Consider the following 114454-nt stretch of genomic DNA (forward strand, 5'->3'; position numbering starts at 1 on the left):
TATGGTCGAGGCCGGCCGGGTGATGGCCCAGGCCTGGTTCCTGCCGGTCATCGAGGCGGCGTTTCAGGCGGCCGGCCAGGCGGGAGACGACGCCGTCAACCGTATCGAGGCGCTTTCCCGGGTGAATGCCGCTATTCGTGATCAGGAAATCAATGCGGTAAAACTGGAACGGGAGGCCATGCTGGCGGCGGTTTCGACGGCCCGGGTGAGACTCGATGCCATGCGCCTGATTGTGAAAGGAAAGGGGTTTTGACCGCCGGCGTTTCGATAACAGAAGGACAGCTTAAATCCGTTGCCAGCCGACTCTCCCCGATTTCGGGTTGGCTCTTGGAATTAAAGCCATGAAATGGTAAACATGCTCATCTACTAAAGGATCGCAGCGTATAACCCATGAATGGTCCATCGAATCAGAACCACCGCCGATTTCCCCGTCGGGCGGCGTTTATCATCGCGGAATACACCGTCAAGGAAGGGACGTTCCGGGAAATCATCAAGAATATCGGCGCCACAGGGGTTTTTATCCATACGTGGCGGCGAATCGCCGAGGACCAGTCCATTGAACTCAACTTTCCGGTTTTCGAATTTGAAAATCAACTTCGGGTCACGGGAAGGGTGGTTCGCAGCAGTCCGAAGGGATTTTCCGTGGTGTTCGATCAGCCGATTGACGGGTTGATCTGCAAGGAGGGTCATTTCCCCGAAATCGTCCATGAAAGCAATCGCTGAGCTGTCAATAATACAAGACGGCGTTGGCCTTGTTCACCTGAATCCGTTTTATTCCTTTGGGCAATTCATACCAGTCGCCGATACCTGACGATTCCGTTCGGTAAACCAACGCCGCCGTGTGGATAACGAAGTCCAGGACCTGCGGATTGACGGGTTGGCCGTTGAGCTGCAGGGAAACCAGATCGATACGGGCCGCCCCGCTCCGGGTCAGAAAAAGGCCCTTGAAATCAAATTCCAGACGGTCGCCCAGCAGCGTGTCCAGATTGAGCCGCTGCGCATCGAACCGGATTTTACCGCTGACAAGGTTGTGATCCAGCAGGTTCAGCGTCAGGCTGTCGCAAACCGGCTCCTTCTCCTGTGTCAGACGGTAGGCAATGTATGCGTTGAGCTCTTTCTCGGTCACCTGGGCGCTGAGCTCCTGCGTGTCGGATCGCGGGGGGTGCTCGGCGATGGTCCTGAGGATGTGCCTGACCTTGAGCGCATCCTTGGTCGTCTGATCGATGGCGCCAATCAGGAGCCCGGCACAACAAAAAACGGCGATCAATCCACGCCCGTACCCATAGTTCCTTGTCATCTTTTTTATGTCAACCTCCATGTATTGCTGAACCCTGCCTTGATGCCAGGCGAATCGCCTGCATGATAAACTTCATGAACAATTTACCAGATTGCATGAACCGGCACAATTCGGATTTACAGAACCACAGGGGGGAACCGATTGGCAGATAGCCGCCGGTAAAAAGGGTTGTAATCCTTTTTGGTCATGGTAGAAAAAGGCGCCACAAGCCCGTTGAACGCAGACGAACAGGACCCTTCGTGATCGACAAGCAAAAACAAATTGACCAATTCCGGACCCTGCTGAAAAAGACCATGCACAGTGATGCCATCGTCCTGCGCCGTGAACTGGAAAGGCTGGTGCGGTCCAGGAAAAAGCTGGAGGACGATGAGATTGCCCGACGCCTGAACGGTCTGGCACCAAAAATCCGTGACGCCGTTGCCAGAAGGAAGCGCCGCCGTGAAGGGGTCCCCCGATTTCAGGATCTGACCCATCTTCCCATTACCGAGGCCAAGGCGGCGATCGTGGACAGCATCCGCAACCATCCGGTGACCATCATTTCCGGTGAGACCGGATCGGGAAAAACCACCCAGATCCCCAAATTCTGCCTGGCTGCCGGGCGCGGCATCGACGGCAGGATCGCCTGCACCCAGCCCCGGCGCATTGCGGCCACCACGGTGGCCGCCCGCATCGCCGAGGAACTGGGAGAGGAACTCGGCCAATCGGTGGGCTACAAGATCCGCTTCCAGGACAAGACCGGCTCCGATGCGTACATCAAGGTGGTCACCGACGGGATTCTGCTGGCCGAAACCCAGGGTGATCCCTGGCTCAACGAATACGATACGATCATCGTGGACGAAGCCCACGAGCGCAGCCTGAACATCGACTTTGTCCTGGGCATCCTGAAACAGCTGGTCCACAAACGAAAGAACCTGAAGCTGATCATCACCTCGGCCACCATCGACACCGAGAAATTCTCCAGGGCATTCGACGATGCACCGGTAATCGAGGTGTCGGGACGGCTGTTCCCGGTGGAAACGCGCTATTTCTACCCCGATGACGACCCGGAGGACAAGGAGGACCGTACGCCCGTCGAGTTGGCGGCACTGGCCGTGGATGAGCTGGCGGCCCGCCGCACCCGCGGGGACATCCTGATCTTCATGCCCACTGAGCAGGATATCCGGGAAACCTGCGAGACCCTGGGCGGACGTCATTTTTCGCGGACCGAGATCCTGCCCCTGTTTGCCCGGCTCAGTGCCGGGGAGCAGCGCAAGGTGTTCGCCGGCAGCGCGGCCCGTAAGATCATCGTGGCCACCAACGTGGCCGAAACATCCATCACCATTCCGGGGATCAAGTACGTGATTGACACGGGGCTGGCGCGCATTTCCCAGTATGTGCCCCGGTCCCGGACCACCTCGTTGCCGGTGGTGCCGGTTTCCAGGAGCAGCGCCGATCAGCGCAAAGGACGATGCGGGCGCGTGGAAAACGGGGTGTGCATCCGTCTTTATACCGAGGAGGACTACGGCAGCCGGCCTCTGTTCACTCAGCCGGAAATCCTGCGCTCCAACCTGGCCGAGGTCATTCTGCGCATGATTGCGCTGAAGCTCGGAAACATCGCCGATTTCCCATTCATCGACCGGCCGGCTGAAAGAAGCATCCAGGACGGATTCGACCTGCTGTTCGAACTGGGCGCCATCGTCCGCCCGGAAGGAAATCGCAGCGGCGGCGGGGTATACCGGTTGACGGAAAATGGCCGCACCATGGCCCGCCTGCCCATCGATCCGCGCCTCTCGCGAATGCTCATCGAAGCCCGCAGGGAAGGCTGCCTCAACCCTGTGGTCATCATTGCCGCGGCCCTCAGTATCCAGGATGTGCGCGAGCGGCCGCTGGACAAAGAGGCCCTGGCCGACCAGGCCCACCGGCAGTTTGTGGACCCGCTCTCCGACTTTGTCACCGTGCTCAACATCTGGCAGGCGATCCATGATGCCGGCAGCCGGCCCGGCAGCATGAACGAATTGAAGAAGTTCTGCCGGCAGCATTTCCTCTCTTTCCGGCGCATCCGCGAATGGCGGGATATTCACGGCCAGATCAAATCCGTACTGAAGGAGCAGCGGTTCGGTCCCCTGGAAAGCAGCGGGCAGGTCCTTGAGGATATTCCGGCGGGCGGCCAGGCTGACGACGGGTCGTTCCATCCCCTGTATGCCGCCATTCACCGCGCCATCCTGAGCGGATTCTTGTCCAACATCGCCATGAAAAAAGAAAAGGTATTCTTCCGGGCATCCAAGGATCGCGAAGTGATGCTTTTCCCCGGTTCGGGCCTTTTCAAGAATCCGGGCAACTGGATCGTGGCGGCGGAAATGGTGGAGACCTCGCGCCTGTTCGCCCGCAAGGCGGCGGTGATTGACGTGGCCTGGCTGGAGCCGTTGGGCGGCGACCTGTGCCGGGCCACCTGGTCCGACCCGCACTGGGAACGCAGCCGCGAAGAGGTGGTGGCCAGGGAGCAGGTGACCCTGTTCGGCCTGCCCATCGTCGCGGACCGGCGCGTGGCCTTCGGCCGCATCGATCCCCGGCAGGCGTCGGACATCTTCGTCCGCAGTGCATTGGTGGAAGGGGACGTGAAACAGCCGCTGGGGTTCATGCGCCACAATGCCGACCTGGTGGAAGAGGTGCGCCATATGGAGGACCGCATCCGCCGCCGGGATATCCTGGTGGACGACGAGGTGCTGGTGGCCTTTTACCAAGAGCGGCTTCCCGGCGTGTCCGACATGCGGACTCTCAAGCACTTCATCCGCAAGCAGGGCGGGGACGGATTTCTGCGCCTGGACCGGGAGATGCTGATCCACTACCTGCCGGACGAGGGTGTGCTGGAACAGTTTCCCCGCCGGCTGGACCTGGGCCACCGGGTGCTGGACTGCGACTATGCCTTCGATCCGGGAGCGGAAACCGACGGCGTCACCGTCACTATCCCCGCCGAATCCACCGGAGATGTCCCCCGCGAGCAGCTGGACTGGCTGGTGCCGGGCCTGCTGGCCGAGAAGATTACCGCGCTGATCAAAGGACTGCCCAAAACCTGCCGGGTCAAGTTGGTGCCGGTGGCCGACACGGTGCAGACCATCCTCCGCGAGATGCCGCGGGGCCGGGAAAGCCTGCCTACCGCCCTGAGCCGCTTTCTTTTCAAACGGTTGCAGGTGGATGTCCCCGCAGCGGCCTGGCCCGTGGACGACCTGCCGGACCACTTGAAAATGCGCCTGGCCATTACCGACGCCAAGGGGAAGGTGGTGGCCAGCGGGCGGGACGACCGCCTGTTGGACCGGGCCCCGAAGAAGCCGGCCCTTCCGTCGGGCTTGGGCGGCCTGAAGCGTAAATGGGAGCGCGATGGCATCATCGGATGGGATTTCGGGGACCTGCCCGACGTGCTGACCGCCGACGACAGCCGGGGAACGCCGTGGCGCATCTATCCCCGGCTGGCGGTTATCGGTGAGGATGTCGGTATCAGACTGTTCACCGATTCGAAGGCGGCGGACGTGGCCCACACCGCCGGGGTGGCGGCGCTGCTGGCCCGCCAGTTTGCCGACGACGTCAAACACCTCAAAAAGAACCTCAAACTGCCGGCCCTGCTCAAGCGACAGGTCAACTATTTCGGGGGGATGGCGGCTGTCGAGGCGCAGCTTTTCCAGTGCGTCACCCGCGAGCTGTTCGCGGTGAACCTGCTGACGGAGGCCCAATATGACGCCCACGTCGAAAAGTTGATCGGCATGCGGGTGCACCAGTGCGGCCGGGACCTGTGCGATGCGGTCGTGGCCGTCATCGAGGCCCACCACGAAGCGCAATGCCGGATCATGGAAATCGAGCAGAAACGCATCGCCGCACCGGTGGTGGGGCATTTCCTTCAGACCCTCAAGGATGAGCTGGCCCGCCTGGTGCCCGACAATTTTGTTTCGCTTTATGACCGGGAGCGCCTGTCCCACCTGGTTCGCTACCTGAAGGCTATCTCCATCCGCGTGGAGCGCGGCATCACCGATCTGGAAAAGGACCGTGTCCGGCAAGCCCTGGTGGAGCCTTTTACGGAGCAGCTGGGCCGCATGCTCGCATCCATGGATGCCGCGACCTCCGCTGAAAAGCGGGCGGCCGTCGAAGATTTCTTCTGGACCATCGAGGAGTACAAGGTTTCGGTGTTCGCCCAGGAGGTGGGCACCGACGGGCCGGTGTCGGCCAAGCGACTGAAAAAGAGGATTGGTGAGATCGAGCGGATGGTATGAAATAGGGGTTGAAGATTCGAGGATTCGAGGGGTATAGGGGCTTGTACCGAGGATTATCATTGATGGAAAAGAAAACTGAGCGAACAAGCTCATCCACTCGTACCAGTTAAACGCGACAATATCTATTGACGAGGAGTTGTCGTCAGTGCGATGAATTGTCCGTTAATGAGTAACTTTATGCCTTTAATTGAGTATAGTTATCGATATATAGTTGCTTGCCGAAAGTCGTCTTAAATCTGAGATCATAAAATCTCGCATAACATCACACTTGTGTGGGACGGCTCATACCTCTCCGCCCCCCAAGGTAGCGTTTGGCTGAAAATTAAAAAGCCTTGCCAAAGAGAGATCCGGTTATGACAATTAAGAAGACCTCCAGGGATTCACCGGGTGTTGATAAGGGACTGGTGGCAATGTTTCTCAAGATGTCCCCGGAAGAGCGCTTACGGGCCAATGATAACGCGGCCCGTACCATTAAGGAGTTAAGGGATGCCTATGAGCAACAAAGAAAAGGCGACTGGTCCAGACCTGAGCGCAGTACTTGAAGGACTTATAAAAGCTGAGATCAAGTTTATTCTGGTCGGTGGCCTCGCCGCCGTTGTTCAGGGCGCTCCCGTGACTACAATGGATGTCGACATCGTCCATCAACGATCTTCCGAAAATATCGCCAAGCTTCTTTTATTTCTCAAGTCAATTGATGCCGTTCATCGTCGTCCGGACGACAAAATCATTGAACCGACGGAGCAGGACATTTCCGGAGACGGCCACGCCCTATATTCTACCCGGTTCGGCCCCCTTGACGTGCTTGCTGTTATTGAACAGGGGAAAACCTATGATAATCTGCTTGATTACACAGTGGATGTTAAATTCAGAGGCCATTCGATAAAAGTCCTTGATCTTGAGATGATAATCGAACTGAAAAGAACTTCAAAAAACTCCAAAGATAAACAACAACTACCAGTCCTTGAAGAAACACTGAGGCAACTCCGGGAAATGACCGGGACCGGCCTGGCAACAGGAAGAACGAACCTTAAAAATGACGAAAACGAATAGTTTTCCCACCGAACCTCTATATGTCCTCAGTTATCAGGATTAACTTCCCGGCAAAAGGTCCTTTGACTATCAGCCTGCCGCCTTAAGACGGCTTCAGAATATATTTCGGTTCCCTTATCCCGGCGCAGTCAAAGCAATCAGCTCATCCGCCAGGGCGGATGGAACGTAAGGGGGTCATTCGGGAACCGTAGCCACCCGATCATTTGCTCCGGGAGTTTCCGGGCACAATCTAATTGACCTTTATCGTAAAATCGATTTAGGTATATCCATTCCCCGGTTTTTCTGTACATTTTCTGGCTATAGGTCGACCATTGGGTACATAACAAAGAGCTTCAGGTTCTCAGGCTGCCCTGTTTGTGCTTGCGAGGTTGGCTTTGCAGGCTGACCATATTGGCGGTCGAGGCATGGCTATGGGAAAAAGTTTTCTGCATAACAATCATGCACGTAATTATACAGTTAGAAAATTGCAAATACGCATTTGAACCGCATTCGATTGATTTATTTTGATCCGCTATATTTTTGATCTCCAGCTAACGTGAACATAAGATTCACTCGCATTTTCCCTCCTGATACTGTTCCGGGACCAGCTTTTTGTAACGTTTCGTTTCTTCATAAACCCCATCAAACAGGAGGATCATCATGAAAAACGTCAATCGGCATATTATCTTTGGGGCAGTCATTCTGCCCATCGTTCTGATGACGTTTTACGGTGTCGCATTGCCGAATGCGGAAGGCAATGAATGCCAGGGCGTGGATACCGTTCAGGCAAACTGCCCGAATGTGCATGTCGAAGTAAGACCCGCCTATTTACCGTACAGCCCGGCGGATCACACGTATGTCAAATTCACTGAAGGAGATGGCCGCTGGGAGAGTTTCCCATGTTTTGGAAAGTGCACGGGGGGAGAGATTTTGTCGGACACAGAATCGCTCATTTTTGAAGATAATAAAAAGATCGTCAAATACATGGCAAGTAACAAACCCTGTCGCTGGCCAAAACTTTATTACCTGGCAATCGGGGTGTGCCATCAACTCGCAAATCGAAGTTTATTCCATACCGGAAAGACTGTAAAGAACGCCCGGATGTACTGGTGGTCCTCCTTTTTCTACTACACTTACGGAGACTGTTTCTGGCCCTTGAAACAGTATTGCTTCGACAACTGCCGGGAAGCCTCCGCAGCACTCGGCCCCTGGCAACCTGGAATCCCGCCGGGATGTGGCCCATCCATGTCAGAGAAACGCACCCCTGCCAAACCGGACGATGAGTGTCTTTTGTATGCCAAACATTTCGGAACATTGAAAGGAGTCAAGGATTCCGATGGTATGAAAGCGCTATTTAAAAGCTATCGGAATGACCTTTTTGACCTTTTTTACATGCAACGGGTAGGCGACAGAACCAAGGGCAATTACCTGCCTATCCTGCTTAAAGGGCATGATGAGTTGCTTATAGGCAAGGAAGCGCTTGATAAGCGCCTTCTTAAGATGGATAAATTGGATAAGGATAGTGAGATTATTCAAGCATACAATAAGTTGTTTAACGACACCCTGTCCACTCTAAGTGATAGATTGCCTCCTGATATTTATGCACAGTTCTTTGGGTTGCAAAAAGGACAGGTTGTTGATGTGGGATGGTTTTTACCGAGTGATGAGTGAATGAACAGGGCAGGAGGGTCATAAATATATGAACACAATATTGAATCAGAAAAACCATTATTAACAGAGCCAATTTCAAAGCGCCCCATTTCGCCCACTATCGGCGTTGGGCTCACATTTCAATCCTCGACGCAGCGCGTCTGCGCCTGCGGGTGAAATGATCGTCCGCCTTGATTTTGACCGAATCAAGACGTTTTGAAACAGGCTCAACATTTTTGGACATCCCGCCTTTGCTCCCGAATTACCAAGACACCCAAGAAATGTTGCGGGATGAAAAGGAGGCTTCAATGAAAGTTACTGTTGGCACTTTTAACTTGAACAACCTGTTTTCGCGGTTCAACTTCGACGGAGCAATAACTGAACTCAAAAAGCCGGGTGCCACATCAGCGATGACGATCAGGTACGAGTTCACCGACCAAGAAAACTATCGGATCAGGACCTTTATGGGCAAACTCGTCATTGCCAAAAAAGAGGCGGACATAGAGACGATCGCCAAAAGGATCCTGGCCATGAATGTCGACGTATTAGCCGTCCAGGAAGTCGAAGACATCGACATCCTAAAAGCCTTCAACTCGCAATATTTAGGCAACCTGTACCCATACCGTGTCCTGATCGAAGGCAACGACCCAAGATTCATCGACGTAGGAATCCTCTCAAAGATGCCCATAGGGGCGGGCACGTCGCATCAAACCGCTGTACACCCACAAGCCCAGACGAAACCGGTGTTCGGCCGCGACCTCCTCGAAGCCGAAATACTGAACCAGAACCGGACCAGGAAATTGTTCACGCTTTACAACAACCACCTCAAAAGCCACTTCGGCGACGACGACAACAGCGGCCAGGGAAAAACGGGCAACGATACGCGGCGCCAACAGCAAGCGGAAATGATACGAACCATCGTTTCGTCGAGACAAAACAAGAACGCGAAATACGTGATTGTCGGAGACATGAACGACCCGCCGGACTCAGCGCAACTTCAGGCGATGCTTACCATCGACGGCAACCCAATAGTGAACGCGCTTACCAACCCGGCAGAGACGAGGCCAGCCAAAAAGGAAACAGTCGGCCCGGGACCGCAAACCACCGCCTGGACATATCGCCACAAAGCGTCCGGGCAACCACCGACCCACTCGCTCTACGACCAAATATGGTTGAGCCCGGCAATCGCGCCGGCGCTCCAAGGAGCAACCATTGATCGACGCACCACGCACGGAGGGGACGGCAGCGATCACGACCCGGCATGGATAGAGTTAGACCTGTGAAGCAGAAATGAAGAAGGACGGTTTCCCGAAAGAGATGTTGATTATGCCGAAAAGGGTTGTGACCGAGATGATCGATTTCGTGATTCGTTCAATCGTACCGGATGACGCAGAGGCGATAGCCATGCTGTGGCTGTTGTGTACGGCAGAGGTTGCCGAGAACGAACCTATTTTCTCGCCGAATGTATCTGCGGAGGCACTTGCGGAAACGCTGCGCACCGAGTTCAATGCGGGAACCCGATTCGGGTGGATCGTTGAGGTGGGCGGCGGGTTGGCTGGATATGTGACATGCCAGGTCCAGGAGGAGGTTCCCGTTTTTTCGCCCCGCAAGTACATTTATGTCAACGATCTCGATGTGGCCCCGGCATACAGGCAGCGAGGCCTCAGTCGGGTGTTGATGCAGGAGGTGACGCAATATGCCCGATCGCAGGGGATTCATCGATTGGAGCTGGGTGTTGTCTGGGGGGACCCACGATCCCGCCGTGTCTGGGAAAGACATGGATTCAAACCCCATATCCTATACCTGCACAAAGACCTTGAACCGCGATAGCCAGGGCATTCCGCGCAGCGTGCCGCGGGGAGGGTTCAATCAATCTGTTGTCTATCGTGAAGGGACGCCGCTTTAACAGCTAACTGCGGTAAAAAGGACTTGACGCGTCCTTGAGCTATCCACTCGAATTTTTGAATCCTCGACCCCTTGAACCCTTTTCGTACCTTTCCCCCAGCTGCTCAAAATGCGCGGCTTCCTCCATCCTCCCCCGCTTTCGGCATCCCTGGGCGTAGATGGTGCATTTGTTTTTCAACATGGTGATTGCCGCCTCACGCTGTTCAAAGGAAAGGACATTGCTGCCCAGCAGGCGGGTGATGGATTGAATCCGGTATTTGTCCAGCTCGGGCATGCGCGACAACTGGTCTTCATGCCCGCCCCGCTTGACGATCAGCGGTCGGTCGATGAGATGAATGGGGTGCTTCCAGGCGACGCGCAACCACAGGTCGTAATCCTCGCAGGCGGGCAGGGATTCATCGAAGAGGCCCACCTCGTCGAGCAGCGACCTTCTCATCATCACCGCCGACGGGCTCACCAGACAAAGCGCCAGGCTTCTTTCGAAGATCATGCCGGCTTCCTTGCGATGGCGTTTGCCGGGGTTGACGCGCACGCCGTTGCGAATCCAGGTCTCTTCGGTCTGGCAGATCAGGGCGTCGGGGTTGGCTGTGAAAAAGGCCACCTGGGCGGTCACTTTTCCCGGCAGCCAGGCATCGTCCGAATCCAGCAGGGCGATCAGTTCTCCGGTAGACGCCCGGATACCGGCGTTTCTGGCCGCACTGACGCCCTGGTTCTCCTGCCGGATGATATGCAGACGATCACCGAACGCCGAAAGCAGTTGCGGTGTCTCATCCGTTGAGCCGTCATCGACAACGACCAGCTCGAGATTGCCGTAATCCTGATCGAGCACCGAGTCGACGGCATGTTTGAGGATCCATCCCCGGTTGTAGGTAGGAAGGACAACGCTGACCCTGTTTTCTGGCGGTGTGTCGAGGGGTTTTTGGGTCATCGGTTTTCCCAGTGGATGTTCCACTTTTCCAGCTTGACCCTACCCGGCGGAGCTGACGATAGGGTCAAAATTTGAAAGTCACTTCGACCTGCTCTCGCTTTGAAAGATGCAGGAAATTATTTCAAGGTTGATGAATTAATCAAATTCACTTATATTATCTTTAATTCTTGTACAAGTAATACCCGTTCGGTTTTTCTTTGCGACTACCGTTAAAATCGGAATTTCTCAACGACCACGAAATATGTGGGGGCTGCACACCGCTCGTTAAAATTCAGGTGTCACAAGCCTTGCCTCGTTGCAGGTCCAGGAAACTATAGGCCTTTTTATTACTGAATCGATTTTGCATACCCATCCCGATAACCCATGCTGGCGGTGCTTTCCGTTTTTTTTGCAAAAGTCTGATAAGCTCTCGGACGGCACCGATGTTCTGTTGATAACAGTCTTGTAGAGGAGGGAAAAAACAAAAGCGTCATTGCCTGCCCACTTGTTTAAACCGGTCACTATTGTTGACCCAACCAAAGGAGGTTCGGATGAAGAGATCATTACTTGTCATTACTGCCCTGTTTTTTGGCCTGTCCCTCGTAGTCGGCTTCGGTCCTGCACCAGCACAGGCGGAAGGCACTTTCGTTACCATCGGCACCGGCGGCGTTACCGGCGTTTACTATCCCACCGGCGGCGCTATCTGCCGCCTGGTGAACAAGGCCCGGAAAGAGCACGGCATCCGCTGTTCGGTTGAGAGCACCGGCGGTTCGGTTTACAATCTTAACGCCATCCGGGCCGGCGAACTCGACATGGGCGTGGCCCAGTCCGATTGGCAGTACCATGCCTATCACGGCACCAGCAAATTTGCCGATGCCGGCCCTAACAAGGACCTGCGGGCTGTTTTCTCGGTTCACCCGGAACCCTTTACCGTCGTGGCCCGGGCTGACTCCGGGATTAAGACCTTCGCCGATCTGAAGGGCAAGCGCGTCAACATCGGCAACCCCGGCTCGGGACAGCGCGGCACCATGGAAGAGTTGATGGCAGCCATGGGATGGACCAAGGACGACTTCAAACTGGCTTCCGAGCTGAAACCCGACGAACACTCCAAAGCCCTGTGTGACAACAAAATCGATGCCTTCGTTTACACGGTGGGGCATCCTGCCGGCAACATCCAGGAGGCTTGCTCCTCGTGCGACGTGGTGCTGGTGGACGTATCGGGTCCGGTTGTAGACAAGCTGGTCAAGGAGAACCCTTACTATCGCTATGCAACCATTCCCGGCGGGATGTACCGCGGTACGGACAAGGACGTCCATACCTTCGGTGTGGGCGCCACCTTCGTGTCCTCGGCCAAGGTTCCCGATGAGATCATTTACAACGTGGTCAAGGCGGTCTTCGATAACTTCGACGAATTCAAGAAGCTTCACCCGGCCTTTGCCGTACTCAAGCAGGAGGAGATGGTCAAAGACGGCCTATCGGCTCCCCTGCATGCCGGTGCACTTAGATATTACAAGGAAGTCGGCCTGATCAAGTAAGACGTCCGGCGGCACGCGCACGGTGAAGCGTTGTGGGCGTGCCGCTCTTTTTAATTCCCTTCATTCTGTACCATCTGTTTCGCTGCGCGCGTTGCCCATACCGTCCCCGCAACCTGTGTTTCCTGCAGAGATCCGTTGGTAGCAGCGGCTGCCCATTGCGCCACAAGGAGGAATCGTCACCATGGTCAAATTGAAAAGCCAGACGGCGTCAGCCATCGATCCCAACGCGATTGTTGCTGAAACGGAAACCGGCGCCCGCAATCCCACCGGCACTATCCCCAAGGCGGTCCTGTTTTACGTGCCGCTGGCCTGGACCCTGTTTCAGCTCTGGTACGCTTCGCCTCTACCGTTTCTTTTCAACTTCGGGATTTTCAACTCGACCGAGGCCCGTTCCATCCACCTGGCCTTTGCCATGTTCCTGGCCTATACCGCTTATCCCACATTCAAAAAATCTTCACCCCGGGACTATATCCCGACACAGGACTGGGTGGTGGGCTTGCTGGCGGCCCTCTGTGCGGCCTATCTGTTCATCTTCTATGCGGAGCTTTCCGAGCGACCGGGTAACCCGACCCAGCTTGACCTCGTGGTCGGGGTCATTGGGCTGATCCTCTTGTTGGAAGCGACCCGCCGCGCCCTGGGGCCGCCGCTGATGGTTGTTGCCGCCATCTTCATGATCTACACCTTTTTCGGCCAATACATGCCGGCCGTCATTGCCCACAAAGGCGCCAGCCTATCCAAGGGAATGAGCCACTACTGGCTTTCCACCGAGGGGGTCTTCGGGGTTGCCGTGGGGGTCTCCACCGAAATGGTCTTCATGTTCGTCCTCTTCGGCGCCCTGCTCGAAACGGCCGGAGCAGGGAACTACTTCATCCGGGCGGCCTTTGCCGGATTGGGTCACCTGCGCGGCGGGCCGGCCAAGGCCGCGGTGGTCGCTTCGGGATTGACCGGCCTCGTATCCGGCTCGTCCATCGCCAACGTGGTGACCACCGGAACGTTTACCATCCCGCTGATGAAAAAGGTGGGGTTCTCACCGGAAAAGGCCGGGGCGGTGGAGGTGGCCTGTTCGACCAACGGCCAGCTCATGCCCCCGGTCATGGGCGCCGCGGCCTTTTTGATGGTCGAATACGTGGGTATTTCCTACATCGAGGTGATCAAGCACGCCTTTTTGCCGGCCATCATTTCTTACATCGCCCTGTTTTACATTGTGCATCTGGAAGCCTGCAAGATGGGGCTCAAGGCCCTTAAGAAACCGAGCTCCGGGGCTACGCTGCTCCAGAAAATGACGACCTTTGTCGGCGGTTTTCTGCTGATGGTCGTGCTGACCGGCGTCACCTACTACGGGATCGGATGGATCAAGACCGTTGCCGGTGATGCCGCGTTTTATATCGTCGGCGTGATCCTCATGGTGGCCTACCTCTTCCTGCTGCGCCTTTCCTGCAAGGTGCCCGAACTGGAAACCAGCCTCGAAATGGAAAAGCTGCCGTTTCTCCTGCCGACCCTGCTCACCGGTTACTACTTCCTCCTGCCCCTGGTGGTGCTGATCTGGTGCCTGGTGGTCGAGCGGCTTTCCCCGTCCCTGTCCGCCTATTGGGCTACGATGCTGATGATGGTGATCGTCGTCACCCAGAGGCCGCTCAAGGGGTATTTCCGCAAGACGAAGGCACCGGAGTTTTCGTTTATTCGCGGATTGCAGGATCTGGTGACAGCCATGGTCGGCGGCGGCCGCAACATGATCGGCATCGGCGTGGCCACCGCGGCGGCCGGCATTGTGGTGGGCACGGTGACCCTGACCGGCATCGGTTTGGTCATGACCGAATTCGTGGAGTTTATCTCCGGCGGCAACCTGATTCTCATTCTGGTCTTTACTGCCGTCATCAGCCTGCTGCTGGGCATGGGGCTGCCCACCACGGCCAACTACATCGTGGTGTCGACTCTCATGGCGCCCGTGATCGTCAACCTCGGGGCACGCTCCGGGCTGCTCGTGCCGCTGATTGCGGCCCACCTGTTCGTTTTCTTTTTCGGTATCCTGGCCGACGACACTCCTCCTGTGGGCCTGGCGGCCTTCGCCGCGGCCGGCATCTCCGGCGGCGATCCGATTCGTACCGGAATCCAGGGCTTCGGTTACGACATCCGTACCGCTGTCCTGCCGTTTATCTTCATCTTCAACACCGAACTGCTGATGATCGGCGTCGGGACCTGGTACCATTTTTTAACCGTGGTCGTCGGGGCTGTCGTGGCCATGATGATTTTCGCCGCCGCCACCCAAGGTTATTTTTTGACCAAGAGCCGCATCTGGGAAACCGTAGCCCTCCTGCTGGTGGCCTTCACCCTGCTTCGCCCCGGATTCTGGTGGGACATGATCTATCCCCCCCTCTCGGAGGTCAAGGCCACCCGTCTCGAGCAGGTCATCGAGCAGACCGAAGCGGGGGCCCACTTGATGCTTGAGGTGGCTGGTGAAGACATGCGGGGGCGGGCATTTACCAAAAGCCTGATGCTGCAGGTAGGCGACGAATCGACGCCCACCGAGCGATTGACGGCCATCGGCATCGAAACCCGAGTGGAAGACGGCCGGGTGTTTGTGGATAATGTGGTTTTTGGGAGCCCGGCGGAAAAGGCCGGCATCGACTTTGATCAGGAAATTCTGCATATCTACGTACCGGCCAGCATTCCGCCCAAGCATCTGATGTTCATCCCGGCGTTATTGCTGCTGGCCTGTGTCTGGCTGGTCCAGCGGAGGCGTTGCCGGCGCCTGGCGGTGGCCTGAGACCGCCGCGCCAACGACAGTTGAAGCCCTCGGAAAGTCCTGATACCGGCATCGCCCTGCATCCGGGTGCAGCTGCGTATTTTAAATGGCAGGAAAAATGACCTGTCAAAGACCGCCGGCAAAAGACGGTCTGCCTGCGGGCGGTTTTCACTTTTCGATCAGATCAAGCATTCACACCACATTCGCCACTTGTGTTCGCTATTGATCAACTGCTGTTGAGCCTGACTGTGGTTGGCGCCGTCAACAATGGTTATCTGCAATGCAGCAACGATGTCAGCAGTGATCCTTTTCTCATGACCGGTCAAAGGTCTCGCGGCTTGCTGCGCTGATCCATCTTCTTTTATCGAGGTCGTTGGCTGTCGATTTCAGGATTGTTGCGCGGGTCCAGGGACATGACTACCGGTGATGTGCTTTTCATGGGAGCGAAAGCCACCTGGTCTTCCACCGCAACGGTTTCCACCTTTTCCCGCTTTCTTAAATAAAGGGTGATCACGGCAAAGGTGCCGTTTATGAGACACCAGAAAGCGAAAAGGCCGAAGGGCGTGTCCAGCAGGGTCATTACCCCGGAGGCCAGTATCGGGCTGGCGCAGGCACCGATGCTGTAAGCGAACAGCAGGCCTGCACTGACGGCCACCGCATCCTTTCCGCCGAAAATATCATGCGCCCGGGCCACCGAGACCGGATAGACGGCGAACATCAGTGTGCCGAAAAGTCCCATTCCTACCGCCATACCCCCAAACGACGTCTTCCCGATGACGAACATGAACCCGCTTACCGCGGCGATAGCGGTTGCGATTACGCTAATGACAACGGTGCGGTCGAACCGGTCCGACAGGGTTCCCACCGTCCACTGGGCCGCCAGGCCGGAGAACACCGTGATGGACATGATCCATGACAACTGGCGCAGCGACAGTCCGATGCCGGTGCAGACCACCGGCGTCATGGCATAAAAGGCACTGTTGGTCAGACCGGCGGCCATACACCCCAGCATGCCCAGCGGTGACCGGCGGAAAATAGATATGAAAGGATAGGGCTTGGTTTCGGGCAGACTGGGGTGGGCTCCCTCGGTGGCGGATACCGGTACCAGGCAGAGCGCGAAGATGATACCGGCAATGATGAACAGCGTTTGCCCCTGAACGCCGCCGACGTTGAGCAACTGCTGGCCGATGCCGATGCCCAGGTAGGTCAGGGTCATGTAAATGGAAAACACCCGCCCCCGGTAGCGCGATTCGGTGCACTCGTTGAGCCAGCTCTCGATGACCATAAACAGACCGAAAGTCGTGACCCCGCATAAAAATCGCAGCACCCCCCAGAACCAGGGGGACAAGTAGAGCCCGTGGAGCAGGGCCGCGGCTGTCGTCGTGGCGGCAAACACGGTGAAGGCGCGGATATGACCCACCCGTTGGATCAACCGATGGGAAACGAAGGAACCGGTCAGCAGGCCCGTGAAATAACAGGACAGGACCATACCGGTGGTGCTCGTTGAATACCCCTCCGCGGCCATGCGTGTGCTCAGCAGGGTGTTTAACAGGCCGTTGCCGGTCAAAAAAATAAAGGTGGCGGTAAACAAGGCACCGAACGCACCCAGGGTGTTGACCATGTTATTTCCTTAAACCGGTGTGATGACCATTCAAGACAATCCATCGATATTTAGAGAGACCACCGACAAAAGCAAATCTGTGCCAATTAAGCAATTCATTTCTTGGCGAGGTCCTAACGCGCACCCGTCACCCCGGTTTGCATTTTTTAGGATGATGAATATTGTATCTGATAGATCGAACCAACTGAAACGAAAGGAAAAGACAATGAGTGAAATGACTTCGTGCAAACCCAAAATCATCATGGACCTTGAATCGCTCAATACCTCAAACGCCCGGGGGTGTCCGGCCTGCGGCCGAAAGTTCAGCCTCGGCGACACAGCGGTGCTGGCCTGTGGCGCATGGGGGGGCGGTTCGCGCTATATTCACGAAAACGAGGCCGTTCAGGACGCCAAGACCTCCCAGTATTTTGAACGCGGATATTATATGAGTCTGAAGGCCGGTGTATAATACGTTTGCTGCAATCAGAATGGACGACAGCGAGTGGATCGTCGTTTAATCAACGGTTTTCCAGTATCCTTCCTGCTTGACGACGTTCACCTGGGACTCGGGCACCCAGATCCGTTCGTCATGATCCTGTTCGTACCGCCAGTGGTCACCCATCCACACCTTCCTTATGCCGTAATCCCAATAGCCGGGTTCGGTGCGCGTATCCATGACCGGCGGCACCCACACTTTCTCTGGTTCGGGGAGCGGCGCCGGCGCTGCGGGCGGGGGATTGTTCACGATGATGATCGGCGGGGCTTCCTGCACCACGGTTATACTGGCGGGCCACCAGTAGACGGGCCGGCCATGAGCGGGTTTATAACCCGGATAGATCGGGTGGACGGGTTTTCCCGGGTCTCCTGGATGCACCGGCGGCCGGAACGGTCGTTTTAACCGGCCCCGCAGATCCTGGATCGGTAGATTTGCGGTCGATCGGACGCCGACGGGATCATGCGTTCCGAAATGGCTGCGATCGGCGAACGAATTCTGAGGACCGGCGATAAGAAATAGAAGCGTGATAAAAAGCAATCGTTTCATTGCATATTCCTTTCGGCACCCTCTTTCATCAGAAAAAATAGGTGCCGCCATGTCCCAAGGGGATCCATTGTCTGAGAAGCCCTTTTTCGCTCAGCGTTTTTTTAAGATCATGTGGCGGGAAGTGAACCGGTTCGTCTCCCAGTTGGAAGGTTCCCCAGTGGGCAATCATCAGTCGTCTGGCCTTGATTTCCTGAAACGCCCGGACCGTTTCCGAGGGGTTCATGTGACTGGACGCCATGAACCACCGCGGTGCGTAGGCCCCCATGTTGAAGACGGCCAGGTCAATATCGAAATCCTGGCCCAGTTGTTCGAATCCATCGAAGTAGGCGCTGTCCCCCGAAATGTAAATCACCGGTCCGCCGGCGGTTTTAATCAGGTAGCCGCCCCATAGGGAGCGGTTGGGCCCGGTGATGGGGTTGCGCATGGTCCAGTGGTTCGCGGGTAGAAAAGTGATCTCCCGGGGGCCGTCGCTATAGTGCTCAAACCAGTCCAACTGGGTGCGATGGGTCATGCCTGCTGTCTTGAATTCGCTGTTGTATCCCAAGGGGCTGATCACATGGGTGCCGGGGTCAAGCGTCGCCAGGGACCGATAATCCAGATGGTCGTAGTGGCCGTGGGTAATGAGTACATGGTCCGGCCGCGGCATGCTCTCCAGATTGAAGGCCAGGGGGGTAAAATCCTTGATAAACCAGAAGATGTCGTTGAAGACCGGATCGATCAGCAGGACCCGGTCCCCATCCTTGATCAGCACGGTCGAATGTTTAATGAAGGTAACCGACACTCCCCGGTGGGCCTTTACCGGCTCCCAGTCGATGGAGACGGGTGAAAGCGGCTGCTCGTCAAGGAACGCACCGTAGGCATTCTTGTGGAAAAGCTTCCAGGAGAGCACCTGCCAGAAACGACCGTTGCGCGGGATACCCATGGGATTCGAAAAGATATTATTCGGTCCGTGGTGCATCTTGCGCCGGGCCATCTCCCGCAGGCTGTCGCCGTTAAGCGGACGATAGTGAAGGGATGTCGACGGACCCCGGGTATCTGCGGCAGCCTGTGCCAGCCGTGGCACAAACTGGGCTGCCAGCACGGCCTTGAGAGCCGTTGATAGTCTGCCCATGAATCGTCTCCTGGACATGCGAAGATTCGGGTTAATCCTATTTTCAGGCGTGTTGAACGGATTCGGCTCCTTTGCTTTTAAATTGATGGTTAACGATAACCATGATCGCCAGCCTATGCAACCGCGGGCATTGGTGTTTTGTCCTGCACGAATGCGATCGTTGGTCCGGGCGGAATGGTCAACCGGCGTCAATGCAATCGGCTAATGTGTCTGAATATAGATATATCCGCCGCTGCCGTAACCAAAGGTTGCGAATACATGATGATAGTCACTGGACAGTCCTTTGTAGAAGGTCCCGAAATCCACCTGATAGGGATTTTCCTGTTCGGGATCCACATCGAGCATGGTGACCCGGTCGGTGGCTTCATCGTAGGCGCCCACGGGTGATATGTGGGGGATATTCAAGGTGGGGACAAGGGCGCCCTGATCGAAGTGGGTGATGATCAGGCCGCTGCCATGACGATCAAAATCCCGCAGACACTTTTTCAGTCTGGTGCGGACAGGTGACCTCGCCGGGGCATTTTTGGGGGTCTGGACGACGTCAACGGTTCGAATCTTCAGGCCGTAGGCGGCGATGCTGTCTTTGACCACCTGGCCCAGAAGCGGAAGCGGCAGCCCGCGGCGTCCGTGGTATCCGCCATTGCTCATCCGTTCTTTCCAGTGTCCGGTTGTTACCCGATCGAGGATGTCGGTCTGGCTGATGGGAGGGGCGTCACCGTTTTCCAAAGACCTGATGGCGTTGATGCACGATACCACCGTGGCCACCGAGCACGAGGATTCGTGAAATTGCTTGACATGGTATTTCCAGATGGCTTGTTTAAGCGGATTCCATTGGGGATGGGCCGGGGGATGGGCGGTTCGAATCCGGTTGCCGCTAAAAGCGCCGGTGCCGGTCATTCGATGGAAGAAATACCGGGTGTAAAGGTAGGGGCGAATCAGGTTGCGCTGCAGGTTCATTTCATCCCTCAAGGATCGAAAAATAATCTACAATATGATCATTGATCGGATTCATTCAAGTCTTCTGTCCAAAGCGGTGCGAAATAGTATCGGGTTTTGTCAATTATTTGTCGCTTCTTGTCCGGTTTTCCGGACACATTTTTGTATGACGGCGAGGCATTTTTTAGCGAACATCAGAACAGACAGGGTTCTTAAGACGACATTGATCTGTGGTATTAATATTGCTTGTCTATTCAATGGTTATCTACCCAAACCCAGACATACAAGGACGTGTCGCCATGCATCACCAACGTGTAACGATAGGGGTCCTCGTCTTTTCGGTCCTGCTCGGCCTGTTCCTTTCACCCGTTCATGCCGCCGAAGATCCATTTCCCCTATACCCGGTCATCGATCCGAATGTCACGTTCTGGACGAATATTTATGCCCGTTATTCGACCACCCAGGCTGTCGTTCACGACAGCGTGCATCTGGATATCGTTTATGAGGTGATCGACCTTAAACCTGCCGATCATCCGGGTGCCCGGAAAATTAACCGCCTGCGAATGAAACGGGCCAGCCAGCGGGTTGAGTCGCTATTGAAGCGTCTGGCCGCCGATCCGTTGACAGAAGATGCCGACTGCCGGCGGGTGGCGGCGCTGTTTGGACCCGGGGCGGATGCACGCACATTCGGCCATGCCCGTCATCGGGTTCGCTGTCAGATCGGTCAGCGGGACCGCTTCCAGGCCGGCCTGGTTCGTTCCGGGGCTTACATTGACCGGATGCGGGCCATTTTAAAATCCAATGGGGTGCCCGAGGATCTGGCCTATCTTCCCCATGTGGAGTCCTCTTTTAACACCAACGCCTACAGCAAGTTCGGTGCGGCCGGGATGTGGCAGTTCACGCGGTCCACAGGCAAGCGATTCATGACCGTGGATTATGTGCTGGACGAACGGCGTGACCCCATTGCCGCCGCCCAGGCGGCGGCCCAGTTGCTCAAGGAAAACCACGATCGGCTGGGCAGCTGGCCCCTGGCCATCACGGCCTACAACCATGGTGCCGCAGGTATGCTGCGGGCCAAGGCCGCTCATGGCGATTATCCCCATATTTTCACTTCCTACAACGGCCGAACCTTTAAGTTCGCATCGAGGAATTTTTATTCCGAATTTCTGGCCGCCCGCCGGGTGGCATCCGACTACCAGCGTTATTTCGGGCCCCTGGCCTTGCATGCCCCCATCCGATCAAGAACCGTGAACCTGGATGGCTATGCGGCGTTAACGGATCTTTGCGGACATTTCAAGGTTTCTCCACAAGTGGTCCGGGCCATGAATCCCGCGCTTCGGCCTCCCGTGTTCGACGGCCAGAAGTATATCCCCAAGGGATATGCCCTGAACCTTCCCCCCCACGTTGAATCGGAGGGCGTATCGATTGCCGATATTCCTTCGGATGTATTCAAATCGGCTCAGAAGCTCAGCCGGTTCTATACGGTTCAGCGGGGGGATACGGCCGGCAAGATCGCCCGGATGCACCGGGTGAAGCTGGACGATCTGATTCTGGCCAACAATATGGATCGGCGGGCGACCGTTTATGCCCGGCAGACCCTTCGCATTCCCCAGGCCGGGGAATCGGCCCCCACTGAAAACATCGCCCAGCCGACAATACCGAGTGATCCCGTGGTTCATGTTGCGGCTGTGGACCGCGCAGACAGATCTTCTGCCATACCAGCGAACATCCCCTTGGAAAGCCCGGTCGCCCAATATCGGCGTCCGGGGCCGTCTCCAGCCGACCTGATCGCGATGGCCGACGTTATGCCCGAAGGCGTGCCGGAAGATTCGATCGGCCGCGACGTGGGCATAGAAACGGGCATCGTCAGCGCCGATGTCGGGTTTGACCGGATTATCCAGGTCAGGCAGCAGCCGGTAGGGATCATTACGGTCGAGGTAGAGGAGACCCTTGGCCATTATGCGGAGTGGGCCGGTGTCCGTGCCTCCCGGATCCGTCGCCTCAACCATTTACCCTTCGGCCAGTCGCTGCAATTGAACCAGCAGATTAAAATTCCCCTGGACGACGTGGCGGCCGAGGATTTCAAAGCCCGGCGCTTCGAGTTCCACAAACGGCTGCAGGAGGATTTCTTTGCGGCTTATAGGGTCGGCGAACTCCAACGATATCGGGTCCAGCCGGGAGACAGTTACTGGACCCTGTGCCGGGAAAAATTCGATCTCCCGCTGTGGCTGCTCAGACACTACAATGCCGATGTGAACCTGGCAGCGCTGAAAATTCACCAGCCGCTCACCATCCCCGCCCTTGAAAGTGTTCCGGAAAACAGTCTGGATGCGGTTGACGGAAGTGCTCTGCCGGACGCCTGAATCCCCCGGCCTGTTGGGGAGATAGTCAAAGGGTGCGGAGGCACCCTTTCTATTTTTCAGAGAAAACCGTTTCATTCCATAAGAAGATGTGAATGTCCGGCCCTTCGCGCCTTGACTAGAATGGGCAATCCCTTTATGATGCCTTTGACGCGATGGTTAACGGGTCTCGGGAAAATTAATTGGCCTATTTTGCCCCTCTTTTGACTGGATACGGCCTACCGTCAATACTTCCATACCAACCGTATGAAATCATTGACGCACCGGGTATCCGATCCAAAATCCGGTGCGATCTCAAGCGAATTGATTTTTCAGAGTCGCCTCGTTTTGATCAACACCTTTCAGGCTGACAGGCATTGCTTCCATGACCGATAAAATCCCACTGCCGGCGAGGTTGGCCGCTATTTTCGTCTACAGCCGCCCTCTCCTGATTTTTGGGGGCATGATCTGCGCCGTAGCGGTCATATGGGGTAGAAACCCGGTGGTGTATACCGTCGGGGTTTCGTTTCTGATCCTCTCCATGATTGTCGACCTGGTGGACGGCTGGTTCTCGGCCCGCTTCAGGCCCAACGCCCCGCTTGCGCCCCTGGCGGACCGGCTCATGGACAAGCTGGTCTATTCCATCATCTTTCCGGTCATCGCTGCCGGTATGATGTGGCGTCTGCTGGTGTCGGAGACAGACCCCACCCATGGCCAGCTGATGCATGCAATTTTTGTTCTGGTGCTTTGCGTAACGGTCCTGGTGCGGGACAGCTTTGCGTCTTTTATGCGCGGATTCGCCATCCGCCAAGGGGTGGAACCGGAGAGCAGCGAATACAACCGCATGCGAACCATCGTGGCCGCACCGGTCAGCGCGCTGCTCTACGCTTACGCGTTCTACATCCCCGAAGGACCGGAGTCATGGATCTATTTCCGAATTTCCTACCTGGGGAACGTCTCCCTGCAAATCCTGTTTTTTGTGGAAATCCTGTTTTTCATCATCAACCTGGGATCCATCGCGGGGTACTGCCGCAAATACGGCACCGCCTGCCTGGACGAACTGTGTTTCGGGGACCAGGTGCTCCGACGAAAAATTCTGTCGGTGTTTCCCAACGCCCTGACCGTGATGAATGCCCTGATGGGCCTCATCGCCGTGTTTTTTGCCTACCAGGGCCGGATGCGGGAAGCCTATCTGATGATGATCGGGGCTGCCACGTTCGACAAGCTGGACGGCGCCCTGGCCCGTCGGCTGGGCCTGACGGAACCCCTTTCCGATGAACCGGGCAAGAAGACCATCAACATGGGCAGCATCATGGACGACCTGGCTGACGCCATCAGCTTCTGCATCGTGCCGGCCTGGATTTTTTACATCACCCTGAACCTGTTCGGTGAAGGCCGCTTCGACCACCTGCCCATAGGATGGATTGCCGTATTCTATGCGGTTATGGGAATGGGCCGGCTGGTGTACTTCACCCTGGATAAGACGCCTATCCCCGGTTTTTTCAAAGGGTTGCCCACCCCTGCAGCGGCCATGCTGGTGATGTCTCCGCTGGTGATTTTCGACCACGCCCTGGCGCTCTCTTCTCAGCGGATCCTTTTTTGGGGACTTTTCGCAACCGGCACCATGGTGTTTGCCGGGGTCATCATGAACCTCTATCCGATTCGATATCTCCACATGGGGCGGACGATGAGCCGCCATCCCTGGTTCGGCCGCGCCAACCTGCTGCTCCTGACGATCAGCATGTTTACCCCCATTTTCGGGGAGATTTGCCTGGGGTATATGGTCCTCTATCTCCTGTCGCCTGTCTTTACCTGGCGAATCCATCCGAGTGATGCCGCCCGGGAAAGCCAGCGGAAACCCTTGCCCGAAGGCTGATCCCTGGTTTAACATTCGTGCGGTTTTGGATGCATCGCCCATGGATGACACCCCCAAATGACAAACACAACCAGTAAGCCAACCCATAATTGGAGCAACCCTATGGAACTTTGTCCCTGCGGAAGTGAAAAAGATTACACGGAATGCTGTCAACCGCTGATTACAGGAGAACGGACCGCCGATACCGCCGAAGCGCTGATGCGTTCCCGCTACACGGCCCATGCGAAAAAGGAGTTCGATTATATTTTCGAGACCACGCATCCTTCCAACCGCCAGGATGCTGACCGGAAAGGGACGGCAGCCTGGTCACGGAAGCTGGAATGGCAGCGGCTGGAAATCCGGAAAATAGAAAACGGAGGCCCGGATGATTCGACGGGTACTGTGGAGTTTCTGGCGCGCTACCGCAAAGACAGCAAGGCATTCGACCACCATGAGATCGCTGAATTTGTCCGAGAAGACGGCCGGTGGTATTTTAAGGACGGCCAGGCGCCGCAGCCGGTGCAGGCCGTTCGCCAGGGGCCGAAAATCGGTAGAAACGACCCGTGTTCCTGCGGCAGCGGCAAGAAGTTTAAGAAATGCTGCGGGGCTTGAAAGACGACGGATGACGACTGTCGGAGCCCTGAGGCCCGGAGCTGACGCTTTCAGCCTTATTGGGGTTCGCCAGATTCGTAAACTCCCGGAGGTGTGAAGATGTTTATCGACTTGTTAAGGTCGCGGCGAAGCATTCGAAGATTCAAAGACAGACCCGTCGAAGCTGAAAAGGTTGAACTGATCATGGAGGCGGCCCTGCGGTCACCCTCCTCACGGGGTGGAAATCCCTGGAAATTCATAGTGGTGAACGATCCGGAGACCATCAGGCGTCTGTCAACGGCCAAGCCACACGGTGCTTCGTTTCTGGCCAAGGCCCCACTGGCCATCGTGGTTTGCGCGGATCCGGGTAAATCGGATGTCTGGGTGGAAGACGCCTCCATTGCTTCCATTATACTACACCTGGCGGCCACCGACCTTGGCTTGGGAAGCTGCTGGATCCAGCTGCGCAAGCGGAATCACGACGAGACAAGAACCGCCGGCGAATTCGCGGCCGAGCTTCTGGGACTGCCCGCAGGATGGGCCGTGTCCACCATTATGGCCATCGGGTATCCAGCCGAGCAGCCGGCACCCCATCCGCAAACGTCCCTTCAGCGCGACAAGGTGAGTGTCAATCGTTACGGCAATAAAGAATGAGGGATTCGTAAAAAGTATCAAGATGTGTCATTCCCGCGCAGGCGGGGCACGTAGTGAAGCTTTAGCGCTATCTATAAGTATTTGATAACACTGGATCCTCGCCTGCGCGGGAATGACAATAAAGAGGGTATTTCGATTTTTTACGAATCCATCAAGAATAAACCGCAGTCTTTTCACCTGCAACGGCCACCGGTAGTCCGGCAGCCGTAATTAAGCGAGGGATCACGCCTTCCCGAAGGCGCTTTCGAAGAGAGCATGGATGGCTTTTTTGCCGTCGTCGGTGAGATTCCGGGTGCCGGTGCCCACAAAGGTGTCCTTTTCAATTGTCGGCGTCCCTGCCACCCACGCATTGTTTTCCCAGACAAACCAGCCTTTGCGCTCCTGATCGTAGACATGCACCGGCCGGTTGAACAGCCTGGCCAGTTCCACGCCCCAGCCGGTCCCTCCCTTGACCGTGTCATCCGGCTGAATCCAACCTACGGCGATTACGTGGTAACCGCTGTTGACCATGTGGAAAATAGTCTGGATCACCTTGCGGATCTTGTTGGCCTGGGCGAATTTTCGACCCATGCGGGCCGACACGATCTCCATGCTCACATTGCCCTTGTCCAGTTCCTCAGGTGTCAGCTCACGGACCCCCCGGGAGCGTTCAGTCATGTGTCCCTCAAATGAAAAGTTGACCTCCTGGATGCCCCAGGCTTCGGCCAGTCGGCCGAATTCGGATTCGGCGCCTTTGTGGCCGCCGCTGTAGAGGGTGATATGGGAACGATCTGCCATCATTTTCTCCTTCTGAAAATAGGTGCTGGTGTTAAAAAAATGCCCGTTCGAGACGGACGGCCGGGTGTTTGGATAACGCTCCCGATAAAATACCAAACCCCGCCGTTGCCCGGCGGGGTGCGATCGAGATAATAAGTGCGGAATCGGGGAATGCAACCACAGGAAACCGGTTTATTTAAAATTTAACAGATTTCTAATGCCGGCTAATCCTTACCCGGGCGCAAATCTCGATTGCATGACCCCATTCGACGGTGTATCATTGATCCATTTTCAGCCATAAATTGGAATAAATGTGTTTTTCCCCTTTAGCGTAATAATGGAGGTGTGCCATGTCGAAATCACGAGACACGAAGAAAGATGCCAAGAAAAAGCCTGCCCAGACTCCCAAGGAAAAGAAAAAAAGCAAGCAGGAAAAGAAGCAGCCCCACAGCACTTTTGAACCCGGATAGCAGTTACCGTTGTCTGCCTGCGGGTGAGGATATGAGCCAGCCGACTATGGGCAGCACCCCTGCGAAACAGGGTCAGAAGCCTTTAGGGTTGTGGCAGGACCGTTTTGACCCGTCCCACCTGCCCGTCGGTCAGCCGTACCTTGATGCCGTGCGGATGATGGGGTGAACGGGTGAGTATCGCTTCGACCGTGCCGCCGGTGAGCCGGCCGCTGCGTTGGTCCGCCTTCAGAACAATATGGACCGCGATGCCGGGATGGATGTTTTTACGGTACTGGCCGTCCATTTGCCTAAACCTTTTTCCGCGCCAAATTAATTGCGACTATGACGGTCCAGGTATTCCAGCAGGTCCGTCATGGCTTCGGTGGTATCTTTCTGCGACAGGGTTCGACGGATCTCCACGATTTTCTTGAGTTCATCCTTGTCCAGCAGCAGTTCCTCTTTCCGGGTGCCGCTCAGGCGGATGTCGATGGCCGGAAAGATGCGGTGTTCGGCGCAGTCTCGACTGAGCACCAGGTCCATATTTCCCGTTCCCTTGAACTCCTGGTAGATGATGTCGTCCATCCGACTGCCGGTTTCCACCAGGATGGTGGCGATGATCGTCAGCGAACCGCCGCCTTCGATATTTCTGGCGGCGCCGAAGATCTTGCGCGGCATCGCCATGGCGTTGGCGCCGAGCCCGCCTGAGAGCGTCCGGCCATAGCTTTCCGTTTCGGCGTTGAAGGCTCGGGCCATGCGGGTCAATGAATCGATGAAGACCACCGTGTCCCGTCCGGTTTCCGCGCATCGCATGGCGGTGTGCACCGCCAGACGGGTCATACGCATGTGCTGGCCGATGCTCTGGTCCACGGAAGAGTAGAGCACATGGGCGTCTTTCAGTCCGCGCTTGAAGTCGGTGACCTCTTCCGGACGTTCATTGACCAGCAGAATGAATACGTCCATTTCCGGGTCATTGGCGGTTACCGAGTTGGCCATATGGCGCAATAGCGTGGTTTTCCCCGATTTGGGGGGAGAGATGATCAGACCTCGCTGCCCCCGGCCTATGGGGACGATGAGGTCGAGGGCCTGGCCGGTGAGGTCCTTTGGTCCCTGGGTCATTCGCAGCCGCTGGTCGGGGTTGATGCTGGTCATGGTGTGCATGGTTTCGGTCTGCGCATACCGTTCCACGGGCAGGCCATTGACCCGTTCCACTGCCGCCAGCTTCAGGTTCTGGTTGCCGGGGTTGCCGGGCTCCCCCCGGCCCTCGATGAAGGTCCCCTCCCGCAGGCCGAATCTGCTGATTATGAACGCCGGGACAAAGGTGTCTGCAGGTCCGGCCTGGTAATTATTACCGATGTCTCGGAGAAAACCGAATCCTTTATCCAGTATCTCAAGGTGTCCGCTTACCGGTTCCACTGATTGACCCCCTGGTTTATTCCTGTTCATGAACTTTTCTGAATGGCATGATCTCGATCCAGTACCCGTCGGGATCTGAAATGAAGTATAGCCCCATCCCTTCGTTTTCGAAGCAGATGCAGCCCATCTGGCTGTGCAGGGTGTGGGCGCCGTCGTAATCATCCACATGAAAGGCCAGGTGCATTTCGTTGTCTCCCAGGTTATAGGGCGCTGTTCGGTCCTTAAGCCAGGTGAGTTCCAACTGGTGCTGGCTGTGTCCGTCACCCAGATAGACCAGGATGAAGTCGGGATTGTCCCAACGGCGGTTTTCAACCAGATTGAGGGCCTTTTTGTAGAAGGCGAGGCTCCGGTCGAGGTCCAGGACATTGATGTTGTTGTGGGCAAAGGTGAATTTCATTGACGCAACAATCCTTTCTTAATCATTGGAACGCACTTCAGGTGCGAATTCGTCGAGTTGTCCAGGCCGGAATAAGATGGCATTGAACCGCGATAATCAGCGCGTCCACCGCTGCTTGCGGCGGGAAGTCTTCAAAATTAATATCCTTGCGATAGTTGTCAAACCGGCGGGATTTTCGCTACATTGGTGCTGACGATGGTCTGATGTTGAAAATGCCGACTGAATAACCCCCATAATAGAACAGTTGAACGGCGATGACAACCTTAATCAGCGGCCGGCCATCGATTGATTTCTCGGGAAAAAGCGGTTCTGGCAGGGGCAGGGGAGGCCAATCCGCCTCCTCTGCGGTCCAAGCCGTGGTGCCAGTCAGCCAGATAGCCCCATTCCGACAACCGCCGCAAATACCACATACAGGAGTCCGACATGATTGAAATCGAACGCTTCGACCCTTTTAACAACCGGCTGTGCCGCAATGTCCGCAATGCACTGTCGGAAAATTTCAAGAAGGTGTTGGAACAAAAAGAGATGCAACCGGTACGGCGCGCTGCCGGATTTTTTCTTAATGACCCCCTGCCGGGTTGCGTCAGGACTTATATCGACCAGCGCCTGGCCGCATACGAACAGGTGCTGGCGGATGTCCGAAACCGTCAGCTTGACGATCCGCTGGATGTCGCCGTGGCTATCTGGGACCGGGGCCTTTTTTTTGAAACCCACGAGTATCTGGAACCGTATTGGATGACAGCCGACGGGGACGATAAAAAACTGCTCCAGGCCATCATCCGGGCAGCCGGTGCCTATGTACATCTGGAACAGGGGAACCTTACCGGGGCAAAACGAATTGCCGCCAAGGCGATGGCCGTTCTGGAGGTTTATCAGGACCGGTTGTCCCCCTACCTCGACCCCCGACTGCTGCTGGCAACACTCAAATCCCTGGACCCCATGCCACCGACGTTTGCCGGAACTGCCGGTCCGCGAAATCGGCCGATACGGTCAATCGATGATAGGTGATCTAATCGTCATTACGCCAATCCCAGTTCAACCAGCAGTCCGTAGACTCCGGAATGGCGAAGGCGGATCCGGATAAACTCGGCGATGGTGGGCTGCCAGGGGCGATGACGCAGTGCCATTCCGGCTTCCCGGGGCAAAAGGGCGCCTTTTTTATGGTTGCAGGCCCGGCAGCAGGCCACGCAATTGTCAAAGTCGGTTTTTCCTCCCCGCGACCGTGGAATCACGTGATCCATGGTTATGGGCTTGATCCGGGAACCGCAATAGGCGCATGCAAACCGGTCCCGGGCGAGGACATTTCGGCGCGAAAAAGGAACACGGCCCCGGTAAACGCTTCTCACCACCTTGACCAGTACGGCCACCGCCGGTGCCCGGAACGTGCGGCCCACCCCCTGAATCACCCGGTCCGAAAACTTTAGGATCCTGACCTTTTCGGCAAACATCAGGCCCATGGCCTTTTTCCAGTCCACCAGGCCGAGAAAAGTATAATCCCCGTTGAGCAGAATGCAATTCCCGTTCATGGCGTCAATCCCTATTGCTAATACACCCATCCCATGATGCCCATGCCGAAGATATTGGCAGAAATAGCGATCACGTAAAGGGTTGAAACGGTGATAAATTTGGCCCGGATGGTTTTCATGCCGATGACCAGCAGGGCGGCCACGTAAAAATGAAAATAGCCGATCAGGAAAATCAGCCAGACGCCCTTGAAGGAACGGGACCAGAAGGAATACTCCCAAACCAGGTGGCCGCCCATGTTGAGCAGTACTTCCACGAATACGCAGAAGACTGAATATCCGATGGCCCAGAACCACCAGTTGGAGATGCCCAGGATCTTTTCGTGCCGGTCCTCGGAGATGGTGTTGGCGTAAATGATTCCCGAGATGGCGAACATGAACATGATTTCGATGTTCCAGCCGACCATGGTCCGCAGGGCCGTTTCGCCGGGGGCGGTCCAGAACGCCGAACGCTGGGTGAATACCAGGACCCAACCGTTCCAGGTCTCATTGATGAAGTCCATGCCGAAGACGGTCAGACCGGCGAACACCACATTCCAGTTGCCGGTGGCCCGGGCTTTTTTCATTTCCAGGGTATAGATGTAAAAGGTGTAGGCCAGCAGCGGGATCACATACCATTTGAGCATGGACAGGTCGCGCAGACCTTCCAGTGCCTGCCGGGAAGCCGGGGTCATGACATCCTCCTCAATCAGGTTGTCGCTTTGGAAACGGGAAAGGCCGAATCGGATCAGGAATGACCGAGTAAATCGGTTTTACGCACCGTTGTCAATACGCAATCATTGTCGATTGACAACGACCATGGAAGTTTTTACTGTAGCTCGTCACCGCATTTTCGCAGCCGGTGCTTAACCGATCAGACCGTGGAGAAGAATGATGCAACAGTTTACGCAGACCCAGATGGACGCCCTTTCCGATTTTGTGGCCCCGGATCGTTTTTCCACCGGCCAGTCCAACCGCGAACTTCACGTCAGGGATATCTCCCCGCACCGGGGCAAGCTGCCCGCCGGCATCATATGGCCCGTGACTACCGATGAAGTTTCCGATATCCTATCATATTCTTATGCCCAGGGTATTCCCGTCACCCCCTGGGGAGCCGGCACCAGCACCGAAGGCAACCCGCTGCCGGTGCAAGGCGGCCTGGTGATGGATATGACCCGCATGAACCGGATCATCGCCATCCGGCCCCAGGACCTCCAGGCCGATGTCCAGCCCGGGGTATTCCGTAAAACCCTCAACCAGCACGCCGGCCGGTCGGGGCTCTTCTTTCCGCCGGACCCCGGCGCCGACGCCACCATCGGCGGCATGATCGCCAACAACGCCTCGGGCGTTCAGACCATCAGATACGGCGCGACCAGGGATTACGTGATGCGCCTGGTGGTGGTGCTGCCCGACGGGCGGGTGATCCACACCGGCGGAAAGGCCCATAAATCTTCATCGGGCTACGATCTTACCCGGCTTTTCGTGGGCTCCGAGGGAACCCTGGGAGTGGTGACCGAGGCAACCTTGAAACTGGCCGGCATTCCCGTCGTCCACCTGGCGGCGACGGCCACCTTTGACTCCCTGGAGGCGGCTTCGAAAACCGTGGCGGTTCTTATGGGGTCGGGGCTGGCCCCTGCGGCGCTGGAACTGCTTACCCCGGAACTCATCGCGCTGATGAACCGGGAGAAGGACCTGGGCCTTGACGAAAAGCCCTCTCTGTTCTGCGAGTTTCACGGCATCAGCGAGGCCGCGTTGAGCGAAACCGCGTCTCTGGCCGAAGCGCTGTGTCGGGACGGTGGCGCCCTTGACTTTAAAACCGGCGTCAAGGAGCGGGAGCGAAAGGAGCTGTGGCGGGCCCGCCACGAGGCCTGGGAGACCATTCACCGTGCCTATCCCGGGCGGGAGACCCTGATCGTTGACGCGGCGGTACCTATCTCCAGCTATCCGCAAATGGTCGTATTTTCCCAGCAGCAACTGGATGAGAGAAATGCCGTGGGATTCGTTTTCGGCCATGCCGGGGATGGCAACCTGCATGTGGTGATGGTGGGTGACCCGGCCGATGATGGGGAATGGGCATCCCTGGAGGCGATCAACGACGCCATCGTCCACCGGGCGGTCGAGGTGGGCGGCACCTGCACCGGAGAGCACGGTATCGGTATCGGCAAACGCAAATTCATGCGGTTGGAACACGGTGAAGGCTATGTATTGATGAAGCAGATCAAGGACCTGATGGATCCCAAGGGGTTGATGAATCCGGGCAAGATGTTTTTATGAAACCATTGCGTTGGTTTCCAACGTCGAACATTAAACATCGAACGCTGCACGTCCAATGATGAGATCGCTTGGATTGATCGATGCATGGAACGATCACATTCCTTATTCAAGCTTCAATGTTGGACGTTCGATGTTCGGTGTTCATGGGGTGTGGACGGTTGTTTCACCTGCTGTGGGCGCCGGCCAAGGCGTTTTTTACGGCCTTTCCCAGAGTGTCGATCATATAGGGTTTTTTCAGGTATTCACCGGCACCGAGGCGCTGGGCGGTTTTTACCTTGTCGGTTTCCGCATAGCCGCTGGCGATGATGGCCCGCTGTTTCGGGTGGAGCCCGATGATCTCGCACCAGGTGTCAAGGCCATCCATGCCCGGGTCCATGATCATGTCCAGGATTACCAGATCCACCGTGTGATCTTTCAGGTACGCAATCGCCGCTTCACCGCTATCCACCGTGTGGACCTCGTAGTTCAGCCGCTGGAGCAGGTGGGAGGCGATTTTTCGCTGGGATTCCATGTCATCCACCACCAGAACCGTTTCGCCGCTGCCCCTGATCGCCGCCAGGTTGATCCGCGGGTCTTTTTCTTCCACGGCATCCCGTGAGAGCGGGAAGTACAGGTCGAAAACGGTGCCTTGACCCTGGATACTGTGCACATCGATGTATCCGTCGTGATCCTGAACGGTTCCCCAGACTACGGCGAGCCCGAGACCGGTGCCGCTTCGCCCCATTTTTTTCTTGGTGTAGAAGGGTTCGAAAATGTGGTTCAGATCCGTTTCGCTGATCCCTTCCCCCTCGTCCTTTACCCTTAGCCGGACATACTCGCCTGCTTTAACCGTATCGTAGCCCCGGATGGCCTGGTCCATATAAACGCTTTCCGTCGTAACAATGATCTCGCCGCCGTTGGGTTGGGCTTCCGCGGCATTGGATACCAGGTTCATGATGGTTTTGTTCAGATGCACCGAAGAACCCTTGATATTGGGAAGATCGGCTTCCAGCGTTACAGAGAACCGGATATCCGGGTAATAGGTGAGCAGTTTTTGATGCTCGGCAGAGCGCAGCTGATCCTCGATGAGGCTGTTGAGGTTCAGGACTTCGCTGGTACTGACGCCACGGCGGGCCAGGGTCAACAGATCCTGAACGATGGTGGCTGCTTTTTGCCCCGATTCCTTGATGGTCTCGATGGGCGCGCGCATGGCGTCGTCCACGGGCAGATCCATCAGAAGAAGATCCGGATAGCTGACGATACCGGACAGCACGTTGTTCAGGTCGTGGGCCACGCCTCCGGCCAGCAGGCCCAGCGATTCCATTTTTTTTGAGCGCTCCAGCTGACGATGTAAAGCGGCCTTTTCCGCTTCCGCCCGTCGGCGCTCGGTGATGTCCCGGGTGACACCCAGAATACCGGCCGGCCGGCCGTCTTCACCCAGCAGGAAGGAGGCCGTTACCTCACACACGACCGTTGTTCCGTCTTTGCGGTACAATTCCAACTCCATGGTGGTAGAGCGGCCAAAGTCGCCTGCCCGTTCACCCATGGTCAACTGTTCGGCGAATATTCGACTGGCCTTTTTAAACGATGCCGGCGTAATGCTTTTTTCGAGGGTCATTGTTTCCAGATCAGCCGGTTCCCATCCTTGCGCCTTGATGGCTGCCGGACTGATATAGGTGTATTTCAGATCCAGATCCATGGTCCAGATGATGTCGTGTATATTTTCCGACAGCAGGCGGTGCTTCTGCTCGCTGGTGCGAAGGGCCGCTTCGGCGTGAGCCCGCTCTTCGATTTCCTGCTTCAGTTCCAGGTTTGACGCCATCAGTTCGGCGGTCCGAACCTTGACGCGTTCTTCGAGCCGGGTATTGGATTTGAGCAGGTGCAGGTAGAGCTGTATAATTACAAAGACCATTACCAGTGCAAAAAATACATAGGCATGCATATAGATGGTATCGGGGATCCAGATGGCTTCCATCCGGCCGATGATGCTGCCCTGATGGTACACCTGGGCTTTAAGCTGTACCCGTGGCATCAGATGTACGGCCATCAGCAGCCTGTCAAGGCCTGTGGCCGGCTCCCGATGAATTTCCTGAAAGGGGTCACCGTTGTGATGGGTGACCGTCAACGACTCGTAATGGTCTGAAAAGGCGGCCAGCTTCAAATATTCCTGGACTCCCTGCTGGTTGTAGTTCCACATGGCGTCTTCGATGATGCGGGCGTGGGTGTCGATGCGCGACTGGGCCGTGGTCATGGCCCGCTTTTCGTAGACCATGATGAACGTGCAAAAGGCGATGGTCAGCAATACGCCGGTGATCAGGGAAACCGATTTATGCATCATCTGGTCGTGCTCCTGTCGTCTGGTTCGTTGACGCCGTAGTATTGAATGACCCGGTTCAGACGGTCGATGGTTGAATCTTCAACCTGTCGGCTGAAAAGAATATATCGGCGGTTGCCTTCGGGCATATCCGTGAAGGTGATCTTTTTAAAATCTGACGCCGGAAGGCCGGCCTCGGCAAGCAGATTATCAGCCTCTTCCTGGGCGATAAAAAGATAATCGACACGCCGGGTGTGGATCATTTTGAGCATGCTTACGTTGTCTGCGAAAGTAACCGTCTGGTTAGGGTGGAGCCGGTCAATCAGCCTGTCGATGAACCCCCCGTAAGCGTATCCGTCTTTCCTGAGCAGCCGCAAACGGCGATTGACCAGGGTGTCGGCAAGGGGCAGGCCCGACTGGATCAGGTCCTGATCGGCCCTGGCCAGGGCAATGGTCGGCCGATCCTGGTAAATGGGCCGGCTGAATTTGGCGAAGGTTTCCCGTTCGGGGGTCTTGAACCATCCTGCGGCCCCTTCGCGGCCGCTATTCTTTTTGATGATATCCAGTTGCCGTTTGGCCGGGGTTTTCTTCCAGGCCAAAGGAATTCCCGCCTGTTCGAAAATAAAAGTGATGCGATCGCCGATGATGCCGCCAACGCCTTTCCCCTGGCTGAAATAATAAGGATGTCTTTCGTGGTAGTGGACGATGATTCGGCCACGATTATAAGCATCTCTGTCCGTTTCCCGAACCACGGGGTCTGAACGGGACGGTGCGGTCGGGTAGATGGCGGTTCGGGTATAAAGCGCCACGGCGATGGCCACCAGACATACCGCGAAGACAAGCAGGGTCGTTTTATCGGGTTTCATGCGTGATCCCTGATGGCAGGGGAATAGGCGTCCCGTTGGTTGGGGGACGTGTCGAGGGGGGGCGAAAGATACGCATCCGGCGGCGAGGCGAACGGTTTGTCCAAACGGAGCGCATGCCAATAGGTTTCCGCACTGGCAAAGACCGGATAACAGAAAATGGCGGTCGTGGACATCATTTTTCAATATCCTTTTTAATGGATATCGGCAGAATCGGTTCTGTCTTTAGTTGCCTCGAAGCGATGCGGCCGGGCGGCCGACATCCGTTTTGCGATGGCTTCGATATGCCGGTGGTTCGTGCCGCAGCACCCGCCCAGGACTTTTAGCCCGAATTGCGTGTGAAGGGTTGCCATTTTGTCGGCAAAGGGTTCCGGTTCGGCGGTGTCCAAGTCATCCGATCCGTCCAGTTCCTCCGGGTTTTTGGCGGACGTGTTGGCCTGGATGCCCCACAGGCGGTTTCTCAACAGACCTTTTTCCGTTAACGCTGCCCCGAGTCCAGTGACCACCGTGTCCGGGTGGACGCAGTTGACCATGTAAAAGGCCGGCCGGGGATCGACCTGATCGTCGATCTGTTCGATGGCCAGTGCCAGGGGCGTCCCGTCCAGGATAGACCCGTCGCGCTGGACGATAAAACTGATAATGTAGGGAACCGGCAGCGAAGCCAGCACACGGGCCAGGCCAATCGCTTCGGGAAGCGCCGGCAGGGTGGCCGCCATGATATAGTCCACGCCGGCTATGGCCAGACTCCTGGCTTGGGGCCGATGAAAGGCTTCGGCCGAAGGCGTGTCCAAGGCCTCCTGCGGCTGGTACGCGTCTCCCCGGCAGGCCATGAGTCCGCCAACCATTACCGGTGAGGTCCGGCTGTCACATGCATGGCAGACATCTCGCATAAACCGCACCGCATCATGGTTGACCGTGCTTACATCCCCCAGTGCCGCCTGCTTGACCCTTTGGGGATTGGCCCGCCAGGTGGGTGCGGCCACCAGGATGGGCAGCCGGTGAACGGCGGCGATGCGGATGTACTGAGAATATATTTGTGCCATCGCCGCCCGCCCCGCGGTGCTGTATATCAGACCGGTGTTCAGCAGGTAGGGATCCAGCTGCAGAGATGTTTCCCGCCGAATCCGTTCAATGACGGCACCCTCGGTAAGGATGACCGGATAGCGGTCAAGCTGTGCCAGCAGGGAAGCGGTCATGGCTGTCGGCGCTTTACTTTCTGGCTTTGCCGGCAAGGGATTCGATGGCGACCCGCACCACGGTTGTTTTGTCCATCAGCTTATCGATATAGGCATCCCCGGCAGCGATGTGGTCCGGGGCATATTTGGCCACCAGGGCACGGAGTGCATTTTTTTTCAACACGTGGTCTTCGATGACATCGGCATTTCCCGATACCACCACGCTTTCGTAGCGGGTCGAGAATTTTTCGGGGATCAACTCGGTCTTTCCCACCACACAGAACGATACACCATTGTTGGCGGTGATATTTTCCAGTTTCTGGCCTTCGGTGGCGCAGTGGAAAAAAATACTTTCTTCCATCAGCACGTAATTCACCGGTATGCCGTAAGGCCGGTTGTTTTTGTCCGAGGTGCTCAAAATGCCGTACTCACCGCGTTTCAGCAGCGCCATGGCGGCGGCATCGTCAAGACGTCGGTCTTGCCGTCTCAATGGTTTCGTCATGAATCATTTCCTTCCCAAGGCTTGGGCAGATGTGGATGTTAACGGATTGGTTTTTTATCTTCGGATATCTTTTTTTTGAGGGAATTGCAAACCAAACCGGTCAATTAACAAAACACCTGGCTATCGGGGTTGAAAAAAATGTTTAACCGATGCCGGTTGTGGTGTACACTTTAAATTGGTGAAGATGCGTATCGCATCTTTATCGGAACCGGCCATGGCATTTAAAAATGCGTTTTGGCGCCCCCCACTGGAAAAAATATCCACGTATGCGAAAATTTTCCGAAACCCTGTCCGGCATCATTGCGTCGAGTGGCCTGAACCTGAATCAGATCGGCACGGTCTCGGGTATTTCAAAGGCCTACCTGACCAAAATTGAAACACGGGCATGAAACCATCGGTTCCAGAAAAAATTCTCCAGGTAGACGGCCTGAAGACCTATTTTTTCACCTTTGACGGTGTGGCCCGGGCGGTCGACGATGTTTCCTTCAACCTGGACCGGGGAGAGGTGCTGGGGATCGTCGGTGAATCGGGCTGCGGCAAGAGCGTCATGGCGCAGAGCATCATGCGCCTGATCCCCGAACCACCGGGCAAAATCGTCGGCGGGAAGATTCTTTTCGATGGGGTGGACATCGCCACCTTGTCCATGGACAGCGTGCGGGGCATCCGCGGCAACCGCATCGCCATGATCTTCCAGGAACCCATGACTTCCCTGAACCCCGTATTCACTATCGGCAACCAGATCGCCGAAATGTTCATCCAGCACGAGGGGGTTTCGCGTCAGGCGGCATGGGACCGGGGTGTGGAGATGCTGAAACGAGTTCAGATCCCGGCTCCGGAACGTCGGGCTCAGGCCTATCCCCACCAGCTTTCCGGCGGCATGCGCCAGCGGGTCATGATTGCCATGGCCCTGGCGTGCAACCCGGAGATCTTGATTGCCGACGAGCCCACCACCGCTCTGGATGTGACCGTGCAGGCGCAGATTCTGGACCTCATGCTGACCCTGCGCCAGGACTATGACACGGCCATCATGATCATCACCCATGATTTGGGAGTCATCAGCGAGATCGCCAGCCGGGTGGTGGTGATGTACGCCGGAAAAGTGGTCGAGGCGGCGCGCACCGGGGATATCTTCAAGAATCCCAAGCATCCTTATACCCGCGGTCTGTTGCAATCCATCCCCAAACTGGGTGAACGCGCGCGGCACGGCCGCCGCAGGCTGCGTGAAATCGCCGGGATGGTACCGAGCCTGTACAGCCTGCCGGAGGGCTGTCTCTTTTATCCACGCTGCCCCGACCGGATGGAGAAATGCGGCGAGCACCTACCCGAGATCCTCGACACGGGGGGAGACCATGCCGTACGGTGCTGGCTGCACGTATCAAGCTGAAGATGAAAGCCGAAGGTTGAAAGTGAAGAATTTTTTCGTCATTGTGAATGAAAAAAGAAAATGAACCCCCTTCTGACCGTCGAAGACCTGAAAGTCCACTTCCCTATCACCAAGGGCCTGATCAGCCGGACGGTAGGCCATGTCTATGCCGTGGACGGGGTATCCTTTGCCCTGGCCAAGGGTGAAACCCTCGGCCTGGTGGGCGAGAGCGGCTGCGGCAAGACCACCACCGGCCTGGCCGTCCTGCGGCTGATCGAGCCCACAGGAGGACGGATCACCTTCGCCGGCCGCGATGTGACCGCAATGGATCATGAGCACCTTCGCCTGCTCAAGCGCGACATCCAGTTTATCTTCCAGGACCCTTATTCCTCCCTCGACCCGCGCATGACGGTCAACCAGATCATCGCCGAGCCCATGACCATCCACCGCATGAATGCGCCGGCCGAGCGGCGCGAACGGGTGGCTTTTCTGCTGGAAAAGGTCGGCCTGTCACCCGAGCAGGGCCGGCGCCATCCCCACGAGTTCAGCGGTGGCCAGCGCCAGCGCATCGGCATCGCCCGTGCTCTGGCGCTCAATCCCGACCTGGTGATCGGCGATGAACCGGTTTCGGCCCTGGATGTCTCCATTCAAGCCCAGATCATCAACCTGCTGATCGAACTGCAGGCCGAATTCGGTCTCTCCTACATCATCATCGCCCATGACCTGGCAGTGGTGGAGCACCTGTGCGACCGCATTGCAGTGATGTACCTGGGAAAAATCGTGGAAACGGCTGCGTATGGGGATATTTACAGCCGCCCCAGGCACCCCTACACCCAGGCATTGCTTTCGGCAGTGCCGGTGGCCGATCCGGATATCCGGAGGCAACGCATCCTGCTCAGCGGCGACGTGCCCAGTCCGATTCAGCCGCCGCCGGGATGCGCCTTCCACCCCCGCTGCCGTCACCGCATGGCGCATTGCAGCCGAGAAACGCCGCCGCTGAAAGAGGTGGCCGGTGGTCATGCGACCGCCTGTTTTCTGTATTGACCCCCGGTGGCGCAACCACCGGTAAATGAACGCAAGTGACAACCTGAAGGAGGCAAGATGAAGAAGACATTATCCATCCTGTTGGCAATGGCGGTCCTGCTGCTCGCAGGCCAGGTCTGGGCCCAGTCGTCGATTGTGGTGGCCCAGGATGATTCACCGCGCATGATGAACCCCCATGGGGATGATTCCGACGCCGGTTTGCAGTATTTCGCCAATTTTTTCGACGGCCTGCTGCAACGCAAAGGTCCGGATGGCATTTTAGCCCCGGCGCTGGCGGTCAAGTGGGAGCGCCAGGACGCCCTGAACTGGAAGTTCTGGCTGCGCAAGGGTGTCACGTTTCACAACGGCAACCCCTTCACGGCCGAAGATGTCAAATTCACCTTCGAACGGTTGTCCAATCCCGAGGTCTCGGAGTTCGTCAACGCGGGTAAATCCATCGACAGCATCACGATCCATGACGATTACACGCTTACCATCAAGACCAAAGAACCCATTCCCTGGTTCATCAACAACCTGCACCAGACCTTCATCATGGACAAGGAAGACACCACCGCGCGCGATCCAGGCGATGTGATGGTGCGTCCCATGGGCACCGGAGCTTACAAATTCGTGGAGTGGGTCAAAGGTTCCTATGTGAAAATGGAGGCCAACGAAAACTACTGGGAAGGCGCGCCGTCCATCAAAAATGTCGAGATCCGTCCCATCACCGAATCCTCCACGCGTTTTGCAGCCCTGGTTTCCGGGCAGGTGGGCATGCTCACCGGCGTTCCGGTGGAACTCTACGACCAGATCAAGAAAAACAATCAGCTTGAGATCGTCAGCAGGCCCGCACGACGTTCGATCTTCCTGGCGCTGGCCAATACGCCCGGTACCCCCATGGCGGACATGCGTGTGCGCCAGGCCATTTACATGGCCATCAACGAAGACGAAATCATCGAGAAAGTGATGCGCGGCCAAGCCTCTCCGGCCGCCCAGATTCCCGATCAGCCAACCATCGGCTACGTTGCCGATCTCAAGCGTCTGCCCTACAATCCGGATAAAGCCAAGCAACTGCTCAAGGAAGCCGGGTACGAGAAAGGCTTTGCCATCACGCTGAGCGGACCCAACGACCGCTACATCCAGGATGCCAAAATCATCGAGGCCGTGGCCAAGTACCTGGCCAAAATCGGCATAACGGTGACCCTGGACGCCAAACCCAAATCGATCTTCTTTCCCGAGGTCAACCAGGGCAAGTTGGAATTCTACCTGATCGGCTGGTTCGACGGCACCTTCGACATGGGCCGCACCTATTCCAAACTGGCCCATTCGCGTGACAAGGAGCGCGGTTTCGGGGAACTCAACGGTGCCGGCTACAGCGATTCAGCAATCGACGAACTGATCGAATCCACGGCAGTCATGCTGGACGCCACGACTCGCGGAAAGGCCCTGCAGGATCTCAATAAAATGGCCATGGTGGACAAGATCATCTGGATTCCACTGCACTACCAGATGGATGTCTATGCCGTGCGCAAGGACAGCAAATTGGCCTTCCAGCCTCGGCCCGACCGCTGGATGGTCTATAAAGAACTATCGCTGAAATAGAAACCCCACCGGAAGGCCGACCCGCCAGACGGCCTTCCGGCCAACTCGACAGATTGTATTCAGCCGGCCGGATGACATGCTGACCTATATCACGCGACGATTCTTGCAGGGCATCGCGGTGCTGCTGGCCGTTTCGATGATCTGCTTCTTCATCTTCCAGTTCATGGGGGATCCGGTCGTCAGAATGGCCGGCCTCTACGCCACCTTCGAGGAGCAGGCAGAAGTGCGCCGGGTCTTCGGACTGGACAAGCCGCTCCACGAGCGTTACGTGCGTTTTGTGTGGAACGCGCTGCAGGGCAACTTCGGCAAATCCTATGTCAGCCGGGTGCCGGCCCTGAACTTGATCGTGGAGCGTTTTCCGGCCACCTTCGAACTGGCCGTGTGCGCCTTGTGCATCGCCTTCACCAGCGGCCTGGGCCTGGGGGTGCTGGTCTCACTTAAACCCTATGCCCTGCGCAATCGATTTATCATGGCCCTCAGCCTGGGGGGCATTTCACTGCCTACCTTTTTAACCGGCATCCTGCTGATCATGATCTTTTCGGTCTTCTGGAATATACTGCCCTCATTCGGCCGCGGGGATACGGTCCAGCTCGGTTTCTGGCGCTCCGGCCTTCTGACCCAGGACGGACTCAAGCACCTGATTCTGCCGTCCCTGACCCTGGCCAGCTATCAGCTGGCGGTTCTGCTTCGTCTGACCCGCGCCGGCATGCGCGAAGTACTGACCCAGGAGTACATCAAGACCGCCTGGGCCAAAGGCCTGCCGCCGCGCACCGTGGTACTCAAGCACGCCCTGCGCAATGTGATGATCCCCGTGGTCACCATCACCGGTCTGCAGTTCGGCGAACTTTTGGCCTTTTCCATCGTCACCGAGACGATCTTCCAGTGGCCGGGCATGGGCAACCTGCTGCTGACCTCGATCTACGAGAACGATCAGCCCGTAATCGTCACCTATATCATGCTGGCCGCGGCCATCATCATCACGCTGAACATGGTGGTGGATATCCTCTACGCCCTGCTGAATCCCAAGATCCGTTATGACTGAACGCCGCATCACATCGCGTCTGCTGTGGAACTACCTGCACGACCTGTCGGCCCTGGCGGGCAGCGCCTTATTGCTGCTCTTCATCACGGCCGCACTGGCCGCACCCTGGATTACGCCGCAAAATCCCTATGACCTGACCACCCTCAGCCTGGAGCATTTCCTCACGCCGCCGGTGTGGATGGAGGGCGGCACCTGGCCTTTCCTGCTGGGCACCGACGACCAGGGCCGCGACATCCTCAGCACCATCATCTACGGCTGCCGCACCTCGCTGATCGTCGGCTTTTCCGTCGTGCTCATTTCCGGCGCTCTGGGCGTCCTGATCGGCCTTTTGGCCGGTTTTTACGGCCGCTGGCTGGACATCGCCACCATGCGCCTGGCCGATACCGTCTTCTCCTTCTCCACCACCCTGCTGGCTTTTTTGCTGCTGGGCATCTTCAAGCACGGCGGAATTCCCGTGGTCATTCTGGCGATCTGCATCGCCGACTGGGTGCGCTATGCGCGCACCATGCGCGGCAGCGTGCTGGAAGTCAAACAGGAAGCCTACATCCTGGCGGCCCGCGCCGCCGGTGCCGGCAACCTGCGCATCATGTTACGCCACATTTTGCCCAATTCCCTGACCCCCATCTTCGTGGTGGTGGCCGTGGACCTGGCCGTGGTCATCATGCTCGAAGCCACCCTGAGCTTCCTGGGTGTGGGCGTGCCGCTTACCGAACCGAGCCTGGGCATGATGATCGCCATCGGCAAGAACTACATCTATGCCGGCATGTGGTGGATGATCCTCTTTCCGGGAATCACCCTGGTTCTTCTGGTGGTCGGCATCAACCTGTTTGCCGACTGGCTTCGGGAAGAGTTGAACCCCAAGATTGAACGCAAGGGATAGCGTTTTTGAGGCTGAACGTCGAACGCCCATGATCGAGACGGCAATGCAACCTTTCATCACCGGCAGGGTTGGCGATTTTATCGACGACCTGGAGACACTCGTCAATATCGACAGCAGCAGCGACAACATTCCCGGCATTGCCGCCGTGGCGGGTTTTTTGGGCAAACGGCTGGAGGCGATCGGTTTTACTGTGAGCCTGGAAAGGGTAGGGGGCAGGGGCGTTCCCTGTCTGCATGCCAGCAACGGGCCTGAGGGCCGGCCTTTCGACATCCTGTTTCTGGGGCATATGGACACGGTCTTTCCGACGGGCGAAGTGGACAGACGACCGTTCAACACAGACGGTGACCGGGCCACCGGTCCCGGCGTTTGCGATATGAAAGGCGGCTTGCTGGTGGCCCTGCATGTGCTTGAAGCCCTTTCCCACGAGGGTGTGCTTAACCAACTGACGATCGGTGTGTGCTTCAACGGCGATGAGGAAGTGGGCTCGGTTTCGTCCAGGGCATGGATCGAAAACCATGCCCGCAACAGCCAACGGGTTTTCGTTTTCGAACCCTGCCGGCCGGGACACCGGTTCGTCCTGCAACGAAAGGGGGGCGGCGGCTTTACGATCAAGGCCAGAGGCAGATCGGCCCATGCAGGAGTTGAGCCGGAGAAGGGGGCTAACGCCGCCGTGGAGATCGCCCATCAAGTCGTGGCTATTCAACGATTCAACAACCACGCTGCCGCCGGCATCTCTGCCCATGTCACGGTTATCGGCGGAGGTGAGAAAACCAACATCATTCCGGACCAGGCGCGGGCTTCGGTGGATATCCGCGTAGGTCGCAAAAGTGAAGTGGCCCCGGTCGAGGCTTTTTTTAAGTCGCTGCCCGCGCACACCCATGTACCGGGGGTTACCCTATCGGTCAGCGGTGGTGTCAACCGGCCGCCTATGGAAGCAGATGACCGGACCCTGGAGCTGTGGAAAGTGATCAAGGAGAAGGCCGCGGGGATGGGATTGACCATCGAATCCATTGCCACCGGTGGCTGCTCGGACGGCAACTTCTCTTCCGCTTTAGGGGTACCCACCATCGACGGCATGGGGCCGGTGGGCGGCAATGCCCACTGTCAGGACGAATATGTGGAGTTGGGCAGCGTCGTCCCCCAGATCCAACTCATTGCTTCTGTCTGCAAAGTAATTGCCCAAGAAAAGGCGTGAAGATGTTTACGCCGCAGAATTGGCTTACACGGTGGAACGGTTTCCAGCCGGGATTGGTGAGTGGAATTTGAGAAATCCGATCACGGCGGGAAGTCGCTCCTACGGCTCCTGAGTGCGGATTCCGTAATTTCGATTCTTTGACCTGTCCATGCGTCGGCGCGCTCTTCAAATACTGCCAGCGCCATCACCCTTCCAGGTCGACCGCCTCCACCAGCACCCGGGCCGTTCCCTGTTCATAGAAACCCAGTTTTTTGGCAGCACCGGCGCTCAAGTCGATCATCCGTCCTTCGACAAATGGCCCCCGGTCGTTGACGCGCACGATGATGCTGCGACGGTTGGACAGGTTGGTCACCCGCACGAACATGGGCAGGGGCAGGTGCTTGTGGGCGGCGCTCAGGCCGTCCGGGTTGAAGGCTTCGCCGTTGGCGGTCATGTGGCCGCCCCGCTGCCGGTAGGTTTCATTTCCGTACCAGGAGGCGATTCCTTTTTCGCGGTAGGTCTGCGCCTGCGCCACTGTCATGGGCACATAGCGCTTGCCCCGGACCACGTAGGGCGAGGCCTTGACGCGGTTCTGGGCGATGGCTTCCTTGGGCGACAGGCCGTCGATGGTGTCGATGTCGTCGTGGGTCAGGGGCCAGGAAAGCGGGGCGGTGATCACGTCAAAGGTGAACCCGCCGACGGTATAAACGGTACTGCCGGCGAATTTGGTCACCTTGTAGGCCAGGACCACGGTGCCCTTGGTCAGCCGGTACGTGGTTTTCACCACACCGCAGGCCGACAAAAAGAGAACGACCGGGGCCAGCAGCGCCGCCCACAGGCGTAATGGCTGTTTGCTTTTCCGCTCAGGCATTATTCAAGTCATGATTACCGTTTTCGAACCACGAGGCTGCCGATGGAATAGCCCGCACCGAAAGAGCAGATGACACCATGGTCGCCGGGTTTCAGGTCCTGGTGGTAAAGGTGAAAGGCGATCAAGGAACCGGCCGAGGCGGTGTTGGCGTACCGGTCCAGCACGATGGGCGCTTCATCGAAGGTGGCCTCGCGCCCCAGCAGCTTGCCGCCGATATGCTGGTTCATGTTGATATTGGCCTGGTGAAGCCACCAGCGTTTGATGTCGGGCACGTTCAGTCCATGCTCGGAGATATGGTCCGTCAAATGCTGAATGGCCATGGGGCAGACTTCTTTGAATACCCGGCGTCCGTTCTGATGAAACAGTTTGTCGGTGCCGAACGGGTCCACATCGTTAGCCCGGCTGACATAGCCGAAGTTGGAGCGCACATGGCTGGAGAACTTGGTTTTGGCCCGGGTGCCGAGGATGTCGTAGCCGTGCGGCGCCGTGCAGGTGTCGGCACGCTCGACAACCGCTGCCGTGGCCACGTCGCCGAAGATGAAGTGGCTGTCCCGATCACAGAAATTGACCTGGGGCGAGGTCAGTTCCGGGTTGATGGTCAGCACGCAGCGGGCCGTTCCGGCTGCGACCATTTCATAGGCGCGGTGCAGGGCAAAGGTGGCCGCCGAGCAGGCCACCAGCATGTCGAAACCGAAGCCATCGATGCCTAAAGCCTCCTGCACCTCGATGGCAATGGCGGGATAGGACCGCTGGGTGTAGGCGCAGGAGACGATGACCGCATCGATGCCGGCGGCCGTCTTGCCGGCGACCGCCATGGCCTGTCGGGCGGCACGGACGGCTATTTCCGCCTGGTCGGAAAGGGCGTCATCCGGCCGTTCGGGGATGAACGGACGCATGCGGTCCACATCCAGGATGCCTTCTTTGATATACGCATAGCGCTGCTTGATGCCGGAGGCTTTTTCAATGAATTCCGATGAACTTTGCGGTTTCTCTTCCATCTTGCCTGCCGCGATGGCGTCGGCATGCCGGGCGTTATAGCGGTTGGCCCATTCGTTGTAAGCGGCAACCAGTTCGTCGTTGGTGATGATATGGTCGGGGGTCCACAGGCCGCTGCCGCTGATGACAACCGTGGGCGGTTTTGCTGATGCCATGGCGATCCTTTGCTATTTTTTCAATGCGTTTTCAAAATCGTCGATCAGATCCCGGGTATCTTCGATGCCCACGGAAAGGCGAATCAGGGAGTCGGTAATGCCTGCGGCCTGCCGCTCTCCGGCGCTCATGCCGGCATGGGACGTGGTGGCCGGCCGGGTAATCAGGGTCTCCACGCCGCCCAGGCTGGGTGCCACGATGGGAACGGTGACCCGCTGCATGAATCGTTCGGCGGCTTCGAGGCCGCCTTTCAATTCGAAGCTGACCATGCCGCCGAAGCCCTCCAGCAGTTCCCTGGCCCGGCCATGACCGGGTTGGTCGGGCAGGCCGGGGTAGTTGACCCGGTCGACGGCGGGATGGGCAACGAGGGCTTCGGCGATGGCCAGGGCGCTGCGGTTCTGGTACCGAACCCGCAGGGCCAGGGTTTTCATCCCCCGGTGCAGGAGAAAACAGGCGTGGGGATCCAGGCTTCCGCCTAAGTGGATGAGCTTGTGGGCAATCTTTTTCAGCAGCGTGTCCTTGCCGATGACCGCCCCGGCCACGATGTCCGAATGCCCGTTGAGATATTTGGTGCAGCTGTGCAGGGAGATGTCGTATCCCCATTCGGCCGGCCGGAAATTGACCGGCGTGGCGAAGGTGTTGTCGATCATGGCGATCAGGCCGTTGGCCCCGGCAAACGCGGCCAGGGCTTTCAGGTCGCCTACCTGAAGCAGCGGGTTGGTGATGGTTTCCACATACAGGCCCCGGGTGTTGGGCTTGAGTTTGGACGCCCAGGATGCGGGGTCATCCGCGTCGATGAAATCGAACTGAAAACCCAGCGGGACAAAATCCGAGACGATGAAATCCTGGGTGCCGCCATACAGGCAATCCTGCACCAGGATGTGGTCGCCGGGGGAGAAGAGGGCCAGCAGGGTCGTGGAGATGGCCGCCATGCCGCTGGCCATCACCAAGGCGGCCTCGGCATTTTCGAGGGCCGCCAGTTTCTTGTGAAGCACCTCGTGGTTGGGGGTGTTGTTCATGCGGATGTATTTCAGTTCGTCATAGCTGGACTGACCGGCGTATTCGTAGGTGGACGACTGGAACACCGGCAGACTCACGGCTCCGCAGATTCTTTTTTCGGGCTCCCCGGCATGGATCAACCGGGTGTCGATGTGATGGGTTTCATGGATCATGGCGGCTCCTTTGATTTTCCGACCGGTTGAAAAGTCCTGTTTGATCGTTACTTTCTTTCAATCAGGATGCCATATTTAGCATGTTTTCAGCGGAGAAACCATGATCGAATCCACCGCATTCGGCACCATGACCATAGACGGCCGGACCTATACCTCCGATCTGTTCATTTTCCCCGACGGGCGCGTGAAGGACGGCTGGTGGCGGCAGCGTGGCCACGCCCTGCACGTAGACGACATCCTGGCGCTCATCGACGCCGCCCCGCAATTGATCGTGGCCGGAACGGGCACCCGCGGACGCATGCGACCGGATGCGGATCTTTCTTCGTTTCTTGCGGAAAGGGGAATCGACTTGATTGCCGAACCCAATCCGCGCGCCGTGGAGATATACAATCGTAAACGCGCACAGGGATTGAAAGTGGGTGCCTGCTTTCACCTGACCTGCTGATGCTTTTGCCGGTACCGACGGTTTTGTGGCTAATAAAGCGGTAACGCCTGTCAGGACGGAGCGCAGCGATATCCGGTTTCACGTTGGAGCGGCTTCCAGCCGCAATAAGGCGGTTTTTCAATGCCGAGGGATCACATGTCGAAAACGAAAAGCACAAGCGATTTTGAAATGGTCCTGGAAGTTCACAATGCCGGTGATCGTGTCTTTCTCAGGTCCATCCTGGATGCGGAATCAATCGACTACTTCATTATAGGAGAGACGGTTGCACCCTATATCTTCAATTCCGTGCCCATGCGGCTCATGGTCAGGAAAGCGCAGGCTGAGCAGGTCCGAGAACTTTTGAAGAACTTTTCACAAGCCCATGCGTATGGCGGCTTGAAGCGGATGCTCGACTGATCCCGAGTACGGCAAGGTTTCAACACCGGCGAACAACTCCCACCAGCTTGCCGACAATCGCCACGCGTTTACGTTGGGGTCCCTTGAATACCAGCGGCGCGTAAGCGCTGTTGGCCGGAACGAGCGACATCGAATGCTGGTCGCGGTGGACGATTTTCAAGGTCGCTTCCGGCAGCGTCCCTTCCACCGTCACCGCCGCGATTTCACCGTTTTCCACCTGCCGCTGAGGGCGAATGATGGCCAGGTCCCCGTCCAGGATATGGGCCTCGATCATGGAATCCCCATTGATATGCAAACCAAAGCAATTATCGCAGCCGAATGTGATGGGGGATATGGCCAGCTCCTCTTCGAAGTTCTCGATTGCCTCCAGGGGGACGCCGGCGGCAATGGTGCCGACCAGGGGAATGCCCTTGCCCGTGTTTTCCTTGCTGAACCGCCAGGAGCGTTTTTTGCCCGGTTCGGCCAGAATGTACCCCTTGTCCTTGAGAAAGTTCAGGATTCGGTGGATGCCGGCCGGACCGCTCAGGCCCAGGTGGGCGCAGATTTCCCGTACGGTTGGCGCCATGCGGTGTTCCTGCTGGAAGGCGACGACGTATTCCAGCACGCTTACCTGGCGAGGAGTAAGATCGGAGGTCATGGCTGGTTCCCCGATTGATTTTGAAAAAGCATGTCGCTGGGGCTCTGTACACCTTTGCCGCCCTTGTTCAGGACATGGGTGTAAATCATGGTTGTGGACACGTCCTTGTGGCCCAGGAGTTCCTGCACCGTGCGGATGTCGTAGCCCGATTCGAGCAGATGGGTGGCGAAGCTGTGGCGCAGGGAATGGCAGCTGCCGGCCTTGGCGATTCCGCTTTTGCGAATGGCCTTTTTTACTGCCCGCTGCGGTACGGACTCGGAAATTCAGCTAACAAAACCATGCACCAGAAAACAAACCCGCCGCTTCGCTTTGGGTTTGTTTCCGGTGATGGTATCGTTGGGCGTTAATGACAAGGATTGAGAGATGATAAAAGAAATCGAATTTCTATCCGAAGGGGCAACCATTAGGGGACTTCTTTTCCTGCCTGAGACGAAGCCCGGTAAACTACCAATTGTGGTTATGGCTCATGGAACATCGGCCACGATTTACATGGTCGCTGACAAATATGCAAATGCCTTCTGTCGGTCCGGCTTGGCGGTCCTGCTATACGATCACCGCAACTTCGGACGAAGCGGGGGTGAACCGCGGCAGGAAATTAATCCATGGATTCAGTGCCGCGGCTACCGTGACGCAATTAATTTCGCTGTCACTCTCGAAGATGTTGATAAAAACAGGATTGCACTGTGGGGCGACAGTTTCACGGGCGGGCAGGTAGTTGTGGTCGGTGCAATAGACCAACGGGTTAAGGCTATCGTTGCGCAGTGCCCAGTGTTCGGCGAGAAGCCACCGCCAGTGGAGTCGACCAGAGACAACTTCAAGATCTTTAGCGACATTTTCTCACATGGAAGTGTTCAAAGATCACCTGAAACAACCACAGGGCCAATTCCAGTGGTCTCCTTTGATCAGGTTGGAACACCCTCATTGCTCGAACCGATTCAAGCATTTCGCTGGTTTATCGACTATGGGGGCCGCCATGGAACCAATTGGGTCAATAATGTGACGAGAGTAATTCCGGCGACTTCGGTTCCTTACCACCCGATCCTTTGCGCACCATTTGTCAAGGCACCAACGCTATTGATGGTTGCCCCTGAAGACGAGATGGTGCACGCGAACTATTCCGTCGCGAGACAGGCTTTCGAACTTCTTTCCGGCCCCAAACAGTGGTATGATATAGCTGGTGGGCATTTCGGCCTACTTTACTATCCTGGAGAACTGTACGAAGAGGCAAGCAGGGTGCAGACGCAGTTCTTGCAAAAATGGCTTTAAGGCGTCGCCCAACCAATCGCTTAACCTGACCGGGAAAATATCGCGGTTTTACGTAAAGGCCAGTGTTAGTGCGAACTTTATGTAGCCGGCAGGTTACCTCAACCGTTAGGCTACTTTTTTATAGGTACACAAGGAGATTAACATGAATATTGAAGAGCATTATGAAACACTTGATCCGAAGGACTGGGACAAGATGCGTACGTTGGCACATCGAATGGTCGATGATGCCATCACTTATCTTGAAACCGTTCGCGAACGTCCAGTTTGGCAACCGGTTCCAGCTGATGTAGCAGCTCACTTCGATGAGCCAGCCCCCAACAACCCTACTGACGCTGATGTCGTATATCAGGAGTTTTTAGAGACTGTGTTTCCTTATCCAATGGGAAATATTCATCCGCGCTTTTGGGCGTGGTATATGGGTAATGGCACAATATTCGGTGCTCTTGCTGATTTTATGGCGTCGATCATGAATCCAAATCTTGGCGGAGGCAATCATGCGGCTAACCTGGTTGAAGGACAAGTGGTTGATTGGATCAAGGCAATGCTCGACTTTCCGTCAAATTCGAGTGGTCTGCTGGTAAGCGGCGGTTCCATGGCTAATTTTGTCGGACTAGCTGTCGCTCGGAATGCCAAAGCAGGATTCAATGTCCGAGAACTGGGGATGCAAGCGGCTCAGCAGCAATTAACCGTATATGCATCGACTGAGGTACACAGTTGTAACCAAAAGGCGGTCGAATTGCTTGGATTAGGCAACCAAAGTTTTCGAAGAATACCCGTCAATGATGATTTTACAATTGACCTAAATGCACTGGAAGCAACCATAGCCGCTGACCGCCAAGCAGGTTGCTTACCTATTTGCATCATCGGAAGTTCTGGTACCGTTAATACCGGGGCAATTGATGATTTGAACGCTATCGCTGACATATGCAAGCGCGAAAGACTTTGGTTTCATGTCGATGGCGCTATCGGGGCGATCGCCGTTCTCGCAGAGAATGTGAAACCACAACTTTGTGGAATTGAAAGAGCGGATTCGGTTGCGCTTGATCTTCATAAATGGATGCATATTCCATTTGAGGCAGGGTGTGTCCTTGTGCGCCATGAAGATGCTCATCGAAACACCTTTTCCCTGACCCCGGAATATCTTGAACATGAAATGCGTGGTCTGGCAGCAGGACGCCTCTGGTTCACTGACTATGGTCTGCAATTGTCACGTCAGTTTCGCGCGCTTAAAGTTTGGATGTCTATCAAAGAGCATGGTCTTGACCGATTTGGGCGCATGATCGCACGAAATGTTGAACAAGCCCATTACTTTGGTAAGTTGGTGGAGAAAGAACCGGATATGGAACTATTAGCACCCATCGGCATGGATATTGTTTGCTTTCGCTTCAATCCGGGTGGGCTGGAGGAAGAGACCCTTAATACAATAAACAAAGAGATTCTAATGCGACTACAGGAACGAGGTATTGCCGCGCCATCTTACACAACGTTACACGGTCGATATTGTTTGCGCATCGCCATAGCAAATCATCGCAGCACACAAGATGATTTTGATGTGCTTGCGAAAAAAGTCGTTTGGATTGGTCAGGAGTTGACGACACAATCTCATTGATCTGCACAAAGTAAAGTAGGAAAACAAAGCACACCCGTACGCCTAACCCCGCGTGGTGCTGACCGTGCTGGCGCACGAGGGTAAGCGTGGCGTTTTTCGGGCATTCAACCGGGGCAAAACTGCATTTCAGCCCACGCCGCCCGGCAGCACACGCCCCCGTTATAGTGATCAAAGGGGTCAAGTCTGCCTTTGCTTGGAGTAAAACTAAAAAATGACCGGAACAAGCAAAATCTTTTATCTTATATTTTTCAGTTTTGCCGTGATCTTTATTGCCACGTTACATATGCGACCATATCCCTTTGTCTATCTCGTGAAGGCGGTGCCGATCTATAGCCTGGCGGTATTGGCCTTTTTGAACATTGCCGGATTACGCGGCAAACTGATAGGGTTGGGTCTTATTTTTTCCGGGGTCGGCGATATCGTGTTAGAGCTTGAAGGTGATTCGCTTTTTGCCACGGGACTTGGGGCCTTTTTAGTGGCTCATCTGTTTTATATCGCCGCTTTCACGAAGAGCATCCAGTTTAAAGGCCCGCGTGGCATGGTTGCCGCAACCATTATGGTTTATGGCTGTTTAATAGGATTTGTCATGATACCGAACTTAGGTGATATGCTTGTGCCGGTTGTGGCTTATCTGCTGGTTATTGTGGCCATGGGGGTATTGGCTGCATTAAGCGGCGTCAACCATTGGTTGGTGGTTGCGGGTGCCTGCCTGTTTATTGCCTCCGATTCCCTAATCGCCGTCAACCGTTTTATTGCTCCTGTGCCCAACTCCAGCATATTAATTATGGTGACCTATTACCCAGCTCAGTTTTTAATAACAACCGGTGCATCGCTGCATGGATTCGGCTCTGAAATATGGATAGGGTGATGGTTATAGGTATTGCCCTGTATGCAACGATGGAAAAGCGAAATTATGCAGAAACTGCGAAGGTATTTTCACCCCTGCATAGTCAATAAACTTATATAAGAGGTTATAACCTCGCGCTGGTGTGGGACGGCTCGTACCTCGCCGCCCCACAGCTCAGCGTTATGTGCTTAATAATTTGTTCAAAAATACCTAACATAAATGGATAATATCATGAAAAATATCAGAATATTAATGTTGATATTATCTACAATATATTTCCAGAGTATATCCATATATGCTTTTGCAGATGAATATATCCGTTTTGTAGGGATAGCTGACCAGATTCCCTATTCATTTGAAGAGAATGGAAAGATAACAGGAATTGATTACGACTTTTTTTCAGAGATTTCAAAACGACTCGGATTTACTGCAAGGATAGATTTAGTTCCTTTTATAAGAGGACTAAATTATATGAAAAATGGAACGGCTGACGGAATTCTCCAAATATATTATAAAAAAGAAAGGGAAGATTTTTTAATATATTCTGAATTTCCAATTCATTATTCAAGCATTAATATTTTTGTAAAAAAAGGAAGTGAATTTATCTATAATAATATTGAGGATTTATATGGAAAAAAAGTTGGTAATCATTCCGGTTTTTTTGTTTCTAATGAATTTATGCAGGCTGCTAAAGAAAAAAAAATATTATTAGAGGAAGCAAGAACGACTGAAATGAACCTTATGAAACTGGAATCAGGGAGAATAGACTGTTTTGTTGCAAATCCTGACACAGTTCTATTTAATATTAAAAAATTCGGCTTTACGGGAAAAATGGTAGGATTGCCTACGCCACTGGTACCTAAAAAAGAAGTCTATTTAGGGTTAAGTAAAAATAGTAAAAATGTAAAAAATAAGCATGATTTCATAAAAAGTATTAATATTGTTATGAAAGAAATTATTGAAGATGGGACCTATGAAAGGATACTGAATAAATATTTGAAATAAATTGTTGCATCACGCGCATAACCCGGCATTGAAATCGGACGCAAAAGATTTTCGTTCGCTGCGCTCCCTCCAACCTTTTGCGCCGGTTAGTTTAGCGTTATGCCAATTACTACTGGTACTATTACATGGTGGTGAATATGAAAAATATGGATGCAAACCCTTTCAATCGTAAAACGCTTACCGAAGACGTTTTGCATGAATGGCAGAAAATGCTTAATGATACGGCTGCGATCTTTGGTGTTCCTGCTGGGCTAATCACCCGTGTTGACGGTAAGGGAATTGAAATCCTCCTTTCCAGTGAAGCTGATGACAATCCCTATCCCGCAGGGTTCGCCGCGCAGTATCCTAATTCTGGATGGTACTGCGAGCACACTCTGAAGAGCAGAAGGCTTAATCTAATTCCAAATGCACTCCAAGATTCTAATTGGAAAGACAATCCTGCTGCCGTCGAACTGCACATGATCTCTTACATAGGGGTGCCTATAAATCGCCCCGATGGAGGACAGTTCGGAACAGTATGTTTCATAGACAACAAGCAGAATGTTCATAATAAATTGCACATCAGACTGATCGAACAGATCAAGAGAATGGTTGAATTGTCCCTTCGCATCATTTTTGCCCAAGGGGAGATAGACCGCCGAGATCGCTTGCTCGATGATTTGAGTAAGATTTATCCGATATGCAGTTATTGCAAGAAAGTCAGAGAGAAAACAGGCGAGTGGGTCTCGGTAGAAAAATATGTCCTTGATATCTCAGGCGCTATGCCCTCGCATGGGGTCTGCCCACAGTGCTACGAAAGGGAAATGAACAAGTTTGCATAACCAGTCACTGGTGTGGACGCAAAAATCAGCGCCGCACACTTCAATCGTTATATGTCTAAGAAAACATCTACTCATTGCCAAAATAGTATTTCAGGAAAAGGCGTATTTCCACCTCGATATGCCTTTACCTTATTAATCCCTTTTCGAAATCTGTTCCTTTCTCCTAAAAAATTAATTCATAGGCTAGAACTTAAAGAAAACTTCAATGTCTTAGAAATTGGGCCTGGGCCTGGCTATTTCAGTCCACATATAGCAAGGAAAATTCCAAACGGTAAGCTTGTTCTTCTTGATATCCAAGAAGAAATGCTAAACTTTGCAAAAAAGCGCCTTCAAAAACGAAAAATTAATAATGTAGTTTATCTCTTAACGAGTGGATCAAACTTCGACATTGATTCTCATTTTTTTGATAGAGTTTTTATGGTAACTGTCATTGGAGAGGTGGAAAATAAAGAAAAATACTTACAAGAAATTCATAGAGTCATGAAGATGAATGGCATTCTCTCAATATCTGAATTAGCAGGAGACCCTGATAAACTCGATATTAATGAGCTTCAATCACTTGTCACGAAATTTGGATTCAAAACAAAGAAAATATTTGGTAATAAACGAAATTATACAATCAATTTCAATAAGATATAAATATTCATATAACCAGACGTTTATGCTTACAAAAATATAAATGAAGAACGTTGAAATACATCTTAAATGCGATTCTGAATCTGCATTGCGTATTATCAAGGATCTAACAGATACTGCTTCGATTATACGCATTCTCAGAATAATGAAAGATCCATGGTTTTGGGGAACAATCGAAAATAATCAGATTAAAATTTGGCCCAAAGGACCGAACAAGAATATCTCATCCGCTTATATTACAGGGCAAATTGATGAAACTGATGGAGGGTCCATTTTAATCGGAAAGATCGTAAATAATCCAATTTTCAGAATCCCCGCATGGCTACTTGCTATGGGTTAAAAGGGGTCGCACCAAATTAACCAATTGACATAATAGAAAAAAGTATGTAATAGGGGCCTAAGAAATACCCTTAGCCCATCTATTTTGATGTCGAAAACCATCTTTTAAGCAGAAATGGGTTCATGGCACGCGCATACCGACACTTTATTCCGGGGTATGTCTGGCATATTACTCACCGTTGCCATCGCCGGGAGTTTTTGCTCAAGTTCGCCAAAGACCGCTCCCGATGGATGGAACTACTTTTCGAAGCCAAACGACGTTATCGTTTATCCATTCTCAACTTCATCGTCACCTCCAATCATATCCATTTGATCGTAGCCTCTCCAAAAAACCCGGAGTCGATTCCCAAGGCCATGCAGTTGGTCGCCGGCCGAACGGCCCAGGAGTACAATCGGCGCAAGGGCCGCAAAGGCGCTTTCTGGCAGGATCGCTATCATGCCACGGTCATCGAAACCGGAAAGCATCTTTGGCGCTGTCTGGTATACGTGGATTTGAACATGGTCCGTGCCGGAGTGGTGAAGCATCCGTGCGAATGGAAGTGGAGTGGATATCACGAGATCCAGCAACCCAAGGAGCGTTATCGCCTGATCGATCATGAGACGTTGCGGGAACTGCTGCATGTGGATTCCAATACCGACTTGGCATTAACCCACCATAGATGGATTTCCAGTCAGTTGAAATGTGCCCCTGAGCGTGAGGAGCAATACAGCAAAAGCATTGCCATCGGTAGCCAATCATTTGTTGAGTCCGTGCAAGCGAAGATGGGCATCAAAGCTATCGGCCGGAGGGCTCGAAAAAATATTGGTGACAGGTATCAACTCCGTGAGACAGTGGAGAAATATGGGGATGAGACGTCGTGAAATTTAACCCTGCGAATTGATGGCATCCGATTTGTAGTGCAGAATATCCTTAGAATGGATTTTTGGGGTAAAAATGGAACGTTTAAGCAGGTAAAAAGCGGGCGAAAGCAACTATAATGTAATAATTATGGTACGTTAATTTGGTGCGACCCCCAGCGGTCGGACCCCCAGCGGTCGCAAAACCAAGGCCCGCGTCAAGATTGCTGCAAAAATGCTGGTGATAGCCTGGACAATGCTGAAAAAGAGCGAACCGTTCAATCCAAACCATCTTATGGCAGAGCCCGTTCATCTCCGTGGAAACATCGATTTCGGGAGGGACAATCCGGGGCCTGCCATTCCCATGGCAAGGGCATCGAACGTGTAACGCCTATTTGTACCGAATCGGCGAGAGAGCCCGTGCATGGACGTTGAGGTGAAACAACCTCGGGAGGGACAATCAAGGGCCTCTCTTCCGAACTTGAGAATCTGGATAAGGAATGATGGGCGGATCCGCCGGTTCGGGTCATGCCGGATAACCGTAACGATCAGATCGTAAGTTCGCCGAAGGAAGAGAATGTCTCGCCATTATTTTATCAGAATCAGGAGGAGAAGTGCGTGCTGACAATCAGAATAGATTTTAACCTACTGTTATCGTTTGTTAAAATTTTTTGTTGACATAAGGATTATAGAATGTCCCCATTATACCCCAAGTACTTTCCCACAGTGACGTGGGAGATGGCGCAGCTTTTGGCGATATTACGGTTAGTCAGCTGATGGTCGAATTTGAGCCTGAGCACTTATTTGAGTTTTCGCATGGATAATCGGTCCTTTGCCATCGATCCTCCCCAAAATGGAAATGGAAAGGATTACCGTAAAAAGTTCGATTGATCCAGCGTCGGCTCACCCGATGAAGGTGGTCACAATGCAGCGGAATCGGTGGTCACAATGTTCCGGAATGGGTGGTCACAATCCAGCGGAATCGGTGGACAGTTTGCAGCGGAATGAGTGGTCACAATGCGGCGGAATACGCACTGTTGAGGTCGCCCCCCGCGCGGGGGCGTGGATTGAACCCTTTTTTACAATTTTTCAATCACCACAATTTTTTCCGGCGGGATTCTTACGTTTACCTTGTCTCCCCTGTTAAACGTTTTTCCCTTCATTGTATAGATGATTAGAGGAATGCCGATATCCACTACGACTTCAGAAAAATAGGGTTTTAGTAAGCTGTTCTCGACCGTTCCGGAAAATAAGTTTTCTCCTTTCTGGCTGTTTTCACGGGAAATTTTTATGCTTTCGGGCCGTATGGCAACGATTACATCGCCTTCGAATGTACTCTTTTTGACAAGGGCTGTTTCTCCTATTTTTAAACCGGAACCATGCGCAATGCCGGAGAAAATGTTTTGAGACTTTACGAATCGGGCTAAAAATTCGTTTTTTGGCGCTTCCATGACCTGTTTCAGTGTGCCGGTCTGGACGATCGAACCCTCGTTCATAATGGCTATCCTGTCCGCTACATCCGAGGCCTCTTCGAAATTATGGCATACATGAATAAAGGTCCCATTGACATCTCTTTGCAGCCGGCGCAGTTCCCTTGCCATTTCTGTCCTCAGGTTCTCATCCAGGGCGCTTAAGGGCTCATCCAGAAGAAGAAGCCTCGGTTTCGTGGCCAGGGCCCGGCCCAATGCCACCCGCTGCTTTTCACCCCCGCTTAAATTCAGTGGCATTCGATGTCGGATATATTCAATTTTGAGCTGGGAAATCATCTCAGAAACAACAGCATTGACCTGCTCTGACGGCATTCTCCGTGCCTCCAGACCATAAGCGATATTTTTTTCCACCGTCAGATTCGGAAAAAGAGCATAGTCCTGGGGGACATAGCCGATGTTTCGTTCTTCGGGATAAAGAGAGGTGATATCCTCTCCGTCAACCATTATGCTTCCTTTATCCGGTTTGAAAATACCGGCTACATATTCGACCAGAACCGTCTTTCCCGCCCCGGTCGGACCAAGAATCGCCAGGTATTCACCTTTTCTGACACTTAAATTAACATCGTGGAGTTGAAATTCTCCGAGAGTTCCATTCAGATTTTTGATTTCGATCATCGTATTTCCTACCATACATATCCTTTCGCACCGATCCTGTGCATCACATAGACAGAAATCCCGCCTATAAAAACCAGGACAAAGGCCAGGGCAAAACCATATTCGATATTGCCGAACTCCACTTGTGCCCACACCGCCACTGAAACCCAATCCGCCTGATCCATCTGCAGCAATTTCGTAAAATCGGAAAATCGTGAAGCCGGCAGTTCCCGAAATGTCCCGCAAAAAAAGAGGACGGCACTGAACTCGGCCATTGCCCGGGTCCATGCCAGTATGATTCCGGCCACGATGCCGCTTTTTGCCAGGGGAAGGGTTGTTGTCCTGAATGCTCTCCAACGGCTGCTTCCAAGGGACCTCGCTACCTGCTCAAATCGGGGATTGACGCTGTCAAAGGTTGCCTTCCAGGCGCTCATCCCAAAGGCGAAGGAAAGCACCAGCGAAGCGATGACCATTCCCGGAAAGATGCTGTGGGCGAATTTGAATCCCAACCAATTCTGCATCTCCCATAACGGTCCGTAGTTGAACATTACAATAAGGCAGATACCGATCACCGATCCCGGCATAACGATTAGCGACGAGAAGAGGATTTCAACGACCGATTTTCCCGGAATGCGGTATCGCGAAAGTGCATAAGCCGTCGGGATGCCCAGTATCGTAGCGATAAAGGTGGTAATCAGCGTTGTTGCCAGCGTAAGGTTGAGCGACTTCCAGAAATATACGTCTTTCCAGAAACCTCCCGCAAACTGGTTTAAGACCTCCCTGTCTTCACCCCAGATATCCGTTACCTCGCGGGTTTTTATGGCCGCTTCGGTTACAAAAAGCTGATCGATATTGCTTAAAAACAGATAGGCGGAATACAGGAACAGAAAACCGGCAAAACTGTAAAAAAAGGAGTTAAAGACTTTTCGGCGCTGCCCATTACCAGACATTGCTTCTTCCTCCAATTATTTTCATTGCCGATATCGCTGATACGGCCATGAGGATGCAGACAATACTCATTGAGGTTACCCATCCCATCATCCCTCCGTTCCAGTCGAGATAGATGGCAAATGGCATGATGTCCGTTTTTCCTTCGGTTGCCCCGACAAACAGCATAAGCCCTTCCCACTCAGCGGCCGCCCTGGCCCAGACCACAATCATGCTGGCGATTATTCCGTTTTTCGCCATGGGAAGAACCACTTTAAAGAATGTCCGGAAGGGAGGGGCGCCCAAGCTGTTGGAAACCATTTCAAACCGGATGGGTATCATATCGAAACTGGCCTTCATGAGGCGGGCGCAAAAAGCGGCGGTTACCGTAAACTGAACCAGAAGGACGCCATATACGTTTCTGCCGATATAGATGCCGTAAAATTCACTGATCCAGTCAAAAGGGAACCGGGTTGTGATCCCGAAGAGAAATGCACCCACGACGGCTGGAGAAACCACAATCGGCAGGTCGATGATGCTGGCAAATAGATAGCGGCATGGAAATCGAAATCGAGAAAGGGCATATCCGGCGGGAATACCGATAAACAAAGAAAAAGAGGTTGAGATTGTCGCTGTCCATACCGTCAGCCAGAACCGCTCCCACATCCTCGATTTTGAGAAGAAATACAAGGTATCATGCCACCCCAGATAGATCCAGTTGCTTGTCACCAGCAGGATATAGACAGCTAGAATGCTGCCGGTAGTTCCTATACACAGGGCCGGCCACCAGCCCCCTCGAGATCGTAGACCCACTTGAACGCCTCCTTGCCTTAATCTCCCGCCCTGGTTGTTTTTTTCTGCCGTAAAACCTCTTCTTCCAAATCACCGACGGTTTTTTTATTCACCGGAAATGAAGGATTTTTTACTGCCTTTGCCGCATTCACCAGGTACTCCATATCCTGGTCGGTGATCCCATCCAGGCAGAACCCCTGTTTGTCAACAGGGATGACCGGGTTGACTGCATAGGCGTGTTTATGAAAAATGGCCCGCCCCTTTTCGGATAGAATATAGCCCATCAATTCGTGGGCCTCCTCTTTATACCTGGCAAACTTGAGCACCCCCACCGGCAGCCTAATAACGCCGCGATATTTCTGTTCGATGGGTATAATCTCCACATCTCTAAGATAAAGAACCGCGGTGGTTCCCCAAACAATGGTTGCATCAATTGCCCGGTGCTGAGCCGCGTTGCCCAGTTCCGGGATGCATTTGGCACTCATGGTTGCGTTCTCTTTGACTTTGTCCCAGATACCCGCTTTTTTGAACGTTTTCTGGTGCCAGATCCCGATGGCGCACGACCTTGGATTTCCGAGCCCCACCCTGACACCGGGCCTGGCGAAATCCTCTATTTTTTTAATGTTTTTCGGATTTCCTTTGGGGGTGATAATTACGGTGATGAAATAGGCCGGGATGTCGGTTGCGGGATTATAGTCAGTGAGAAAACCTCTTTCCACCGCCTGCATCAGGTAGAATTCCTCTCCGGGCATGAAAAGATCTCCCTGTTTCGACCGGGTGATATCTGCAATAAAATATCCTGAACCCTTGTAGGAGAAATTAACTTTGATATCCGGATTTTCTTTTTCGAAAACCCCTTTGATTTCATTTAGCGCCCCCCGTTGTCCCAACCCGGCATGAAAAAGGATCCTTTTCTCTTTCCCGTATGCCTGGGTGACCAGGAAAAACGAAGCGAGAACCAGCAAAATTGCTGAGACTTTAGATGCTTTCATTGCAAACCCCTTTCTTTCATTTTTATCGGGAAATGTTGATGGAAAAAGAACATATGCGCAAAATAGAACACGCCATTATTAGAAAGGGAACAGAAGATGGTCAACTTATTTCGGGATATATTTCATTTAAATTTCCAGAAGCAACCATCAATGACCAAAAGTTACAAATGCCCGTTCTGGCGGAGCCGGCCGTAAAGGTATTTGACCACTGATGTACAGTTGCTGTTGGTGAAAGCCAGACCCTGGGTAATAGGGGACGTACGTCGTAATAGGGGACGTACGTCGGATATACGGTTTACAATTTTAGTTCGGTCTGCTAAATGGTTGCTATGCCACGGAAAGCCCGCATAGACGCCCCCGGAGCGGTGCACCATATCATTTTAAGGGGAATCAATCGCAGAAAGATCTTTTTTGATGATTCTGACCGGGATGATTTTCTGGATCGGCTTGAAGGCATCCTGACAGATAGCAAAACGTCTTGTTATGCTTGGGCATTTATGACGAATCACACCCACCTGTTATTGAGGACGGGAACCGTTCCCATTGCCACGGTGATGCGCAGACTTTAAACCGGCTACGCGGTGAGTTTTAACCGGCGGCATCGACGATCCGGGCACCTGTTTCAGAATCGATACAAGTCTATTTTGTGCGAGGAAGATCCCTATCTATTGGAACTGGTGCGGCACATTCACCTCAATCCCTTGCGGGCCGGAATCGTCGCTGAAAAAAAGGCGTTGAATACCTACACTTTCTGTGGTCATAGCGCGATCATGGGCAACGTTATCCATAGGTTTCAGGATATCGATTACGTCTTGAATCTATTTGGCGGGAAGATTGTGCAGGCAAGAAGACACTATCTGGAGTTTGTAAAAAAGGGCATCTCCCAAGGCCGCCGCCCCGATTTAACTGGAGGCGGATTGGTGCGAAGCGCCGGAGGATGGGCTGCGTTAAAAACCATGCGTAAAGGCGAAAGCCGGATGAAGGGCGATGAGCGTATCTTAGGTCAGGGAGATTTCGTCGATAGCGTATTGCAAGCCGCCCGATAGAATTGGGATCGCAAACATATGCTTCGGGCCAGAGGGTCCGATTTCCAATGGTTGGCCGAGCGGGTGACCGGCATGTTCGGCCTTACGTTAAAGGAGTTGTTGACCGGCGGAAAACAACGCAAAACGGTGAAGGCGCGCAGCGTATTGTGCTATTGGGCGACGCGGGAATTTGGGATGAGTGCGGTGGCGCTATCCAAACAACTAAACATCGCTTCCTCGACGGCCAGCGAGTCCGCGGCCAGGGGCCTGCGGATTGTCGAAGCGCAGGGGTTGACACTTTTAGATGAGGACATCTGATAATCCGAGCAACCGATGAGCGTCCCTGAAGTTCCCTTATAATGGATATCATGCTAAGCATCGGCTTGGCCGAACAATTCACTGGTGCGGACAGCTAAAGGCCGCGCCTTACAGTTCAGCCGTGTTATCGTTGCCAACGATTGGATGGGAACGATATGTGTTCAACCTTTCTCTCTGTCCTCGTTCAGCGCCTCCCTCACTTTAGCGCCAAGGCTTTCCTCAGAGAAGGGTTTCGGTATGAAATTAACGCCTTTGTCTAAAACACCGTGGTGGGCGATGACGTTGGCCGTGTATCCGGACATAAACAAGCAATGGAGATTGGGGTAAAAAGGAAGGATGTTTTTTGCAAGGTCCCGTCCGTTCATTTCAGGCATGACCACATCGGTCACGAGTAGGTCGATCTCGCCGGAATACGCCTGGGCAATTTGAATGGCTTCGCCCGGCGTACTGGCCGCCAAAACCTGATGGCCCAGTCTTTCGAGCATCTTCACCGTCATTTTCAGGATCGCCGGCTCGTCTTCCACGACAAGGATCGTCTCGTGGCCGCGCTCAATCGGTTGGCTCGATTCCTTATCCGGAAAGGCGTCCTCCCGCGTCCGGTGCCGTGGGAGGTAAATCTTGAAGGTCGTCCCATGGCCCGGTTCGCTGTAAACATTGACGAAGCCATTGTTTTGCCTGACCACCCCATATACCGTTGCCAACCCCAGCCCCGTACCCTTGCCGGATTCCTTGGTTGTGAAAAAAGGTTCGAAGATGTTCTCCAGCATCTCCGGTTCCATGCCGCAGCCGTCGTCGCTAACAGCCAGAAGCACGTACTCGCCAGGCAAAAAACCTGGATGATCGCTGCAGTAGCCCTTGTCAAACGCAGCGTTGCCTGTTTCGATAGTGACTCTGCCCACATCTGCGATGGCATCCCGGGCGTTGACGCAAAGATTGGCCAGAATCTGGTCGAGCTGGCTGGGATCCATCTTTACCGGCGACACATTCTTGTCCGGCAGCCATGCCAGATCGATATCCTCCCCGATAAGGCGCTTTAGCATACTGGTCATACCCGCTATGATCTTATTAAGATCGAGCACCTTGGGGGACACGGTTTGTTTACGAGCAAACGATAATAGTTGGCGGGTAAGGTCGGCCGAGCGTTCACCGGCCTTTCTGATTTGCTCCAAGTCGGGATAAATCCGATGGGACGGGTCCAGGTCTGTCAGCGCCATGCCCACATAGCCTAAAATCACGCCCAACATGTTGTTGAAGTCATGGGCCACGCCGCCCGCCAGCCGTCCTACCGCTTCCATTTTCTGGGCTTGGCGCAGTTTTCCTTCGAGATCTTCTTTTTCCTTGTCAGCCAGTTTCTTTTCGGTGATGTCTCTATATTCGACCGCTCGAACAATACGCCCCTTATAGGGAATATTTTTTCCATGAATATAGAGAGGATATATCGTCCCCTCTTTTCGCACCCCTTCAACTTCATATGGTTTCCCAAAACCGGACGCAATATTCTTCCTAACAGTATCGCGCCACTCAGGAGCTATGAGGGTGTTGAGCGCATCCATGCCGATCAGTTCATCATGTGTATAACCAGAAATATCAGAAAGACCTTGATTGCAATCTAAAACGATTCCCTGGTCATGAATAAAAAGGCCGCCAAAAGAGGCATCGTGAAGCTTTCGGTAACGTTCTTCGCTCTCTTTGAGGGCTTCTTCGGCCTTTTTTTGATCTGTGATGTCCTGGAAGGTTCCGATCAGCTTTGCTGTTTTCCCATCGATGATTTCGGGATGGCATATCGTGCGTGTCCACAAATCTTTTCCTCGGGCGGTAATAAACCGGGCCTCCATGTCATAGGGCTCACCATGATCGAGGGCCCGCTGAATTGCCTCCTGCATCCGCTGCCTATCTTCAGGATGAAAGAAGTTGATCGCCTCCTTCAGAGGGGGGTTGGAACCCAGAGGGACTTCGTGGATACGGTGGGTTTCCTTGGTCCAAGTCAATTCGAGTGTATTGGCATCCAGTTGCCACCCTCCCACCTTGGCCATCTGTCCGGTGGCATCAAGGAGAGCCTGATTTTTCTCCAGTTCCTCTTGATTGTATTTCAATGCCGAGATGTCGCGGGCTATGGCATAAGTTACTCCTTTTTCGGGATAGGGATGACTCACCCAACTCAACCATCGATAGCTTCCGTCCCTGCAACGATATCGATTTTCGAAGTTGATTGCGCTGGTTCCCTTCTGCAAATCCTGCTCGACAATGGTCATGGTCGCATTTATGTCCTCAGGATGAATAAATTCGAAAAAGGGTTTTTCCAAAAGTTCCTCTTCAGAAAAACCCAGCACTTCTGTGAAAGCAGGATTGACCTTGATGAAGGAAGCTGTGTTGATATCAGCGATGCAGATCATGTCCAGCGACATGGAAAATAGTTGCGCAAGTTCTTTTGCGGTCCCTTTGCGCTCTAATTCAACCTCTTCTAATTCTTGGACTCTTTTTTCCAACTCTTCGTAGGAAAGCTTTCTTGACATGGCTAATACCTACACATTTTTTAAAGATGAACGTTGCGGATCATTGCAGTATTCATAAATCGGACAACCCCTTGCATTAGAACCGGCAGCCCGTGATCGATCCTAAGGTATGCAATCATTTATCGTTCGTGTTTCGATGGGGCATGTATCGTCAACCGTCCCTCTGGTACGCTTTAGCAGAGCTTATCAGATTTATGGGAAAACGTCACCTGTCGGGGGCGGCCGGAAACCGTATAATTTGTAATAGCCTGATATTATAGTTGGTCTGACCAAATTGAGGATACCATAATCCGTGTCCGTCAGGTCAAGTAAATCTTGGGAACAAGCAGGCACATTTTATAAAACCCTCGAATGCAGTAATAAAGGGGTTGGGATCGAACACAACGGGGTCAGAACACAACGGGGTCAGGTCTACACACTTGACAGATTAAAGGGTCGTCTATGAACACAATAAAACGGATCATCGACCTGTCACTCAAGCATCCCGCCTTCGGTCAGCAGCGCATCGCCGACCAACTGGCCCTCCAAGGCCTGGTCGTATGCCCCACGACCGTTAGAAACGTGTGGCTCAAGGCGGACCTGGAAACCAAATACAAACGGCTGCTGCAGCTTGAAGAAAGGGCCATGACCAAAGGCTTCAAGCTGACCGAACAGCAGATCCGCCTGCTGGAAAAGGCTAATCCCGAGTTTGCCGAGCGCCATGTAAAAAGCGATTATCCTGGCCAGTTGCTTTGCCAGGACACTTTCTACGTCGGACGTTTGAAGGGGTGGGTCGGATCTATCTTCAGGCGGTCGTTGGAGGTAGAACGCTATCTGGATTATTATTTATCTTGACATCAAGATTAATGCGTTTACCTTTGTGCCATGGAAACGGGATCGCACATACGCCTGATATTGGGCAGGGCAGCAAAGGCCGTTGAACGGGTCGACCGGGCCAGTATTGCCGGGACGAGTCTGAATGCAAGCGATTTTGGCATTCTGGAGGCGCTTTTGCACAAAGGCCCGCTGCCCATCAACACCATTGGCAGGAAGGTCCTCCTGACCAGCGGGTCGATGACCGCTGCGGTCAACCGCCTGGCGGAAAAGGGCCTCGTTGAACGGATTCAGGATTCTGCCGATGGACGCTCATTTTACCTGCATCTGACTGACTCCGGGCGCAAGCTCATAAAAAATGCCTACGACAGGCACGCCCGGAACCTTGAAAAAATCGCCGCGGTATTGAACCCGAAAGAGCGCAACGAGCTGGTCAGGCTGCTGAAAATAATCGGCCTGCATGCTGACGGCGTGGCGATAGACTGATTTTCACCGAATCAAAACAAAGGGTTGTTCCAGACAAAACCATCAAGAAGAAGGAGAATGCAATTATGAAAGTACTGATTGTTTACTACTCTACCTATGGACATATCCACCAAATGGCCGAGGCGATTGCCGAGGGCGTCAGAGAGGTCGACGGTGCCGACGCCGTATTGCGGCGTGTTCCGGAAACCCTTCCGCAGGCGGTGCTCGAAAAAATGGGTGCCGTCGAAGCCCAGAAGGCCTTTGCGCAGGTGCCGGTTTGCACCGTTGAGGAACTGGCTTCCGCAGACGCCGTGATCTTCGGTACGCCGACGCGCTTCGGCAATATGTGCGGGCAGATGCGCCAGTTTCTGGATGCCACCGGCCAGCTCTGGGCCCAGGGCGCGCTGGTGGGTAAAGTCGGCAGTGTGTTCACCAGCTCGGCCACGCAGCACGGCGGACAGGAATCAACCATTTTGTCCTTTCATACCACCCTGTTGCACCATGGATTCGTGATTGTCGGGTTGCCTTACGCCTTTCAGGGCCAGATGCGAATCGATGAGATTACCGGTGGATCGCCCTATGGTGCCTCGACTATTGCCGGCGGGTCGGGGGAACGGATGCCCAGTGAAAATGAACTGGCCGGGGCGCGTTTCCAAGGCAGACATGTTGCTACGGTTGCCGCCAAACTTAAGTCCTGACCGGGAAGCCGGGCCGATGGTCGGGTGTTGAACATCTGAAGCGAGAGCATTCCCCGCGGCTTGCCACGGGGAATGCTCAAAAGCGAGTGCACATGCGACGTGGAAGCCATTCATGGAGACGGATCAATGATTGAAATTGCCGCCGTATACGGCAGTCCCCGCCGGCAGGGCAACACCTCCACACTGCTCAGGCATGCGGTTTCCGGCGCCCGTGATGCGGGTGCCGGCGTTACCGAAATAGTGCTGCGGGATCTGAAAATGTCACCCTGCCTTGAAATTTATGGGTGCAAAGATGCCGGGAGATGTGTGATCGATGACGATTTTAGAAACGTTGAAACCCTGCTGCAGCGGATCGACGGCTTGATGTTGGCTTCACCGATTTTTTTCTACACCGTCAGCGCCCATACGAAAATTCTCATGGATCGCTGCAATTCTCAATGGGTCAAAAAATACTGGATCGAAAAGAAACCCTTTGGACAGAAAAGTTATCCACGCAAGGGCTTATTTATCTCCGTCGGATCCACGAATGGGAAACGGTTGTTTGAAGGTGCGCAGCTGACGGTCAACTATTTTATGGATGCGTTGGACATGGAACTATGGAAATCCCTGCTTTTCAGGGGGATTGAAACGGAGGGGCAGATTCAACAATCGCCTACCTCCCTGGAAGCGGCGTATGAAGCCGGAAAGGCCTTGGTCCACGCACTGTCAGATCGCCACCGTTTGGCAAACCGCGAATAAGAATAACGGCTGTATCGCCCACAGGCGAATAATACCTTTGAGGTTGTTTTTTTGGATATCCGGAGACAGCTTCCGGCCGCGTAGGTCCGGGGGCTCCAATGCGATAAGCAATGAAAAAGAAAGGGAAATATAGATGACGTTGAAAACGGTCCACACCGATAAAGCACCGGCGGCCATCGGCCCATATTCTCAAGCGGTGATTGCCCCGCCCTTCGTTTTTGTCAGCGGCCAGCTGGGCATGGATCCGTCCACCGGCAACCTGGTGGGGGAAGACTTGGCAAGCCAGGCCCGGCAGGCCCTGGAGAACGTGAAGCAGATCCTGACCGCCGCCGGCAGCAGCCTGGAGAAGACCACCGCCGTGGAAGTTTTTCTCACGGATATGGGTAAGTTTTTGGAATTCAACGCCATTTATGCCGAGTACTTTTCCGCCCACAAACCGGCCCGCGCCGCCATCGAGGTCAGCGCCCTGCCCAAGGGCGGGTGCGTGGAAATCAAGTGTACTGCAGTGGTGGGGTAACCCTTTACGCGCATCTTGAATTCAGGCGTCAGCGTTCAGAATGATGGGTTCGCCTTCGCTTCGGCCGCTGGCCTGCTGCTTCGGTAGGCTTCGATCCGGCATTCAACCGATAGCCTAAAGTCTAATCGTCAATGGGGGGAAACGCCGTGGCCTGCGCAAAGGCCATGGCGAAATCCGGTTCGGAAGCCAGTTCCAGGCAGCGGATGCGGCGGCACAGGGTGCGGGCCTCCGCTCTCAATTTTTTATCTAAAAGGGCCATGACGATTCCCACCCCGGCTAGGTTCTCTTTGGGGATGACCGCTCCCTGGGCAACGGCCGACGGCAGCATGCCGATGGCCAAGGCGTTCTTCCAGTTGAAGCGGGCACCGAAGGCGCCGGTGAGGATGGTCCGGTCGATTTTCCGGATGCCGGCCTGGCGCATGAGAAATTCGATGCCCGTGAGAAGCGCTCCCTTGGCCAGCTGAATCTGGCGAACATCTTTCAGGGTGACGGAAATATCGCTGCCGGTGGCGCTTTGATCGTTGCCCGCGATGGTGTAGTGCCGACCGATGCCCTCTTGGTCGGAAACCACCCCGCCGGAGGTTTCATCCAGCCGGCCGTTGGGCAGGATGGCACCGATTTGCCGCAGCGCGGCGATCGCGTCGATGATGCCGGAGCCGCAGAGGCCCATGGGCCGGTTTTTGCCTTCGTTTCCCAGCACCTCATAGGCGACGCGGCTGTTATTTTCTGCGGGCCACGCGCGATGGATGGCGCCGGACACCGCCCGCATGCCGCAGGAGATCTGGGCGCCCTCCAGGGCCGGGCCGGTGGCGCAGCTGGTGACCCACAGTCCGTCCCGGTTGCCCAGCACCACTTCGCCGTTGGTGCCGATATCCACGATGAGGGTAATCTCGTCGCGCTCGTGGGGCCGGTCCGCCAAAATGGCGGCCATGGTGTCGCCGCCCACAAACCCCGATACGACCGGCATTAGAAATACGGGAACGGCCGGATCGGTGGCAAGGCCCAGTCCACCGGCACTGAAGACCGGTGGTGTCAGCGTCAGCGGGAAATAGGGGAAGACGCCGAGGCTGTAAGGGTGGAGCCCGGCAACGATCTGCTCCATGGTGGTGTTGCCGCAGATGGCCACCTCATCGATGTCCGTGGATGTGGCGCCGGCCTGTTCCAGACAGCGGGTCATCAGAAAATTGATGCCTTCGGCGGCCAGCCGCTGGAGTTGGTCGAGGTGCTCATCCTTCTGGTTGATGCGGCTGATGCGGCTGATTACGTCCTCGCCGAAGTGCCGTTGCGGGTTGACGCAGGCGTCGGCGGCCATCAGGGCGCCTGTTTTCAGGTCGCACAGGTAGCCGGCCACCGAGGTGGTGCCCAGGTCCACGGCGAAGCCCAGGCTGGCGGTTTGTTTGCCCTTTATGATGCGGCGGATACCGGTCTCTTCGTGCACTACCAGGGTGAAGTCGTTCAGGCTGTCGCGATATCTGCTCAGCTGTCGCAGCGAGGCGGTATCGGCCGCCGCGGCGGCCGAGTCGCCGACCTGAGCGGCCAGCCAGTCCACCAGGCTTGCCGGGCTGTTGTCCGTTTTGAGACCCGGCGAACCGCCGCTGACCGTCAAGCGCCGGATCATGGGGTCAACCGGATAGCTGCCGGCGATGCCGGTTTTGCCCCGGGCTTCGGCGCTTTCAGCCAGGCTGTCGGGGATGATGACCGTCCCCTTTCCGGTGGCTCGGGCCTGGCAGGCCAGCCGGAACCCATCGGCCATCTGGTCCGGCGTGAGCACATCCACTTCCGCATCGGTAGGTGGAGAGAAGTTCTCCCTGGGGTGGACCCGGACGCGGCATTTGCCGCAGAAACCCATGCCGCCGCAGTCGGCGCGGATGTCGATGCCATGGTCGGCACCCATCTCCTGCAGGGTTTGACTCTCATCCAGGGGTACGTTCAGACCGGCCGGTTCGAATTTGATCCGATGGGCAGCGGTAATCTTCTCGATGGCGCGGCGATCGACTTTTCCCGTGGCCGCCATGGGGATATGCGCGACCATGTCGATCCGGCGGGGTTTTTCATGGGGCTCCAGCACCTTGTCCAACGCCAATTTGATCCTGGCGGCGGTGCTGCTGCCCACCGCCAGGGCCATGATCTCCCGATCCCGCCCGCTGTCCACGGGGGTGGCAACCACCGCGGCGTCATCGATGCCTTCGATTCCCAAGATCAGCTGGCGGATTTTTTCCAGGTCCACCCGGTTGCCGCCCACTTTGACAATATTGTCCGCGCGTCCGGTAACCACGAACCCGTTGCTGTCCCGGGCCTTCACGCGGTCGGCGACCGTAAACCACCCGCTGCTGCGGACCGGCAATTCCCGGGAAAGAAAGGCCGAACGGATATCCAGGCTGTCTCCGGCCACGCGCCACTGGATGCAGTCGTAGGGTGTGAACCCCTGTTCGGCCCCGGCCCGGCAGCGGGTGGCGATGCCGCCGGTTTCCGTGGATCCGTAAACCTCCACCAGATCCACACCGGTTGCGTTGGAGAACGCCGTGCCGTCGGCCTCGACCAGAGGACCGGCCGAGGAAAAGGCCAGCCGCAAGGCGCCCTTGTCCGGCGGGTTGTCCTTCAGGGCTCGGTAGTGGACCGGCACGCTCACGAAAATCGTGGGCGAGGTTTCGGCCATCTGCCGCTTGATCTCTTCGGGGAAGGACGGGGTCTGTGCCACCACCCGGGCCGATGCCGCCAGGGGTACCAGCAGTGAATAGAGCAGCCCGTAAATGTGCAGAGCCGGGACGGTAGATAGAATGCGGTCGCTGCTGCCGATCGCGTAGCACTTGACCAGGTAGTCCACTTCGCCCAGGAGGTTGCGGGGTGTTTTGGACCAGAGGCGCGGGGCGCCGGTGGATCCGCCGGTGAACAGACGGACCCAGGGGCGGTCGGGGTCGGGGGCTTTGTCGGAAGCGAGAGTCTCCACGTCGTCAACCAATTTTCCCGGATCGATGATCGCTGCGCCTGTGGGCAGCCGTTGGGCGGGATGTCCGATGACCCGGGTATAACCGGTCAGCTGGTGCAGGTCGGAAAATGCTGCGGCCGACAGAGCATGGGGCATCAGCAATTCCGGCCCCCCGGCCAGTGACGCGAGAAGGGCGGCGGCCATCACCGCGCGATCGTCGGTACCCAGGCAGACGGGGGTGTCGTCACCGTCGTCAAGGCGCGCCCTGATGCGCCGGGCCATGCGGTAAAGTTCGCCGTAAGTGGTGCCGGGCATGGTGAACGCCTGCCCCGGCCGGGACGGCCCCGACAAGAGCCGGGTCATCATCAGTGAAACCGTATCGGGTGTTTGCATGGATTCTGACATGTCAGTGGGGTGGTCCTCGCCTTTTCCGGGTTGGGGTTCATTAAGGGCCCACAGTTAATACAGGGATCGATCGGGGTCAAGGCATTCTCGAGTTGTGTTCGCTTGACACGGCCGGATAATTTGAATACCTAACGATGGCTTGCCGGCCGCCCATCAGAGGCCGTTGCTGCGCAGCAGCGTAAGGATGGCAATCGATTTTCAATTCGCCCGCTAACGCTGCGCCGCAAGCGACGGGGAATGCCCTCGCTATTGCGATTCAAAAGGACCCATGCATGGACCCCTTCACCCACCGGTTATGTGATTTCGAATTCGACAGGGCGACCATCGCCCGCGCCGCCGCCGAAAACCGCCTGCTGACCCTGGAGATCGAGTTCAGCCTGCGCTGCAATTTCCGTTGCCCCTATTGTTACGTGCCGGCGGAAAGCTATTTCGACGACGAGCTGACCCCCGACGAGATCCGGGGTGTGCTGTTACAGGCCAGGGATCTGGGTGCCCGGCGGATCATCATTCTGGGCGGCGAGCCCAGCATCTATCCCCATATTCGGGAGATGATCGACTTCATCCGGCGCCAGGGCATGGAGGTGGAAATGTTCACCAACGGCAGCGGCATCAGCGCCGACTTCGCCCGATGGCTGTTCGACCGGCAGGTGCGGATGGTGATGAAAAAGAACACCTTCGACCCCGACCTGCAGGATCGCTTGTCCGGCCATCGGGGTGCCGGCCGGGCGATTGCCGCGGCCTTCGATCATCTCAGACAGGCCGGCTATCCCTCGCCGGAGGCCTTCATGGCCGTGAGCACCATCATCTGCCGCCAGAACCTGGAGGAGCTGCCCCGCCTGTGGTGCTGGCTGCGGGACCGGGGCATCGCACCCTATTTCGAAATCATCACTCCCCAGGCCAATGCCCTTGAGAATTGCTGGCTGGAGGTTGACCCAGCAGGTCTGCAGGTGCTGTTCGAACGGCTGGCGGCCATCGACAGAGAACGCTACGGCCGGACCTGGGATATCCAGCCGCCGCTGGTGGGCAACCGCTGCCTGCGCCACCAGTTTTCCTGCCTGGTCACGTCCAACGGGGAGGTGATGCCCTGCGTGGGGGTGACCCTGCCCCTGGGCAGCGTCCGCCGGCAGCCGCTCCAGGAGATCGTCGCCAACAGCCTGGTGCTGAAGGATCTGAAAAACTACCGCAGCACCATCAAGGGACTCTGCCGGGAGTGCGCGCAGGCCGATGGTTGCTACGGGTGCCGGGGTGCCGCCTACCAGCTCACCGGCGACTACCTGGCATCGGATCCCCTGTGCTGGCGCAATGCGCACGCGGCCCCCTGAAAGTTTTCCCATGAACGATACCTCCGGCCCAGGTTCTCCGGCCAGAACGCCGCTCGTCCTCGGCCTGCTTGGCTGCTCGGCTGTTTTTGCATCGGCTTTCTGCTTTTACTTCTCGACGGTAGTGATCCGCTGGTCCCGGGATGTGGTGGCCATCGATTCGGCCTATTTCGCCTTTTTCCGGTTCCTGCTGGGATTCGTGGTGGTCTGCATCCTCATGGCCCTCAACCGGCAGGGCCCGTCTCCCAAGCGTTATCACCTGCTTATCGGCCGGACCGTCGGTAACTGCGTGGCCGTTTACTGCTTCTACCAGGCGGTGCGCTATACCTCGGTGGCCGAGGCCAACATCCTCAACATGACCTACCCCATCTTCGTGGCCATGCTCTCATGGATCGTGCTCCGCCACCAGCGGGATCCGGTGGCCGTGGCCATGGTCGCCGCGGCGATGGCCGGTGTATGGCTGATTCTCCAGCCGGGCCGCATCGGCATGGGCATATCCAGCCTCTGGGGGCTGGGGTCGGGAATCAGCGCCGCCTTTGCCATCCTCTACCTCAATCTCAGCCGGCAGCACCACGATACCAACACCGTCCTCTTCTACATGTTCGGCCTGGGATCGGTGCTGATGTTCGCATTTTTCCACCGCCGCTTCTTCTGGCCCAATGCCGCCGAATGGTACTACCTGACGCTTTGCGGCGGAGCCGGCATCGCCGGGCAATTTCTGATCACCATTGGATTCCGCTACGTCACCGCCGTGGAAGGGGGGGTGATCTCGTCCACGCGTATCCTGCTGGCGGCCCTTCTGGGCCCCTGGCTGGCGGCGGATCCGGCATTGGGACCGGCCGGATGGGTGGGCGCCCTGCTGATTTTCGGGGCCAACGTGGTGCTGGCTGTCCGCAAGGGGCGTTGATCCGTATTCATCCCAGCCAGGCAAACCACAGCGGGCTCACCTTTCCCGACAACCAAAACAGCAGCATCCCCACGACTACCGTCCCACCCAATGATCGCGTCCACCAGGCAAAGGCAAACGTCGGTATGGCCACCCAAAACTCAGGCCGCAGAGGGTCTATATATCTTGGCTCCCCGTTGAGGATCAGGGCCGGCAGCAGCAGTGCGCTGAGAATGGCTGCGGGTATCAGTTCCAACCACTGTATGAACCATTCCGGCAGGGGGCGCCGGGAGAGATAATGCAGAGGAAGCCAGCGGGGCAGGTAGGTTACCAGGCCCATCCCGAGGAGCAGCAGCAGATAATCAGTCATTTTTAGGATTACTCCTCATCACCTTACGCTGGATGATTACCCCCACTGTGGCGGCAGCAATGGAAGCGATGACGATATAGGTGTTGCCTGGAATCATCAGGGCCAGGCCCACAGCAGTTAAGCCGGCAATCAAGGCCGTTAACAGGTGAATCCGCTTTCTGATTTGGTAGATGAGCAGGCAGATGAACATGGCGATGAGAGCATAATCAATGCCAAACGCCCCTTCGGGGATGAAGCGGCCACCGATGCCACCAGCCACGGTGCTGATAAACCATGTCAGGTTGGCGGCGTGGTTGACCACCAGGGCGCGGGACAGACTCCAGGTGCGGGCGTTGAATCTAGGCAAATTGACGGCAAAGCTCTCGTCCGTTACGCCATAGGCATAGAGCGCAAGCAATCCCCGGTGAGCGGTGCGCAGATAGACCGCCAAGGCCGAACTCATCAGTACGTGGCGCAAATTGACCACAAACGTAGTGGTGATGATGGCCGGTGCCGCGGCTCCGCCGGCCAGCATGGAAACGGCAATGAATTGGGCGCTGCCGGCAAAGACCATGATGGACATCAGGCCGATCTGGAGGGGGGAGAGACCCGCTTTCTGGGCCAATACCCCAAATGCCATGCCGATGGGCAGGTAGCCCAGGCAGATGGGCCATCCGGCCTTCAACCCCTCTTTTAGGGCAGCCGACCTCGCAGCAGATGAAATGGGCGTCATACTCCAATACCTCGATCAGATATTAATTGGGCGGTTCAGGTCAAATCAAGACAACTGTCCGATCTGTAATCTATACTGAAAAAGGGTCATACACGCCGATGCATCACCGGCCGGCCGATCAGACGGGAGAGGGAAACGGGTGTCAGTTCCTTTTCTGAAAGGCCTTGAAGGATCTTTTCGATTTCACCGAGCCACTGGCCGATGGGTTGGCCCGGGCCGGGTATTGAATCGTGCAGCAGCACGATATCGTCGGGTTTGACATGAGAGAGAATCATTTTGGCCAGACGGCCGATGCGGCGATTGCCGCCGTCGAAGGCTCGGCAGCTGAAATTGACGGCAACGAGGTTGCGGGCGGCCAGCACCTTGCCCATGAACGGGGTGGTGATGCCGATGGGCGGGCGGAAGGCCAGGGGAACAATGCCCAGCGGCGCCAGCACCCGCTGGGTGGCGGTGATTTCATGTTCCAGCAGCCGCGGCTGACAGAACATTCGGTATCTGTTGTGGTGAAAAGAGTGGTTGCCCACTTCGTGGCCCTGGGCAATGATAGCTCTCACCAGATGCGGGTAAACGGCTGCCCGCCCTCCGATAACGAAAAAAGTGGCCGGAACGTGATATTTCCCCAGCAGTTCCAGCAGCCGCGGGGTGGTGACCGGATCGGGGCCGTCGTCGAAGGTGAGGGCCACAACGGGCATTGCCGTGTGCCCGCGGCTGATCACGGGAAAGAAAAAACCGATTCTTGGCGAAAAGGGCGCCATGGCACACAGCATCAAAAAAAGGGTCAGCGGCACGGTGGCCAGGCGCAGGTTGACGGCTGCCAGCATGACCGCCAGTGCGAAGGCGATCATGCCGCAGCGTTCGGCCTTGGACAAACTTGTGGGCGAAGGTTGAATGTTTTTGTCATTTTTCAATGATTCTACCTCGGTGTCGCCACATGCCACACCATATCTCCCCGACGGCCTGAGGGTCGGCTGATCAGCACCTCGAAACCGCATTTCCCCAGAATCGCAGAGAGCGCTGCCGGATCCCGGTAACGGGCTTTTTTCAGACCATTGATTTTGAGTTTGACATGTTCCAGGCGCCAGGTCCAGGGGGGCCGGGCCGACGGGGGCAGCACCGACCGTACGATCAATCGGCCGCCGGGAAGCAGGCGCTCATGGATACACGCAACGGTTTTTTCCAGCTCCCAGTCTTGCAGGTAGTGGCTCATATCCAGCATGATCACCAGATCCAGCAGCATATCCAAGGACGGCAGATCAGGAGCCGCTTTCCTGACGATGCGCCCCCGATTGCCCAAGGCCAGGGCGGCCACGCGCACCCGCTCCGGGTCCGGGTCGATGCCGCGGATGGTGGCGTTGGGATAACGGTCGGCCATCCAGCAGGCCGGTACGCCATATCCGCAGCCCACATCCAGGATGTTGGCGATGTCGGGTTTTTTAGGTACCAGCGTTTCCAGCTCTCCGAAAAGCGGGTCCATCCGCAGCTTGAAGCGGGCGAACATGCGCGGATAGGCTTCCATGTTGCGGTAGCGCCAGGTGATGCCCCCGGCGTCTGCTGGGCGGCGTTCGAACCGCCGCTTCAACAGCGGCGGCAGGATCAACACGGCGCCGACAAGGCAATAGCCGATGCCAAAAAAGGAGATCAATCCGGCGCTTTTCAACAGGTTGTGGTCGGCGCCAAGCAATACCGCAAATCCGACGAGGGTTGAGGCGGCAGCCATGAAGATGGCCGTCCTTACCACCGAAAAATGGGGATGGTCGAAGCGCTGATAGCGCTGATAGCCCCTCACCATGAACAGCGTGTAATCCACCCCTATCCCCAGGATGACCACCGACAGCATCAATGCCGGGATGTCAAGGGGGCGGCCCATGATGCCCAGGGTGCCCAGGGTGCAGACAAAGGCGAAGGCCAGTGGCAGCAGGGAGATGCCCAGCAGCCCGGCGTCGGCGAAGAAGACCATCAGCAGCAGGATCAGGCTGGCTCCGATAATCAGGAGCATTTTCATGAACGTGCCGAACAGCAGTTGTCCCATGCGCTCAGAAAAGAGGGCAGGGTCGAATACGGCGCAGATATCGGACAACCGGTTGTAAAAACGCTGGCTGTCAAACAGCCTGCAAGGGATGATCCGAGTGACCTGGCGCCACCGGCCGTCGCCTTTGTCTTTGGAGATGCCCAGCAGCGGCTGCACCCGTTCCGGAATCCCTGTCGTATCGGGAGGGTCGGCAACCAGCATCTGCAGAAACGGGGCAAAGGCGGTGTAAGTGAACCCCAAAGGTTCCCCCTCCCGGATGAACTGTCCGGATATTTTGCGGATGCGCCCATCTGTCCAGAACTGCTGCCAGGCCCCGAAGTTGTCCGCCCTTGCGGCGCTGCCCGGGAAAAAAAGAGACGGCGTCACCGCGGTTTCGATGCTGCCGGCGTGGGTTTCGGTATTCAGGTATTCCAGCAGGCGGTCGTTTTTTTCCTGCAGGGAATTCAGGTCGTTCGCTTCGGTCATGAGGTAAACGCTGGAAAAAATATCGCCCCAAACACGGGTCATCAAGTCATCGGCCGAACGTGTTTCCCGGCTGACGCTGTTCATGGCTTTCAAGTCGGTGTTGAAATGGGGCCGGATGAAAACGGCCAGTACAACCGCGGTCACTACCGCCACTGCCAATCCGGGGTTGCCGGTCGACGCCAGTCGATCGACGCATCGTGAAAGGTGCCGTCTGGCGGGTGGCGCACCCGGCGGGTAGTTTCGCAAGAGCCGGGGGAACACGGTGTGAACGAACAGAAAAGAAAATCCGATACCCATGGCGGTGAACTCCCCCAGCTGTTCGAAGATCGCAAACCCGCTGAAGGCCAGGACGCCGAAGGCACCGATCGATGTCAGCACCGCCAGCAGTCCGACGGCTCGGATTTCCCGCGAGGCCTGCTGCCCGCCGCTGTCCACAAAAAGCATATAGGCGATGCCGTGGTCCACCGTGATGGAGATGATCGCTCCGCCGAAACCCAGCACCATGATGGCGATGCTGTCGTGGATCAACGAGAAAACAAAAAAAGACATGACCGTTCCGGCCAGGGCCGGCAGCAGTGCCATAAGCCCCACCAGGGGATGGGAAAAGGCGGCCAGCAACAGCACACCGATGCCTGCCGCGGCCCACCAGATGGCACGGTTTACATCCCGTTTTACGATGGTTTCGTTGTCCAGGGCAGCCCGAAATGCGCCGGTGGGTGTCAGGGTGATGCCGCTGCCGAATTCTTGCTCCACTTCTTTTTCCATGTTTTGGAAAAAGTGGGCCAGGGTTCGGGCCAGGGTCGTATCCGTGCTGGAGCCGGCCGGGGTGGCCAGAATCAGCAGGTGGTGCCGGTCAGCGGAGAGAATCCGGCCACGGTGGATGGTCGCTCCGGGAGCGGGGTTCAGGGCAGCCAGACGGGCCAGGACGATGTGGCGCAGTCCCAGTGGATCGGCGGCCATGGCCGCGGCCTGCCCGATGCCGTCTATATGGTAGAGGTCATCCCGGGCCCGCGTCAGGGCCTGCCGGATCGCCTCGTCTGTCAACAGCGGCAACACCTGTCGCTGCAGCTCTCCTTCAGTGAACAGAACCGGCAGGTTCCTGACGACCTGATTCGCCAGATCGGCCAGGCCCTGCTGCATGGGCTGGGTTCCCACCTGTGCGAACAGATCGCTCTGGATCAGTCGGGCTTCCACCGTCTCTGCGGCGGACACCAGGCGTGCCAGATCCGCGCTGTCAGAGCCGATATCGATAGCGATCCGATCCTTGATGGGGTTTTTTTCGAAGAGGTGGATGCCGTCGGCGATGACGGGGTCATCTGTGGGCAGCGATCGCACGATGTCCGTATCGATGGTGATCCGGTGAACGGCAATCAGGAACAGCGCCGTACCGATGGCCGCTGCCGCCAGCAGCCCGAATATGTTGATGGTTGCTTTCAGTCGCATTGAGATCGTCTTTTCGTTAAGTCCCGGGGTCGGGAAAGAGAGTATTTCCGCATCAGGTCAGTATCCACAGGATCGCAGCACCAATCACCAGCAGGTGGGTCGCAATGACGGCGTATCGAAAGCGGTGGTAATGCTCGTTGACCGTCTGGATGATTCTTAAACCGCCGAAGAGGCGGCGGAGGGTGTCCAGTGCCCGGTGCCGTGAATTATCCGACGGTGAGTTGCTCTGGAAGGCGATTGACGGATAGACGACAAAGGCGTCGTCGATAAAATTCCGCAGCATGATGTCATAGGGAACCTTCTGCCACGGGGCATCGGCCATCTGTCTGGCCAGAGACGGTTTGATCAGGTAGGCGTGGGCCAGGCACCGGTATCGAATACGCCTTATGCCCGGCGTTTCTGTGGCCCGGCTTCCGCGGGTGAGGCAGCCTAAAAAAAGAATTTTGCACGCCTCTGTATTTATAAAAAATTCAATGTTTTTTTCCAGTCGAGGCGCATCGATTTTCCCAAATACAACATCGTCTTCGAACATAAGCATGTGCCTGGCACCGGCCGCCAGGCCCATTTTCAGACAGGCCTGGTGGGATTCAAAGATCCCCTGCTCACAGTCACGGGGATGTCGGCGGGCAGGAAAGAACGATACCTGTTCGTCGAGTCCCACGCGGGCAAACTGATCCCGGGCACCGGCCTGCCGATCCGCCCGTTCTACCAGCGAGATGCAGTAGATCCGGTCGATGCGTTGCCAGACGGATTCGAGCGATCGGTGTTCTTGGGGTTGGTTGAACAATTTTTTCTACTCTGAAGCTAATTGCAGTAAATTAAACCTCGGGCTAAGCCTGAGCGACCCGAAGAGGTTCGGACCGGTCCGGCGAGCCATTCAGCCGGCAAATGGTTATTTGAACGTCGAACAATGAACATCGAACGTCCATCGTCGAATGCGGAGATCGCTTCGCTCCGTCAATCTGTTAAAAGAAGCACCGGTCATCGGTGCGGTCTGTGAAATAGGGTTTAATCGCATTAAAACCGATAGAATGCCTTATTCGAAGTTCGAAGTTCGAAGTTCGATGTTGGACGTTGGATGTTCGGCGTTCATGGGTTTGGGTTTCAGCCCCCTTCGGAGGGCGCTTGATCAAACCACCCGCTAAGCGAGTGGTCGGTGATTGGTAATCGACGGCCAGTCCATCGGCTCCCCCTGTCAAAACGGGTGTTTTCGTTCAGCGATGCACAATTTCCTTGATCCCGCGGCCACCAATGGTTACGGTCCGGTGTCGATATAAAAATGCGTAAAGGAGGCACTGCCGTCCTGTGGGACCCATCGACATACTGATAAAAAAGTTAGTCATCCGCCTTTCCCGAACCGGATTTGTACAATCGGCCATTGCCGAAGGGGCGGACCTGAGCGCCTTTCGCCGTCGGCCTGACCTGAGGGTGGTTTCCGGGGTGACCGCCATCGCTTTCAGCTACGCGATCGGCTGGCCCTTAATTTCCCTTTTGGGCATTGCGGCAGTCTACTATGGCAACGCCGCCATCGTGGTGATCGGCGGCCCGGTGGCCTATGGGCTTTCCCATCTGGTGTTTTTGTTGGGCATGTACCTGGCCGGAGCCAAATACAGCCGGATTTTTCTGCGATGGGCCGTTTGCCGGGGGATGACACGGCTCATGGGGCGGTATCGGCTACCCCTTCCTACCCCATCGCTCCCTGATGTTGCGGTGGTGGCAGGCCACGATGAACACGGCCGTCACCCCGGCGCCGATTCCTCCCTGCCAGTTCCCTCCCTCGGCCAGCGCTGTTCCGGCGGCCAAAAAGAGCACCATGGCGAAGGATGAGAGAAACGGCGTTCGCCAGACCAGGTGCACCGCGCCCCAGGCCAGGGTTCCCAGGGCGGCCCAAGCCGGTGCGACGACGGCCGTAAACCCCAGGTAGTTGGCCACCCCCTTGCCGCCTTTGAAGCCGTGAAAGCAGGGAAACCGGTTGCCCGCAACCAATCCCAATCCCACCCATGGCACCTGCCAGAAGGGCGTCAGCGCTTCGGCCGCAAGGGCCACGAGGACTGCCCGTCCCATGTCCAGCAGCAGGACCGCCGCGGCCCATCCGATGCCGGCCTGTCGATAGACATTCGTGGCGCCGGGGTTGCCGCTGCCGTGATGACGCGGATCGCCGCGACCGGCCAAGCGAAATGCCAGAATGGAAAAATTTATCGAACCGGCCACATAGGCAGCGACCAGCAGCAAAACGAATGTCGGGAGCCCGGTCATGACCCATCATCCACGATAAGCACGGTGAACAGGTGACCGTCAATGGTTGCATGAATCGCGGTCTGTGCCTTCCCGCCATCAACTTCCAGCAGGCTGGATTCAAAAGCCACGGTCGTCACCCGCGTACGCTCCCAGGATTCAGCGAGATGGATTCCCAGGGCCTTGGCGGCCGCTTCCTTGGCGCTCCAGACCCGCAGGGAGGCATCTGCCCGGCCCAGGGGGGATTGGTTTACCACGGTTTGCTCATCGGCGTCCATATAGAGGTGCATGGCCCCAAGCGGCTTTTTCGACAGCGGCTCCACATCCACGCCCACCGGATGTCCGGCGGCCACGGCAATGGTGAAGCGTCGGTCATGGGATACGGCACAATCGGTGCGGGTGCCATCAGCCAGGGGGCATTGGGGGGATTGGCCGTTTTCGGCAACGGATTCAATCTCCCGGGACGGCCGGAGATCGCCGACGCCTGACAGTGATCGGCTGAGTCGTTTGAGGGCCAGCCGGGCGGACAGATATCCCCTGGCCCGTTCCGGGACCATGGGTGCCAGTCGTCTTTTTTCGGTTTCGGAAAGTGCGGTTGCGGCAAACGCGGCAACGGCGTCACGCTCCAGCAGCACCATGCCTGAAAGGCGACGGCGAAACGGGGCGAGGGGATCGCCATGGGCCTGTAGCCGGAATCCCTGCGGGGGTTGGGTGCGGCCGCCGCTGACGTCCCGCATGTTAACGCCGTTGGCGGCCTCGCACAGCCTGCCGGTATCATCATAAATGAAGATGTCGAAGACGAAGGGCTCATGACCGGTCTGTACCGGCACCACGCGTGCCGTGTAGACCTCGTCCAGCCGGGTGGGATGGACGGCGGTGCGCCGGTCCATGGAGACGGGAAAAGCCACGATGCCGCAGAACCGCTGGCACCAGACGCAGGCGGCATGAAAGGCCGCATCCAGCAAATAGGGGGACCCCAGGAAAAGATCGGTGCGGGGATCGACCGGATGGGGTGAACGCACCCGGGCCAGGGCGCCGTCCGCTGAAATCAGCAGCGGTTCGCAGAGGTTGCGGTAGGACGGGCCAAAGGGAACCATCTCCCGATAGATGCGGGCCGGGTCCACGGCAGTGCAGACGCCGGCAATGGATGCGGCTGCTTCGAGGGGCGGTTCGACCGCCGCCGGCAAGTCTCTCCCAAGTGTCAGCGAGGCGTGTTTCAATGTGCGGGAAATCCCGGCGCCGGGAGATTTGAAACGGGTGATAAGCGTTGTGCGCAGGGATCCGTCGTCATTTTCATCCACCTGATTGAATGCCGGGAACGGATCCGTCGTGTCCAGCGGGAGAAACCTGTCGAAGCGAATATCCGTCAGCCGGCGGCCGTCAACTCCCGGGAAACGGCGACAGGTATCCGCAGCGAGTTGTTCCATGGCCTCAACTGCCGCAAAAACAGGCCGGTCCTGCACATGATGGTCCCTGAAAAATGGCGGCGGATTTACCTTTATGGGAAAGGATGTCGATTTCACGGTTTCGGAAAAATGTCCCACAGATGGACGGTTTTGGGATCCACCTCCACCGGCGTGCCCGATGCGTTGACTGCGCAATGGCGGGTGAATCCTTTGCAGACGATGTCGCCGGATTCCTGGTGGGTAATCACATAGTCAAACTGGAGCCGCACCCGCTCCAGCACCGACGGCCGGGTATGGACCCACATGGCGTCGTCGTAATACAGGGGCCGGAAATAGTCGATGTCCACCTTGATGATGGGGTAGATATAGCCGCTTTCTTCGACCGCCTTATACGGGTAGGCGGCATCGCGCATGAGCGAGGCCCGGCCGAATTCAAAATAGCGCAGGTAATTGGCGTGGTAGACCACCTGGGAGCGGTCCGTGTCCGCGTAGAGGGTGCGGGTTTCGCAGCGGTGCCAGACGATATCGCTGGTACGGTCCCGGACATACTGCGGGTGGTCGTTCAACGGGACAGGAACAAAGGGTTTCGGTTTCATTTCACACCCCCCGAAAGACCACGCAGCAGTTGGTTCCGCCGAAGCCGAAGGCGTTGGACAGGAAGGTGTCGTAGGAATGCCGTCGGGCTGCATTGGGCACCACGTCCACGTCGGCAAACGCGGGGTCGGGGAGATGGTTGACCGTGGGCAGGACAATACCCTGGTGCATGCCCTCGATGGCCAGGGCCGCCTCGATGGCCGCGGCGGCACCCAGAGTATGGCCGATCTGGGATTTGTTGGACGACACCGGAATGGCCGCCAGCGCACTGCCGAAGACCTCACGCAGACTCTGGATTTCCACGGCATCGCCTTTCTGGGTGGAGGTGCCGTGGGCGTTGACATAGCCGATGTGCGCGGGACATATCCCGGCATCGTCGATAGCCTGGGCGATGGCCCGCACGATGGTCGCCTGGTTGGGCAGGGTGAAATGGTGGGCGTCCGATGTCCAGCCGACCCCCAGCACTTCGGCCCTGGGGGTGAGGTTGTATTTTTTCAACGTTTCTTCGGCGGCCAGTACCAGCACGCCGCCTCCCTCGCCCAGTACAATGCCCCGGCGGTCGAGGGAAAAGGGTCGCGATGCCTGGGTGGGGTCGTCAAAGGCCCGGTCGGTGGGCCCCACCTTGATGGTGGCCCACATGTTGGCAAAGCCCTGAATGATCTCGGGGGTCAGGCAGGTCTCCACCCCGCCGGCCAGGACAACGTCGCACTCGCCGTCGCGGATCATGCGGGCGCCGATGCCGATGGCGTGGTTGCCCGAGGCGCAGGCTCCCTGGGGCGAAAAGATGGGGCCGGTAAATCCCAGCATCATGCCGGCCTTGCCCGCGGGCAGATTGGCGCACAGGTTGGGCAAGAGGTAGGGACTGACTTTGGTCGGGCCGTGTTTGGTGTAGTTGTCCATGGCAATGCGATAGGCATCGGTGCCGTTCAACGCCGAGCCCATCAGGCAGGCGGTCTTCGGACCTGTCCGATCATCGATTTCCAGGCCGGCATGGTCAAGCGCCCGTTTGCACAGCACCATGGTCAGCAGCACATAATCCGCGTTCCAGTTGCGGCGGTCGTTCTTGTCGATGAAGGGCAGATCCCGGGGGTTCCAGTCCGGGATTTCTCCCACCACGTTGCTGCGCGAACGGGTCTCGCAGCGGGTGATCCGGCGAAAACCGGCCTCCCCGCGAACGGCCCGATGCCAGGTGGTGTCAAAGGTGTTGCCCAGGCAGGTGGCGGCGTCGTAGCCCACCACGAATACCCGTCGGTTCAAGGGTGGTTTCATTGGCGTTCACTCCGCTTGAATACCATACATGCATTGCACCCGCCAAACCCGAATGCGTTTTTCAGCACGTATTCCTGATCCGCCTGCCGCCGGGTCTCGACCACGCTATCCATATTTATGGCTGGGTCCGCCATATAATTGATGGTGGGGGGCAGCATGCGCGTCCGCATTCCCTCGATGGCCAGTATCGATTCGATGGCGCTGGCGGCGCCCATGGCATGGCCGATCATGGATTTGTTGGCCGTGACCGGCGGCATGCGGCTGCCGAATACCTGCCGCAGGGCGTCGGCCTCCACCTGGTCGCCCGCGCGTGTGGAAGCGGCATGGGCATTGACGGCACTGATCCGGTCCGGCGTAATGCCGGCGTATTCGATGCTTTGGGCAATGCAGCGGCGGACGGTTTCCAGGTTCGGGGCCACATGGTGGAAGGCGTCCGAAGTCATGGCCCAGCCGGCGATTTCCGCTACCACACCCAGGCCGTGGGCCTCGGCGAAGGAGCGTTTGGCGATGATGATGCAGCCGGCCCCCTCGGCGACCACGAATCCCCGGCGGTTCAACGAGAAGGGACGGCTGGCCTTTTCAGGCCGTTCTTCGGGGTCGCCCTCCTTGGGCATGAATGCACCGCCCATCGTGCCGAAGCCGGCCACGATGGGCTCGGTCAAAGGGAAATCCACCGCCCCGCAGATGGCTGCGTCCGCCCGCCCGTCGTTGATCAGCATGGCGCCCACGATCACGGAGGTTAGGCCGGTGGCGCAGGCGGTGATGGTGGCGCTGATGGGGCCCGTGGCACCGGTGTGCATGGAGACCTTGCCCCCCACCATGTTGATGCAGGCATTGGGGTTGATGAAGGGCGGCGGCAGCTTGCCCCGGTTCATGAGGTTGCGATCCGCGCCGAGCACGGCATCGAGGCCGCCGATAGCGCTGCTGAAAGTGACGGCCGTTCGCGGGGCAAGATCCGGCGTGATTTCGATTCCACTTTTTTCCAGGGCACGGGAGACGGTCAGCAGGGCGTATTTGAAAATGGGGGAAGGCCAGCGGGCCTGCTCACGGGGTTTTAAAAAATCGTAGGGGAGGTGATCGATATCCGGTGCCTGGCCGGCGATGCGCACGGGAAAATCGGTGGTCAGGTCGAACCGGGTCAATGGACCGATGCCGCTGGCGCCGGACAGGGCTTTTTGCCACTGATCGCCAAGATCGATCCCTAGGGGCGAGACCGCATCATAACCGAGAATGACCATGGGATCGTCAGGCATAATTGATAATATCCAGGACCTCATGAAACGAGGCGGTTCCGCAGGGGTCAATTACCAGGGGATGAACTGGTAGAGCTTGGCGAACATCTCATAGATTTCGATCCAGTTCTGCAGATCCCGGGTGCTCTGCATATGGGCTCGCTTGTTGACCATCACCCAGCTCATGTGGGCCGCGCCGTCCTTGCATGTGCTGCAGTCCCGCGTTTCCGAGGTGCAGCAGCGATGCATGGTATTCAGGTCCGACGCCCAGCGGATGAAATTGGTCAGCCGTCGGGGCTTGGGCTCGCGCTTGTCCAGCGGGTCCGTCACCGATGGGCACTCCATCCAGCCGAAGGGCCGCCCCATCATCTTCCCCGTGGTGATGATTTCGTGATAGTACGTCGAGGAGATGACCGTATCCGGATAGCGGTCCAGCGCCTCGTCCATTTCGCAGCGGATCTGCGCCAGTTCCTCGGTCTGCCAGTGGAATCCGTCCACCCCCTCGTCGTTGGAGAGCAGCTGCATGTGGACCTTGAGGCCCGCATCGCGGATTTTTTTGATGATCCGCTCGGTCTTTCCCAGCTGCTTGGGGGTGATGGTGTACAGGTAGTAGGTGTGCGGGTCGCCCGCGTAGTTTTTGCTGGAGATGGAAAAGACGTCCTTTCCGCGCAGCACCTTCTCATCCGCTTCGTCCCCCCACAGGCTGATGCCCAGCATCATGTCGGGGAAGCGGTCCCGGGGCACCTTGATGATGCCGTTGGTGGCGCAGAAGGTGGGCAGGCGCTGGTAAAATGCCTCCACGCGGTCCATGCACAGGGTGGGTTCGCCGCCGATGAGGATGGCCAGGTTCACGCCGCGGGCCATCTCCTTGTCTACAAAGGCTTCCCAGCGGGTGAGGTCCATTTCCTCTTTGGCCGCCTCGTGTTCGCCGGAGGAGAAGAAGAAGCATCCTTTGCAGCGCAGGTTGCAGCGGTTGGTCACATCGTAGATCGAGCTGCGGATGTTGAGCTTGGATATGCGTTTATACCGGGCGTACCAATGGGCGTCCAGCAGTGAGCTGACGGTTTTCATAAAAAAAGGTCCTTCAATTGGCTGCCAGTTCCACACCGGGCGGGGGAACGGTTTCGTTGCACAGGTTCTTTCCCTTTACATAGCCTCTCACCCACACGGCCAGATAGGTATCCACAAAGTCCAGCCAGGATCGAAAGGTCTTGGGATCGACGGCGTGGCGGAACAGACGGGCCGTGACCACGGCGCTGGCCGCCGCGTAGTGCCGGCAGTCCGGGCAGTCCGTGTCCGGCACGCAGCAGGCCGCATCGCGGTCCCAGGTCAGGTCCGTGCGGTACTGGCGAAAGGATCGGCCCAGGCCCACATCCGTCGTGGGGTTCTGTCGGGGATAGGAACAGCCGAACAGGTCGTGGAGGCCCTTTTCGTGGGTGTGGGCCATGGCGCTGTACCAGGAAAACAGGACCGTATCCGGATATTTTTCCAGCAGCTCGATCATGGCGTGCCGGGTGTCGGCCAAACTCAACGGCGTGTGGCGAAGATCGCCGGTGTAACCCACCGGCGCGCTGAACATGTTGAAGGTGACCGTGGCTCCCTGGTCGGCCAGCATCCGGACCACCTTTCCGGCCTGGTCGATGTTGTGCCGGGTAAAGGTGTAGACGAAGGCCGCCCGAGGATCGCCGGCGTAGTTTTCCAGCTGGCGGGTCAGCATATGTTCGGCATTGCGGGTCTGCAGGCTGGTGTCGTCGTTGCCCCACACGGAAATGTGAATACGGTAACCCACGGAATCCGGAATGCGCCTGAGGCCGTTGGTGGCGATGCATCCCAAAGGAATTTCCTCGTAGCAGACCCGGCACAGGTCCGGTACCAGTGAGGGTTCGGCGCCGGCCAGCACCACGAAGGTGATGCCCCGCGCCTTCTCCGCGCGCATCAGCTGCCGCCAGTCGTCCGGATTGGTATTGTCCCGGGTGTTCTGTTTTTCCCCCTCGAAATAATAGCAGCCATTGCAGCGGATGTTGCATCGCCGGGTCATGTCGAAAGTCGATTCGCGCAGGAAAAAATACTTGCGTACCTTCTCCCAGCGATCCCTGACCTCGGGATCGGCGATCAGATCCGAAAATTTCCAGGTTTGAATTTCCGGGTCTGGTTGAGGGGGTGGTTTCACATCCATGGGCAGAGTCATAATCGTTACGCAGCCAGCTTTTTCCGAATATATTCCCCGATCAGCCGCACGGTCGTGAGTTTGGGGTAATCGTCTTCATCGATCCGCACCGCGTATTCATCCCGCAGCACCAGGGCCACGGTGGCCAGGTCCATGCTGTCGATGCCCACCTCGTCCACCAGGTCGATGTCCGCGTCGAATGTCTCGGGGGTGACATCCTCCAGCTTGAGTTCGTTGATCATGATCTCCGCGATGCGAAGGATGATTTTATCCGTTTCAACTGCCATGTTCATCGGTCTCCTTGTTTCTCTGTTCCCAGCCGGATCAGGCCGCTGCAGATCAGTCCCTCATCTCCGGCGATGCGGAAGCTGTGGCTGGCGTCGGCATCGCCGGCCTTTACCGTCAGGGTCAGGGCCTGATCGGGATGGATCATCTGCTTGAAGCGCACCCTGCTGACCTGCCTGACCGGCAACCCTTGATTGTATATCCGGCACAGCAGGTCGTGGACCATGCCCAGCTGGGCAACTCCGGGGAGCACCGGCGCATCGGGAAAATGACCGTCGAACCAGGGCGAATCCGCAGGTACACGGATATGGGCCTTAACTTCACCATCCGCCTCCTGATTGTCAAACGACCATTCATACCACAATGTCATTGGTTTTTCTAACCTGCTTTTGACGGTTTCGTAAATCTAATTTTTACGGTTCCATGACCCATCTGCCAGTGGCATCCTGTCGGGCAGTTCCGCCGGCCGGCATCGGCTCAGCGGATCAGATACTCCCACAAGGGGCCTGAAAAGCCTTTTTCATACATGCGGTCGAGGGTGGCGGCGGTCGCTTCGCCGCCTGCGCCGATCACCCAGTTGACGCGGCCGGCGGCCTTTTCAACGACTCTGCGCCGGATCACCCTATCATCAATTGTCCCGCCGTGGTAAAAAACCGGTTCAAGCAGATCCGTCTCCGGTGCGAGATGCCCTTTTTTTGCACACTGATGAAACAGAGCGGTATGGGGATAAATCCGCATACCGCAGAAAAGAAACAGAACGGTTTTGCGAAGCTTGTCGGTATGGGCCAGGGTCTCGTCCAGGGTCTGCAAGGTTTCTCCGGGTCCCCCCAGCAGAAAGTAATGGGCCACGTGGCGGCCGGCAGCCAGCGCCGCCTCGTGGGCGGCCACTACCTGCTCGACCGTGAAGGGTTTTCCGTAGGACCGGAGTACCGCATCGGACAGGGAATCCGTGCCGAATTCCACATGCTTCAAACCCGCTTCGGCCAGCGTTTCAAAATATCCGTCCGGCAGGGTCAAGGGGGTGAAGAATGCCCCCCAGGGAATGGTCAGCCCGGCTTTTTTGAACGCCCGGGCCACTTCCAGGGAATGGCCGATGTCGGCATTGAACGAGGAATCCGTAATATACAGATAACGGGCGCCGGCGGCTTCCAGCGCCAGGGCCGTCGCCGCCGCGTCGCCGGGAGCCACCAGACGCAGGTTGCGTCCTTCGATCAGCGGGTAGGTGCAGTAGATGCACCGAAACGGGCATCCCCGCTTGGTCTGCAGGTTCAACATGGCGCTGTGCTTCAGGTACCAGGATAGATGCGTCCCCTGATCGGCCGGGCGCGGTTTGCATTCACCGGCCCAGGGTGCCGGGAAAGGGATCTCTTCCGTGTCGGGCAGGATGATGCCGGGCAGGCCGCTTGGATTCCGTTCGGCTTCCAGTGCATCGATCAACCCGTTCAATCGTTCTCCCTCGCCGACGATGCCAAAATCCGCCCCCAGTTCCGCCAGCACCCGGCGGGGAAACAGGGTGAACCCGCTTCCCCCGAGCACCACCGGCGCGCCTGAAACTTGCCGGACGGCCTCCATCACCGTTCGGTAGCCACCGATAAACCCGACGGGATCCGTGGTGTCGGTGTTGTCGATATTGCGCAAGGAGATGCCGATCAGATCCGGTTCGAATTCACGAATACTGTCGGCAAGTCCACCGATATCCTCGAGCACGTTGAGGTCTTCGATCCTTACGCGGTGCCTGGCATGGATGGATGCGGCCACGTGATCCAGCCCGATGGGATAAACCGGATAGGGTGCTTTCAGGGTGTTTGCGGAGACCAGAAGGATGTTCATTGCGTTAATGTCAAGCGATCGACGACATCGAGGGGGGTGGCGTCAATCCGTTGTGGGCAAGGACGGGTCGCTGATGAATCCGGCGAGCGCCCGGACAGAAGCGAAGACCCGGGCACCCAGTTCCCGGTTGTCGATGGTCAACCCGTAATCCTTTTCCACCAGCATTACCATCTCGAGGACGTCGATGGAGTCGATGCCCAACCGGCCACCCACCAGTTGCTCGTCCGGATCGATCTCTCCCGGGGCGACGTCCTGAAGATTCAGGGCTTCGACGATCTTTTCCCGGAGTTCATTGATCAATTCAATCCTTGGGTCATCCATGGGGCATTTCCTTTACAGGCCTGCTCGATTCGTGTAGTATCCAGCTTTTGTGAAAACCGGTATACTAATGTTGATCAATAGCCTTTTCAAGCCTTTTTATAACCCATGTCACCTGCCGCTCGGGAGCCAGACCCGCTAACTGCCGAAACCCTGCTGCCCCATCGCGGCCGGATGCTGCTGGTGGACCGGATCCTCGCGTTGAACGACGAGCAGGCGACCACCTTGTCCGTTGCCCGGAGAGACTGGCCGCTGTTCACAGCAGGGGGCATCAGTCCGCTGATTCTGGTGGAGCTGGTGGCGCAGACCGCCGGCGTCCACAATGGCCTGAAACGGTTGAAAACGCGGGGCGACGGTTCCGAAACCCGGGGGTGGCTGGTGGGCGTAAAAAAAGCGGTGTTCCATGTGGATGCCATTGCCCTGGGTGACCCGGTCACGACGACGGCCAGAAATGCCTTTGTGTTTGACAATCTCCGTGAAATTACGGGGACTGCATCCATCAACGGCAGGCCGGCCGCCGAGGTGATTCTTCAGGTGGTGGAGGCGGAGAGTGGCTGACAGCTCATTGCCGATGGCTGATAGGGAGGGAACATGACAGTTGGTCGAGAACGACCCGTGGCCCTGGTGACCGGCGGCTCCAAAGGCATCGGCCGGGCGATTTGTGTGGAACTGGGCCGGTGTGGATATGATGTGGCGGTCAACTACCGGTCCGACGAAAAGGGCGCTCTTGAAACCCTCAAACAGGTCAACGATCAGGGGGGCGGCGGCCGGGTCCTGGGATTCGATGTGCGGGATGCGCAAGACTCCCAGCAGGCCATCGACAGCCTGCTGACCGATGTAGACGCTCTGGACGTTTTGGTGAACAATGCAGGTGTCACTGCCGACGGACTGTTTTTGATGATGTCCCGGGACAACTGGAAAAAGGTGGTGGACACGACGCTGGACGGCTTTTACCATGTCACCCGTCCGGTCATCGAAAAAATGATCCGTCAGCGCAGGGGCTGTGTGGTTTCCATCGCCTCGGTGTCCGGGCTGGTGGGCAACCGGGGGCAGACGAACTACAGTGCGGCCAAAGCGGGCCTTATCGGCGCCAGCCGCAGCCTGGCCGCCGAGGTCGCCCGATTGGGCATCCGGGTGAACGTGGTGGCCCCGGGACTGATTCAGACAGACATGATCAAGGATCTGCCGCTGACCAACGTCAAGGCCATGATTCCCATGGCCCGGGTGGGAAGGCCCGAAGAAGTGGCCCGGGTGGTGAGGTTTCTCTGCTCAGACGATGCATCTTATATCAGCGGGCAGACTATCGGCGTGAATGGCGGCATGTGTTAAGCGGGCGTCCAGAAGCGGCATCTTGCGGCCCAGGCCGGCGTTCTCGCCAAATTGAAATCCTCGACGTAGCGCTGCTACGCTCGCTGTCGCTCCTACGGCTACGCCGTCAATTTCAATTTGGCTGCGGCCTTGGCCTGAACCACAAGCTACCGTTTCTGAACGCCCGCTGTCCATTATCGATTCCGTGTAGCGTCCAATGTTTGCATGACGCCTCGTTCCCCGATGCCCACAAGCCTTGATGTCGGAAATTTTACGAAACCGTCTGAAAGATGGCGTTTAACCGGGATATAAAGATTGAAACGAATAAATATTATCAATAAGCGAGCATTTGATAATCCCTACCCGTCGCGGGTGAAGCGCTTTGCCGGACGGTTCCTCTGGGTTGCCTTGGTGATGGCCGCCGGCTTGTGCCTGGGCTGGGCGGAGACCTGGGACAGCATCCGGGATGCCGCCACCGGTGTAAACAGCATCAGCGCCGACTTCGTCCAGGAGAAGCACCTGCCGATTCTGGCCGCACCGCTGGTATCCAACGGCCGGCTTTGGTACCGGCGTCCCGACTCGCTGCGCTGGGAATATATTTCCCCGGTGAAAAACATTCTGCTCCTGCACGACGGCACAGCCAGACGCTTTGTCCAGTCCGATCAGGGACTGGTGGAAGACGCCAGCGTCCACATGCAGGCCATGCAATTCGTGATGCCGGAAATCAGCGGCTGGTTGGGGGGGCGTTTTGAAGACAATCCCTTGTTTGACGCCAGCCTCGACGGGGCGAAAAAAATCCAGATGGTGCCAAAAGACGCGGGCATGGCCCGGTTCATTCAGCGTATCGAATTGCTCATGTCTGACCGGCCGGGGGTGATCGAAGAGGTGGTGATTTTTGAAAGCGAGGAAGCCTTTACCCGCATGGTTTTCAGCAACACTCAAGTCAATCCTGTCATCGATGATCGACTCTTTCAGGAAGCGCAATGAAACGATTCCTACTGGTGTTCCTGCTGCTGCTGAGTGCGTGCGCCCACCTCCCGAATGTTCAACCGATGGATGGCGAACGTCGATCCCGGATCGAATCGGATTGCCAATCCCATTTTCTCCAGGGGCGCTGGCAGCTGGTGCACACCATCACTGCCCGCCTCTACGGCGGCCGTGTGACGGTCTTGACCGGGGTGATCGTTTTGTCATCGGCGGATAGATCGATTCATTGCGTGCTGATGACCCTGGAGGGATTTGTGCTTTTCGAAGCGGCGGATCATGGCGAGGTGACGGTGAAACGAGCCTTCGGACCCTTTGACAATTCAGAATTCGCCCAAGGGGTGACGAGAGATATCCGGCTCATCTTTCTTGCGCCAGAAGGGAAAATGCAGGCCGCTGGAAAATTTGCGGATGGAACCGGTGGCTGCCGATACCAGGTGGCCCGACAGCACACCGTTGACCTGGTCGAGCGACCGGATGGCGGCTGGCGGATGCACCAGTATGATCCATCCGGTTACCTGTTGCGGTCCGTCACCGCTGACCCGCCGGATCTCAACGGTATTTCTCATCGGTTGACCCTCGAAGCCGGCGGTCGCCATGCCTACCGGCTTTCCATGACACTGGTGGAGGCGGTCCGTCTGCAATGAGCCGCGTTTCCATACAAAGGTAATCGGTTAATGAAATTCAAATTGATTTATCCCCGCTGGCCCAAACTGATGCGCCAGACCGAGTTCCACCTGCCCCCCCACGGCCCGGTGGTCTTTGCCGCCACCCTGCCCCCTGATGTGGAGGTGGAATTCGTCGACGAAAATCTTGAATCCCTGGATCTCGACGCACCGGCCGACGTGGTGGGTATTTCCATGATGCTTACCGCCCAGGTGAAGCGGGGATGGGCAATCGCCGATCTCTATCGGGCCAAAGGGGTGCCGGTGATATTCGGCGGCATCGCCACCATGCTTCACGCCGAAGAGACCCTGAATCACGCCGATGCCGTGTTCCTGGGCGAGGCTGAAGGGCGCATGGAACAGGTGCTCGCCGACCTGAAGGCCGGCCGTCTGAAAAAGAGATACGACTACCTGACCGAGCCGCCCCCGGTAGAGCTGGTGGGGCCGGCCCGGCGGGACATCCTGAAAAGGGGGCTGTACAACTACCGCGGCATCCAGATGGTCGATCTGGTGCATGCGTCCCGGGGATGCCGGTACAACTGCTACCCGTGCTGTGTGGCGTATCTGGGGGGGCGGCAATTCCGGCCCCGCCCCATCGACAAGGCGGTGGCCGAGATGGCGGGCATAGACAACAACCGCCTCTTTATCGTGGACAACTCCCTGGCCCAGGACACCCGCTGGGAGATGGACCTGTTCAGGGAGATGATCCCGTTGAAAAAAAAATGGTGCTGCCATCCCATCGAGGACGACCCCAAGGTACTGGATCTGGCAGCCCAGGCCGGCGCCTGGTACGTCTACCAGGCGGTGTTCGACACCTCGGACAAGATCCGGGAGCGGATCAAGCGTTACCATGACCACGGCGTCGGCGTGGAGGGCACCATTCTGCTGGGACTGGACAACCATACCGAAGACGGCATCCTCAGGCTGATCGACTTTCTCATGGAAATTGAACTGGACCTGGCCGAGTTTACGGTCCTCACGCCCTTTCCCCACACCAGCGCCTACGAGGACCTGAAGCGGAAGAACCGGATCCTTTCTTTTGACTGGAACGAATACACGGCGGACAAGGTGGTTTTTCAGCCCAAACACATGAGTGCCGAGCGGCTTCAGGAACTGTTGACCCATGCGTGGGATACCTTCTACCGGACCGAGTCCCAGGGTATGAAAATGTCAACTCTGTTCCAGCAGGTGATGCGCAAAGAAAAAGTGGACGGCACCTTCCGCCCGCGCAACCGGTCATTGGCCCGGCAGGCGTTTGGCCGGTCAATCTAATTCTTGACAATTGATTGTCGAACGGATCTATTCATTAGCCGGTGTTCGCAGAAATTCGAGGATTCGAACCGAACCAGAATACCGGCTTCGGCCGCAAGGCGCCATTCAGGGAAGGACATCAGGAGACTATGGGGCTTAAAGAGCACGAATACATCAGGCAGACACTGGAGCGCTACACCAACTGCAAGCTGGAGGATTTTTGCAGCCACGTGCTGATCACCAACTTTCGCCAGTACATCAAGGCTTTTTCCGAACAAACCGGCTGCGAAATCCATGAGGGCAATTTCCGGATCGTCAATGCACCGGAGTTGGACTGCACCATGATCGATTTCGGCATCGGTTCGCCCCAGGCAGCCTTGGTAATCAACGGCCTGGCCTACCTGGACAACCTGAAGTCGGTCGTCATGCTCGGGATGTGCGGCGGCATCGACGACATCCTGGAGGTGGGCGATTTCGTGGTACCGACGGCCGCCATCCGGGGCGAGGGGACCAGCCGCCATTACCTGCCCATGGAATTCCCGGCGCTGCCGGCCATGTCAGTGAACCTGTTGTGCATCGGTGCCGTCAAGGCCCGCAAGATCACTCCCCGCTGCGGCATCGTCTACACCACGGACCGCCGGTTGTGGGAGTTCGACGAAGATTTCGTGGATCACCTGCGTTGCCAGCGGATATTGGCTATCGAGATGGAACTGGCCACGCTTTTTTCCGTAGCCTACCGGTATGAAGTGCCCATCGGTTCGATCATGCTGGTTTCAGACATGCCTCTACAGCGGCGCGGCATCAAGGATAAAAAACTGCACGAGGAAATCTACAAGAATCACATGAGCATCCATATGGATATTGCGATGGATGCCATTTCCAATCTCAAGGCCCGATGGCCGGACGTGGAACGGCAACTGCACAGCGAGTGGTAATATAAACGGGCTATGTCGGTGGAATCACTTCCAGTTCGATCTTTGAGAAGTCGTCTTTGCGAAGGGACAGGTGGTAGCCGCGAACCTTGATGCCGATCCTGTCTTCGGATGTTTTCACATCCTCCAGTTCGATGATGCTGCCCGGGGTGATGTCCAGTTCCTTCAACTTGTCCACGATGGTGCCTTTGCCTTTGACGCGGATCAGCCGGGCGACCTGACCGGACTCGAGGCTTTCCAGGGTGATCGTCTCCCGCCGAGTCTCTTGAAAATGCTTTTGGCGTCTTTTTAGATCGTCGAGGCACTTGGTAATGGCGTTTTCGCACCCGGAGAGGGCATCGTCCTTTTCGCAGAACTGGCGGAACCCCCCGATCCACTCCTCCCCTCCCCGGGGGCATATCTGGATAAATTCCACAAAACGCACCAATCGGTCGATAATAACCGGCGAAACGGCATGTTCCATCTTGCAGGCGTTGTCCTCCGCTTCCGGTTCATCCACATCCAGCACTTTGGTGAAAAAATCCTTGAGGATTTCATGCCGGCGTACAATGTCCCGGGCCAGGATTTCACCGCCGGGGGTCAGGGTGATCACGTCGTAAGGGGCGTAATTGATGTGGCCTTTTTCCGCCAGCAGCCGCAGGGCTCCGGTGACCGATGCGCTGTTGACCGCCATGCGAACGGCGATGTCCTTTGCCCGAGCGGCCTTTTTTTCGGAGACAATATGGTATATGGTCTCCAAATAATCTTCCATGTTGGCGCTCAGTCGCTTGCTTTTCGGCATGGTATTACTTATTTTCGATAAAGGTCTGATTCGAGAAGAATAAGGGCTTACGATCTTTTTCGTGGACGACGAATCCGGCGACGATGGTATCCACTTGCAGGTGAAGTGTACACGGGTCTCCGAAAATCTGTCAAGATGATTTTGGGGCTCCTAAAAAAGCAAGGACTGTCGATAATCTTGCCTGCCAGCCAACGGTGGTAAACTCGTATAACACTGCAAATTCGTCAATGGTAGGCTTCTCATTTAAACCCACAAGGAGAAACGGATGACGGAAAACAGTACGCTGGATATTCTTAAGCATGCGATCCTGCTGGAAAAAAGGGGGAAAGCCTTTTATCGGACGGCGGCAAATCAGTCCACTAACAATGATGTGAAGGCGTTTTTTGAAACCATGGCCGAAGAGGAGGTTCGGCACGTCAAGATTCTTTCCGATCAGTTCAAGGCCTTTGAGGAGACCGGCAAATTCAAAGCCCCGGATACCTCGGAAAAGGGTACCATCTCACAGAATGTATTGACGCCGGAGGTCAAGGCGCGCATTGCCGCCGCAGATTTCGAAGCCGCGGCTATCTCGGCGGCCATGCTCATGGAAGAACGCGCCATCTCCCTGTATGCCAAACGGGGAAATGAAGCGCACGACCCGGAAGAGAAAAAACTCTACCGATGGCTGGCCGATTGGGAAAAGGAACACCTCGAGTTTCTTGCCGCCATCGATGCGGAACTCAAAGAACGGATCTGGAACGACAGCGGGTTCTGGCCCTTTTAAAATGAGGCACTGCAGCCGTTGAGCCTATTGGCCGTCGGTTTCGATAATCGGCTATTCCCGTGGATGGGTACCATTCACGGGAATAACCACCTGCCTGTTTTCTATCAATTGCCTACCCCGTTGTCGCCCACCGAGTATTGAAAATAGGTTGTGCCGCCTTATCTTTTTTAAAGGATAAGTGTATTCAAGATTGCAGCGGATGGGTGAATCCATTGCTGAGCCGGATCGGAGGGGAAGACGCCCTGACTGTTTTTCTCGCCGCTTCTTCCCTATCCGGTGGCGTCGCTGCTTAAACAGCCCCATCACGTGAGTGATGATTGTATAAAGGAGAAACTTTCAACCATGGAAAACAAAAATGCCAAAGATTTTTTTGCAGCGGGTATGGGCGAATTTGCCCTTTCCCGCTTTGACAAGAGTATCGACCTGTTGACCCGTGCCATCGAAGCGGACCCTTCCTATACGCTGGCGATCGTCAGCCGCGGGGCGGCCTTCCTCAAGACGGACATGCTCGATCGGGCCCAGAGTGATTTTGACCGCGCCATAACGATCAATCCCGACTATGCCCGCGCTTATCACCTGCGGGGGCTGGTCAGTGAGAAGCGGGGGGACAACCACACCGCCCTGGCAGATTTTAACCGGGCCACCGAACTGGATCCGGAATACGGCGCCGCCTATTACAGCCGGGCTGCCCTGCACGCCAAGATGGCCAACACGGAAAAGGCCCAGGGGGACATCGAAATGATAGCCCATCTGGGATGTCGCAACATGGAAACCTTCATGAATGAAAACAACGTCTGGCAGACCCAGCACATGCGTGTGGAGGACTATTTAGAGACGGAGTTGGAACGCTGACCTATAGACCCATTCATTAAAGATTAAAAAGCCTCCAAATAGTATCTTGGAGGCTTTTTCTGTTTGCTTCGAAGTACTGCTAAATTGCGATAAATCACCACATCACCGATTTTTCAGATATATTCATTTCCTGTTGTGTAATTACTGCGAACCCAGAATTCCGAACAACCACAAGAGAGTTATGGTCAATAGTTGTGTATGGAAAAATTAGGCGGCGATCCGATTCTCTTCTATTCCATTCACAAATCTGACTCCTTTTATTACTTCTGCCAAACGTTCAGGATGGTGCAGCTTTATCCATCTTCCCTCTGCACATTGACAAAGCTTAAACGCCATCGTGGTGACAGTGGTGGCAGAAAAGCATCCCCTGACCTTTGCCGTTCTTAATCGGACAGTTGCGAACGTCGATTCGATGGGGTTGGTCGTTCGAATGTGCCGCCAATGCTCGGCAGGAAATTCATAAAAGGTTAACAGGGCCTCCCGGTCCTTTCTTAAACACTGTACGGCTTTCGGATACTTCGCCTCGTATACCTGAACAAAGTTGTCAAAGTGACGTTCGGCGTCATCTTTGGTGTCAGCATGCCAGATCTCATGAAGTTTCTCTTTGGCCTTGGGCTGGATGCTCTTTGGTATTTTGTTGAGAACATTGGCCGTCTTGTGAACCCAGCATCGCTGCCAGCGGCTGTCAGGATATACTTGGGAAATGGCTTTCCAGAAGCCAAGGGCACCATCGCCTACACATAGCTTAGGGCCGATCTCAAGCCCTCTGGATTTGATATCCATTAATAGCTGTGTCCACGACAGTTCACTTTCCCGGAAACCTCCATCGATGGCCACCAGTTCTTTTTTGCCGTCACGGGTGGCACCGATAATAACCAGTAGGCACTGTTTGTCATCCATGCGTACGTTGCAGTGGATACCATCGACCCAAAAGTAAACGTAATCCTTGCCTGACAAGTTGCGCTTTTGCCAATCCTGGAAATCCTTCTCCCAGCCCGTTTTCAAACGGCTGATGGTCGGCGCGGACAACCCTGGGGCACCTTTTCCAACCAAAGCTGCCAGTGCTTCGGTAAAATCACCCGTGGAAATCCCTTTCAGGTAAAGCCAGGGAATCAGTTGCTCAAGGCTTTTCGTTTTACGAAGATAGGGCGGCAAGATGGACGAGTTGAAATAAACCCTGTCTGAGGACTGACCCGATCGATCCCGAACCCGTGGGGCTTTAACCGGAACCGGGCCGATCCCGGTTTGAATCTCCCGTTTTGGCAAATAGCCGTTTCGAACAACCCGTTGCCTGCCCAGTTCGTCAACCAGGTCTTTGTATTGATGAACAAAAATTTCGATCTCGGCCTCCAGCGCCTGGGTTAACAACTTTCTGGCTCCCTGACGCAAAATATCGGTGATCGGGTCATCCACAAAGACATCTGGTTTTTTCAGCTTGATTAAGTTATCTTTACTCATGGTGTGTGTATCCTTTCCAATTGTTGGCCGGTTGAATGCCTCGTAAACAGTCAACCGGGGGATACACCACCTACTTTCCTAAACACAACTTTTGATTATAGCTCACCACAAGATGGGGGGTGCTTGAATTTAAATCTTAGTCCACATACTGGCAAGTAAACCCAAATCTCGGTTGGGGCCGCTTTTGTGGGATAGATAGAGCGTGCTTGGTCACTAAAATTTTTGCCTCTGGCCAGAGGCGCGTCTATCCCAATATTTGACACGCGCGTGATTCGGCAGCTACTCTCATTAAAACGTATTAGGATTGATAGATCATTAAATATTTTGGTATGAATTCAAATTACTTATGATTCACGAGACCTTCGCAACGCTCTCTATGAATAAAAATTCTACAAATCTGCTGGTATTATAAATTTTAGATAGTTAACAGATTAATAACTATGCTTATAGTTCTGGTGGTCTCTTGGTGATAGCGCCTTTGCCAATAAGCTGATTATTTTTGTTGAATGCCTTCACAATTAGCCTTATTTTTGGAATTCCCCAAGTCGATGACACACCTTTAAACTCAGATAATGTACCTGCAGGAATAATACTTGATCCATTGTAGAGAACACTTCCTCCACCATGCTCCCATTCATTTGTTGCATCAAAAAATTGAAAATCAAGAAAATTTGTTTCGTTTGGAATATTGCTTAGATGTATTTCTGGAGAGCGTTGGGGGTCCTCGAGTTCCCAGACAAAATCAACTTCTATTTTTGCAATATTATGCCCACTGTCCTCAGAGCAGCTATATAAGAAAAGTAGGAAGACGATGCCAAAAAATGTTATGGTTTTCATACCGGACTCCAGATTGAACCTTTTTCAAAAGTAAGCGAAGATAAGGCGACGTTTAACATAACGCATCGAAACAAACTTTTTTGTATAGTGGATCCATCGTTTTCATTTAAAATGTGTAACCCTAAGGCTTGAAGAAGTCGTCAACATTCAAATCGATAACATATATAAATAATCTTCGATAAGGGAAAGTTTAGTTGAACCTGACTGCATCGGTTCAAAATATCTCGTATTGCTTTGTTTGGCTGTTATATATTGAAATTTTTTAATAATTAAACATCTTGTAGCATTTTTTCTCTATTATCACTGCCGGGACATTGTGAGGATATTTAATGAATTTTCCATTTTCCCCCATTTCACGAACACGTGCAGTAAATTCTAGTACGCGTTCACGGGATATTCCAGTTTGAATTAAATCCAGGAGAGATTGGGCGTCGACCTTCGAAAATAGGAAGTAATACATTCCACGAGGAACGGGAACGTCGGTTTTGCATTTAGACGGCAGGTTTCTTTCAGGGATAATATCCTTTCGACCCACCGGTTTCCCTTTTCGCTTTGGGTGCCCAGGCTGCGCTTTCGCCATAGCACCCCAAAGCGCAGTGCCCGTTCGGCACGGTTGTTGGTCGGTTCAATGCCATGGTGATCGAGAAAGGTCCACAGACTGTCCATTTCGCGAACAATCTGCCGGGCGAGTTTTCCGGCGTCGGTCTTGTCCTTCTCCCAAACGGAGACGGTAAACAAAAAGAACGTATAAAAATCCGACCACATTTCCGGGTCGGGAGGTTCTTTGGCAAACGATACCAGTTGCCTCAGCCAGGCGGCGACGATTTCTCCGAAGCGGCAAAGATCGGTTTTCTTTCGTTCCGCCAGGGCATCGGCTTTGCGGATCAGATGGGCCAGGCAGGTTTGGCGGTTAACCCATTTTCGATATAGGCCGTAACCATCGCTGACCAGAATCCCGTCCCAATCCCGGACCAGTTTTTCGAAAGCTTCCTTGGAGCGATGCGGGTCGATGCGATAAAACGCCACCCGTTCGTTGGCCATGGCCCACAACCAGTGCAGGTCGTTTTCCTTAAACCAGGAAGTTTCGTCGATGTAGTTGCACCAAAAGCGTCGGGCGACCCGGCCGATGCGTTCGTAGGCCGGCAATAGCGCATTTGACGTGCGGTCGACAAGCTTCTGGATGGTTCCGGTGGCAATCCCGATGCCCAGAACCGACTCACACAACTGCTTGACGTCGTTGCGGCTCATGGCCTTGATCCCACTCAATTCTCCGATAAGCGCGGTAAAGCGCGGCCCATAACCGGTGGATACGTCAGAAGGTAGCGCGGCCTTGACCGTCCTGCCGCAGTTGGGACAGTCACATTGCTGGAGAATATAGTGGCTGATTTGCATTTCGATTTCGGGTAGCTCGATATGCTGATGCGCATAAAACGGCTGCATCTTTTGCGGATCGAACTGCGCATGCCCGCATGCGCAGCGCGTCGGCATCAACCAATGGCTCTCGGTCGGATCCAGCATCTGCCGCTGATGCGGCTTGTGGCCTTTCTGACCGCCTTTTGCACGTGTACTCTTTTTCTGTTTTCTCTTTTGCCTGCTAAAGGGCGGATCGGATGACGGCGGCTTACTGGAGTTATGAGAATTTTTGCTGGACCGAACCTCAAGCTTCTCCAGCCGCTTTTCGTGGGCTACAATCCGCTGTTCCATATCGAAAAGCATCCGTTCCAGAGCCATGATATACTGTCGCACCGGCTCTGGTGTCAGTTGCCAATCGAGTTCCGAAAAGGGTCTTTTGAGTGCCATGAAAAGCACTCTACCATAGTCAAAAAGAAAAATCTAGATTTATTTTGTATTATTTCGGTTAGTTATGATCTATTTTTTGTGCTTTGATTTCGGGGGGTTGCGAGACCAGTTGGATCCTCAAAGTACCCCGTGAATGCTTACAAATTCTATGTTCCAATTGTAATGCAATTTCATTACCTCAAAGCAATCTTCCTCACTAAAGAAAATTCTGCTGTTAGCCGGTAAGTTGACTGTATCTTCAGCGAATGCTGTTAAACAACCAATTAAAATAATAATTATTACAAAAAATTTTATTTTCAAATTAATTCTCCTTGTCTTTATTAATGCCTCACATTAATATTCCATCCAATGAACAGGAACCTCATAACTTCATTTCTAATTTGTTGAATACGATTTTCATTCCACCGCATCTGAGCCTCTATTAATTTTCGCTTCATATGAGTCTTATCGCTGAAAAATGACAAATATTTAATTACTTTAAACAATAGGAAAGAAGTGTTATTTATAGGAAGCACCCACAGAAAAATGCCAAATATCTCCTAAACCTACCGGAGAAATATTTTACTTTAATCTGGATATTAAATCCGAAGGTTTACGTGGGCATTATCTGTTCCTTTCTATCCATTTATTTGATGACAAGTCGAGACTTTGTAATTGACAGGTTATTGTCCGATACGAATCATCATTTAGATGATTTCATGTCATTATTCATCATGAGTGTGTCAAAATATTACGTCGACCTTTTTGAGATGCTTATAAACTATGGAACAGAAGTTGGATTAGGTCTTTCTAACGGAAAATGGCAGGCCACCTGTCCTTCATTGTATAAAGCTGTGAGCTTTGGCTCGACTTTGCTGCAAATATTCTGGACATTTGGACAACGAGTATGGAAGCGGCAACCGCGCGGCGGATCTGCTGGAGACGGCATCACATTGTTGATGTACTCCGACGGGTATCCTTGTGCCGCCGGTTTTGGTTCGGGATTGGACGCCAACAATAGCGCAGTATAGGGATGTCGCGGCGATCGATACAGATTTTCCGCCGAGGCGATCTCGCACAGCTTGCCCAGGTACATCACGGCGACGCGGTCGCTGATATTCTTGACCACGGCCAGATCGTGGGAAATGAAAAGCATGGTCAGCCCAAAGCGCTGTTTCATTTCCCTCAGCAGGTTTAGGATTTGTGCCTGCACCGATACGTCCAGCGAGGACACCGGTTCGTCGCAAATCAGTAGGCTGGGCTCCAGAATCAGGGCCCGTGCCAGGCTGACCCGCTGACACTGACCGCCCGAAAATTCGAAGGGGTAGCGGTCGGCCATACGCTCCGGGTTGAGGCCGACGGCCGCCATCATGGCATGCGCACGGCGAGTCCGTTCGCCGCGGTCGACGCGTCCGAAAACGCGCAGCGGCTCTTCGATGGTCCGGCCGACCCGCCGCCCCGGGTTCAGTGATGCCACCGCATCCTGAAAGATCATCTGCAGTTGCGGCCGTATCGTTCTCAACTGCCGGTGGCTGAATTGCCATATATCCTGACCGTCGAACATCACCTGCCCGGCAGTCGGCCGTTGAAGGGCGACGATGCATCGAGCGATGGTGGACTTTCCACAACCCGATTCGCCGACCAGGCCCAGCGTCTCGCCTACACCGATGTGGAAGCTGATTCCGGATACCGCCTGGATCGTCGAACGGCGACCAATGCGAAAGTCAACGACCAGGTCCCTGACGGTGATTAGGGCTTCTTTTTTTACCACATCACTGCTCATCATCATTCAATGGATACCAGCAGGCCAGGCGATGGCCGCCGCCATCGATTGTCTTCAAAGTCGGTTCGCGTTGCGTGCAGCGCGATTGAGTCTTCCAGCAGCGCGGTGCGAAGCGGCACCCTGCCGGCAGATCGACCATGTCTGGTGGCTGGCCGTCGATGGCCTTCAGCGGCTGATGGGGGCGGTCCGCCAAGCGGGGGATGGCTGCCATCAGCGCCCGGGTGTAAGGCATGCTCGGCCTGCTGAACAGGTCGTGCGTGGTTGCATGTTCGACAATCCTGCCGGCGTACATGACGGCGGTCTCATTGGTACGACCCGCCACCACGCCGAGGTCGTGGGTGATCAGAATCATGGCCATGCGTTTTTCCCGTTGGAGCTTGGCCAACAGATCGAGAATAGCGGCCTGTACCGTCACATCCAGCGCCGTGGTCGGTTCGTCGGCAATCAGCAATTTAGGTTCGCAAGCCAGGGCAATGGCGATCGCCACCCGCTGCCGCAGGCCGCCCGACAGCTGGTGGGGGTATTGGCCGGCACGCCTTGCCGCCATGGGGATCCCCACCAGATCCAGCAGTTCGCGGGTGCGTCGAGTCGCCGCTTCGCGACTCGATTTCAAATGGTAGCGGACCCCTTCGGCCACCTGGCGGCCGACCGTCATCACCGGGTTGAGGGTGGTCATGGGATCCTGGAAAATCATTGCGATCTCCCTGCCGACGATTCGCCGCAGCTGCCTTCCCGACATTCCGATCAGATTACGCCCTTCGAACTCGACCGCCGATGTCGGCGACACCTTCGCTGCGGTTGGCAGCAGCCCCATGATCGCCCTGGCCAACAGGCTTTTGCCACATCCGGATTCTCCGACGATGCCAAGCGTCCGACCCGGCTGTAGTTCGAAGGAAACCCGGTCGACCGCCCGAATCATGCCGCGGGCAGTGGGCAGCAATGCCTCCAGGTGCACCACCTTGAGAAGGGGCTGGTTAGCGGCGTTTAGGGTCATATCTGACTCGTTCCACGCTCGAAATAAGTACGCAGGCTATCGCCGATCAGATTGAAGGAAACCACCGTCAGAAACATTGCCGCGGCCGGTATCATGCTGATGTGGGGCGCTGCGTCGAGAACCTCGCGGCCGTCGGCAATCATCCCGCCCCAACTCGGGGTAGGCGCGGGAATTCCCAATCCTAAAAAACTCAGGGCACCTTCTGCCATGATCATGAAAGCCACCATCAACAGTCCATAGATCGCCACAGGAACGATCACGTTGGGCATGATCTCGCGCATTAGGATGGACAGGTCGCCGGCTCCGGTGAGACGGGCGGCTTGAATGAATTCCAGATCGCTCAGGGCCAGCGTTTTGGCCCGGGCCACCCGGCAGAAAACCGGAATCGAGAGAAAGCCGAGGCAGCCGATTAGATTGTATAGACCGGCACCCAGGTAGAAGGTCACGGCCAAGAGGATCACCAGCCCCGGAAAGGCCAGAATGATATCCATACCGGCCACGATAAAAGACTCCAGCCGGCCCCGGTAGAAGCCGGCCAGACACCCCAGCAGGCCACCGACCAGCAGGCCGATCAGCGGTGCCAACAGCCCGACAAACAAGGAAACCCTGGCTCCGTATATCAGCCGCGACAGGATGTCGCGCCCTAAGGTGTCGGTGCCCAGGGGGTAGGTGTAAACCGGGGCGGCTGAAACATCCTCTCCCTGGAGCACAGCGTTTCGAGTGACAGTACCGGGACCGACGCCGGGGTGGTCCCAGTCCATGCGATCCGGCGCAGGGATGGCCCACCAGCCCACCGTAGCGGTCGCCAGGATCACCAGCACGATCCAGGCGAGGGGCATCCAGAAGGCGGCGCCCAGCCGTACGGAATTGGAATGCCTATCCATGAACACCTCCCGCGCGAATACGTGGGTCGAGAAGGCCGTACAACAGATCAACCACGGTATTGATCACCACGTAGCCCACGGTGATCAGCAACACGCAGCCCTGCACCACTTGGTAGTCTCGTGCGTAGATCGCATTGACCAACAGCTGACCCATACCGGGCAAGGCGAAAATGGTCTCAACGATGACGGCCTCACCCAGATGGCGGCCGACCTGGATGCCGAGGACGGTAATCAGGGTGAACGACGACGGCTTCAGGGCGTGCTGCAGAAGCACCCGCCACGGCGGGAACCCCTTGGCCCGAGCCATGAGGATATAGTTCTGCTGCAACGTAGTGATCATGTCGCTGCGCAGAACCCGCATCAACACGACCCACTCGATCAAGGCGATACTCAACGACGGCAGGACGAAAGATCTCAGGTTGGTCCAGGGCGCTTCGAAAAAGGGAGTATATCCTGTTGCCGGCAGCCAGCGCAGTTGGATGGCGAACAGATAAATGAAGAGCAAGGCCATGACAAAGCTGGGCATCGACAAGGTGGCGAACCCGATCCCGCTGATCAGGCGGTCGGCCGTCGATCCTCTGCGGTAGGCGCTGACGATGCCTGCGGGCAGGGATAGCAGCAGGGCCATGCACTGCGAGAAAACCAGCAGTTCCAGGGTCACTGGAAGGCGAGCGAGAATGGTGTCGAGCACCGGTTCGCGCGTCAGATAAGATATGCCAAGATCGCCCTGGACGACATTGTTCAACCATATCCCGTAACGAACCCAAATATTATGATCGAGGCCCAGATCACGGCGAATGGTCGCGATATCGGCCGGTGTCGCGTCTTCCCCTCCGATGATGTAGGCCACGTCGCCGGGAAGCAGGTTCATCATCATGAACGTGATGGCGGATACGGCCAGGACGATCAGGACGAGGCGGAGTATTTTTCGGGCCGGGTTAGGCATCTGTCCAATACACCCAGTTTATGGCTGACAGTTTTATTGCCTGAGTAAACAAAGCCGCTTTCGACGTATGGCGGTTCTTCGGATCCATCTTCCGTCGAACGTTACCGGCGTATCCAGCTGCGGCATGCGGAGTTGGGAAAGTCTATCGCCAGTTTAAAGCTTGCCCCCCTTCCTGGCAAGCATCCCCTTTACGGAGCAAAACAGTTGCCGGCCAGCACTAAGCCGATCCTGCTCAAGATCGTTGTCTATCCCCATTGACCATCAAATGAAAGGATTTGGATTATCTGGAACCGCCTTTATCGGTCGGCAAACGCTTCTCGTATAGTGCATTCACGATTACCCATCGGCCGTCGATCTTGGCCAAATGAAGGTACTCATGGTAATGCGGACTAATCACCTTGGCACTGGCGACGGACCGATAGTGGTCCAAGACAATCACGTCAATGGCCTGCCCTTGCTGCCGAAGGCTTACCCCATAAACGTCTTGTGTGTACCGGATCATGTCCGAGGCGCTGGTGTACCTCAAGCCAGGCTTGCCGAAAACGCCCATGAGACTTCGTTTGGCCAGTTTGGGGTGAAGACTGGCCTTCATTCGTTCGACATCACCACTGTACCAGGCCTGCATGTAGGCCAAGGCTACAGCCCGAATCGCCGCGACTTCGTCCGCGCAGTCTGCCCGGGCCGTTGGTATGCAAATCAGGGATTGGCAAATCGGGTGAAGTGCAACGAACATGGTGGATCGCTTCATCGACCCAACGAGACCGATTCAAGACGCACGATGCCGTTTTGGAGGGCGGCAATACCCTGGATTTGCTTTTGTACGATGATATGGCTACGCATACCACCGCGATAAAGGATGGGCACATCCGCGTTGATCAGCCGTGCAATCTGACACAAAAGCGCATTGCGCCGGTCCGGGTCGGTCTCCGTGCGTTGGGCAGCAAGCAGTCGGTCCATCTCCGGGTTGCTGTAATGGGAGAAGTTGCCCCGGCTCTTGGAGTGGAACATCTGGAACAGCGTAGGGCCCTGATCCGGCCGGGAAGAAATCCGCCAGGTCGACATCTGGTACTGCCCGCTGATCACCTTCTTGATCACCGGTCCAAAGTCCAGTCCCACCGGATTTGCGGTAACGCCCACCTCCTTAAACATCTGCTGGGTTATCTCGCCGATATCCCGCCCTCGTTTGGAACTGCTGTGCAGAACCTCGACTTCGACCGGCCGTCCGTATTGAGCCAGCAATTGACGGCCCTTTTCAGGATCGTATGCCCGATACCCGTCGTCGGCACAATCGCATTGCCCCCCGAACGGATGATGGACCACCGGGATGCTGTCGCCGTATGCCATTTTAACTTCACGGCCCTGATGAAAGGCATGGGCCAGGGCGAGGCGTACGTTTACGTCATCCAGTGGCGCTGTCGATGTATTGAAGATGAAGATTTCGGCGCCGTTGTCCTCGCCGGAAAATACATTCAGCGCTGCATCGGATTTGGCCTTGTCCAGAATGCTGCCCACATCCATCCAGATCATATCCAACTGACCGGCCTTGAGACTGGCATAGCGGGTCTGTGCATCGGTCATCGGCTTGAAGACGATCGCATCGAGGTAGGGCACGTCCTTGGCCCAGTAATTCGGGTTGCGAACCACGGTGAAGGCGTTGCCGGGTTCCCAGGTCTGGAATTTGAACGGACCGGTGCCGACCGGTGCCCGGTCCTGACTTCCCGTTTCAATCGCTGCGCTCGATGGAATCAACCCACCCAGTCCACGGGTACTGCTAATGGCACGTCTGAAAGGCAGCCATGCGTGTCTTAATTCAAAGCGAACCGTGTAATCATCGACTTTGTTGACGGCGATGATTGGCCCCATGGCTCCTCGGCCGCGGAATTTGTTTACCGGGTTCAACAGTCGTCCGAAATGATGCACCACCGCATCGGCGTTAAATGGGGTTCCGTCATGGAACACGACCCCCTGGCGCAGTGCTACAGTCCATGTTTTTCCGTCTGCGGAAGGTTTGGCGCTCAATCCAAGGATCGGGATAAGGTTTTCTTCGGCGTCCATGCGAAAAAGCGGCTCCATGATGGTGTTGGCCGCAATGGCGCCGTTGATCGCCAGGCGCGAACCGGACTTCAACGTTTCGAAGCCGGCGAAATCGTTTTCCGTACCGAATATCAGCGTACCTCCTATATTAGGTCTCGCCGCCAAACTACCGCCAACCAAAATTCCGCACAGACATACCATCATCGACAGCACCGTGATCCATGTCGATCTGTTCACTCTTGCGTCGATTCGCTTCCCAGTTAGCGTGTTCATCTCTTCCTCCCCCTATTGTTGGTGTTGGTCGATTGAGTCGTCCACCCGCGCCTGCACTAAAATGAACATTTCTGATACGCGTCGACTGCGGTTAACGTCCAAAAAATATCTCGCATGGTAGTCGGTGCTGGTGAGGTGCGCCGTCACCCTGAAACCGCGCTGGCTCAAAAAATCCGGAATCCGATCCGGAGCGATGCCGAAGACGATGGCTTCGCCGATGGTCTGCAAACCGTCCCGCAATGCCCGTGCCTCCACCAGGTCGGTCGTGCCGGCTGCAACCGACGGTGGAAAATAGTCGAAAACCACGCTGCTTCCGCGGCCAGCGTATCGGCGGATGAATCCCAGCGTACCGTCGATGACCGCGCCGGGGAGGTAATAGGTTACCCCCTCCCAGATGAAAATTGTCTTAAGTTGGGCGTCATAGCCGTGTGCAAAAAGCGCTTCACCGAGGGGGTCTTTGGAAAAATCGATGGAGATAAAGCGCACGTGCGGCAGATCCGCACCCACCTGCTCTTGGATACGCTGCAATTTAATCCGTTGGGTTTCCGGGTGATCGAGTTCGAAAACGGCCACTTTGTCACGTAGTGCGCCGAATCGAAGCACCCGGGTATCATAGCCGGCACCGAGGATCACCAACTGGCGGATACCTTCGCCGATCGCCGCCTCCAGGCAGTCGTCGATGAACCGCGTACGGGCGAGAATGGAATTGACAATGCCGGGAAATCTATTTTCCCACGTTTCGACGGTTTGACGAATTTGTTGGTTCCTGTCGACCGCGTCCATCAACCGGTCGGCCAAAAACCAGGCCGCGTAGGTATCGTTGCAAATCCGTTCCTTCTCGGGCCGCAGGGACTCGTGGGTCCGCAATAGCGCATTGTTTTCGGCCGTGATACTGGCATGATCCGGTTGCATCGCCAAACCTCTATGAGTGGTGCATCGACTGAAAATAACGGCCGTTACATTACAGGTGTTGTTTTTAAGACAAAAAAACCGGCCCTTAATCGGTTTTGAATTCCTCATAAAGGCCATCATTCACCTTTGCCAGGAAGTCGACCAGGGTATAGCCGAGTTGATCCGCCAACATCGAGTCCGCTTCGATCGGCGTCTTGAACCAGCCGCTGGCAATCAGCCAGGACAGGCCGTGGATCATCATCCAGCGTGCTGCGCGGATCTTATGGCGAATCGGTTCGGGCATCGCCCTGAACCGGTCGTCGTCGGCCAGCGCCTCGCCCAGCTTCGTCCAGTGTTCTCGGGCAAATTGCCTCTGGAATGGAGTGTGTTTTTCGTCATTGATGCAGCGAAACAAATACTTCTCCTGGGCGGCAAAAAGTACGTAGCCCAAGGCCTGATCGAGCCATATGTCGCCAGTGCGCTCCTGATTGATAGACGCGACAAAAGTGGCCAGCGCTTTTTTAACGACTTCGGCTTCGATGTTCTCCATGGAATTGAAACAGTCGTAGATCGGCCGGGTTGACGAATGGAGTTCGTTGGCAATGGTACGCGCCGAGAATCCCTCCCAACCTTGCCGGCGGACCACGTTAAAGGCGGCTTCAATAACGTCTTGAGGGGTGAATCTTTGCTTGGGAGGCATGGGATGCTATCTATTACCCTTTTTGAATATTATCGATAACGCTCGTTATATAACATGTGTTTTTTAATGTTGCAAGCTTTCTCTAAAGCTCGAATATGTATGTCGCGTTTGAGTAACCAATCCGAGAGACCCACGTAAATCAATTGACGAGAAAGTGACCAATTCGATCAGACATTTAGAACCTTCTGTGATTACCCCCACGTACATTGAAAAAAATCCGACCTGTGGTATACTGCTATATACAAAACGCCCAGATAAAAAATGAGCGACCACAACATTTGGGTATTGGGTATCTTGAAAATTAGTTGACTTTCAATTTGCTATCACCGGAAAAAGCTAAAGCATATCAAATGGATGACTCAAATCTGTTAATTGGCAAGATCAATGGCGAGGCATACACGATACATGCGTGTGGAGGACGCCATCGAAACCGAATTGCAGCGGTAAATGACCCCGACCCAATTGCCTTGACTCGGTCGGTGGGAATAGGGTAATAACCCGGCTACCCAGATGACGCCACGAAGGCGTTGGGATAAAATATCAGTTTGAACTTTTTTAAGGCCACGAAGGCATCGGCAGATAAAAAATATCTGCCCTCGTTTCGTGGCTTTTTTTATTTTCAGCAGTCGGAAAGAGAAGGTTTCCTTGAGAAAAAGAATCGGTGTGATTGACGGTCAGGGGGGCGGTATCGGATCGACGGTGATCAAATACCTCAAGGCCGCCTATGGAGAAAACATTGAATTGATTGCCCTGGGCACCAATGCCATCGCCGCTTCCCAGATGCTCCGGGCCGGGGCGAACAAGTGCGCTTCCGGAGAAAATGCCATCTGCCAGACGGCGGCCCGGGTCCATTGCATTGTCGGTCCGGTGACCATCACCTGGGCCAACGCCATGCTCGGGGAAGTGACTCCCAAGATGGCCGAGGCGGTGACGACCAGTCCGGCATTCAAGCTGCTTTTGCCCCTGTTCCAGGAAAATGCGGAAATCATCGGGGTGACATCCGAACCCCTGCCCCACCTGGTTCAAAACCTGGTGGAAAAACGTTTAAAGGAGGTACTCGATCATGTGTGAAGCCAATGCCTATATGCTTAAAGACGGTGAGGAAACCCTGCTCATGGAATCGGTCGATCTGGTGGAGCCCGAAGCGGATGGATCATTCCGCCTGGTGGGAATCTTCGGAGACCAGATTTCCATCAAGGGCAAGATAAAGCGCATGAATCTGGTGGATCACCGGATTTTGTTTGAGGAATAGCCCGAGCCGCCAAGCTGCTGAATCGGATCGACTGTTTCTTCAGGGGAGGAAGTTCGCTGAAGCGATCATCCGCCCGGAGAAACAAGCGTGCAATTGCGGATCGGGTTAGCCGGACCATGCAAATATGGATGCCGTATTTCTAATGGTAGTTCTCAATTTCTAATGAGATCACAAGCGATTCGGTATTTTTTCGCAAACCTTTATCGGAAGCGTTTTGTGTCAAGCTACGTCTCGTGTCTGCGATCTCCCAATTGAAGAAAAAGATTGACATCTTTTTAAATTGCAGCTAAACGCTCTATCCAAAAGGCGGTAGAAGCCGTTTTTACTAAGAGTATAACCCCTACAAACAGAAATTTTAAGATAAAGCCATGAAGGTTTTCCATCTCCATAACAGGAGTGGAGCTTCATGGCTTTTTTTATTGCCAAACATCGGGTCCAATACCCCGTCTCTTGCGACGATAAAACGATTCAATCCTTCGGTGATGCATCGTTGATTGCGGCGGGGTAGTTTATTACGGTTTGACACGGACCGATGCTTATAGAAATGGGCCACGAAGGTTCTCGCACTCACAAGGTGCATGTAATCACGTGGCCTTTTTGTTTTCAAGCGACTGCTTGAAAAGCGGCCGCCGAATGATTTCGTCGCTGGCGTGACTGCCAAGCGACAACCTGAAAGACAACAGAAAGGAGGAAACGCGATAGCAGCAATCCGAACATCGGGTAAAAAACGAGGAGCATGAAAGGCGGTCCGATCCCGGCCAAGGTCCCAGACCGCCTTCCATGGGAGGCCTCCAGGATTGGGAGGCTTCTGATATTTTTTATATATCAGAAGCATTCCCCCTGTCAAATACTACCCATGCGGTTCTCCCAGGCTCGTGTTTTCCCTCGACGATCACCTTCGACAAAACGTACCTAAGGATGCTGACAAACGCTTGGATTTCAAGGACCCTCGGCCAGGGTTTTACAACTTTTTTGGCGTTGTCGATTTTCATTGTCGAGGCACATTTTTAAGACACACATACAATATAGAGAGAGAAAGGACACGCACCATGGGTTTGAAAACAGTCGCCGCGTTTGTAATCATCGGGATGATCTGTCCGGCATGGGCAGCAGCGGAAGATTCGGAGGAGTCGGTTACTCGCCTGGATGAAATCGTAGTAACCGGAACACGCACGGAGCACACCCTCAAGGATGTGCCGGTGGAGACGGTGGTGGTGACCCGTGAGGATATCGAGCGCTCCAATGCGCAGACCGTCACCGATGCTCTCAAGACCATTCCGGGCTTTTCCACCGCTGTCGTCGACGACCTATTTGGATCCTGGACGGCCATGGCGCGCATGCGGGGCCTTAATTTCAACAACGGCTACGGACTGGTGCTCATCGACGGACAACGAATTCACGGTACCGGCCAGAGTGGCGCTCACGGTGAATATGCCGTGGGTTTGAACCAGATTCCGGTTTCCATGATCGAGCGCATCGAGGTGGTCAAGGGGCCCGGTTCCGTGCTTTACGGCAGTGACGCCATGGTCGGCGTAATCAACATTATCACCCGCAAAAGCCCTGCCAAGGACAGCGGTGGCGCCGGTGTTTCCTATGGCTGGTACGATGTCAAGGAGCGGGTTAATAACGGTGTGACGACCAAACCGAACGACGCAGACCGCAACCTGTCCGAAACTTACGTCTACTACGGTGGGCGCATCTCCGAGCGCAGCGGTTATCTGATGCACTACACCCACGAATACTCGGAGAACAATTATCTCGACCCCGCCGATTACACCCGGGATTCGGTCATGGCCAAATTCGACACCCGTTTGTCGGACCAAGTCGATTTCTGGGGCAAGGGGGAACTGAGCAAATTCGACGGAGCGGGATATGGCGCAGCAGGTACATTCGTCGAAAACTGTTACCGCCTGTCGGCCGGTATGACCTGGAAGCCTTCGACCGACCATATCGTCAACCTGAAAGGCTACCACTACGTGGATGATTTCGATAGCGAAAGTAGCTCCTCTCATCCTTATGGCAATATCAACTACGATCAGATTGAGGTGCAGTACACGACAAACCTCACTGCCAACCAATTGATTACCACCGGTGCCGAATTCCAGCGCCAGACCATCGACTACCTCATCGACAACACCGGCGCCGCCCGAACCACGGTATTGGAGGACGTGGATACAATAAGCGTGTATCTCCAGGACGAATTGACCTTGTTTCAGGATCTGGTGGTGGTGCCCGGTGTTCGCTACGACAATCACTCCACGTTCGGCGATTCGTTCAATCCCAAGTTCAGCCTCATGTACCGTCTGCTCGATGCCACCACCCTGCGTGCGTCCGTGGGCAAATCCTTCAAATCCCCCACCATCCGCCAGTTATACTATGACGTGCCGTACTACCACTCGCCCTTCTATATGAAATCCAACCCGGACCTGGATCCCGAGACATCCATCGGCTACTCGTTGGGCATCGAGCAGTGGTTTTACGACGGTAGGATTGTCCTCAACGCCGGTCTCTACCGCAACGACGTAAAGGACATGGTGGTTACCGACGTTTCCGGCGAAACATACAACGGGGCCGATTTGTACGTGTATCGCAACGTGGAGGAGGCCATGACCCAGGGCATCGAATGCTCGGCGCGTATGCAGTTTAGCCCGAGCTTTCTGGTTCAGGCATCCTACGCATATTCCGACACGGAGAACAAGGAAACCGGCAAGGAACTGACGCTGGTTCCCAAACATGAATTCAACCTGAGCCCGTCCTATGATTACGACCCGCTCGGTATCGGCATCAGCGCGACGCTTTCATGGCTTTCAAAACAGTACACCGATTCCGACAATACCGCGGAACTCGACAGCTACATGGTGGTCGACGCCAAGGTATACAAAACACTGGGCAGTGCAGCCAAGCTGATCTTCGAGGCCGACAACGTGTTTGACTCGGACAAGGGAGACAAGACCTATTATTTCTATCGGACGGGACGGACCTTTATCTTGAAGCTGGATTTCGCCTTTTAACTGCTGACGGTAGCGTGGCTTACGACCGCCACCCATTTTCCCAAATGAAACGATATATTCCCGGATTTTCAGGCCGGCGCCAGGTAATGGCCGCGGTCCTTTACCTGGCTCTGGCCCTTGCCACCACATGGCC

111 protein-coding genes and 1 pseudogene (2 of these 112 cut by a window edge) are annotated in these 114454 nt (G+C 55.6%); 56 read left to right on the forward strand and 56 right to left on the reverse strand.

The features are described from left to right. Positions 1-253, forward strand: the 3' end of a protein-coding gene (rapA, locus tag ACHZBS_RS16230; protein WP_319407564.1) for an RNA polymerase-associated protein RapA. It extends 2567 nt beyond the left edge of the window; the window shows 253 of its 2820 coding nt (coding positions 2568-2820); its start codon lies beyond the left edge, outside the window; it ends in the stop codon at positions 251-253. Between the two features lie 137 nt (positions 254-390). Then, entirely contained in the window at positions 391-723 is a 333-nt protein-coding gene (locus ACHZBS_RS16235; RefSeq protein WP_319407565.1) for a PilZ domain-containing protein, read from the forward strand. A gap of 4 nt (positions 724-727) precedes the next feature. Here ACHZBS_RS16235 and ACHZBS_RS16240 read toward each other — a convergent pair whose 3' ends face one another. Beyond that, complete coding sequence (locus ACHZBS_RS16240; RefSeq protein ID WP_319407566.1) at positions 728-1297, reverse strand: hypothetical protein; 570 nt, start codon at positions 1295-1297, stop codon at positions 728-730. A 239-nt stretch (positions 1298-1536) separates the two neighbouring features. Here ACHZBS_RS16240 and hrpA point away from each other — a divergent pair, with 239 nt between their 5' ends. The 5 genes from hrpA to ACHZBS_RS16265 all read left to right on the forward strand — a co-directional run bounded on the left by hrpA (position 1537) and on the right by ACHZBS_RS16265 (position 10044). Continuing rightward, positions 1537-5535 (forward strand): ATP-dependent RNA helicase HrpA, encoded by a 3999-nt coding sequence (gene hrpA, locus ACHZBS_RS16245; RefSeq protein WP_319407567.1) that lies wholly within the window; start codon positions 1537-1539, stop codon positions 5533-5535. A gap of 492 nt (positions 5536-6027) precedes the next feature. Next, entirely contained in the window at positions 6028-6585 is a 558-nt protein-coding gene (locus ACHZBS_RS16250) for a hypothetical protein (protein ID WP_319407569.1), read from the forward strand. 639 nt (positions 6586-7224) lie between these two features. After that, entirely contained in the window at positions 7225-8235 is a 1011-nt protein-coding gene (locus tag ACHZBS_RS16255) for a hypothetical protein (RefSeq protein ID WP_319407570.1), read from the forward strand. 287 nt (positions 8236-8522) lie between these two features. Further along, a complete protein-coding gene (locus ACHZBS_RS16260) occupies positions 8523-9497 on the forward strand; it encodes an endonuclease/exonuclease/phosphatase family protein (RefSeq protein WP_319407571.1) in 975 nt (324 codons plus the stop codon). Positions 9498-9540: 43 nt separating this feature from the next. Then, the gene (locus ACHZBS_RS16265) at positions 9541-10044 is read left to right on the forward strand and encodes a GNAT family N-acetyltransferase (protein WP_319407572.1); all 504 of its coding nucleotides are present in this window, start codon (positions 9541-9543) and stop codon (positions 10042-10044) included. A 115-nt stretch (positions 10045-10159) separates the two neighbouring features. Here the strand turns inward: ACHZBS_RS16265 and ACHZBS_RS16270 are convergent, their stop codons facing one another. Then, a complete protein-coding gene (locus tag ACHZBS_RS16270) occupies positions 10160-11047 on the reverse strand; it encodes a glycosyltransferase family A protein (protein ID WP_319407573.1) in 888 nt (295 codons plus the stop codon). A 530-nt stretch (positions 11048-11577) separates the two neighbouring features. Between ACHZBS_RS16270 and ACHZBS_RS16275 the strand changes: the two genes are divergently transcribed. After that, the gene (locus tag ACHZBS_RS16275; RefSeq protein WP_319407574.1) at positions 11578-12561 is read left to right on the forward strand and encodes a TAXI family TRAP transporter solute-binding subunit; all 984 of its coding nucleotides are present in this window, start codon (positions 11578-11580) and stop codon (positions 12559-12561) included. Between the two features lie 181 nt (positions 12562-12742). Next, the gene (locus ACHZBS_RS16280; RefSeq protein ID WP_319407575.1) at positions 12743-15325 is read left to right on the forward strand and encodes a TRAP transporter permease; all 2583 of its coding nucleotides are present in this window, start codon (positions 12743-12745) and stop codon (positions 15323-15325) included. A 340-nt stretch (positions 15326-15665) separates the two neighbouring features. Here ACHZBS_RS16280 and ACHZBS_RS16285 read toward each other — a convergent pair whose 3' ends face one another. After that, on the reverse strand, positions 15666-16925 hold the full coding sequence (locus ACHZBS_RS16285; protein ID WP_319407576.1) for an MFS transporter: 1260 nt from the start codon (positions 16923-16925) through the stop codon (positions 15666-15668). Between the two features lie 205 nt (positions 16926-17130). On the opposite strand from ACHZBS_RS16285, the gene ACHZBS_RS16290 reads away from it, so the two are divergent. Then, on the forward strand, positions 17131-17373 hold the full coding sequence (locus tag ACHZBS_RS16290) for a hypothetical protein (RefSeq protein WP_319407577.1): 243 nt from the start codon (positions 17131-17133) through the stop codon (positions 17371-17373). 45 nt (positions 17374-17418) lie between these two features. On the opposite strand, the gene ACHZBS_RS16295 is transcribed toward ACHZBS_RS16290, so the two are convergent. The 3 genes from ACHZBS_RS16295 to ACHZBS_RS16305 form a co-directional block, all read right to left on the reverse strand. After that, the gene (locus tag ACHZBS_RS16295) at positions 17419-17946 is read right to left on the reverse strand and encodes a hypothetical protein (protein ID WP_319407578.1); all 528 of its coding nucleotides are present in this window, start codon (positions 17944-17946) and stop codon (positions 17419-17421) included. A 28-nt stretch (positions 17947-17974) separates the two neighbouring features. Beyond that, positions 17975-19057, reverse strand: a complete 1083-nt coding sequence (locus ACHZBS_RS16300; protein WP_319407579.1) for an MBL fold metallo-hydrolase — start codon at positions 19055-19057, stop codon at positions 17975-17977. Between the two features lie 201 nt (positions 19058-19258). Further along, positions 19259-20014, reverse strand: coding sequence for a phytochelatin synthase family protein (locus tag ACHZBS_RS16305; protein ID WP_319407580.1), 756 nt, complete (start codon positions 20012-20014; stop codon positions 19259-19261). A gap of 278 nt (positions 20015-20292) precedes the next feature. On the opposite strand from ACHZBS_RS16305, the gene ACHZBS_RS16310 reads away from it, so the two are divergent. The 4 genes from ACHZBS_RS16310 to ACHZBS_RS16325 all read left to right on the forward strand — a co-directional run bounded on the left by ACHZBS_RS16310 (position 20293) and on the right by ACHZBS_RS16325 (position 25432). Next, positions 20293-22356, forward strand: coding sequence for a transglycosylase SLT domain-containing protein (locus tag ACHZBS_RS16310; protein ID WP_319407581.1), 2064 nt, complete (start codon positions 20293-20295; stop codon positions 22354-22356). 361 nt (positions 22357-22717) lie between these two features. Continuing rightward, positions 22718-24208: a CDP-alcohol phosphatidyltransferase family protein gene (locus ACHZBS_RS16315; RefSeq protein WP_319407582.1), complete on the forward strand. Its 1491-nt coding sequence runs from the start codon at positions 22718-22720 to the stop codon at positions 24206-24208. Between the two features lie 102 nt (positions 24209-24310). Beyond that, positions 24311-24799 carry a YchJ family protein gene (locus tag ACHZBS_RS16320; RefSeq protein ID WP_319407583.1) on the forward strand — a complete coding sequence of 163 codons (489 nt, stop codon included), beginning with the start codon at positions 24311-24313 and terminating at the stop codon, positions 24797-24799. A gap of 99 nt (positions 24800-24898) precedes the next feature. Further along, the gene (locus tag ACHZBS_RS16325; protein ID WP_319407584.1) at positions 24899-25432 is read left to right on the forward strand and encodes a nitroreductase family protein; all 534 of its coding nucleotides are present in this window, start codon (positions 24899-24901) and stop codon (positions 25430-25432) included. A gap of 222 nt (positions 25433-25654) precedes the next feature. Here the strand turns inward: ACHZBS_RS16325 and ACHZBS_RS16330 are convergent, their stop codons facing one another. From ACHZBS_RS16330 to ACHZBS_RS16345, 4 genes are all read right to left on the reverse strand, one after another. After that, the gene (locus ACHZBS_RS16330; RefSeq protein ID WP_394708002.1) at positions 25655-26209 is read right to left on the reverse strand and encodes a hypothetical protein; all 555 of its coding nucleotides are present in this window, start codon (positions 26207-26209) and stop codon (positions 25655-25657) included. Positions 26210-26740: 531 nt separating this feature from the next. Continuing rightward, positions 26741-26941, reverse strand: a complete 201-nt coding sequence (locus tag ACHZBS_RS16335; RefSeq protein ID WP_319407586.1) for a YwbE family protein — start codon at positions 26939-26941, stop codon at positions 26741-26743. Between the two features lie 26 nt (positions 26942-26967). Further along, a complete protein-coding gene (rho, locus tag ACHZBS_RS16340; protein WP_319407587.1) occupies positions 26968-28050 on the reverse strand; it encodes a transcription termination factor Rho in 1083 nt (360 codons plus the stop codon). A 16-nt stretch (positions 28051-28066) separates the two neighbouring features. Beyond that, the gene (locus tag ACHZBS_RS16345) at positions 28067-28447 is read right to left on the reverse strand and encodes a VOC family protein (protein ID WP_319407588.1); all 381 of its coding nucleotides are present in this window, start codon (positions 28445-28447) and stop codon (positions 28067-28069) included. 423 nt (positions 28448-28870) lie between these two features. On the opposite strand from ACHZBS_RS16345, the gene ACHZBS_RS16350 reads away from it, so the two are divergent. Beyond that, a complete protein-coding gene (locus ACHZBS_RS16350) occupies positions 28871-29455 on the forward strand; it encodes a DUF309 domain-containing protein (protein ID WP_319407589.1) in 585 nt (194 codons plus the stop codon). Between the two features lie 11 nt (positions 29456-29466). Here the strand turns inward: ACHZBS_RS16350 and ACHZBS_RS16355 are convergent, their stop codons facing one another. Together ACHZBS_RS16355 and ACHZBS_RS16360 are read right to left on the reverse strand one after the other, a co-directional pair. Next, positions 29467-29973, reverse strand: coding sequence for an HNH endonuclease (locus ACHZBS_RS16355; protein ID WP_319407590.1), 507 nt, complete (start codon positions 29971-29973; stop codon positions 29467-29469). A 17-nt stretch (positions 29974-29990) separates the two neighbouring features. Further along, a complete protein-coding gene (locus tag ACHZBS_RS16360) occupies positions 29991-30644 on the reverse strand; it encodes a hypothetical protein (protein WP_319407591.1) in 654 nt (217 codons plus the stop codon). A 199-nt stretch (positions 30645-30843) separates the two neighbouring features. Between ACHZBS_RS16360 and ACHZBS_RS16365 the strand changes: the two genes are divergently transcribed. Then, positions 30844-32223 (forward strand): FAD-binding oxidoreductase, encoded by a 1380-nt coding sequence (locus tag ACHZBS_RS16365; protein WP_319407592.1) that lies wholly within the window; start codon positions 30844-30846, stop codon positions 32221-32223. A gap of 163 nt (positions 32224-32386) precedes the next feature. Here the strand turns inward: ACHZBS_RS16365 and ACHZBS_RS16370 are convergent, their stop codons facing one another. The 5 genes from ACHZBS_RS16370 to ACHZBS_RS16390 are packed head-to-tail and all read right to left on the reverse strand — an operon-like array spanning position 32387 to position 37056. Continuing rightward, entirely contained in the window at positions 32387-34540 is a 2154-nt protein-coding gene (locus ACHZBS_RS16370; RefSeq protein ID WP_319407593.1) for an ATP-binding protein, read from the reverse strand. Further along, positions 34537-35382, reverse strand: a complete 846-nt coding sequence (locus tag ACHZBS_RS16375) for a transporter substrate-binding domain-containing protein (protein WP_319407594.1) — start codon at positions 35380-35382, stop codon at positions 34537-34539. Before ACHZBS_RS16375 ends, ACHZBS_RS16370 begins: the two co-directional genes overlap by 4 nt. After that, positions 35379-35558 (reverse strand): hypothetical protein, encoded by a 180-nt coding sequence (locus ACHZBS_RS16380; protein WP_319407595.1) that lies wholly within the window; start codon positions 35556-35558, stop codon positions 35379-35381. Before ACHZBS_RS16380 ends, ACHZBS_RS16375 begins: the two co-directional genes overlap by 4 nt. A 15-nt stretch (positions 35559-35573) precedes the next feature. Then, the gene (locus ACHZBS_RS16385; RefSeq protein ID WP_319407596.1) at positions 35574-36575 is read right to left on the reverse strand and encodes a homocysteine S-methyltransferase family protein; all 1002 of its coding nucleotides are present in this window, start codon (positions 36573-36575) and stop codon (positions 35574-35576) included. A gap of 13 nt (positions 36576-36588) precedes the next feature. Then, entirely contained in the window at positions 36589-37056 is a 468-nt protein-coding gene (locus ACHZBS_RS16390) for a pyridoxamine 5'-phosphate oxidase family protein (protein WP_319407597.1), read from the reverse strand. A gap of 266 nt (positions 37057-37322) precedes the next feature. Here ACHZBS_RS16390 and ACHZBS_RS16395 point away from each other — a divergent pair, with 266 nt between their 5' ends. From ACHZBS_RS16395 to ACHZBS_RS16425, 7 genes are all read left to right on the forward strand, one after another. After that, positions 37323-37445 carry a hypothetical protein gene (locus tag ACHZBS_RS16395; protein WP_319407598.1) on the forward strand — a complete coding sequence of 41 codons (123 nt, stop codon included), beginning with the start codon at positions 37323-37325 and terminating at the stop codon, positions 37443-37445. Then, positions 37442-38440, forward strand: a complete 999-nt coding sequence (locus ACHZBS_RS16400) for an ABC transporter ATP-binding protein (protein ID WP_319407599.1) — start codon at positions 37442-37444, stop codon at positions 38438-38440. The genes ACHZBS_RS16395 and ACHZBS_RS16400 overlap by 4 nt, the downstream gene beginning before the upstream one ends. Before the next feature lie 60 nt (positions 38441-38500). After that, the gene (locus ACHZBS_RS16405) at positions 38501-39463 is read left to right on the forward strand and encodes a dipeptide ABC transporter ATP-binding protein (protein WP_319407600.1); all 963 of its coding nucleotides are present in this window, start codon (positions 38501-38503) and stop codon (positions 39461-39463) included. Positions 39464-39520: 57 nt separating this feature from the next. Then, positions 39521-41044 carry an ABC transporter substrate-binding protein gene (locus ACHZBS_RS16410; RefSeq protein WP_319407601.1) on the forward strand — a complete coding sequence of 508 codons (1524 nt, stop codon included), beginning with the start codon at positions 39521-39523 and terminating at the stop codon, positions 41042-41044. A 76-nt stretch (positions 41045-41120) separates the two neighbouring features. Next, the gene (locus ACHZBS_RS16415; protein WP_319407602.1) at positions 41121-42086 is read left to right on the forward strand and encodes an ABC transporter permease; all 966 of its coding nucleotides are present in this window, start codon (positions 41121-41123) and stop codon (positions 42084-42086) included. After that, positions 42079-42966: an ABC transporter permease gene (locus ACHZBS_RS16420; RefSeq protein WP_319407603.1), complete on the forward strand. Its 888-nt coding sequence runs from the start codon at positions 42079-42081 to the stop codon at positions 42964-42966. The genes ACHZBS_RS16415 and ACHZBS_RS16420 overlap by 8 nt, the downstream gene beginning before the upstream one ends. 43 nt (positions 42967-43009) lie before the next feature. Beyond that, positions 43010-44161, forward strand: a complete 1152-nt coding sequence (locus tag ACHZBS_RS16425) for a M20 family metallopeptidase (protein ID WP_394708003.1) — start codon at positions 43010-43012, stop codon at positions 44159-44161. A 184-nt stretch (positions 44162-44345) separates the two neighbouring features. Here ACHZBS_RS16425 and ACHZBS_RS16430 read toward each other — a convergent pair whose 3' ends face one another. From ACHZBS_RS16430 to ACHZBS_RS16440, 3 genes are read right to left on the reverse strand one after another with little or no spacing between them, the layout of a single operon-like run. Next, positions 44346-45011 (reverse strand): septal ring lytic transglycosylase RlpA family protein, encoded by a 666-nt coding sequence (locus tag ACHZBS_RS16430; RefSeq protein WP_319407605.1) that lies wholly within the window; start codon positions 45009-45011, stop codon positions 44346-44348. Positions 45012-45025: 14 nt separating this feature from the next. After that, positions 45026-46162 carry a beta-ketoacyl-ACP synthase III gene (locus ACHZBS_RS16435; protein WP_319407606.1) on the reverse strand — a complete coding sequence of 379 codons (1137 nt, stop codon included), beginning with the start codon at positions 46160-46162 and terminating at the stop codon, positions 45026-45028. A gap of 12 nt (positions 46163-46174) precedes the next feature. Then, positions 46175-47332 carry an aminotransferase class I/II-fold pyridoxal phosphate-dependent enzyme gene (locus ACHZBS_RS16440; RefSeq protein ID WP_319407607.1) on the reverse strand — a complete coding sequence of 386 codons (1158 nt, stop codon included), beginning with the start codon at positions 47330-47332 and terminating at the stop codon, positions 46175-46177. 100 nt (positions 47333-47432) lie between these two features. Here ACHZBS_RS16440 and ACHZBS_RS16445 point away from each other — a divergent pair, with 100 nt between their 5' ends. Together ACHZBS_RS16445 and ACHZBS_RS16450 are read left to right on the forward strand one after the other, a co-directional pair. After that, complete coding sequence (locus ACHZBS_RS16445; protein WP_319407608.1) at positions 47433-47777, forward strand: MTH938/NDUFAF3 family protein; 345 nt, start codon at positions 47433-47435, stop codon at positions 47775-47777. 135 nt (positions 47778-47912) lie between these two features. Continuing rightward, a complete protein-coding gene (locus ACHZBS_RS16450) occupies positions 47913-48173 on the forward strand; it encodes a hypothetical protein (RefSeq protein WP_319407609.1) in 261 nt (86 codons plus the stop codon). A gap of 19 nt (positions 48174-48192) precedes the next feature. Here ACHZBS_RS16450 and lexA read toward each other — a convergent pair whose 3' ends face one another. Both lexA and ACHZBS_RS16460 read right to left on the reverse strand, forming a co-directional pair. Next, a complete protein-coding gene (lexA, locus tag ACHZBS_RS16455) occupies positions 48193-48810 on the reverse strand; it encodes a transcriptional repressor LexA (protein ID WP_319407610.1) in 618 nt (205 codons plus the stop codon). Further along, a pseudogene (locus tag ACHZBS_RS16460) lies at positions 48807-49055 on the reverse strand (tyrosine-type recombinase/integrase); the annotation flags it as partial. The gene lexA and the pseudogene ACHZBS_RS16460, both read right to left, overlap by 4 nt. 118 nt (positions 49056-49173) lie before the next feature. Here ACHZBS_RS16460 and ACHZBS_RS16465 point away from each other — a divergent pair. From ACHZBS_RS16465 to ACHZBS_RS16500, 8 genes are all read left to right on the forward strand, one after another. Beyond that, a complete protein-coding gene (locus ACHZBS_RS16465) occupies positions 49174-50076 on the forward strand; it encodes an alpha/beta fold hydrolase (protein WP_319407611.1) in 903 nt (300 codons plus the stop codon). A gap of 142 nt (positions 50077-50218) precedes the next feature. Continuing rightward, positions 50219-51685, forward strand: a complete 1467-nt coding sequence (locus ACHZBS_RS16470; protein WP_319407612.1) for a pyridoxal-dependent decarboxylase — start codon at positions 50219-50221, stop codon at positions 51683-51685. Positions 51686-51896: 211 nt separating this feature from the next. Further along, positions 51897-52553, forward strand: coding sequence for a lysoplasmalogenase (locus ACHZBS_RS16475; protein ID WP_319407613.1), 657 nt, complete (start codon positions 51897-51899; stop codon positions 52551-52553). Positions 52554-52763: 210 nt separating this feature from the next. Next, positions 52764-53537 carry a transporter substrate-binding domain-containing protein gene (locus ACHZBS_RS16480; RefSeq protein WP_319407614.1) on the forward strand — a complete coding sequence of 258 codons (774 nt, stop codon included), beginning with the start codon at positions 52764-52766 and terminating at the stop codon, positions 53535-53537. A gap of 137 nt (positions 53538-53674) precedes the next feature. Further along, positions 53675-54358, forward strand: a complete 684-nt coding sequence (locus ACHZBS_RS16485; RefSeq protein ID WP_319407615.1) for a GAF domain-containing protein — start codon at positions 53675-53677, stop codon at positions 54356-54358. A gap of 12 nt (positions 54359-54370) precedes the next feature. Next, complete coding sequence (locus tag ACHZBS_RS16490; protein ID WP_319407616.1) at positions 54371-54997, forward strand: methyltransferase domain-containing protein; 627 nt, start codon at positions 54371-54373, stop codon at positions 54995-54997. Positions 54998-55037: 40 nt separating this feature from the next. Next, a complete protein-coding gene (locus ACHZBS_RS16495; RefSeq protein WP_394708004.1) occupies positions 55038-55334 on the forward strand; it encodes a hypothetical protein in 297 nt (98 codons plus the stop codon). A 122-nt stretch (positions 55335-55456) separates the two neighbouring features. Next, positions 55457-56194: a transposase gene (locus ACHZBS_RS16500; RefSeq protein WP_319407617.1), complete on the forward strand. Its 738-nt coding sequence runs from the start codon at positions 55457-55459 to the stop codon at positions 56192-56194. A gap of 1055 nt (positions 56195-57249) precedes the next feature. Here the strand turns inward: ACHZBS_RS16500 and ACHZBS_RS16505 are convergent. Genes ACHZBS_RS16505 through modA form a run of 4 tightly spaced genes read right to left on the reverse strand, consistent with a single transcriptional unit; the run spans position 57250 to position 60965 of the window. Beyond that, positions 57250-58275, reverse strand: coding sequence for an ABC transporter ATP-binding protein (locus ACHZBS_RS16505; RefSeq protein WP_319407618.1), 1026 nt, complete (start codon positions 58273-58275; stop codon positions 57250-57252). Between the two features lie 8 nt (positions 58276-58283). Then, the gene (locus tag ACHZBS_RS16510) at positions 58284-59204 is read right to left on the reverse strand and encodes an ABC transporter permease subunit (protein WP_319407619.1); all 921 of its coding nucleotides are present in this window, start codon (positions 59202-59204) and stop codon (positions 58284-58286) included. Beyond that, positions 59194-59994, reverse strand: a complete 801-nt coding sequence (locus tag ACHZBS_RS16515; RefSeq protein WP_319407620.1) for an ABC transporter permease — start codon at positions 59992-59994, stop codon at positions 59194-59196. The genes ACHZBS_RS16510 and ACHZBS_RS16515 overlap by 11 nt, the downstream gene beginning before the upstream one ends. 17 nt (positions 59995-60011) lie before the next feature. Continuing rightward, on the reverse strand, positions 60012-60965 hold the full coding sequence (gene modA / locus ACHZBS_RS16520; RefSeq protein ID WP_319407621.1) for a molybdate ABC transporter substrate-binding protein: 954 nt from the start codon (positions 60963-60965) through the stop codon (positions 60012-60014). Between the two features lie 38 nt (positions 60966-61003). On the opposite strand from modA, the gene ACHZBS_RS16525 reads away from it, so the two are divergent. The 4 genes from ACHZBS_RS16525 (at position 61004) to ACHZBS_RS16540 (ending at position 62308) form a co-directional block, all read left to right on the forward strand. Then, complete coding sequence (locus ACHZBS_RS16525; protein ID WP_319407622.1) at positions 61004-61177, forward strand: hypothetical protein; 174 nt, start codon at positions 61004-61006, stop codon at positions 61175-61177. A 117-nt stretch (positions 61178-61294) separates the two neighbouring features. Next, positions 61295-61534, forward strand: a complete 240-nt coding sequence (locus tag ACHZBS_RS16530; protein ID WP_319407623.1) for a transposase — start codon at positions 61295-61297, stop codon at positions 61532-61534. A 99-nt stretch (positions 61535-61633) separates the two neighbouring features. Beyond that, positions 61634-62011: a hypothetical protein gene (locus ACHZBS_RS16535; protein WP_319407624.1), complete on the forward strand. Its 378-nt coding sequence runs from the start codon at positions 61634-61636 to the stop codon at positions 62009-62011. Positions 62012-62029: 18 nt separating this feature from the next. Next, positions 62030-62308 carry a hypothetical protein gene (locus ACHZBS_RS16540; protein WP_319407625.1) on the forward strand — a complete coding sequence of 93 codons (279 nt, stop codon included), beginning with the start codon at positions 62030-62032 and terminating at the stop codon, positions 62306-62308. Positions 62309-62469: 161 nt separating this feature from the next. Here ACHZBS_RS16540 and ACHZBS_RS16545 read toward each other — a convergent pair whose 3' ends face one another. Further along, positions 62470-64821, reverse strand: a complete 2352-nt coding sequence (locus ACHZBS_RS16545; protein ID WP_319407626.1) for a PAS domain S-box protein — start codon at positions 64819-64821, stop codon at positions 62470-62472. Positions 64822-65262: 441 nt separating this feature from the next. Here ACHZBS_RS16545 and ACHZBS_RS16550 point away from each other — a divergent pair, with 441 nt between their 5' ends. From ACHZBS_RS16550 to ACHZBS_RS16570, 5 genes are all read left to right on the forward strand, one after another. Beyond that, the gene (locus ACHZBS_RS16550) at positions 65263-65655 is read left to right on the forward strand and encodes a hypothetical protein (RefSeq protein ID WP_319407627.1); all 393 of its coding nucleotides are present in this window, start codon (positions 65263-65265) and stop codon (positions 65653-65655) included. A 30-nt stretch (positions 65656-65685) separates the two neighbouring features. Further along, entirely contained in the window at positions 65686-66120 is a 435-nt protein-coding gene (locus tag ACHZBS_RS16555) for a MarR family transcriptional regulator (RefSeq protein ID WP_319407628.1), read from the forward strand. 65 nt (positions 66121-66185) lie between these two features. Further along, on the forward strand, positions 66186-66797 hold the full coding sequence (gene wrbA / locus ACHZBS_RS16560; RefSeq protein WP_319407629.1) for an NAD(P)H:quinone oxidoreductase: 612 nt from the start codon (positions 66186-66188) through the stop codon (positions 66795-66797). Between the two features lie 126 nt (positions 66798-66923). Continuing rightward, positions 66924-67535, forward strand: coding sequence for a flavodoxin family protein (locus ACHZBS_RS16565; protein ID WP_319407630.1), 612 nt, complete (start codon positions 66924-66926; stop codon positions 67533-67535). Positions 67536-67668: 133 nt separating this feature from the next. Continuing rightward, positions 67669-68052: a RidA family protein gene (locus ACHZBS_RS16570; protein WP_319407631.1), complete on the forward strand. Its 384-nt coding sequence runs from the start codon at positions 67669-67671 to the stop codon at positions 68050-68052. A gap of 121 nt (positions 68053-68173) precedes the next feature. On the opposite strand, the gene ACHZBS_RS16575 is transcribed toward ACHZBS_RS16570, so the two are convergent. Further along, positions 68174-71383, reverse strand: a complete 3210-nt coding sequence (locus ACHZBS_RS16575; protein ID WP_319407632.1) for an ASKHA domain-containing protein — start codon at positions 71381-71383, stop codon at positions 68174-68176. 272 nt (positions 71384-71655) lie between these two features. Between ACHZBS_RS16575 and ACHZBS_RS16580 the strand changes: the two genes are divergently transcribed. Beyond that, the gene (locus tag ACHZBS_RS16580) at positions 71656-72705 is read left to right on the forward strand and encodes a radical SAM protein (protein ID WP_319407633.1); all 1050 of its coding nucleotides are present in this window, start codon (positions 71656-71658) and stop codon (positions 72703-72705) included. Positions 72706-72715: 10 nt separating this feature from the next. Further along, positions 72716-73609: a DMT family transporter gene (locus ACHZBS_RS16585; protein ID WP_319407634.1), complete on the forward strand. Its 894-nt coding sequence runs from the start codon at positions 72716-72718 to the stop codon at positions 73607-73609. 7 nt (positions 73610-73616) lie between these two features. On the opposite strand, the gene ACHZBS_RS16590 is transcribed toward ACHZBS_RS16585, so the two are convergent. The 16 genes from ACHZBS_RS16590 to ACHZBS_RS16665 all read right to left on the reverse strand — a co-directional run bounded on the left by ACHZBS_RS16590 (position 73617) and on the right by ACHZBS_RS16665 (position 89946). Next, positions 73617-73958 carry an AzlD domain-containing protein gene (locus ACHZBS_RS16590; protein ID WP_319407635.1) on the reverse strand — a complete coding sequence of 114 codons (342 nt, stop codon included), beginning with the start codon at positions 73956-73958 and terminating at the stop codon, positions 73617-73619. Next, complete coding sequence (locus tag ACHZBS_RS16595) at positions 73951-74670, reverse strand: AzlC family ABC transporter permease (protein ID WP_319407636.1); 720 nt, start codon at positions 74668-74670, stop codon at positions 73951-73953. Before ACHZBS_RS16595 ends, ACHZBS_RS16590 begins: the two co-directional genes overlap by 8 nt. A gap of 86 nt (positions 74671-74756) precedes the next feature. After that, on the reverse strand, positions 74757-75578 hold the full coding sequence (locus tag ACHZBS_RS16600) for a polysaccharide deacetylase family protein (protein WP_319407637.1): 822 nt from the start codon (positions 75576-75578) through the stop codon (positions 74757-74759). A 5-nt stretch (positions 75579-75583) separates the two neighbouring features. Beyond that, a complete protein-coding gene (locus ACHZBS_RS16605) occupies positions 75584-78607 on the reverse strand; it encodes a methyltransferase domain-containing protein (RefSeq protein ID WP_319407638.1) in 3024 nt (1007 codons plus the stop codon). A gap of 52 nt (positions 78608-78659) precedes the next feature. Further along, positions 78660-79394 (reverse strand): glycosyltransferase, encoded by a 735-nt coding sequence (locus ACHZBS_RS16610; protein ID WP_319407639.1) that lies wholly within the window; start codon positions 79392-79394, stop codon positions 78660-78662. Between the two features lie 887 nt (positions 79395-80281). Beyond that, positions 80282-80863, reverse strand: a complete 582-nt coding sequence (locus tag ACHZBS_RS16615) for a glycerol-3-phosphate acyltransferase (protein ID WP_319407640.1) — start codon at positions 80861-80863, stop codon at positions 80282-80284. Beyond that, complete coding sequence (locus ACHZBS_RS16620; protein ID WP_319407641.1) at positions 80860-82365, reverse strand: polyketide synthase dehydratase domain-containing protein; 1506 nt, start codon at positions 82363-82365, stop codon at positions 80860-80862. The genes ACHZBS_RS16615 and ACHZBS_RS16620 overlap by 4 nt, the downstream gene beginning before the upstream one ends. After that, complete coding sequence (locus ACHZBS_RS16625; RefSeq protein ID WP_319407642.1) at positions 82362-82844, reverse strand: thioesterase family protein; 483 nt, start codon at positions 82842-82844, stop codon at positions 82362-82364. The genes ACHZBS_RS16620 and ACHZBS_RS16625 overlap by 4 nt, the downstream gene beginning before the upstream one ends. Before the next feature lies 1 nt (position 82845). Continuing rightward, the gene (locus ACHZBS_RS16630) at positions 82846-84111 is read right to left on the reverse strand and encodes a beta-ketoacyl-[acyl-carrier-protein] synthase family protein (RefSeq protein ID WP_319407643.1); all 1266 of its coding nucleotides are present in this window, start codon (positions 84109-84111) and stop codon (positions 82846-82848) included. Then, a complete protein-coding gene (locus ACHZBS_RS16635) occupies positions 84108-85364 on the reverse strand; it encodes a beta-ketoacyl-[acyl-carrier-protein] synthase family protein (protein ID WP_319407644.1) in 1257 nt (418 codons plus the stop codon). Before ACHZBS_RS16635 ends, ACHZBS_RS16630 begins: the two co-directional genes overlap by 4 nt. 51 nt (positions 85365-85415) lie before the next feature. Further along, positions 85416-86414 carry a radical SAM protein gene (locus ACHZBS_RS16640; RefSeq protein ID WP_319407645.1) on the reverse strand — a complete coding sequence of 333 codons (999 nt, stop codon included), beginning with the start codon at positions 86412-86414 and terminating at the stop codon, positions 85416-85418. A gap of 13 nt (positions 86415-86427) precedes the next feature. After that, positions 86428-87519: a radical SAM protein gene (locus ACHZBS_RS16645; protein WP_319407646.1), complete on the reverse strand. Its 1092-nt coding sequence runs from the start codon at positions 87517-87519 to the stop codon at positions 86428-86430. A gap of 17 nt (positions 87520-87536) precedes the next feature. Then, positions 87537-87797, reverse strand: a complete 261-nt coding sequence (locus tag ACHZBS_RS16650) for a phosphopantetheine-binding protein (protein ID WP_319407647.1) — start codon at positions 87795-87797, stop codon at positions 87537-87539. 2 nt (positions 87798-87799) lie between these two features. Next, positions 87800-88165 carry a hypothetical protein gene (locus tag ACHZBS_RS16655; protein ID WP_319407648.1) on the reverse strand — a complete coding sequence of 122 codons (366 nt, stop codon included), beginning with the start codon at positions 88163-88165 and terminating at the stop codon, positions 87800-87802. 107 nt (positions 88166-88272) lie between these two features. Beyond that, a complete protein-coding gene (locus tag ACHZBS_RS16660; RefSeq protein ID WP_319407649.1) occupies positions 88273-89625 on the reverse strand; it encodes a lipid biosynthesis B12-binding/radical SAM protein in 1353 nt (450 codons plus the stop codon). A gap of 42 nt (positions 89626-89667) precedes the next feature. Continuing rightward, positions 89668-89946, reverse strand: coding sequence for a phosphopantetheine-binding protein (locus ACHZBS_RS16665; RefSeq protein ID WP_319407650.1), 279 nt, complete (start codon positions 89944-89946; stop codon positions 89668-89670). Positions 89947-90051: 105 nt separating this feature from the next. On the opposite strand from ACHZBS_RS16665, the gene ACHZBS_RS16670 reads away from it, so the two are divergent. The 6 genes from ACHZBS_RS16670 to ACHZBS_RS16695 all read left to right on the forward strand — a co-directional run bounded on the left by ACHZBS_RS16670 (position 90052) and on the right by ACHZBS_RS16695 (position 95086). Continuing rightward, entirely contained in the window at positions 90052-90501 is a 450-nt protein-coding gene (locus ACHZBS_RS16670) for a hypothetical protein (RefSeq protein WP_319407651.1), read from the forward strand. A 33-nt stretch (positions 90502-90534) separates the two neighbouring features. Beyond that, positions 90535-91272 carry a 3-oxoacyl-ACP reductase FabG gene (gene fabG / locus ACHZBS_RS16675; protein WP_319407652.1) on the forward strand — a complete coding sequence of 246 codons (738 nt, stop codon included), beginning with the start codon at positions 90535-90537 and terminating at the stop codon, positions 91270-91272. A 294-nt stretch (positions 91273-91566) separates the two neighbouring features. Further along, positions 91567-92238, forward strand: a complete 672-nt coding sequence (locus tag ACHZBS_RS16680) for an outer membrane lipoprotein carrier protein LolA (RefSeq protein ID WP_319407653.1) — start codon at positions 91567-91569, stop codon at positions 92236-92238. Further along, positions 92235-92882, forward strand: coding sequence for a hypothetical protein (locus tag ACHZBS_RS16685; RefSeq protein WP_319407654.1), 648 nt, complete (start codon positions 92235-92237; stop codon positions 92880-92882). The genes ACHZBS_RS16680 and ACHZBS_RS16685 overlap by 4 nt, the downstream gene beginning before the upstream one ends. A gap of 30 nt (positions 92883-92912) precedes the next feature. Beyond that, the gene (locus ACHZBS_RS16690) at positions 92913-94172 is read left to right on the forward strand and encodes a radical SAM protein (RefSeq protein WP_319407655.1); all 1260 of its coding nucleotides are present in this window, start codon (positions 92913-92915) and stop codon (positions 94170-94172) included. Positions 94173-94213: 41 nt separating this feature from the next. Further along, on the forward strand, positions 94214-95086 hold the full coding sequence (locus tag ACHZBS_RS16695) for an AMP nucleosidase (RefSeq protein ID WP_319407656.1): 873 nt from the start codon (positions 94214-94216) through the stop codon (positions 95084-95086). Between the two features lie 10 nt (positions 95087-95096). Here the strand turns inward: ACHZBS_RS16695 and ACHZBS_RS16700 are convergent, their stop codons facing one another. Further along, complete coding sequence (locus tag ACHZBS_RS16700; RefSeq protein WP_319407657.1) at positions 95097-95864, reverse strand: metal-dependent transcriptional regulator; 768 nt, start codon at positions 95862-95864, stop codon at positions 95097-95099. A gap of 265 nt (positions 95865-96129) precedes the next feature. Between ACHZBS_RS16700 and ACHZBS_RS16705 the strand changes: the two genes are divergently transcribed. Both ACHZBS_RS16705 and ACHZBS_RS16710 read left to right on the forward strand, forming a co-directional pair. Further along, on the forward strand, positions 96130-96627 hold the full coding sequence (locus ACHZBS_RS16705) for a ferritin family protein (protein WP_319407658.1): 498 nt from the start codon (positions 96130-96132) through the stop codon (positions 96625-96627). Positions 96628-96969: 342 nt separating this feature from the next. Then, complete coding sequence (locus ACHZBS_RS16710; protein ID WP_319407659.1) at positions 96970-97479, forward strand: tetratricopeptide repeat protein; 510 nt, start codon at positions 96970-96972, stop codon at positions 97477-97479. Between the two features lie 207 nt (positions 97480-97686). Here ACHZBS_RS16710 and ACHZBS_RS16715 read toward each other — a convergent pair whose 3' ends face one another. From ACHZBS_RS16715 to ACHZBS_RS16765, 11 genes are all read right to left on the reverse strand, one after another. Further along, a complete protein-coding gene (locus ACHZBS_RS16715; protein WP_319407407.1) occupies positions 97687-98937 on the reverse strand; it encodes an IS256 family transposase in 1251 nt (416 codons plus the stop codon). A gap of 444 nt (positions 98938-99381) precedes the next feature. Beyond that, positions 99382-99774: a hypothetical protein gene (locus ACHZBS_RS16720; RefSeq protein WP_319407660.1), complete on the reverse strand. Its 393-nt coding sequence runs from the start codon at positions 99772-99774 to the stop codon at positions 99382-99384. Positions 99775-100182: 408 nt separating this feature from the next. Beyond that, positions 100183-101574 carry an IS66 family transposase gene (gene tnpC / locus ACHZBS_RS16725; protein ID WP_319404498.1) on the reverse strand — a complete coding sequence of 464 codons (1392 nt, stop codon included), beginning with the start codon at positions 101572-101574 and terminating at the stop codon, positions 100183-100185. Positions 101575-102334: 760 nt separating this feature from the next. Further along, the gene (locus tag ACHZBS_RS16730; RefSeq protein WP_319407661.1) at positions 102335-103342 is read right to left on the reverse strand and encodes an oligopeptide/dipeptide ABC transporter ATP-binding protein; all 1008 of its coding nucleotides are present in this window, start codon (positions 103340-103342) and stop codon (positions 102335-102337) included. Next, positions 103326-104330, reverse strand: a complete 1005-nt coding sequence (locus ACHZBS_RS16735) for an ABC transporter ATP-binding protein (RefSeq protein ID WP_319407662.1) — start codon at positions 104328-104330, stop codon at positions 103326-103328. The genes ACHZBS_RS16730 and ACHZBS_RS16735 overlap by 17 nt, the downstream gene beginning before the upstream one ends. Next, the gene (locus ACHZBS_RS16740) at positions 104327-105214 is read right to left on the reverse strand and encodes an ABC transporter permease (protein ID WP_319407663.1); all 888 of its coding nucleotides are present in this window, start codon (positions 105212-105214) and stop codon (positions 104327-104329) included. Before ACHZBS_RS16740 ends, ACHZBS_RS16735 begins: the two co-directional genes overlap by 4 nt. Continuing rightward, positions 105207-106160 carry an ABC transporter permease gene (locus tag ACHZBS_RS16745; RefSeq protein ID WP_319407664.1) on the reverse strand — a complete coding sequence of 318 codons (954 nt, stop codon included), beginning with the start codon at positions 106158-106160 and terminating at the stop codon, positions 105207-105209. The genes ACHZBS_RS16740 and ACHZBS_RS16745 overlap by 8 nt, the downstream gene beginning before the upstream one ends. Positions 106161-106440: 280 nt before the next feature. Then, entirely contained in the window at positions 106441-106893 is a 453-nt protein-coding gene (locus tag ACHZBS_RS16750) for a nuclear transport factor 2 family protein (RefSeq protein ID WP_319407665.1), read from the reverse strand. A gap of 11 nt (positions 106894-106904) precedes the next feature. Further along, entirely contained in the window at positions 106905-108467 is a 1563-nt protein-coding gene (locus tag ACHZBS_RS16755) for an ABC transporter substrate-binding protein (protein ID WP_319407666.1), read from the reverse strand. A gap of 12 nt (positions 108468-108479) precedes the next feature. Then, positions 108480-109379, reverse strand: a complete 900-nt coding sequence (locus ACHZBS_RS16760; RefSeq protein ID WP_319407667.1) for an SAM-dependent methyltransferase — start codon at positions 109377-109379, stop codon at positions 108480-108482. A gap of 85 nt (positions 109380-109464) precedes the next feature. After that, positions 109465-110058 (reverse strand): hypothetical protein, encoded by a 594-nt coding sequence (locus ACHZBS_RS16765; protein ID WP_319407668.1) that lies wholly within the window; start codon positions 110056-110058, stop codon positions 109465-109467. A gap of 645 nt (positions 110059-110703) precedes the next feature. Here ACHZBS_RS16765 and ACHZBS_RS16770 point away from each other — a divergent pair. From ACHZBS_RS16770 to ACHZBS_RS16785, 4 genes are all read left to right on the forward strand, one after another. Next, on the forward strand, positions 110704-111129 hold the full coding sequence (locus ACHZBS_RS16770; protein ID WP_319407669.1) for a DUF3842 family protein: 426 nt from the start codon (positions 110704-110706) through the stop codon (positions 111127-111129). Then, positions 111122-111310 carry a CooT family nickel-binding protein gene (locus tag ACHZBS_RS16775; RefSeq protein WP_319407670.1) on the forward strand — a complete coding sequence of 63 codons (189 nt, stop codon included), beginning with the start codon at positions 111122-111124 and terminating at the stop codon, positions 111308-111310. Before ACHZBS_RS16770 ends, ACHZBS_RS16775 begins: the two co-directional genes overlap by 8 nt. Before the next feature lie 1049 nt (positions 111311-112359). Continuing rightward, on the forward strand, positions 112360-114321 hold the full coding sequence (locus ACHZBS_RS16780; RefSeq protein WP_319407671.1) for a TonB-dependent receptor: 1962 nt from the start codon (positions 112360-112362) through the stop codon (positions 114319-114321). A gap of 86 nt (positions 114322-114407) precedes the next feature. Continuing rightward, positions 114408-114454, forward strand: the beginning of a protein-coding gene (locus ACHZBS_RS16785) for a hypothetical protein (protein WP_319407672.1). The gene runs 1618 nt beyond the window's last position; 47 of the gene's 1665 nt are visible here — the first part of the coding sequence; its start codon is at positions 114408-114410; its stop codon lies off the right edge, out of view.

Source organism: uncultured Desulfosarcina sp. (assembly GCF_963664155.2).
GTDB lineage: Bacteria > Desulfobacterota > Desulfobacteria > Desulfobacterales > Desulfosarcinaceae > Desulfosarcina.

Excerpts from the sequence above, each read along its gene's own strand:
- ACHZBS_RS16425 (WP_394708003.1), top strand. The coding sequence starts at position 43,010 with ATGCAACCTTTCATCACCGGCAGGGTTGGCGATTTTATCGACGACCTG.
- ACHZBS_RS16530 (WP_319407623.1), top strand. The coding sequence starts at position 61,295 with ATGCCACGGAAAGCCCGCATAGACGCCCCCGGAGCGGTGCACCATATC.
- tnpC (WP_319404498.1), bottom strand. The coding sequence starts at position 101,574 with ATGGCACTCAAAAGACCCTTTTCGGAACTCGATTGGCAACTGACACCA.
- ACHZBS_RS16360 (WP_319407591.1), bottom strand. The coding sequence starts at position 30,644 with ATGACCCCGGCTTCCCGGCAGGCACTGGAAGGTCTGCGCGACCTGTCC.
- ACHZBS_RS16265 (WP_319407572.1), top strand. The coding sequence starts at position 9,541 with ATGCCGAAAAGGGTTGTGACCGAGATGATCGATTTCGTGATTCGTTCA.
- ACHZBS_RS16270 (WP_319407573.1), bottom strand. The coding sequence starts at position 11,047 with ATGACCCAAAAACCCCTCGACACACCGCCAGAAAACAGGGTCAGCGTT.
- ACHZBS_RS16450 (WP_319407609.1), top strand. The coding sequence starts at position 47,913 with ATGTCGAAAACGAAAAGCACAAGCGATTTTGAAATGGTCCTGGAAGTT.
- ACHZBS_RS16645 (WP_319407646.1), bottom strand. The coding sequence starts at position 87,519 with ATGGATGTGAAACCACCCCCTCAACCAGACCCGGAAATTCAAACCTGG.
- ACHZBS_RS16250 (WP_319407569.1), top strand. The coding sequence starts at position 6,028 with ATGAGCAACAAAGAAAAGGCGACTGGTCCAGACCTGAGCGCAGTACTT.
- ACHZBS_RS16525 (WP_319407622.1), top strand. The coding sequence starts at position 61,004 with ATGGAAAAAGAACATATGCGCAAAATAGAACACGCCATTATTAGAAAG.
- ACHZBS_RS16365 (WP_319407592.1), top strand. The coding sequence starts at position 30,844 with ATGCAACAGTTTACGCAGACCCAGATGGACGCCCTTTCCGATTTTGTG.
- ACHZBS_RS16500 (WP_319407617.1), top strand. The coding sequence starts at position 55,457 with ATGGCACGCGCATACCGACACTTTATTCCGGGGTATGTCTGGCATATT.
- ACHZBS_RS16625 (WP_319407642.1), bottom strand. The coding sequence starts at position 82,844 with ATGAAACCGAAACCCTTTGTTCCTGTCCCGTTGAACGACCACCCGCAG.
- ACHZBS_RS16375 (WP_319407594.1), bottom strand. The coding sequence starts at position 35,382 with ATGAAACCCGATAAAACGACCCTGCTTGTCTTCGCGGTATGTCTGGTG.
- ACHZBS_RS16385 (WP_319407596.1), bottom strand. The coding sequence starts at position 36,575 with ATGACCGCTTCCCTGCTGGCACAGCTTGACCGCTATCCGGTCATCCTT.
- lexA (WP_319407610.1), bottom strand. The coding sequence starts at position 48,810 with ATGACCTCCGATCTTACTCCTCGCCAGGTAAGCGTGCTGGAATACGTC.
- ACHZBS_RS16595 (WP_319407636.1), bottom strand. The coding sequence starts at position 74,670 with ATGACGCCCATTTCATCTGCTGCGAGGTCGGCTGCCCTAAAAGAGGGG.
- ACHZBS_RS16410 (WP_319407601.1), top strand. The coding sequence starts at position 39,521 with ATGAAGAAGACATTATCCATCCTGTTGGCAATGGCGGTCCTGCTGCTC.
- ACHZBS_RS16285 (WP_319407576.1), bottom strand. The coding sequence starts at position 16,925 with ATGGTCAACACCCTGGGTGCGTTCGGTGCCTTGTTTACCGCCACCTTT.
- ACHZBS_RS16350 (WP_319407589.1), top strand. The coding sequence starts at position 28,871 with ATGATTGAAATCGAACGCTTCGACCCTTTTAACAACCGGCTGTGCCGC.
- ACHZBS_RS16255 (WP_319407570.1), top strand. The coding sequence starts at position 7,225 with ATGAAAAACGTCAATCGGCATATTATCTTTGGGGCAGTCATTCTGCCC.
- ACHZBS_RS16700 (WP_319407657.1), bottom strand. The coding sequence starts at position 95,864 with ATGCCGAAAAGCAAGCGACTGAGCGCCAACATGGAAGATTATTTGGAG.
- ACHZBS_RS16755 (WP_319407666.1), bottom strand. The coding sequence starts at position 108,467 with ATGAACACGCTAACTGGGAAGCGAATCGACGCAAGAGTGAACAGATCG.
- ACHZBS_RS16325 (WP_319407584.1), top strand. The coding sequence starts at position 24,899 with ATGTTTATCGACTTGTTAAGGTCGCGGCGAAGCATTCGAAGATTCAAA.
- ACHZBS_RS16505 (WP_319407618.1), bottom strand. The coding sequence starts at position 58,275 with ATGATCGAAATCAAAAATCTGAATGGAACTCTCGGAGAATTTCAACTC.
- ACHZBS_RS16510 (WP_319407619.1), bottom strand. The coding sequence starts at position 59,204 with ATGTCTGGTAATGGGCAGCGCCGAAAAGTCTTTAACTCCTTTTTTTAC.
- ACHZBS_RS16540 (WP_319407625.1), top strand. The coding sequence starts at position 62,030 with ATGCTTCGGGCCAGAGGGTCCGATTTCCAATGGTTGGCCGAGCGGGTG.
- ACHZBS_RS16280 (WP_319407575.1), top strand. The coding sequence starts at position 12,743 with ATGGTCAAATTGAAAAGCCAGACGGCGTCAGCCATCGATCCCAACGCG.
- ACHZBS_RS16715 (WP_319407407.1), bottom strand. The coding sequence starts at position 98,937 with ATGAGTAAAGATAACTTAATCAAGCTGAAAAAACCAGATGTCTTTGTG.
- ACHZBS_RS16710 (WP_319407659.1), top strand. The coding sequence starts at position 96,970 with ATGGAAAACAAAAATGCCAAAGATTTTTTTGCAGCGGGTATGGGCGAA.
- ACHZBS_RS16650 (WP_319407647.1), bottom strand. The coding sequence starts at position 87,797 with ATGGCAGTTGAAACGGATAAAATCATCCTTCGCATCGCGGAGATCATG.
- ACHZBS_RS16780 (WP_319407671.1), top strand. The coding sequence starts at position 112,360 with ATGGGTTTGAAAACAGTCGCCGCGTTTGTAATCATCGGGATGATCTGT.
- ACHZBS_RS16440 (WP_319407607.1), bottom strand. The coding sequence starts at position 47,332 with ATGATCCATGAAACCCATCACATCGACACCCGGTTGATCCATGCCGGG.
- ACHZBS_RS16395 (WP_319407598.1), top strand. The coding sequence starts at position 37,323 with ATGCGAAAATTTTCCGAAACCCTGTCCGGCATCATTGCGTCGAGTGGC.
- ACHZBS_RS16685 (WP_319407654.1), top strand. The coding sequence starts at position 92,235 with ATGAAACGATTCCTACTGGTGTTCCTGCTGCTGCTGAGTGCGTGCGCC.
- ACHZBS_RS16635 (WP_319407644.1), bottom strand. The coding sequence starts at position 85,364 with ATGCCTGACGATCCCATGGTCATTCTCGGTTATGATGCGGTCTCGCCC.
- ACHZBS_RS16665 (WP_319407650.1), bottom strand. The coding sequence starts at position 89,946 with ATGGATGACCCAAGGATTGAATTGATCAATGAACTCCGGGAAAAGATC.
- ACHZBS_RS16750 (WP_319407665.1), bottom strand. The coding sequence starts at position 106,893 with ATGTTCGTTGCACTTCACCCGATTTGCCAATCCCTGATTTGCATACCA.
- ACHZBS_RS16730 (WP_319407661.1), bottom strand. The coding sequence starts at position 103,342 with ATGATGATGAGCAGTGATGTGGTAAAAAAAGAAGCCCTAATCACCGTC.
- ACHZBS_RS16760 (WP_319407667.1), bottom strand. The coding sequence starts at position 109,379 with ATGCAACCGGATCATGCCAGTATCACGGCCGAAAACAATGCGCTATTG.
- ACHZBS_RS16690 (WP_319407655.1), top strand. The coding sequence starts at position 92,913 with ATGAAATTCAAATTGATTTATCCCCGCTGGCCCAAACTGATGCGCCAG.
- ACHZBS_RS16380 (WP_319407595.1), bottom strand. The coding sequence starts at position 35,558 with ATGATGTCCACGACCGCCATTTTCTGTTATCCGGTCTTTGCCAGTGCG.
- ACHZBS_RS16370 (WP_319407593.1), bottom strand. The coding sequence starts at position 34,540 with ATGATGCATAAATCGGTTTCCCTGATCACCGGCGTATTGCTGACCATC.
- ACHZBS_RS16290 (WP_319407577.1), top strand. The coding sequence starts at position 17,131 with ATGAGTGAAATGACTTCGTGCAAACCCAAAATCATCATGGACCTTGAA.
- ACHZBS_RS16295 (WP_319407578.1), bottom strand. The coding sequence starts at position 17,946 with ATGAAACGATTGCTTTTTATCACGCTTCTATTTCTTATCGCCGGTCCT.
- ACHZBS_RS16565 (WP_319407630.1), top strand. The coding sequence starts at position 66,924 with ATGATTGAAATTGCCGCCGTATACGGCAGTCCCCGCCGGCAGGGCAAC.
- ACHZBS_RS16655 (WP_319407648.1), bottom strand. The coding sequence starts at position 88,165 with ATGACATTGTGGTATGAATGGTCGTTTGACAATCAGGAGGCGGATGGT.
- ACHZBS_RS16630 (WP_319407643.1), bottom strand. The coding sequence starts at position 84,111 with ATGAAACCACCCTTGAACCGACGGGTATTCGTGGTGGGCTACGACGCC.
- ACHZBS_RS16435 (WP_319407606.1), bottom strand. The coding sequence starts at position 46,162 with ATGGCATCAGCAAAACCGCCCACGGTTGTCATCAGCGGCAGCGGCCTG.
- ACHZBS_RS16555 (WP_319407628.1), top strand. The coding sequence starts at position 65,686 with ATGGAAACGGGATCGCACATACGCCTGATATTGGGCAGGGCAGCAAAG.
- ACHZBS_RS16670 (WP_319407651.1), top strand. The coding sequence starts at position 90,052 with ATGTCACCTGCCGCTCGGGAGCCAGACCCGCTAACTGCCGAAACCCTG.
- ACHZBS_RS16445 (WP_319407608.1), top strand. The coding sequence starts at position 47,433 with ATGATCGAATCCACCGCATTCGGCACCATGACCATAGACGGCCGGACC.
- ACHZBS_RS16605 (WP_319407638.1), bottom strand. The coding sequence starts at position 78,607 with ATGCGACTGAAAGCAACCATCAACATATTCGGGCTGCTGGCGGCAGCG.
- ACHZBS_RS16580 (WP_319407633.1), top strand. The coding sequence starts at position 71,656 with ATGGACCCCTTCACCCACCGGTTATGTGATTTCGAATTCGACAGGGCG.
- wrbA (WP_319407629.1), top strand. The coding sequence starts at position 66,186 with ATGAAAGTACTGATTGTTTACTACTCTACCTATGGACATATCCACCAA.
- ACHZBS_RS16735 (WP_319407662.1), bottom strand. The coding sequence starts at position 104,330 with ATGACCCTAAACGCCGCTAACCAGCCCCTTCTCAAGGTGGTGCACCTG.
- ACHZBS_RS16405 (WP_319407600.1), top strand. The coding sequence starts at position 38,501 with ATGAACCCCCTTCTGACCGTCGAAGACCTGAAAGTCCACTTCCCTATC.
- ACHZBS_RS16740 (WP_319407663.1), bottom strand. The coding sequence starts at position 105,214 with ATGGATAGGCATTCCAATTCCGTACGGCTGGGCGCCGCCTTCTGGATG.
- ACHZBS_RS16305 (WP_319407580.1), bottom strand. The coding sequence starts at position 20,014 with ATGAACCTGCAGCGCAACCTGATTCGCCCCTACCTTTACACCCGGTAT.
- ACHZBS_RS16320 (WP_319407583.1), top strand. The coding sequence starts at position 24,311 with ATGGAACTTTGTCCCTGCGGAAGTGAAAAAGATTACACGGAATGCTGT.
- ACHZBS_RS16705 (WP_319407658.1), top strand. The coding sequence starts at position 96,130 with ATGACGGAAAACAGTACGCTGGATATTCTTAAGCATGCGATCCTGCTG.
- ACHZBS_RS16275 (WP_319407574.1), top strand. The coding sequence starts at position 11,578 with ATGAAGAGATCATTACTTGTCATTACTGCCCTGTTTTTTGGCCTGTCC.
- modA (WP_319407621.1), bottom strand. The coding sequence starts at position 60,965 with ATGAAAGCATCTAAAGTCTCAGCAATTTTGCTGGTTCTCGCTTCGTTT.
- ACHZBS_RS16640 (WP_319407645.1), bottom strand. The coding sequence starts at position 86,414 with ATGAAAACCGTCAGCTCACTGCTGGACGCCCATTGGTACGCCCGGTAT.
- ACHZBS_RS16585 (WP_319407634.1), top strand. The coding sequence starts at position 72,716 with ATGAACGATACCTCCGGCCCAGGTTCTCCGGCCAGAACGCCGCTCGTC.
- ACHZBS_RS16345 (WP_319407588.1), bottom strand. The coding sequence starts at position 28,447 with ATGAAATTCACCTTTGCCCACAACAACATCAATGTCCTGGACCTCGAC.
- ACHZBS_RS16590 (WP_319407635.1), bottom strand. The coding sequence starts at position 73,958 with ATGACTGATTATCTGCTGCTGCTCCTCGGGATGGGCCTGGTAACCTAC.
- ACHZBS_RS16300 (WP_319407579.1), bottom strand. The coding sequence starts at position 19,057 with ATGGGCAGACTATCAACGGCTCTCAAGGCCGTGCTGGCAGCCCAGTTT.
- ACHZBS_RS16615 (WP_319407640.1), bottom strand. The coding sequence starts at position 80,863 with ATGACCGGGCTCCCGACATTCGTTTTGCTGCTGGTCGCTGCCTATGTG.
- ACHZBS_RS16390 (WP_319407597.1), bottom strand. The coding sequence starts at position 37,056 with ATGACGAAACCATTGAGACGGCAAGACCGACGTCTTGACGATGCCGCC.
- ACHZBS_RS16235 (WP_319407565.1), top strand. The coding sequence starts at position 391 with ATGAATGGTCCATCGAATCAGAACCACCGCCGATTTCCCCGTCGGGCG.
- ACHZBS_RS16485 (WP_319407615.1), top strand. The coding sequence starts at position 53,675 with ATGAAAAATATGGATGCAAACCCTTTCAATCGTAAAACGCTTACCGAA.
- ACHZBS_RS16400 (WP_319407599.1), top strand. The coding sequence starts at position 37,442 with ATGAAACCATCGGTTCCAGAAAAAATTCTCCAGGTAGACGGCCTGAAG.
- ACHZBS_RS16240 (WP_319407566.1), bottom strand. The coding sequence starts at position 1,297 with ATGACAAGGAACTATGGGTACGGGCGTGGATTGATCGCCGTTTTTTGT.
- ACHZBS_RS16480 (WP_319407614.1), top strand. The coding sequence starts at position 52,764 with ATGAAAAATATCAGAATATTAATGTTGATATTATCTACAATATATTTC.
- ACHZBS_RS16415 (WP_319407602.1), top strand. The coding sequence starts at position 41,121 with ATGCTGACCTATATCACGCGACGATTCTTGCAGGGCATCGCGGTGCTG.
- ACHZBS_RS16465 (WP_319407611.1), top strand. The coding sequence starts at position 49,174 with ATGATAAAAGAAATCGAATTTCTATCCGAAGGGGCAACCATTAGGGGA.
- ACHZBS_RS16330 (WP_394708002.1), bottom strand. The coding sequence starts at position 26,209 with ATGGCAGATCGTTCCCATATCACCCTCTACAGCGGCGGCCACAAAGGC.
- ACHZBS_RS16720 (WP_319407660.1), bottom strand. The coding sequence starts at position 99,774 with ATGAAAACCATAACATTTTTTGGCATCGTCTTCCTACTTTTCTTATAT.
- ACHZBS_RS16775 (WP_319407670.1), top strand. The coding sequence starts at position 111,122 with ATGTGTGAAGCCAATGCCTATATGCTTAAAGACGGTGAGGAAACCCTG.
- ACHZBS_RS16575 (WP_319407632.1), bottom strand. The coding sequence starts at position 71,383 with ATGTCAGAATCCATGCAAACACCCGATACGGTTTCACTGATGATGACC.
- fabG (WP_319407652.1), top strand. The coding sequence starts at position 90,535 with ATGACAGTTGGTCGAGAACGACCCGTGGCCCTGGTGACCGGCGGCTCC.
- ACHZBS_RS16765 (WP_319407668.1), bottom strand. The coding sequence starts at position 110,058 with ATGCCTCCCAAGCAAAGATTCACCCCTCAAGACGTTATTGAAGCCGCC.
- ACHZBS_RS16470 (WP_319407612.1), top strand. The coding sequence starts at position 50,219 with ATGAATATTGAAGAGCATTATGAAACACTTGATCCGAAGGACTGGGAC.
- ACHZBS_RS16745 (WP_319407664.1), bottom strand. The coding sequence starts at position 106,160 with ATGCCTAACCCGGCCCGAAAAATACTCCGCCTCGTCCTGATCGTCCTG.
- ACHZBS_RS16260 (WP_319407571.1), top strand. The coding sequence starts at position 8,523 with ATGAAAGTTACTGTTGGCACTTTTAACTTGAACAACCTGTTTTCGCGG.
- ACHZBS_RS16660 (WP_319407649.1), bottom strand. The coding sequence starts at position 89,625 with ATGAACATCCTTCTGGTCTCCGCAAACACCCTGAAAGCACCCTATCCG.
- ACHZBS_RS16475 (WP_319407613.1), top strand. The coding sequence starts at position 51,897 with ATGACCGGAACAAGCAAAATCTTTTATCTTATATTTTTCAGTTTTGCC.
- ACHZBS_RS16570 (WP_319407631.1), top strand. The coding sequence starts at position 67,669 with ATGACGTTGAAAACGGTCCACACCGATAAAGCACCGGCGGCCATCGGC.
- ACHZBS_RS16430 (WP_319407605.1), bottom strand. The coding sequence starts at position 45,011 with ATGCCTGAGCGGAAAAGCAAACAGCCATTACGCCTGTGGGCGGCGCTG.
- ACHZBS_RS16355 (WP_319407590.1), bottom strand. The coding sequence starts at position 29,973 with ATGAACGGGAATTGCATTCTGCTCAACGGGGATTATACTTTTCTCGGC.
- ACHZBS_RS16335 (WP_319407586.1), bottom strand. The coding sequence starts at position 26,941 with ATGGACGGCCAGTACCGTAAAAACATCCATCCCGGCATCGCGGTCCAT.
- ACHZBS_RS16315 (WP_319407582.1), top strand. The coding sequence starts at position 22,718 with ATGACCGATAAAATCCCACTGCCGGCGAGGTTGGCCGCTATTTTCGTC.
- ACHZBS_RS16310 (WP_319407581.1), top strand. The coding sequence starts at position 20,293 with ATGCATCACCAACGTGTAACGATAGGGGTCCTCGTCTTTTCGGTCCTG.
- ACHZBS_RS16495 (WP_394708004.1), top strand. The coding sequence starts at position 55,038 with ATGAAGAACGTTGAAATACATCTTAAATGCGATTCTGAATCTGCATTG.
- ACHZBS_RS16550 (WP_319407627.1), top strand. The coding sequence starts at position 65,263 with ATGAACACAATAAAACGGATCATCGACCTGTCACTCAAGCATCCCGCC.
- ACHZBS_RS16545 (WP_319407626.1), bottom strand. The coding sequence starts at position 64,821 with ATGTCAAGAAAGCTTTCCTACGAAGAGTTGGAAAAAAGAGTCCAAGAA.
- ACHZBS_RS16420 (WP_319407603.1), top strand. The coding sequence starts at position 42,079 with ATGACTGAACGCCGCATCACATCGCGTCTGCTGTGGAACTACCTGCAC.